Annotated in this window: 104 protein-coding genes (2 of these 104 only partly in view); 50 read left to right on the top strand and 54 right to left on the bottom strand. The window is 66.2% G+C overall.

Annotated elements, in window-relative coordinates; all coding sequences use genetic code 11:
- A protein-coding gene (locus ACTG4X_RS07200; protein ID WP_440533519.1) for an N-acyl-D-amino-acid deacylase family protein crosses the window boundary here: on the top strand, positions 1-890 show its 3' portion. The gene continues 559 nt to the left of window position 1, outside the view; 890 of the gene's 1,449 nt are visible here — the last part of the coding sequence; its start codon lies off the left edge, out of view; its stop codon occupies positions 888-890.
- Positions 891-912: 22 nt separating this feature from the next.
- Here ACTG4X_RS07200 and ACTG4X_RS07195 read toward each other — a convergent pair whose 3' ends face one another.
- From ACTG4X_RS07195 to ACTG4X_RS07180, 4 genes are all read right to left on the bottom strand, one after another.
- Entirely contained in the window at positions 913-1,407 is a 495-nt protein-coding gene (locus ACTG4X_RS07195; protein ID WP_097200055.1) for a DUF2147 domain-containing protein, read from the bottom strand.
- A gap of 138 nt (positions 1,408-1,545) precedes the next feature.
- Entirely contained in the window at positions 1,546-2,100 is a 555-nt protein-coding gene (locus ACTG4X_RS07190) for a GNAT family N-acetyltransferase (RefSeq protein WP_373559391.1), read from the bottom strand.
- Between the two features lie 5 nt (positions 2,101-2,105).
- On the bottom strand, positions 2,106-2,702 hold the full coding sequence (locus tag ACTG4X_RS07185) for a helix-turn-helix domain-containing protein (RefSeq protein WP_440533518.1): 597 nt from the start codon (positions 2,700-2,702) through the stop codon (positions 2,106-2,108).
- A gap of 57 nt (positions 2,703-2,759) precedes the next feature.
- The gene (locus tag ACTG4X_RS07180; protein WP_097200058.1) at positions 2,760-3,794 is read right to left on the bottom strand and encodes a hypothetical protein; all 1,035 of its coding nucleotides are present in this window, start codon (positions 3,792-3,794) and stop codon (positions 2,760-2,762) included.
- A gap of 158 nt (positions 3,795-3,952) precedes the next feature.
- Here ACTG4X_RS07180 and putA point away from each other — a divergent pair, with 158 nt between their 5' ends.
- On the top strand, positions 3,953-7,690 hold the full coding sequence (putA, locus tag ACTG4X_RS07175; protein WP_097200059.1) for a trifunctional transcriptional regulator/proline dehydrogenase/L-glutamate gamma-semialdehyde dehydrogenase: 3,738 nt from the start codon (positions 3,953-3,955) through the stop codon (positions 7,688-7,690).
- Positions 7,691-7,696: 6 nt separating this feature from the next.
- On the opposite strand, the gene ACTG4X_RS07170 is transcribed toward putA, so the two are convergent.
- From ACTG4X_RS07170 to ACTG4X_RS07095, 16 genes are all read right to left on the bottom strand, one after another.
- Positions 7,697-8,089: a carboxymuconolactone decarboxylase family protein gene (locus ACTG4X_RS07170; RefSeq protein ID WP_440533517.1), complete on the bottom strand. Its 393-nt coding sequence runs from the start codon at positions 8,087-8,089 to the stop codon at positions 7,697-7,699.
- A 67-nt stretch (positions 8,090-8,156) separates the two neighbouring features.
- Positions 8,157-8,585, bottom strand: a complete 429-nt coding sequence (locus ACTG4X_RS07165) for a hypothetical protein (RefSeq protein ID WP_093048129.1) — start codon at positions 8,583-8,585, stop codon at positions 8,157-8,159.
- A gap of 131 nt (positions 8,586-8,716) precedes the next feature.
- Positions 8,717-10,918 carry a catalase/peroxidase HPI gene (gene katG / locus ACTG4X_RS07160; RefSeq protein ID WP_093048108.1) on the bottom strand — a complete coding sequence of 734 codons (2,202 nt, stop codon included), beginning with the start codon at positions 10,916-10,918 and terminating at the stop codon, positions 8,717-8,719.
- A 123-nt stretch (positions 10,919-11,041) separates the two neighbouring features.
- Positions 11,042-12,175 carry a DUF2169 family type VI secretion system accessory protein gene (locus tag ACTG4X_RS07155; RefSeq protein ID WP_097200061.1) on the bottom strand — a complete coding sequence of 378 codons (1,134 nt, stop codon included), beginning with the start codon at positions 12,173-12,175 and terminating at the stop codon, positions 11,042-11,044.
- Positions 12,176-12,212: 37 nt separating this feature from the next.
- Positions 12,213-12,512, bottom strand: a complete 300-nt coding sequence (locus ACTG4X_RS07150) for a sulfurtransferase TusA family protein (RefSeq protein WP_179830480.1) — start codon at positions 12,510-12,512, stop codon at positions 12,213-12,215.
- A complete protein-coding gene (locus ACTG4X_RS07145; protein ID WP_143696820.1) occupies positions 12,509-13,024 on the bottom strand; it encodes a hypothetical protein in 516 nt (171 codons plus the stop codon). Before ACTG4X_RS07145 ends, ACTG4X_RS07150 begins: the two co-directional genes overlap by 4 nt.
- A gap of 6 nt (positions 13,025-13,030) precedes the next feature.
- Positions 13,031-14,014, bottom strand: a complete 984-nt coding sequence (locus ACTG4X_RS07140) for a hypothetical protein (protein WP_097200063.1) — start codon at positions 14,012-14,014, stop codon at positions 13,031-13,033.
- Between the two features lie 18 nt (positions 14,015-14,032).
- Positions 14,033-15,643 carry a DUF4150 domain-containing protein gene (locus ACTG4X_RS07135; RefSeq protein ID WP_440533516.1) on the bottom strand — a complete coding sequence of 537 codons (1,611 nt, stop codon included), beginning with the start codon at positions 15,641-15,643 and terminating at the stop codon, positions 14,033-14,035.
- 76 nt (positions 15,644-15,719) lie between these two features.
- Positions 15,720-17,711 (bottom strand): type VI secretion system Vgr family protein, encoded by a 1,992-nt coding sequence (locus ACTG4X_RS07130; RefSeq protein WP_440533515.1) that lies wholly within the window; start codon positions 17,709-17,711, stop codon positions 15,720-15,722.
- 489 nt (positions 17,712-18,200) lie between these two features.
- A complete protein-coding gene (locus ACTG4X_RS07125; protein WP_143696821.1) occupies positions 18,201-18,491 on the bottom strand; it encodes a hypothetical protein in 291 nt (96 codons plus the stop codon).
- Positions 18,492-18,538: 47 nt separating this feature from the next.
- Positions 18,539-19,627 (bottom strand): alpha/beta hydrolase, encoded by a 1,089-nt coding sequence (locus ACTG4X_RS07120; RefSeq protein WP_097200066.1) that lies wholly within the window; start codon positions 19,625-19,627, stop codon positions 18,539-18,541.
- 1 nt (position 19,628) lies between these two features.
- Positions 19,629-20,480 carry an aldo/keto reductase gene (locus tag ACTG4X_RS07115; protein WP_097200899.1) on the bottom strand — a complete coding sequence of 284 codons (852 nt, stop codon included), beginning with the start codon at positions 20,478-20,480 and terminating at the stop codon, positions 19,629-19,631.
- Positions 20,481-20,494: 14 nt separating this feature from the next.
- Positions 20,495-21,292: a (R)-mandelonitrile lyase gene (locus ACTG4X_RS07110; protein WP_097200067.1), complete on the bottom strand. Its 798-nt coding sequence runs from the start codon at positions 21,290-21,292 to the stop codon at positions 20,495-20,497.
- Between the two features lie 143 nt (positions 21,293-21,435).
- Complete coding sequence (locus ACTG4X_RS07105) at positions 21,436-21,825, bottom strand: VOC family protein (protein ID WP_097200068.1); 390 nt, start codon at positions 21,823-21,825, stop codon at positions 21,436-21,438.
- 11 nt (positions 21,826-21,836) lie between these two features.
- Positions 21,837-22,262 (bottom strand): helix-turn-helix transcriptional regulator, encoded by a 426-nt coding sequence (locus ACTG4X_RS07100; RefSeq protein WP_179830482.1) that lies wholly within the window; start codon positions 22,260-22,262, stop codon positions 21,837-21,839.
- A gap of 79 nt (positions 22,263-22,341) precedes the next feature.
- Positions 22,342-22,887: a DUF2867 domain-containing protein gene (locus ACTG4X_RS07095; protein WP_440533514.1), complete on the bottom strand. Its 546-nt coding sequence runs from the start codon at positions 22,885-22,887 to the stop codon at positions 22,342-22,344.
- A gap of 421 nt (positions 22,888-23,308) precedes the next feature.
- Here ACTG4X_RS07095 and ACTG4X_RS07090 point away from each other — a divergent pair, with 421 nt between their 5' ends.
- Positions 23,309-23,662, top strand: coding sequence for a nuclear transport factor 2 family protein (locus ACTG4X_RS07090; RefSeq protein WP_440533513.1), 354 nt, complete (start codon positions 23,309-23,311; stop codon positions 23,660-23,662).
- A 43-nt stretch (positions 23,663-23,705) separates the two neighbouring features.
- Here ACTG4X_RS07090 and ACTG4X_RS07085 read toward each other — a convergent pair whose 3' ends face one another.
- Positions 23,706-24,632, bottom strand: coding sequence for a LysR family transcriptional regulator (locus tag ACTG4X_RS07085; protein WP_097200072.1), 927 nt, complete (start codon positions 24,630-24,632; stop codon positions 23,706-23,708).
- Between the two features lie 180 nt (positions 24,633-24,812).
- Here ACTG4X_RS07085 and ACTG4X_RS07080 point away from each other — a divergent pair, with 180 nt between their 5' ends.
- The gene (locus ACTG4X_RS07080; protein ID WP_257014959.1) at positions 24,813-26,228 is read left to right on the top strand and encodes an MFS transporter; all 1,416 of its coding nucleotides are present in this window, start codon (positions 24,813-24,815) and stop codon (positions 26,226-26,228) included.
- Here the strand turns inward: ACTG4X_RS07080 and ACTG4X_RS07075 are convergent.
- Complete coding sequence (locus ACTG4X_RS07075) at positions 26,221-27,696, bottom strand: HD domain-containing phosphohydrolase (protein WP_440533512.1); 1,476 nt, start codon at positions 27,694-27,696, stop codon at positions 26,221-26,223. The genes ACTG4X_RS07080 and ACTG4X_RS07075 overlap by 8 nt on opposite strands.
- A gap of 173 nt (positions 27,697-27,869) precedes the next feature.
- Between ACTG4X_RS07075 and ACTG4X_RS07070 the strand changes: the two genes are divergently transcribed.
- Both ACTG4X_RS07070 and ACTG4X_RS07065 read left to right on the top strand, forming a co-directional pair.
- Positions 27,870-28,457 carry a DUF308 domain-containing protein gene (locus tag ACTG4X_RS07070; RefSeq protein ID WP_440533511.1) on the top strand — a complete coding sequence of 196 codons (588 nt, stop codon included), beginning with the start codon at positions 27,870-27,872 and terminating at the stop codon, positions 28,455-28,457.
- A gap of 60 nt (positions 28,458-28,517) precedes the next feature.
- Positions 28,518-29,096 (top strand): dihydrofolate reductase family protein, encoded by a 579-nt coding sequence (locus tag ACTG4X_RS07065; protein WP_097200075.1) that lies wholly within the window; start codon positions 28,518-28,520, stop codon positions 29,094-29,096.
- Here ACTG4X_RS07065 and ACTG4X_RS07060 read toward each other — a convergent pair.
- Positions 29,071-29,517 carry a MerR family transcriptional regulator gene (locus tag ACTG4X_RS07060; RefSeq protein ID WP_440533510.1) on the bottom strand — a complete coding sequence of 149 codons (447 nt, stop codon included), beginning with the start codon at positions 29,515-29,517 and terminating at the stop codon, positions 29,071-29,073. The genes ACTG4X_RS07065 and ACTG4X_RS07060 overlap by 26 nt on opposite strands.
- A gap of 79 nt (positions 29,518-29,596) precedes the next feature.
- On the opposite strand from ACTG4X_RS07060, the gene ACTG4X_RS07055 reads away from it, so the two are divergent.
- A complete protein-coding gene (locus ACTG4X_RS07055) occupies positions 29,597-30,868 on the top strand; it encodes an NADH:flavin oxidoreductase/NADH oxidase family protein (protein WP_257014961.1) in 1,272 nt (423 codons plus the stop codon).
- Here ACTG4X_RS07055 and ACTG4X_RS07050 read toward each other — a convergent pair.
- Both ACTG4X_RS07050 and ACTG4X_RS07045 read right to left on the bottom strand, forming a co-directional pair.
- Positions 30,792-31,841, bottom strand: a complete 1,050-nt coding sequence (locus tag ACTG4X_RS07050) for a threonine aldolase family protein (RefSeq protein WP_440533509.1) — start codon at positions 31,839-31,841, stop codon at positions 30,792-30,794. The genes ACTG4X_RS07055 and ACTG4X_RS07050 overlap by 77 nt on opposite strands.
- Before the next feature lie 40 nt (positions 31,842-31,881).
- Positions 31,882-32,739 carry an AraC family transcriptional regulator gene (locus ACTG4X_RS07045; RefSeq protein WP_440533508.1) on the bottom strand — a complete coding sequence of 286 codons (858 nt, stop codon included), beginning with the start codon at positions 32,737-32,739 and terminating at the stop codon, positions 31,882-31,884.
- A 1,118-nt stretch (positions 32,740-33,857) separates the two neighbouring features.
- On the opposite strand from ACTG4X_RS07045, the gene ACTG4X_RS07040 reads away from it, so the two are divergent.
- From ACTG4X_RS07040 to ACTG4X_RS07030, 3 genes are all read left to right on the top strand, one after another.
- On the top strand, positions 33,858-34,328 hold the full coding sequence (locus ACTG4X_RS07040) for a toll/interleukin-1 receptor domain-containing protein (RefSeq protein WP_256216779.1): 471 nt from the start codon (positions 33,858-33,860) through the stop codon (positions 34,326-34,328).
- A gap of 497 nt (positions 34,329-34,825) precedes the next feature.
- On the top strand, positions 34,826-36,667 hold the full coding sequence (locus ACTG4X_RS07035; RefSeq protein ID WP_440533507.1) for a hypothetical protein: 1,842 nt from the start codon (positions 34,826-34,828) through the stop codon (positions 36,665-36,667).
- A gap of 177 nt (positions 36,668-36,844) precedes the next feature.
- Positions 36,845-38,281 carry an IS1182 family transposase gene (locus ACTG4X_RS07030; RefSeq protein WP_440533506.1) on the top strand — a complete coding sequence of 479 codons (1,437 nt, stop codon included), beginning with the start codon at positions 36,845-36,847 and terminating at the stop codon, positions 38,279-38,281.
- 300 nt (positions 38,282-38,581) lie between these two features.
- Here ACTG4X_RS07030 and glmS read toward each other — a convergent pair whose 3' ends face one another.
- Complete coding sequence (gene glmS / locus ACTG4X_RS07025) at positions 38,582-40,462, bottom strand: glutamine--fructose-6-phosphate transaminase (isomerizing) (RefSeq protein ID WP_440533505.1); 1,881 nt, start codon at positions 40,460-40,462, stop codon at positions 38,582-38,584.
- Between the two features lie 138 nt (positions 40,463-40,600).
- On the opposite strand from glmS, the gene ACTG4X_RS07020 reads away from it, so the two are divergent.
- The gene (locus ACTG4X_RS07020; RefSeq protein WP_097200080.1) at positions 40,601-41,092 is read left to right on the top strand and encodes an Lrp/AsnC family transcriptional regulator; all 492 of its coding nucleotides are present in this window, start codon (positions 40,601-40,603) and stop codon (positions 41,090-41,092) included.
- A 9-nt stretch (positions 41,093-41,101) separates the two neighbouring features.
- Here ACTG4X_RS07020 and glmU read toward each other — a convergent pair whose 3' ends face one another.
- Positions 41,102-42,529, bottom strand: coding sequence for a bifunctional UDP-N-acetylglucosamine diphosphorylase/glucosamine-1-phosphate N-acetyltransferase GlmU (gene glmU, locus ACTG4X_RS07015; protein WP_440533504.1), 1,428 nt, complete (start codon positions 42,527-42,529; stop codon positions 41,102-41,104).
- Positions 42,530-42,560: 31 nt separating this feature from the next.
- On the opposite strand from glmU, the gene ACTG4X_RS07010 reads away from it, so the two are divergent.
- The gene (locus ACTG4X_RS07010; RefSeq protein ID WP_257014962.1) at positions 42,561-43,415 is read left to right on the top strand and encodes a DUF6279 family lipoprotein; all 855 of its coding nucleotides are present in this window, start codon (positions 42,561-42,563) and stop codon (positions 43,413-43,415) included.
- Between the two features lie 15 nt (positions 43,416-43,430).
- On the opposite strand, the gene ACTG4X_RS07005 is transcribed toward ACTG4X_RS07010, so the two are convergent.
- The gene (locus ACTG4X_RS07005; RefSeq protein ID WP_440533503.1) at positions 43,431-44,201 is read right to left on the bottom strand and encodes a Crp/Fnr family transcriptional regulator; all 771 of its coding nucleotides are present in this window, start codon (positions 44,199-44,201) and stop codon (positions 43,431-43,433) included.
- A gap of 91 nt (positions 44,202-44,292) precedes the next feature.
- Between ACTG4X_RS07005 and ACTG4X_RS07000 the strand changes: the two genes are divergently transcribed.
- Positions 44,293-44,703: a BLUF domain-containing protein gene (locus ACTG4X_RS07000; protein ID WP_097200083.1), complete on the top strand. Its 411-nt coding sequence runs from the start codon at positions 44,293-44,295 to the stop codon at positions 44,701-44,703.
- A 106-nt stretch (positions 44,704-44,809) separates the two neighbouring features.
- On the opposite strand, the gene ACTG4X_RS06995 is transcribed toward ACTG4X_RS07000, so the two are convergent.
- Positions 44,810-45,127, bottom strand: coding sequence for a DUF2917 domain-containing protein (locus ACTG4X_RS06995; protein ID WP_093056107.1), 318 nt, complete (start codon positions 45,125-45,127; stop codon positions 44,810-44,812).
- Positions 45,128-45,299: 172 nt separating this feature from the next.
- On the opposite strand from ACTG4X_RS06995, the gene ACTG4X_RS06990 reads away from it, so the two are divergent.
- Positions 45,300-46,283, top strand: a complete 984-nt coding sequence (locus ACTG4X_RS06990; RefSeq protein ID WP_097200084.1) for a LysR substrate-binding domain-containing protein — start codon at positions 45,300-45,302, stop codon at positions 46,281-46,283.
- A gap of 10 nt (positions 46,284-46,293) precedes the next feature.
- Here the strand turns inward: ACTG4X_RS06990 and ACTG4X_RS06985 are convergent, their stop codons facing one another.
- Positions 46,294-46,911 (bottom strand): 5-formyltetrahydrofolate cyclo-ligase, encoded by a 618-nt coding sequence (locus ACTG4X_RS06985; protein WP_093056112.1) that lies wholly within the window; start codon positions 46,909-46,911, stop codon positions 46,294-46,296.
- A gap of 9 nt (positions 46,912-46,920) precedes the next feature.
- On the opposite strand from ACTG4X_RS06985, the gene ACTG4X_RS06980 reads away from it, so the two are divergent.
- From ACTG4X_RS06980 to ACTG4X_RS06970, 3 genes are all read left to right on the top strand, one after another.
- A complete protein-coding gene (locus ACTG4X_RS06980; protein ID WP_097200085.1) occupies positions 46,921-48,963 on the top strand; it encodes a lytic transglycosylase domain-containing protein in 2,043 nt (680 codons plus the stop codon).
- Position 48,964: 1 nt separating this feature from the next.
- A complete protein-coding gene (locus ACTG4X_RS06975) occupies positions 48,965-49,486 on the top strand; it encodes an MgtC/SapB family protein (protein ID WP_093056116.1) in 522 nt (173 codons plus the stop codon).
- A gap of 112 nt (positions 49,487-49,598) precedes the next feature.
- On the top strand, positions 49,599-50,285 hold the full coding sequence (locus tag ACTG4X_RS06970; RefSeq protein WP_097200086.1) for a glutathione S-transferase family protein: 687 nt from the start codon (positions 49,599-49,601) through the stop codon (positions 50,283-50,285).
- 24 nt (positions 50,286-50,309) lie between these two features.
- Here ACTG4X_RS06970 and ACTG4X_RS06965 read toward each other — a convergent pair whose 3' ends face one another.
- Positions 50,310-51,035: an OmpW/AlkL family protein gene (locus ACTG4X_RS06965; protein ID WP_093078669.1), complete on the bottom strand. Its 726-nt coding sequence runs from the start codon at positions 51,033-51,035 to the stop codon at positions 50,310-50,312.
- Positions 51,036-51,201: 166 nt separating this feature from the next.
- On the opposite strand from ACTG4X_RS06965, the gene ACTG4X_RS06960 reads away from it, so the two are divergent.
- The 5 genes from ACTG4X_RS06960 (at position 51,202) to otsA (ending at position 58,422) form a co-directional block, all read left to right on the top strand.
- Complete coding sequence (locus tag ACTG4X_RS06960) at positions 51,202-52,368, top strand: multifunctional CCA addition/repair protein (protein WP_097200087.1); 1,167 nt, start codon at positions 51,202-51,204, stop codon at positions 52,366-52,368.
- 45 nt (positions 52,369-52,413) lie between these two features.
- Positions 52,414-54,246: an ATP-binding response regulator gene (locus tag ACTG4X_RS06955; protein ID WP_097200088.1), complete on the top strand. Its 1,833-nt coding sequence runs from the start codon at positions 52,414-52,416 to the stop codon at positions 54,244-54,246.
- A gap of 77 nt (positions 54,247-54,323) precedes the next feature.
- On the top strand, positions 54,324-55,121 hold the full coding sequence (otsB, locus tag ACTG4X_RS06950; protein ID WP_097200089.1) for a trehalose-phosphatase: 798 nt from the start codon (positions 54,324-54,326) through the stop codon (positions 55,119-55,121).
- A complete protein-coding gene (locus ACTG4X_RS06945) occupies positions 55,118-57,040 on the top strand; it encodes a glycoside hydrolase family 15 protein (protein ID WP_097200090.1) in 1,923 nt (640 codons plus the stop codon). Before otsB ends, ACTG4X_RS06945 begins: the two co-directional genes overlap by 4 nt.
- Positions 57,037-58,422, top strand: a complete 1,386-nt coding sequence (gene otsA, locus ACTG4X_RS06940) for an alpha,alpha-trehalose-phosphate synthase (UDP-forming) (RefSeq protein WP_093056131.1) — start codon at positions 57,037-57,039, stop codon at positions 58,420-58,422. Before ACTG4X_RS06945 ends, otsA begins: the two co-directional genes overlap by 4 nt.
- A gap of 200 nt (positions 58,423-58,622) precedes the next feature.
- Here otsA and ACTG4X_RS06935 read toward each other — a convergent pair whose 3' ends face one another.
- Positions 58,623-58,952: a hypothetical protein gene (locus ACTG4X_RS06935; RefSeq protein WP_097200091.1), complete on the bottom strand. Its 330-nt coding sequence runs from the start codon at positions 58,950-58,952 to the stop codon at positions 58,623-58,625.
- A gap of 172 nt (positions 58,953-59,124) precedes the next feature.
- Between ACTG4X_RS06935 and ACTG4X_RS06930 the strand changes: the two genes are divergently transcribed.
- Positions 59,125-60,570 (top strand): aminotransferase-like domain-containing protein, encoded by a 1,446-nt coding sequence (locus ACTG4X_RS06930; RefSeq protein WP_097200902.1) that lies wholly within the window; start codon positions 59,125-59,127, stop codon positions 60,568-60,570.
- A gap of 15 nt (positions 60,571-60,585) precedes the next feature.
- Here ACTG4X_RS06930 and ACTG4X_RS06925 read toward each other — a convergent pair whose 3' ends face one another.
- Genes ACTG4X_RS06925 through hisN form a run of 5 tightly spaced genes read right to left on the bottom strand, consistent with a single transcriptional unit; the run spans position 60,586 to position 64,509 of the window.
- On the bottom strand, positions 60,586-61,032 hold the full coding sequence (locus ACTG4X_RS06925) for a DUF1877 family protein (RefSeq protein ID WP_097200092.1): 447 nt from the start codon (positions 61,030-61,032) through the stop codon (positions 60,586-60,588).
- Positions 61,029-62,555 carry a tetratricopeptide repeat protein gene (locus ACTG4X_RS06920; protein WP_440533502.1) on the bottom strand — a complete coding sequence of 509 codons (1,527 nt, stop codon included), beginning with the start codon at positions 62,553-62,555 and terminating at the stop codon, positions 61,029-61,031. The genes ACTG4X_RS06925 and ACTG4X_RS06920 overlap by 4 nt, the downstream gene beginning before the upstream one ends.
- A gap of 28 nt (positions 62,556-62,583) precedes the next feature.
- Positions 62,584-63,510 (bottom strand): ROK family protein, encoded by a 927-nt coding sequence (locus ACTG4X_RS06915; RefSeq protein ID WP_097200094.1) that lies wholly within the window; start codon positions 63,508-63,510, stop codon positions 62,584-62,586.
- Between the two features lie 17 nt (positions 63,511-63,527).
- The gene (locus ACTG4X_RS06910) at positions 63,528-63,722 is read right to left on the bottom strand and encodes a DUF2905 domain-containing protein (protein WP_056509065.1); all 195 of its coding nucleotides are present in this window, start codon (positions 63,720-63,722) and stop codon (positions 63,528-63,530) included.
- Positions 63,723-63,732: 10 nt separating this feature from the next.
- Positions 63,733-64,509, bottom strand: a complete 777-nt coding sequence (gene hisN / locus ACTG4X_RS06905) for a histidinol-phosphatase (protein WP_097200095.1) — start codon at positions 64,507-64,509, stop codon at positions 63,733-63,735.
- Positions 64,510-64,623: 114 nt separating this feature from the next.
- Here hisN and ACTG4X_RS06900 point away from each other — a divergent pair, with 114 nt between their 5' ends.
- Positions 64,624-65,016 (top strand): DUF5329 family protein, encoded by a 393-nt coding sequence (locus tag ACTG4X_RS06900; RefSeq protein WP_097200096.1) that lies wholly within the window; start codon positions 64,624-64,626, stop codon positions 65,014-65,016.
- On the opposite strand, the gene ACTG4X_RS06895 is transcribed toward ACTG4X_RS06900, so the two are convergent.
- The 5 genes from ACTG4X_RS06895 to ACTG4X_RS06875 all read right to left on the bottom strand — a co-directional run bounded on the left by ACTG4X_RS06895 (position 65,017) and on the right by ACTG4X_RS06875 (position 69,969).
- Positions 65,017-65,886, bottom strand: coding sequence for an ABC transporter permease (locus ACTG4X_RS06895; protein WP_097200097.1), 870 nt, complete (start codon positions 65,884-65,886; stop codon positions 65,017-65,019).
- A complete protein-coding gene (locus ACTG4X_RS06890; protein WP_440533501.1) occupies positions 65,883-66,797 on the bottom strand; it encodes an ABC transporter ATP-binding protein in 915 nt (304 codons plus the stop codon). Before ACTG4X_RS06890 ends, ACTG4X_RS06895 begins: the two co-directional genes overlap by 4 nt.
- Positions 66,798-66,800: 3 nt before the next feature.
- Positions 66,801-67,811, bottom strand: coding sequence for an ABC transporter substrate-binding protein (locus ACTG4X_RS06885; RefSeq protein WP_097200098.1), 1,011 nt, complete (start codon positions 67,809-67,811; stop codon positions 66,801-66,803).
- 22 nt (positions 67,812-67,833) lie between these two features.
- Entirely contained in the window at positions 67,834-68,727 is an 894-nt protein-coding gene (locus ACTG4X_RS06880; protein WP_097200099.1) for a TauD/TfdA dioxygenase family protein, read from the bottom strand.
- 126 nt (positions 68,728-68,853) lie between these two features.
- Positions 68,854-69,969, bottom strand: a complete 1,116-nt coding sequence (locus ACTG4X_RS06875) for a class I SAM-dependent methyltransferase (RefSeq protein WP_440533500.1) — start codon at positions 69,967-69,969, stop codon at positions 68,854-68,856.
- Between the two features lie 23 nt (positions 69,970-69,992).
- On the opposite strand from ACTG4X_RS06875, the gene ACTG4X_RS06870 reads away from it, so the two are divergent.
- Both ACTG4X_RS06870 and ACTG4X_RS06865 read left to right on the top strand, forming a co-directional pair.
- Positions 69,993-70,772 carry an SDR family oxidoreductase gene (locus ACTG4X_RS06870; protein ID WP_440533499.1) on the top strand — a complete coding sequence of 260 codons (780 nt, stop codon included), beginning with the start codon at positions 69,993-69,995 and terminating at the stop codon, positions 70,770-70,772.
- Between the two features lie 11 nt (positions 70,773-70,783).
- Positions 70,784-71,158, top strand: a complete 375-nt coding sequence (locus ACTG4X_RS06865; RefSeq protein WP_093056387.1) for a dihydroneopterin aldolase — start codon at positions 70,784-70,786, stop codon at positions 71,156-71,158.
- A gap of 11 nt (positions 71,159-71,169) precedes the next feature.
- On the opposite strand, the gene ACTG4X_RS06860 is transcribed toward ACTG4X_RS06865, so the two are convergent.
- Complete coding sequence (locus tag ACTG4X_RS06860) at positions 71,170-72,393, bottom strand: MFS transporter (RefSeq protein WP_440533498.1); 1,224 nt, start codon at positions 72,391-72,393, stop codon at positions 71,170-71,172.
- A gap of 99 nt (positions 72,394-72,492) precedes the next feature.
- Here ACTG4X_RS06860 and ACTG4X_RS06855 point away from each other — a divergent pair, with 99 nt between their 5' ends.
- From ACTG4X_RS06855 to ACTG4X_RS06835, 5 genes are all read left to right on the top strand, one after another.
- A complete protein-coding gene (locus ACTG4X_RS06855) occupies positions 72,493-73,416 on the top strand; it encodes a LysR family transcriptional regulator (protein ID WP_097200103.1) in 924 nt (307 codons plus the stop codon).
- Positions 73,417-73,478: 62 nt separating this feature from the next.
- Positions 73,479-74,411 (top strand): tRNA 2-thiocytidine(32) synthetase TtcA, encoded by a 933-nt coding sequence (ttcA, locus tag ACTG4X_RS06850; RefSeq protein WP_093056159.1) that lies wholly within the window; start codon positions 73,479-73,481, stop codon positions 74,409-74,411.
- 45 nt (positions 74,412-74,456) lie between these two features.
- The gene (locus tag ACTG4X_RS06845; protein WP_440533497.1) at positions 74,457-75,074 is read left to right on the top strand and encodes a DUF4136 domain-containing protein; all 618 of its coding nucleotides are present in this window, start codon (positions 74,457-74,459) and stop codon (positions 75,072-75,074) included.
- A 19-nt stretch (positions 75,075-75,093) separates the two neighbouring features.
- Positions 75,094-75,738, top strand: coding sequence for a histidine phosphatase family protein (locus tag ACTG4X_RS06840; RefSeq protein WP_097200105.1), 645 nt, complete (start codon positions 75,094-75,096; stop codon positions 75,736-75,738).
- Positions 75,739-75,791: 53 nt separating this feature from the next.
- On the top strand, positions 75,792-76,484 hold the full coding sequence (locus ACTG4X_RS06835; protein WP_093056165.1) for a Crp/Fnr family transcriptional regulator: 693 nt from the start codon (positions 75,792-75,794) through the stop codon (positions 76,482-76,484).
- 235 nt (positions 76,485-76,719) lie between these two features.
- On the opposite strand, the gene ACTG4X_RS06830 is transcribed toward ACTG4X_RS06835, so the two are convergent.
- Both ACTG4X_RS06830 and ACTG4X_RS06825 read right to left on the bottom strand, forming a co-directional pair.
- On the bottom strand, positions 76,720-79,884 hold the full coding sequence (locus ACTG4X_RS06830) for an efflux RND transporter permease subunit (protein ID WP_440533496.1): 3,165 nt from the start codon (positions 79,882-79,884) through the stop codon (positions 76,720-76,722).
- Entirely contained in the window at positions 79,881-81,065 is a 1,185-nt protein-coding gene (locus ACTG4X_RS06825; RefSeq protein ID WP_440534369.1) for an efflux RND transporter periplasmic adaptor subunit, read from the bottom strand. The genes ACTG4X_RS06830 and ACTG4X_RS06825 overlap by 4 nt, the downstream gene beginning before the upstream one ends.
- Before the next feature lie 440 nt (positions 81,066-81,505).
- Here ACTG4X_RS06825 and ACTG4X_RS06820 point away from each other — a divergent pair, with 440 nt between their 5' ends.
- The 9 genes from ACTG4X_RS06820 to ACTG4X_RS06780 all read left to right on the top strand — a co-directional run bounded on the left by ACTG4X_RS06820 (position 81,506) and on the right by ACTG4X_RS06780 (position 91,453).
- Positions 81,506-81,778, top strand: a complete 273-nt coding sequence (locus tag ACTG4X_RS06820) for a hypothetical protein (RefSeq protein WP_256329181.1) — start codon at positions 81,506-81,508, stop codon at positions 81,776-81,778.
- A 61-nt stretch (positions 81,779-81,839) separates the two neighbouring features.
- Complete coding sequence (miaB, locus tag ACTG4X_RS06815; protein WP_440533495.1) at positions 81,840-83,189, top strand: tRNA (N6-isopentenyl adenosine(37)-C2)-methylthiotransferase MiaB; 1,350 nt, start codon at positions 81,840-81,842, stop codon at positions 83,187-83,189.
- Positions 83,189-84,616 (top strand): sensor histidine kinase, encoded by a 1,428-nt coding sequence (locus ACTG4X_RS06810; RefSeq protein WP_093056176.1) that lies wholly within the window; start codon positions 83,189-83,191, stop codon positions 84,614-84,616. Before miaB ends, ACTG4X_RS06810 begins: the two co-directional genes overlap by 1 nt.
- A 58-nt stretch (positions 84,617-84,674) precedes the next feature.
- Positions 84,675-85,343, top strand: a complete 669-nt coding sequence (locus ACTG4X_RS06805; protein WP_093056178.1) for a hypothetical protein — start codon at positions 84,675-84,677, stop codon at positions 85,341-85,343.
- A complete protein-coding gene (locus tag ACTG4X_RS06800) occupies positions 85,340-86,728 on the top strand; it encodes a sigma 54-interacting transcriptional regulator (RefSeq protein WP_093056180.1) in 1,389 nt (462 codons plus the stop codon). The genes ACTG4X_RS06805 and ACTG4X_RS06800 overlap by 4 nt, the downstream gene beginning before the upstream one ends.
- A 193-nt stretch (positions 86,729-86,921) precedes the next feature.
- Positions 86,922-87,125, top strand: coding sequence for a hypothetical protein (locus ACTG4X_RS06795; protein ID WP_093056182.1), 204 nt, complete (start codon positions 86,922-86,924; stop codon positions 87,123-87,125).
- 5 nt (positions 87,126-87,130) lie between these two features.
- Positions 87,131-89,140, top strand: coding sequence for a glucans biosynthesis glucosyltransferase MdoH (gene mdoH / locus ACTG4X_RS06790; protein ID WP_097200110.1), 2,010 nt, complete (start codon positions 87,131-87,133; stop codon positions 89,138-89,140).
- Positions 89,141-89,417: 277 nt separating this feature from the next.
- Positions 89,418-90,317, top strand: coding sequence for an RNA ligase family protein (locus ACTG4X_RS06785; RefSeq protein ID WP_097200111.1), 900 nt, complete (start codon positions 89,418-89,420; stop codon positions 90,315-90,317).
- Positions 90,314-91,453 carry an AAA family ATPase gene (locus ACTG4X_RS06780; protein ID WP_097200112.1) on the top strand — a complete coding sequence of 380 codons (1,140 nt, stop codon included), beginning with the start codon at positions 90,314-90,316 and terminating at the stop codon, positions 91,451-91,453. Before ACTG4X_RS06785 ends, ACTG4X_RS06780 begins: the two co-directional genes overlap by 4 nt.
- A gap of 65 nt (positions 91,454-91,518) precedes the next feature.
- Here the strand turns inward: ACTG4X_RS06780 and ffh are convergent, their stop codons facing one another.
- Complete coding sequence (gene ffh / locus ACTG4X_RS06775) at positions 91,519-92,907, bottom strand: signal recognition particle protein (protein ID WP_097200113.1); 1,389 nt, start codon at positions 92,905-92,907, stop codon at positions 91,519-91,521.
- A 114-nt stretch (positions 92,908-93,021) separates the two neighbouring features.
- Between ffh and ACTG4X_RS06770 the strand changes: the two genes are divergently transcribed.
- The 8 genes from ACTG4X_RS06770 to ACTG4X_RS06735 all read left to right on the top strand — a co-directional run bounded on the left by ACTG4X_RS06770 (position 93,022) and on the right by ACTG4X_RS06735 (position 103,331).
- Positions 93,022-93,834 carry a cytochrome C assembly family protein gene (locus tag ACTG4X_RS06770; protein ID WP_097200114.1) on the top strand — a complete coding sequence of 271 codons (813 nt, stop codon included), beginning with the start codon at positions 93,022-93,024 and terminating at the stop codon, positions 93,832-93,834.
- A 1-nt stretch (position 93,835) separates the two neighbouring features.
- Positions 93,836-94,096, top strand: coding sequence for a PP0621 family protein (locus tag ACTG4X_RS06765; RefSeq protein WP_097200115.1), 261 nt, complete (start codon positions 93,836-93,838; stop codon positions 94,094-94,096).
- Positions 94,093-95,790 carry a two-component system sensor histidine kinase NtrB gene (locus ACTG4X_RS06760; RefSeq protein WP_093078639.1) on the top strand — a complete coding sequence of 566 codons (1,698 nt, stop codon included), beginning with the start codon at positions 94,093-94,095 and terminating at the stop codon, positions 95,788-95,790. The genes ACTG4X_RS06765 and ACTG4X_RS06760 overlap by 4 nt, the downstream gene beginning before the upstream one ends.
- A gap of 4 nt (positions 95,791-95,794) precedes the next feature.
- Positions 95,795-97,351 carry a sigma-54-dependent transcriptional regulator gene (locus ACTG4X_RS06755; RefSeq protein ID WP_097200116.1) on the top strand — a complete coding sequence of 519 codons (1,557 nt, stop codon included), beginning with the start codon at positions 95,795-95,797 and terminating at the stop codon, positions 97,349-97,351.
- Complete coding sequence (gene ampD / locus ACTG4X_RS06750) at positions 97,338-97,937, top strand: 1,6-anhydro-N-acetylmuramyl-L-alanine amidase AmpD (RefSeq protein WP_097200117.1); 600 nt, start codon at positions 97,338-97,340, stop codon at positions 97,935-97,937. The genes ACTG4X_RS06755 and ampD overlap by 14 nt, the downstream gene beginning before the upstream one ends.
- A gap of 350 nt (positions 97,938-98,287) precedes the next feature.
- Positions 98,288-101,203: a ribonucleoside-diphosphate reductase subunit alpha gene (locus ACTG4X_RS06745; RefSeq protein ID WP_097200118.1), complete on the top strand. Its 2,916-nt coding sequence runs from the start codon at positions 98,288-98,290 to the stop codon at positions 101,201-101,203.
- A 192-nt stretch (positions 101,204-101,395) separates the two neighbouring features.
- The gene (locus ACTG4X_RS06740; protein WP_097200119.1) at positions 101,396-102,625 is read left to right on the top strand and encodes a ribonucleotide-diphosphate reductase subunit beta; all 1,230 of its coding nucleotides are present in this window, start codon (positions 101,396-101,398) and stop codon (positions 102,623-102,625) included.
- Positions 102,626-102,821: 196 nt separating this feature from the next.
- Complete coding sequence (locus ACTG4X_RS06735) at positions 102,822-103,331, top strand: histone H1-like DNA-binding protein (protein WP_019656794.1); 510 nt, start codon at positions 102,822-102,824, stop codon at positions 103,329-103,331.
- A gap of 81 nt (positions 103,332-103,412) precedes the next feature.
- Here ACTG4X_RS06735 and ACTG4X_RS06730 read toward each other — a convergent pair whose 3' ends face one another.
- The 7 genes from ACTG4X_RS06730 to ACTG4X_RS06700 all read right to left on the bottom strand — a co-directional run bounded on the left by ACTG4X_RS06730 (position 103,413) and on the right by ACTG4X_RS06700 (position 109,778).
- On the bottom strand, positions 103,413-104,315 hold the full coding sequence (locus ACTG4X_RS06730) for a carbohydrate kinase family protein (protein WP_093056209.1): 903 nt from the start codon (positions 104,313-104,315) through the stop codon (positions 103,413-103,415).
- Between the two features lie 63 nt (positions 104,316-104,378).
- On the bottom strand, positions 104,379-105,752 hold the full coding sequence (locus ACTG4X_RS06725) for a zinc-ribbon and DUF3426 domain-containing protein (RefSeq protein WP_440533494.1): 1,374 nt from the start codon (positions 105,750-105,752) through the stop codon (positions 104,379-104,381).
- A 52-nt stretch (positions 105,753-105,804) separates the two neighbouring features.
- Positions 105,805-106,695: a 50S ribosomal protein L11 methyltransferase gene (gene prmA, locus ACTG4X_RS06720; protein WP_093056388.1), complete on the bottom strand. Its 891-nt coding sequence runs from the start codon at positions 106,693-106,695 to the stop codon at positions 105,805-105,807.
- A gap of 14 nt (positions 106,696-106,709) precedes the next feature.
- Complete coding sequence (gene accC, locus ACTG4X_RS06715) at positions 106,710-108,059, bottom strand: acetyl-CoA carboxylase biotin carboxylase subunit (protein WP_081270245.1); 1,350 nt, start codon at positions 108,057-108,059, stop codon at positions 106,710-106,712.
- A gap of 2 nt (positions 108,060-108,061) precedes the next feature.
- The gene (gene accB / locus ACTG4X_RS06710) at positions 108,062-108,529 is read right to left on the bottom strand and encodes an acetyl-CoA carboxylase biotin carboxyl carrier protein (RefSeq protein ID WP_440533493.1); all 468 of its coding nucleotides are present in this window, start codon (positions 108,527-108,529) and stop codon (positions 108,062-108,064) included.
- A 100-nt stretch (positions 108,530-108,629) separates the two neighbouring features.
- Positions 108,630-109,181, bottom strand: a complete 552-nt coding sequence (locus tag ACTG4X_RS06705) for a TlpA family protein disulfide reductase (protein ID WP_258351206.1) — start codon at positions 109,179-109,181, stop codon at positions 108,630-108,632.
- Positions 109,182-109,778, bottom strand: coding sequence for a hypothetical protein (locus ACTG4X_RS06700; protein ID WP_093173026.1), 597 nt, complete (start codon positions 109,776-109,778; stop codon positions 109,182-109,184).
- A gap of 111 nt (positions 109,779-109,889) precedes the next feature.
- Between ACTG4X_RS06700 and mpl the strand changes: the two genes are divergently transcribed.
- A complete protein-coding gene (gene mpl, locus ACTG4X_RS06695) occupies positions 109,890-111,293 on the top strand; it encodes a UDP-N-acetylmuramate:L-alanyl-gamma-D-glutamyl-meso-diaminopimelate ligase (protein WP_097200123.1) in 1,404 nt (467 codons plus the stop codon).
- Positions 111,290-111,808 (top strand): cupin domain-containing protein, encoded by a 519-nt coding sequence (locus tag ACTG4X_RS06690; RefSeq protein WP_093173030.1) that lies wholly within the window; start codon positions 111,290-111,292, stop codon positions 111,806-111,808. The genes mpl and ACTG4X_RS06690 overlap by 4 nt, the downstream gene beginning before the upstream one ends.
- An 8-nt stretch (positions 111,809-111,816) precedes the next feature.
- Here ACTG4X_RS06690 and ACTG4X_RS06685 read toward each other — a convergent pair whose 3' ends face one another.
- A protein-coding gene (locus tag ACTG4X_RS06685; RefSeq protein WP_093173032.1) for a 3-deoxy-7-phosphoheptulonate synthase crosses the window boundary here: on the bottom strand, positions 111,817-112,178 show its final stretch. The gene runs 757 nt beyond the window's last position; 362 of the gene's 1,119 nt are visible here — the last part of the coding sequence; its start codon lies beyond the right edge, outside the window; it ends in the stop codon at positions 111,817-111,819.

Below are 112,178 nucleotides of genomic sequence, written 5' to 3'. Positions count from 1 at the left end.
CCACCGGCGCGGCCTATCCCACGGCCATGCCGGCCACGACTGAAGAGATGGCGCGGGTCGCCGAAGTGATCGGCCCCTACGGAGGCGTGTACGCGAGCCACATCCGCGACGAGGGCGACCATGTCTTTGCCGCGCTGGACGAGGCTTTCGCGATCGGCCGTGCGGGGCAGGCACCGGTGGTGGTGTCGCACCACAAGCTCATCGGCCCGCGCAACCACGGCCGTTCGGTGCAAACCCTGGCCCACGTGCGCGAGGCCATGGCGCACCAGCCGATCGCGCTCGACTGCTATCCCTACTGCGCGGGCTCCACCATCCTGCGCAAGGACCGCATTGCGGTGTCGAGCCGGATCATCGTCACCCAGTCACGGCCGCACCCCGAGTTCGCGGGCATGGACCTCGACGCGATCGCGCAGCGCCTCGGTGTGTCGATGGAAGATGCGGTCGACCTGCTGCAGCCGGCCGGCGCCATCTACTTCCTGATGGACGAGGCCGACGTGCGGCGCGTGCTCGCCTTTCCTCAAACCATGATCGGCTCCGATGGCATGCCGCACGACGCGTCACCGCATCCGCGCCTGTGGGGCACTTTTCCGCGCGTGCTGGGCCACTACTGCCGCGACGTCGGTCTGTTCTCACTCGAACAGGCGGTGCACAAGATGACGGGGCTGACGGCCAGGCATTTCCGCCTGCCCGGCCGCGGCGTGCTGTGCGAAGGCGCCTTTGCCGACATCACCGTGTTCGATGCCGACCGGATTGCCGACCGCGCAACCTGGGAGGTCCCTACGCTGCGCGCGGAGGGCATCGACGCCGTCATCGTCAACGGGCGACCTGCGTGGCGCAATGGCGAATCGCTGGGCGTGCGCAACGGGCGCGTGGTGCGCCTGACCGACTGACCGACCGGCCGCGCATGGCAACTCAGTTGTCCGACGCGGCACGCACCCAGCGTTGCGTCTTGCCGAACAGCGGCAGCCCGACGTACGCACGCAGCAGCAGCTCGCCCGCCGGATTGCCGGCGGTGCTGACCGACATGTTGCAGCTGTAGGTCTTGCCGTTCTCGCGGTTGTAGATCTGCCCAGTCCATTCGGTGGGTGGCCGGGACGGATCGGTCGCATCGACTGGCGTGAAGTCTTTCAGCAGCGTCATGCCGAGGGCCGGCCGGCCGTCGGCGGGTTGCATGTCGCCGCCGCCGGGCGCCATCGATCGATTGCCGAGGACCTTGGTGACGGTGCCGCACAGCGCGGTGCCGCACGGTGCGAGCTCCACTTCGAGGTTGCCGTTCGCGGTGATCCAGCGGCCGCGTGGATCGGTTGCCGCGGAAGACGACTGCGCCTGCGCGGCGAAGGCTGCGGTCAGCATCAGGACGGCGGCCAGCGCGCGGCCTGATGGACGATGGAACGAGTGCATGGTCATGGCGGGCTCCGTGTCGAGTGGATGAAGCACCCATTGCATCGCAGCACCTGCCTTCGCAGTGTGTCGGGGCAGGCACTGAATGGTCGCGCTCCGTATCTGGCCGCGTGCCAGACAAGGTGCGATACAAATCTGTTCGGCTCAGCCTGCCGCCGGTGTCTGTGCGCGGGCCTCCAGCGCGCGATAGAAGAAGGTGGTGCTGCACGGTTCGCCCTCCGGCAGCAATGCGAACCCGGGGATCACGCCCACGCGCTGCCAGCCCATGCGGGCATAGAGCCGCTCGGCTTCGGCGCTCGACGTGTCGAGCACCAGCAAGGTCTTGCCGTGCGCATGCGCCTGGTCCTCGGCCGCCTGCATCAGCAGCGCGCCGATGCCCCGGCGCCGCGCCCTGCGGTACACCAGCATCTTCGAGACCTCTGCGCGGTGAGGCTGGTTCTCGGGCTGGTCGAGCACGAGCTGCACTGTTCCGAGGAGGCCCTCGGCGTCTTCGGCCACGAGCAATGCACGTTCGCCGCGCGCCACGCCGTCGGCCACCTTCCGCCAGAACGCAAGGGCGCGCTCGCGGGCCAGCGGGAGCATGAAGCTGACAGACGCGCCGCCCTCGACGCAATCGATCAGCAGGTCGGCCAGCGCCTGGACCTGGGCATCGCTCACCGTAGGAAGGACATGGATGCGGGGCGCTTCGAAATTCGTCATGTTGTTCATCTCCACGAAGAGGGCACGGTCGCGATCACGACGGCGTAGCGGGTGGTAGTGCGCGAGGGGTTGTAGTAGCTCATGGGGCGGTCGAGCACCATCGCCAAGCAATCGCCGGTGGCGAGCCGATGCTGGTCGTCGCCCAGCGTGAGTTCGATGACGCCGTCGAGCACCCACACCTGCTGGTGGATGACCGGCTCGCGCGCCGCGGTTTCGTAGGCCACGCGGGCCTTGGGCGGAAACAGCACCTCGACGATCTGGATGGGCGATGCAAAGCTGCCCGGCGACACGTTGCGCCGCACATAGCCGGAGTGCGGGTCGCGCCACTGCAGCTGGCTGGCCAGGCGCGACACCGGATCGGCGGCGGGCGCGGGCGCCTCGAACAGCGAGGCCAGCGACACGCCAAGGCCGGTCGCGAGTTTTTCGAGCAGCACGGCGGTGGGGCTGCTTTCGCCTCGCTCGATCAGCGAGATCATGGAACGGCTGACGCCGCAGTGCGTGGCCAGCGCATCGAGCGAGAGGCCGCGTTGCGCACGCAGGTCGCGCACGCGCTGCGCGATGCGCTCGTTCAGGCCGGACGGTGTTTCTTTTATTTCCTTCATATTGGATTAAATATCCATCATAAAGGAAATTGCGTCAAGCCTCCCGGCGAACCGCCCTCAGCGCGGAGGGCCGATCAACGCGGCACGCGCCGCTTCTGACGGAAAGACGCACGCCACGTCATGCGCGCAGCCCGGCACCACCACGACCTCGCGGCGCTTGGCCGGCGCGAGCAGCGTGCGGTCGTACTGCGCATAGGCCAGCCCGCGCTGCAGGCGGAACGGGCCTTGCGCGGCGGCCGCGCAGGACTTGTCGAGCACGCGGTAGGCCGTGCCCCGTGCGTCGTTGCTGTCCAGTTCGCCTTCGAGGTAGCTGATGTCGGCCTCCGCATACTGCCGGCGCGCCTGCGCGGCACTGCGCCCGAGGTGTGCTGGCAGGTCGTCGGTGCCGTACTTCCAGCGGTTCATCGCGGGGCAAGCCGTGGCATCGGGCGTCGGCTGCGGACGAAACGGATCGAAGTAGAGCCACGTACCCGGATCGGCGACCACGTAGCGCACGGCCACCGTGCCCCCGTTCTGCGCGAAGCCGATGTAGTGCTGCACCATCTGCGCGCCAGCCGAGAAGCCGGCGATGGTGACTGTGCGCAGGCTCGGCCAGCGCTGCGTCAGCTCGGTCACGAGCGCGTCCATGGCAGCGAACGAGGTGATGCGGCCGCCCTCGCCCTCGCCCGCACGGCCGCCTTCGAGCCAGGAGCCGCAGGTCCACAGCAGGTCGCCGGGCTGCGCAGCGGGCACGCCCGGGGTGCTGCACTTGCCGGCTTTGTCCGCTGCGACCTGGAAGACCGGCGCGACGACCAGCGTGTCGCCGAGCGCATCGGCATTGCGGACGGCGCGCAGTGCCGCGTCGAAGGTCTTGTTGGCGTCGCGCGGATGGCCGTGCACGGCGATGAGCGCCTTCATCGGGCCGGCAGTTGCCGCCGCACCGGGAGCGAGCGAGGCGTAGTAGTTCAGCGTGCCGCCGGCTCCGGTCGGCTGGAAGCTGCGGTAGCAATCCAGGGAAGCCGACGCTGTGCAACCGGCAGGATCGGCCGCCGCATGCGCCGACCAGAGCGACAGGCACGCGGCCGCAAGGCAAAGCCATCTGTTGTTGTGCATGTTCGTGCGGCTCCCCGGGGCTGGTGGTTGGAACACGGATTCTCTCGCGCAGCACACTTGCTCGTCTTAGCGATTTACTCTGCCGAATCGCCATTCTTCGAACACAAATTCGCCATGGAGACGCGGATCATCCAACATATCACCAGCACGAGCCCCTCATGAGCACCACCAGCGCCGACCCTCTGCCCTCTTCCTTCGCGGCGTTTGCCGATGGTTTGTCCGAGCCCTCTTCGGCGCTGCGCGAGCAGATCACCGCAGCCTGGCGCCGGGCCGAACCGCAGGCGCTGCCGCCGCTTCTCGCACAAGCGCGCCTGCCGAGCAATCAGGCCGAGGAAGCCCAGGAACTCGCCTACCGCATCGCCCAGCAGTTGCGCGAGCGCAAGAACGCAGGCGGCCGTGCCGGCCTCGTGCAGGGCCTGCTGCAGGAATACGCGCTGTCGTCGCAGGAAGGCGTGGCGCTGATGTGCCTGGCCGAGGCGCTGCTGCGCATCCCCGACGCCGAGACGCGCAACGCGCTGATCCGCGACAAGATCGCGCACGGCCAATGGCAGGCGCATGCGGGCCGCAGCCCGTCGGTGTTTGTCAACGCCGCGACCTGGGGCCTGCTGCTGACGGGCAAGCTCGTGGCCACGCACAGTGAGACAAGTCTCTCGGCCGTGCTCACGCGCCTGATCGGCAAGGGCGGCGAGCCGCTGATCCGCAAGGGCGTGGACATGGCGATGCGGATGATGGGCGAGCAGTTCGTCACCGGCGAAACCATCGCGCAGGCGCTGGGCAACGCGCGCGAACTGGAGGCCGGGGGCTTTCGCTATTCGTACGACATGCTCGGCGAGGCTGCGCTCACCATGGAAGACGCCAAGCGCTATCGCGTCGCATACGAAGAGGCGATCCACGCGATCGGCAAGGCATCGAACCATCGCGGCGTGTACGAGGGGCCGGGCATCTCGATCAAGCTGTCGGCGCTGCATCCGCGCTACAGCCGCGCGCAGCATTCACGCGTGATGGCCGAGCTGTACCCGGTGCTGCGCGAGCTTGCGCTGCTGGCGCAGCAGTACGACATCGGCCTGAACATCGACGCAGAGGAGGCCGACCGCCTCGAACTCTCGCTCGACCTGCTGGAGCGCCTTTGCTTCGAGCCGGCGCTCGCGGGCTGGAACGGCATCGGCTTCGTGATCCAGGCTTATCAAAAGCGCTGCCCGTTCGTGATTGACTTCGTGATCGACCTGGCGCGCCGCAGCCGGCACCGGCTGATGGTGCGGCTGGTGAAGGGCGCCTACTGGGACAGCGAAATCAAGCGCGCGCAGATCGACGGTCTCGACGGCTACCCGGTCTACACGCGCAAGGCCTACACCGACGTGTCGTACCTCGCCTGCGCACGCAAGCTGCTCGATGCGCCGGAGGCCGTGTACCCGCAGTTCGCCACGCACAACGCGCACACGCTGGCCGCCATCTACACGGCGGCCGACCCGTCGCGCTACAAGCCGGGGCAGTACGAGTTCCAGTGCCTGCACGGCATGGGCGAGCCGCTGTACGAGCAGGTGGTCGGCCCGCTCGGGCGGCCGTGCCGCATCTATGCGCCGGTGGGCACGCACGAGACGCTGCTGGCCTATCTTGTGCGACGCCTGCTGGAGAACGGCGCGAACACTTCCTTCGTGAACCGCATCGCGGACCCGACGATCTCGCTCGATGCGCTGGTGGAAGACCCGGTCGCCACGGTGGAACGCATGGCGCAGCAGGAAGGCACGATGGGCCTGCCGCATCCGGCCATTTCGCTGCCCGCGGCGCTGTATGGAACGCAGCGTGCCAACTCGCAGGGGCTCGACCTGGCGAACGACGACAGCCTGCGCGCGCTGGGTCACACGCTCGCCGGCGGTGCCGGTGAAAAATGGAGCGCGGCGCCGATGCTCGCCGCGGCCGCACCAACCGGCGAAGCGGTCAGCGTGCTGAACCCCGCCGACCATCGCGACATCGTCGGGCGGGTGCAAGAGGCCACGCTGGCCGATGTCGAATCGGCCATTGCCCATGCCCATGACATCGCCCCGGCATGGGCCGCCACGCCGCCTGCCGAGCGCGCCGCCCTGCTCGACCGCGCCGCCGGCAAGCTCGAAGAAGGCATGCCCCGGATGCTCGGCCTGCTGACGCGCGAAGCCGGAAAGACCTATGCCAACGCCATAGCCGAAGTGCGCGAGGCGGTCGACTTCCTGCGCTACTACGCGGCGCAGGCACGCAGCGATTTCTCGAACGACACGCACCGCGCGCTCGGCCCCATGGTGTGCATCAGCCCATGGAACTTTCCGCTGGCGATCTTCACCGGCCAAGTGGCGGCCGCGCTCGCGGCGGGCAACCCCGTGCTGGCCAAGCCCGCCGAACAGACGCCGCTGGTGGCGGCCGAAGCGGTGCGCGTGCTGTGGGAGGCCGGCGTGCCGCATGCCGCCGTGCAGCTGCTGCCCGGCCGCGGCGAAACCGTCGGCGCCGCGCTGGTGGCCGACGCGCGCGTGCAGGGCGTGATGTTCACCGGCTCGACGGAGGTTGCGCGCATCCTGCAGAAGACGCTCTCGCAGCGGCTCGGCGCGCATGGTGCACCGGTGCCGCTCATCGCGGAAACCGGTGGGCAGAACGCGATGATCGTCGACTCGTCCGCGCTCGTGGAACAGGTCGTCACCGACGTGATGGCCTCGGCCTTCGACAGCGCCGGCCAGCGCTGCTCGGCGCTGCGCGTGCTGTGCGTGCAGGAGGAAGCGGCCGACCGGCTGCTGGAGATGCTCAAGGGCGCGATGGCCGAAGCCTGCATCGGCAACCCCGCGCGGCTGGCCGTCGACATCGGGCCGGTGATCGATGCCGACGCGCGCGACGGCATCGAGCGCCACATCGCGACCATGCGCTCGAAGGGCCGCAAGGCCTTCCGCCAGGGCCGCGAGTACGCACACGACACGCGCAACGGTACCTACGTGATGCCGACGCTGATCGAACTCGACAGCATCGCGGAGCTGCAGCGCGAAGTGTTCGGACCGGTGCTGCACGTCGTGCGCTACCGCAGGCGCGACCTCGGCGCGCTGATCGGGCAGATCAACGGCACGGGCTACGGGCTGACGCTGGGCGTGCACACGCGCATCGACGAAACCATCGCGCAGATCGTGGCGCACGCCAAGGCGGGCAATGTCTATGTGAACCGCAACATCGTCGGCGCGGTGGTGGGCGTGCAGCCGTTCGGCGGCGAAGGGCTGTCGGGCACGGGGCCGAAGGCGGGTGGTCCGCTGTACATGCTGCGCATGCTGTCGGCGCGGCCGGACGATGCGATGGAGCGCGCGGTGGCGGGTGGTGCTTCTGCTTCGCGGGCCGCACTGTCGGCACTCGCGCGCTGGGCGGAGGCAACCGACCGCCCCGCGCTGACGGCGCAATGCGCGCGCTTTGCCGAACAGTCGCGCTCAGGCATTTCGCGCACGCTGGCCGGTCCGACCGGCGAGCGCAACGTCTACACGCTGGAGCCGCGCGAGGCGGTGCTGTGCCTGGTTGACTCGGGAGCGGATACGGAAGCCGACCGGCTGGTGCAACTGGCCGCAGTGCTGTCGGTGGGCAGCACCGCGATCTGGCCCGCCGATGCCGCCGCGCAAAGTCTTCGCGCATCGCTGCCGGCCGAGGTGCAGCAGTGTGTGGCCATCGCGAATGACTGGGCCTCCGACACGGTGATGTTCGACGCCGCACTGCACCACGGCAGCATGCAGAGCCTGTCGGGTGTGATGCAGCGTATCGCAGCGCGACCGGGGCCGATCGTCGGCGTGCGCGGCTTCGCGCCCGGCGATGCGGACATTCCGCTCGAAAGCCTGGTGGTGGAGCGTGCGCTCAGCATCAACACGGCGGCCGCCGGCGGCAACGCGAGCCTGATGACGATCGGCTGATCGGTTTTACTTGTCGAAGGCCGGATCGATCGGCACGCGGTAGCCATTGACGAGCCGGTTGGTCTCGTTGGCCATGCCGACCACGCTCATCAGCTCGGCGAACATCGCGGGCGTCATGCCCGCCTTCTCGGCGCCGGCGTGATGGCTCGCAATGCAGTAGCCGCAGTTGTTGGTGACGCTCACGGCAAGGTAGACCATCTCCTTCACCACCGGGTCGAGCGCGCCCGGTGCCATCACTTCCTTCAGGCTGCTCCACGTGCGCCTGAGCGCGACGGGGTCGTTGGCCAGGTACTTCCAGAAGTTGTTGACGTCGGGCACGTTGCGCGAGGTCTTGATGTCGTCGAAGACAGCCCTGACTTCGTCGGAGGCGTTGGCGTATTCGATGGGCTGGGGTTTCATGGAAGCTCCTGTTGTTGAAGGCCGATAGCCGTTACCGACAACAGTAGCAGCCTCCACACCGCGCCCGTCAGTAGGTCTCCAGAAACCTTGCGTGCTCCTGATGCATGTGCGAGCGCGCGAGCAGCCACTTTCTCAGCGCGGCCTGTGTATCGGGCGACAGGTCTTTGGAGCACTGATCGAACGCTTCGCCCAGGAGCTTGAATTCGACGTCGAGATGGCGGCGCGACGGCGATGCGTCCGGCATCTGGTTCTTCGCGAAGGCGAGAAGTCCGGCCTGGCCGAATGCTTCTATCTCCTTGACGAGACGCCATCGCTCCTGCATCAGGCGACGGAATATGGCAGAGCGCCGGCGCACGCCGAAACGGCGAAGGATGGGATTGGTGTCGTCGGTTTGCACCGTCGCCAGGATGATGTCGAGCTGCTCGAGCAGATGCATCCACTGCTCGGGCTGGAAGAATTCCATCGACTCCGCAGGCGCCTTCTTCACGACTAGCATGGTTGTCTCCTGCTGTCATTTTTTTGGATGCACCCCGGCCTGGTTCGGGATCATCCGAAACCAGGCCGGGGCTGCACTGCTGCCACTCACTCGGCGGCGACCGGAACCGGTCGCCTCCAATCACCGCCCGATCACTTCTTGAGGTCGAAGCGATCGAGGTTCATCACCTTGGTCCAGGCGGCCACGAAGTCCCGTACGAAGGCCTTCTGCGAGTCGCTGGCCCCATAGACTTCCGCGAGCGCGCGCAACTGCGAGTTGGAACCGAACACGAGGTCGACGACGGTGCCCGTCCACTTGAGTTCGCCCGTCTTCCGGTCGCGGCCTTCCAGCACGCCTTCAGCCGTCGTTGACTTCTTCCACCCGGTGTTCATGTCGAGCAGGTTCACGAAGAAATCATTGCTGAGAGTCTCCGGACGCTTGGTGAACACACCGTTCTGCGACTGCCCGACGTTCGCGTTCAGGGCGCGCAGGCCACCGACCAGGACCGTCAGCTCGGGCGCGCTCAGGGTCAGCAGCTGCGCCTTGTCGAGCAGCAGGCCGGCAGCGGTGGCCGAGTCGATGCCCTTCTTCAGGTAGTTGCGGAACCCGTCGGCCTGCGGCTCCAGGGGCGCGAAGGATTCAACGTCGGTCTGCTCCTGCGAAGCGTCCCCGCGCCCCGGCGAGAAAGGCACCGTCACGTCCTGTCCGGCCTTCTTCGCCGCGGCCTCGACCGCTGCGTTGCCGGCCAGCACGATCAGGTCGGCGAGCGAGATCTTCTTGCCGCCGGACTGCGCGCCGTTGAATTCCTTCTGGATACCTTCGAGCGTCGAAAGCACCTTCGACAGCTGGGCCGGCTGGTTGACTTCCCAGTCCTTCTGCGGCGCGAGGCGGATGCGCGCACCGTTGGCGCCGCCGCGCTTGTCGCTGCCGCGGAAGGTCGAAGCCGAAGCCCAGGCGGCGCCCACGAGCTGCGCAATGCCCAGGCCCGAGGCGAGCACCTTGGCCTTCAGGGCCGCGACGTCCTTGTCATCGACCAGCGGGTGGTTCACGGCGGGAATCGGGTCCTGCCAGATCAGTTCTTCCTTCGGCACCAGCGCGCCGAGGTAGCGTGCGCGCGGCCCCATGTCGCGGTGCGTCAGCTTGAACCAGGCGCGGGCGAATGCATCGGCAAACTCCGCCGGATTCGCCATGTAGCGGCGCGAGATTTTTTCGTAGGCCGGGTCCATGCGCATGGCCATGTCGGCCGTGGTCATCATCGGGGCATGGCGTTTGCCCGAATCGTGCGCGTCTGGCACGGTGCCCGCACCCGTGCTGCCCTTGGGCTTCCACTGGTTCGCGCCCGCCGGGCTCTTGGTGAGTTCCCATTCGTAGCCGAACAGCGTCTCGAAGTAGCTGTTGTCCCATTTCGTGGGCGTGGGGGTCCAGGCGCCTTCGATACCGCTGGTGGTGGCATGCACACCCAGGCCGCTTTCGAAGCTGTTCTTCCATCCCAGGCCCAGCTCCTCGATGTCGGCTCCCTCGGGTTCGGCACCGACCAGGCCCGGGTCGCCCGCGCCGTGGGCCTTGCCGAAGGTGTGGCCGCCAGCGGTGAGCGCCACGGTTTCCTCGTCGTTCATGGCCATGCGGGCGAAGGTCTCGCGGATGTCGCGGGCCGAGCCGAGCGGATCGGGGTTGCCGTTCGGTCCTTCGGGGTTCACGTAGATCAGGCCCATCTGCACGGCGGCCAGCGGGCCGGCCAGCACGCGGTCGCCGCTGTAGCGCTCATCGGCCAGCCACTTGCCTTCGGGGCCCCAGAAGATGTCGTCCTCCGGCTCCCAGATGTCGGGGCGGCCGCCGGCGAAGCCGAAGGTCTTGAAGCCCATGGACTCCAGCGCAACGTTGCCGGTCAGGATCATCAGGTCGGCCCACGAAAGCTTGCGGCCGTATTTCTGCTTGATCGGCCACAGCAGCCGGCGCGCCTTGTCGAGGTTGCCGTTGTCCGGCCAGCTGTTCAGGGGCGCGAAGCGCTGAGCGCCGTGGCCACCGCCGCCGCGGCCGTCCGCAATGCGGTACGTGCCGGCGGAGTGCCAGGCCATGCGGATGAAGAGAGGTCCGTAGTGGCCGTAGTCGGCGGGCCACCAGTCCTGCGAATCGGTCATCAGGGCATGGAGGTCCTTGATCACGGCATCAAGGTCGAGGGTCTTGAATTCCTCGGTGTAGTCGAACGCTTCGCCCATGGGATCGGACTCGGCGGAATGCTGGTGCAGGAGCTTCAGGTTCAACTGGCTGGGCCACCAGTCTGTATTCGCAGGAGCGCCGGCAAAGCTGTGTGTACGCTGGTGGCCCGGGAAGGGGCACTTTGTTTCATCGGACAAGGGGTTCTCCTTTGGTTGGTGATCGCACGTGGGGTCCGAGACCAGTCTAGGTTTGGATCTCTCGTCAATCAACCCAATTGAGTGAATTGAATTCATAGCGGCGAACTATGATTTCTGCTTCACTCAACCCTTGGCCAGCGCACCCGGCAACCGGTCATGGTTGACGTACTGGCGCCCTGCTTCCAGGAGTCTCGAAGGGTTCTCGACCCGCAGTTCCATCAGATGAATGCCTGACCGCTTGGGCACCCAGCATCGCCACGTCAGATAGACCGTCGCCAGATCGGAGTTCAGATCCACATGGACGCCGTCGAGCATCATTTCCTGAGGGGCAGTGCCTCCATCTTTCCAGTGCGCCATGGCGGACAGCTGCACGCCAGGCAGCCAGACCTGAATGTGGGTGTGGTCCGGATGCATGTGAAGAAGCTGCAGCTCTTCGTCGCCGTTCAGGCGCTCCCGATGAATGAGGTCCGGCGCCGCGTACTGGTAGAAGCGGTAGTCGAAATCGTCCGGCAGCAGAGGATGTTTCGACGCGAGCCATGCATCGTCGAAAGTGCCCGTGTATTGCTGGCGGGAACGCCAGACCGGCGGAAGCGGAGCGAAGCCTTGCGGCACGTAGTCACGGCGACGCCAATCGAGAACGGGATCGGCAGGATCCTCGATGCAGGGCGCGGGAATGTCGACATCCGAAGGGCTGTGGTCTTCATCGACGATGCCGCATCCGATCGGGTTGAAGCGATGCACGTCGGTCGGCGTCTCATCATCTCCCGAGCCGGGTATCGGGCCTCCGAAGGCCCCGCGCCAGTCGAGTGCGACGGCCTTGACGGGATGGGCCTGCGAGAGTGCCCAGCCCTTGCTGGTCGATCTGTCTTTTTCCTGTTCCTGCGTGGTGGCGCAGCGCCAGACTCTCGGCCCGTGGACCCTCAGAATCTTTTCGAGCTTGCCCAGACGCACGCCGGTGATCCACGAGCGGGCTTCCACGCCCCGAGGCGCCCAGCTCGCGCCCAGGATGGTGAGGTCGGCCGCCGGCTTGAAAGGCACGATGTCGCAGGTCCGCACCAGCAGGCCGTTGGCAGCGTCGCCTTCATAGCGGTCGGCAAGTTCGAGTTCGTCCTGTCGGGGCGCGAGCACCAGCGGAGCGTTCGGCACGACATGGAAGCTGCCCCGCACTGCCAGCACGGCCATGTCGGTGCCATCGCTGTGAAACTGCGAAAAGGCCAGAGCGGAAAAAGGCGTGCGATTCTCGAGGTGTGGCGCCATGACTGTTGGGTTGAAGACCGTCGAAGCTTGCCTGCCGTCACTGCCGCAGCACGGTGAAGATGACGCGATCACCTTCGCGGCGAATGGCAAAGAGTTGGGCCGGGAGCGAGGCCATGGCCTGCGGAATATCGGTGAACGCCGCAGGATCGTCCGTGGTGAGGATGAGCACCTGCCCCGGTGCGCTGCGGCTCAACGCCTTGCGCAATCGCAATATGGGCACCGGGCAGCGCGTGCCGCAGGCATCGATCTGAAGGGCGTCGCCGGTTTCGGACTCGGCCGGGGCTGGCCGTGCGGGCAGAAAGGGAATGATCGACGGGTCCGGCGACGGGCTCGTCACGGTGTTTCCATCGTGCGGAAGTCGGGCGTGGTCACGATGCGCTGCAGGTGCAGGCTCTCGATGCCCACCAGGGTGGGTCTGAATCCGACGCCGACCACGCGGCCATCGGACAGGTAGTGGACGACGCGGTAGTTGCCATCGCGGAAATCGACACTGCGGCCGAAAGCCGTGTCGGCGCTCAACTTGCGTTGGGTGCTCCGAGGCGTCTCAGCGCCGACGTTGAGACCGAAGGGCAGGGGAAGCCTGGAGGCATCGATTTCGAGGTCATGGAGCACCCACGCTTGCGGATCGGCTGATGCGGCGCGTTCGGCGAACGGGTAGAGCAGCGTCATCCTCAAGCCGTGCGAGACGCTGGCGTACTCGACCTTTACCGCGAGCCTCGAAGGCGGGCATTCGGCCGGCATCAATCCGGCCCACGCAGCGAAGTCGGGGAGCCATTCGGCAAGCCCGCAGCAGCCTATGCGCTGTGCTGCCTCACTGACCCAGTCCACTTCGCGCTTCCACAATGCCACGGCGATTCACCGGATCGGTGGATTGCCTGGGAACGCAATACGCTCCCAACGCGTTCCGTCGAAGCGCACGATGTCGGCATAGCCGATGGACCACAGGACGCCGTCAACCACCTGCAATACGTGACCATCGCGGTACTCCGGCACGAGACCCGTGACGACGGGCTCGATGATGCCGTTCTCATGGGCAAACAGTCCCTCGGGAGTGGCAAGGTAGACCCTCCCACCGTAAATCTTGACATCGCTGTAGTTCCTCGAATCGTCCAGCTGAGAGACGTCCGCAAATCCGGTTGACTGATTGCCGTGCAGCAATACGCCGTTGTGACCGCAAATCCAGATGGAATCGCTGCTCTCGATGCACAGCCCGGTGAGTTCCGCCGTATCGACGGCAATGGGCTTCCAGGCACCATCCATGCGAAAGAACAGCAGACCTCCATTGGTGTCTGAATTCCAGCCTGCGGCGTAGAGCGCGCGCTCATCGGTACCGTCAATCACATTCAGGAACAGGTTGTGTTCGCCCTCAGGTTCTTGCAGCAGGCCGTGATCGGCATGCTCCCACGCGTCTTCGCCAAGGCGCTGGTAGATTTGTCCGCCGCCTCCGCAGGCATATAGATGCCCACCGATCTGACGCAATGCGTTCAAGTAGCCCCAACCTTCGGAGTCGTCGTCCCACAGGCCTGAGCCGACCACGCGCTCCATCTCTGGCGCCTTGCCAATCGGCAGATGGACGATGTCACCGTTTTCCGAAGCGAAGACGAAGGAGGCAGCCTCCGATGGAGAAGGATGATGCAGGGCACCGGCTCGTATCGTGAGAGGCAGATCGAAATAGTTCCATTTGACCGGCTTGTCCGCATTGAATATGCAGAGGCGGGCAAAACCCTCGAAGCGATCCTCGATCTTCGAGCATGAGATGACCAGACGGTTGCGCGTCGCAGCGACACCGGTTTCGATCCTGAGTTCGGGAGCTGACGGGGTGGTGTTGAACTGTTCCATGGATGTGTTGATTTCACTCTATTCAATGGGCCATCCCGCGGACTTCAGAGCTTTGCGGGCGGCTTCCTTCACGGCCTTCGATGCCGTCTTGTAGGCTCGAACCAATGCATCCTGCGAAATCTTCTGGAAGTACTCGTCTGTAGCAGCTTCGAACTTCCCCTTGCAGTCCGGCTTGGCCTTGGCCAAGGCATCGTAGGCAATCTGCTTGACCTTGTCGAAGGAGACGGTCCCGGTGGCTCCGCCGGCCGCCTTGATCGCGCCATCCATCAACTCGTGAACACGGGCATGTTCCGCATCGGTGAGGCAGATCGCTGGGCCTTCGCTGAGCGACGGAGCTCCCGGCAAACGCGCGCCGGGTTCAGTCCGCGTGCCGATCCGCAGGATGTAGTCCGCGATGATGTGGTGCGATTGCTGATTGGGTGGGCATTCGTTCTTGCCGTGGGCACCTGGGTTGCAGGGGTCGGGCTTGCCTTCGACGCGTACACCTGCGTCGGGCTGGGGCGTCGTGTTAGGCGCGGCCTGGGGTTGCGGCTGCGGACTGGCGGCCTCCACTTTCGAGGTCCGATACCGCTCCAGTTCGGCATCTCTCCATGCCCTGATCTGCTGCCGTGCCTCGGTGCTCTGGTTGGGGCCGAGTGCATCACGGGCCTTCTGGTCGATTTCTCGTTCGATCGGATCCGCATTCGGGCCAGGGCGCGGCCCCAACAATCGGATGTCGACCGGTGTATCACCCTCCATGCTGAGGATGACCATGAGGATGCCGACCCAGCCCGTCATCTTCAGCAGGCTTGGCTCATAGGGGCTCTTTACATCCGGCGGCGTGGATGGCTTGAACGTGTTGTCGTTTGCCGCCGGCCCTGGCTGAAATGCCGGGTTCGGCCGGGTTTCCGGGAACATGGGATTGGGCACATCCGTCACCGGTGCATTGGGCAGCGGCTGGGCCTGCGCCAACAGGATCGGCTTTTCACCCAGCGCAGTGCGCACCAGACTTGCATACCCGGTGGCACTCGCGGCGGTGGTGATGCGGGCTTTCCCCGTTTTCTCGCGCTCGGTTTCGTAAGTTTCGATGATGGCGCCCTGCGCTTGCGCCTGGGCCAGCAGCGCCTTGATCTCGCTGTCGTCAACGTCCTCTGCGTCATCGGGCGGCCAGTACTTGCCGCGATCTTTCTTGTAGATCAACTCGCCAACGGTGTTGCGCTTGTTCATCCAGAAGGTGTCGCCATCGCGCACCAGCCACTGCCCGTTTACACGCACGACGGTGGAGGCTGTCTTCGGTTCTGCGATATCTCCGACTGTCCCCGACTTGATACCCTTGGCCGCCCCGGGTTCGTCACCCGTGACATTCGTGACGACGCTATCGAACTTGAATGCCTTGAGACCTGTGAGGAAAACGTTCTGCGACGTGTTTGCGTCGTCACCGAGCTTGCCGGTGATCTGATAGGGGATTGGCGGTGTCGACGAGCCAATGGGTGTCTTGCACACATCGGGTGTCGTGCACACCACGAGTGCCTGACCCACATCGCGCCCAGCTTCGGGTGGGGCCTCACTGGCAGGCGTCTTCGGTCCTGGTTTGCCCAGAATCACCGCGACGCGCACTATTCGGCCACCCCCTGAACTGGCGGACAGCATCCCGCCTGGAGTTCCGAGAGCAGACGCCGACGCACCGGCCTTAGGGTCCAACGCCATGAAAGAGGCCCTCGCTGCCTCAGCAGAGATCGATGACCTTGCCGTTGATCCGCACCGCGCCAGTGGCGCGGAAGTCGAACCTGGCACCGGTGAGCGTGACCTGTCCGTCCTTCGTCATCTCGAGCCGGCTCTTGCCAACCGTGATGACGAGCTTCTCGCCCACGTCAAGCGAAAAGTCTTCGCCGATGGTTTCGTTCTTGCTCTTGCCGACAGCCACCGTCTGGGTAAGGCCGACCAGCGAGGTCTTGGCTATGCCCACCTCCTCCGACGAGGTGAGCGCCACGAAGCGATTCATGTTCTGCAGCACGGTCAACAGTTCGTTGGCCTTGATCGTCTCCATGCGGTTGTTGCCGATCGTGATGGTCTCGTCATGGCCCACGGTCTCGGTGCGGTCGTGCCCGACGTGAACCGTCTCGTCGTGGTCGATGGTCTTGCTGCGGTCGTGGCCTACCCAGTGGGTTTCATCGTTCTCGACCTCGATGTCCTGGTTGCGCTCGGCATGCAGCCACACCTGTTCCTGGCCCTTCTTGTCCTCGAAGCGCAGCGCGTTGGCGTTGGCATCCGTTGCGCCTTCGGAACTGCGCGTGAGCAAACCGCTTTGCGTGGCGTTGTCTGGCAAGGTCCACGGCGGCATGTTGTCGGCGTTGTAGACCCGGCCCGTCACGATGGGGCGGTCGGGGTCGCCGTTCTCGAAATCGACGATCACCTCCTGGCCGATGCGCGGAATCTGGATGGCGCCGAAATTGGTGCCGGCCCAGGGCGAGGACACGCGTACCCAGCAGGAGCTGTTTTCGTCCTTCGTGCAATAGCGATTCCAGTGAAAGCTCAGCTTCACGCGGCCGTACTGGTCGGTCCATATCTCGCGGCCCGCCGGGCCTGTGACGATCGCGGTTTGCGGCCCCGTGGTTCGTGGCCGCGGCACCGTTGGCGTCGAGGCCCTGTAGACCTTGCTGGTTGGAATGACCTCGAACTCCACGCGGCACTCGAACTCCTGCTGCGAACTGGCGTCGCCCACGTCCTGCAGCCGCAGACTCGTGTTCGTCACAAGGTACTGCCGGTTCGATTCGTTCTGGGGATACCGCTCCAGCGTGATCAAGTACCCCGGCACCACGGCCCGCAAGTTGCCCGCACCGTCGGCGCGCTCGCCCTGGCTGCCCGTCTCTTCCATGCGCGTACGCACCAGTTGCTCGCCTTCGGACTCCACGACGTAGTCACCCGGCCAGTCGTAGCGCTCCCATGTGTTCTGCGCGGTCTTGCGCGGCATTGCGCTGACCTGCTGCAGCTCGGCCTTGGGGCGCTTGAAGTCGAAGTCGTCGGTGATCCAGCGGCCGCTTTGCAGTTCCTCGCAGGCGTTGAAGCGGTCGCAATGCTCCTCCCGCACGGTGGCATCCGCCGCGTGGAAAGGAATGGTCTGATAGCCCGCGTGGGCGAACGGCTGGTGCGAAGCCATGTCATCGACGATGACCAGCCTGTGATTGTTCTCTTCGTGTTCGAAGTAGTAGTAGAGCCCCCATTCGTGCAGCAGCCGTGCGATAAAGTCGTAGTCGGTCTCGCCGTACTGCACCTGGAATTCGCGCGGCGGGTAGCTGCGGGTGGCCCGCACATCGAAGGGAAGGCCATATTTGCCGAGAACATCCTTGACGATGTCCAGCACGGTCTGGTTCTGGAAAATTCGGTAGTCGCTGGTGCGCGTGGCCAGTGTGAGCCAAGGCTCGATCACCGCTTCGTACAACGCACGGCGATTCTCCAGGTGCAGGAACCTCACACGCGTTACCAGGCCCGAGATGTGACGCCGGTTGGGGCCTGCGCCGGGACGACCGTCCAGCACGACATGCGCGGTGAGCGCCTCGCCGACCAATTGCTTGATGGCCACATTGGCCGCCTGGCGCTCGTTGTAGCCAGGCTGCTCGGGCGTGGCGAGCGTGAGGGTGTAGCGGAACAACCCGCGCAGGCCTTCGCTGCCTTCGATGGCCACCGGCTCCAGGGCCGGCTCACCGCCGAGTGTGGGCATGGCAGCCGCAGAAACGCTCAGAACGCGCGCGACTTGCGTAGAGCCTGTTGGCATGAGAGATCTCCCTGATGCTTGAACTTGCAAGGCAGGACGGGGACCGTGATGCCCGTGGTCCCGTCGAAACTCGTTCGCTACTTTAGTAAGGACCCGTTACCCATATATGACCTGAAAACCGTCCAAGTCATTTTTCTCATGCGTTTGCGAACTTCTTCTGTAAGAAATACAGCCTCTACTCCGGCGGCCCCTTTCTTTTCTTAATTCTTTTTTGGACACTGGACGCGGCTGGCTGCAGCAGGGCAAGAGAAACTTCATCGAGCCGTTTCGGCGGATGTCCGCAGCCGCGTCGCGCAGACAACCGGCTCGATGGAAGCTGCATCCACATGCTCCTTTCTCGCAAACCGAAGCCGCCTCCTTCGAGGCTCATGCAACTTCACGAGTACATCGACCTGCTCCATGGAGGCACCGAGGATCACGCCGCGAACGATGCAATCAAACGCAGTGCAGTGGAGCTTGCCGGCAGCCTTTACGAACCCCCTGCGATTGAATGCATGGACGGCTCCCGGGCTGGCGCAGGTTTTTGCCCGCCGCTCGAAGGCGCACGATGTGTTGCTGGTTCATGTGCCGCTCGGCATTCCTGATTGCTTCTTCATCGCCATGTTCAGGAACGGTGCATCCTCCGCGCAGGAACACCTTCTCTTCGACATCGGCGCGGAGTTCGCAGTCAACGAGCGGCGCGGCGAAACGTACATGCAGGTGTTCGCCGACGCCAAGGGCTTTCAAGCGCTGGGAGTGGTTCGAGCTGCAGGCGACCTCGGGGCAAGGCCAACTCAGTCCAGGCCCTTCCGCGCGAGAAACCCGGACATCAGATCCGCAACCTGCACATTGTTGAGATCGGAGAACGGGAAGTGCGTATTGCCGCGGATGCCGAGCTCCGGCAGATGCACCAACGTTGCGTCGCCACCGTGGCGGTTGATCGCTTCCGTCCACAGCCGGGCCATCGCCAGCCGCACACGCCAGTTGTCCTCGCCGAAGTTCTTCGAGGGCTCCTCGGGGATGTTGTCGCCGTAATAGACGACGATCGGAATCCGCGTCAGCTTCGCAAACTCCGCCTTCGGCACGGCGACTCCTTCGAGCGAGCCCGTCATGCTCTGCATCGGCGGCGGCACCTCGCCTTCGGGAAAGACGAAGCCGCTGCCCGGCTCATAGGACACGACTGCGCGCACATTGGGGTTCTTCATCGCGGCGATCCATCCCAGCCCGCCGCTCTGCGAATGGGTGACGAGCACCCCTGGACCGATGCGGTCGAAGAGCGCCGAAACGGCATCGGTCGCGACCTTCGCGTCGAACGGCCCGGTGTCCGGAACCATCTGCCTGAAGTACTGGTTCAACGCCTCAGGGTCTCGCGAGAACTGCGCGCCCGCGAAGAAATCGGGCCAGCGGCCCAGGCGGAACATGTTGAACCAGCGCTGATCGTCCGGTGCCGCGCTGATGGTCGTGCCCACCGTGCTTCGCGCCGCACCGCCGCGCCGGGGCTGGTCGACCAGGTAGACCGGGAAGCGGCGCCGCAGGAAGATGGTCTGGTAGCCCTCCCGGCCATCGGCGGTGGTCTCCCATGTCTTGCCGAACTGCCCGAAGCCATGCCACATCACGAGCGGAAGCTTGCGGGCGTCGAGCGGCACCTGATAGAAGACACGCGCATGGTCGCCGTGCAAAGTCTGGCCCTCTGCGCCGGGACTGCGGATCACCGTGCCGCCGACGGCGAAGCTGCCCTGTTCCTTGATCATCAGCGCAGCCGGCTGCGCGTTTCTGTCGTCGGCCGCATGGGCGGGCACGGCGGGCACCACGCATGTCGCGAGCGCCAGCGCAGCGGCAATGAGCACGCCAGTCACTGGCGAATTGTTCTGCCTGGAATGCATCTCAGACGCCGAGCCGCCGTTCGCTCATCCACTTGACGATTGCCGGATCGCGATGCGAGAAGAAGCTGCTCGTGCCGGTTTCGAGTTCTGCGATGCGGAGCATGTCCGAGTCGTCCAGCTGGAAGTCGAAGATGTTCAGGTTCTCCGCCATCCGCTCCTTTCGCACCGACTTGGCGAGCGCCACGATGCCGCGCTGAACAAGCCAGCGCAGCACGACCTGCCCGACCGACTTGCCGTACTTTCCGCCGATGTCCAGCAGGGCCTCGTTGCCGAACAGGTTGTTGCGGCCCTCGGCGAACGGTGCCCACGCCTCGGCTTGCACCCCGTTGTCGTGCATGAACGTCGCGCTGTCGGTCTGCTGATGGAAGGGGTTCACTTCCACCTGGTTCACCGCGGGCGCCACTTCGTTGAAAACCTTGATGTCCATCAGCCGGTCGGGATGGAAGTTGCTCAGGCCGATAGCGCGGAGCTTGCCGGCCTTGTGGGCGGCTTCCATCGCCCTCCACGATCCGTGAACGTCGCCGAAGGGCTGATGGATCAGGTACAGGTCGAGGTAGTCGAGCTGGAGGCGGCGCAGCGACTTGTCGATGGCTTGCAGGGTGCGCTCGTAGCCGTTGTCCTCGACCCAGAGCTTCGTCGTAACGAACAGCTGGTCTCGCGCCACGCCGCTGCGGCGCAGTCCCTTGCCGACAGCCTCTTCGTTCATGTACGAAGCTGCCGTGTCGATCAGGCGATAGCCGGCTTCGATGGCATCGACCACGCTTTGCTCGCACTGCGCCGGGTCGGCAATCTGGAAGACGCCGAAGCCGAGGATCGGCATCCGCACGCCATTGTTCAAAGTCACGTACTGCATATCGAGTCCTTCCATCAAGGCCGCGTCGCGAACACTTCGCGGGCAACGCCGGTTGCCGTCACCGCGTTGGGCCAGCCGGCATAGAAGGCGAGGTGCGTCAGTGCCTCGGCCAGCTCGTCTTTGGACAAACCGTTGTCGAGCGCGCGGGCCATGTGCGAGCGCAGCTGGTCGGGCCGATTCATTGCGATGAGCGCGCTCACGGTGACGAGGCTCCGATCGCGCGGCGAAAGACCCGGCCGCGCCCACACGTCGCCGAACAGCACGTCGTCGGTGAGCTGTGCCAGCTTCGGCGCGACGTCGCCAAGCAGGCGCTGGGCCTGCGACGGCCCGGCGGCCGCAGCAGCCTGCGGCGCTCCGTACTGCGCATCGCTGACCTGCTCCAGCCAATCCACCGCCTTGCCATCGAGAGCTTCCGTGATGGCGATGTGCGTCATCGCACTGGTGGGAGCGGCCCCATGCCAATGCTTCATGCCCGGCGGAATGTGCACGACGTCGCCTGCCTTGATCTCTTCGATCGGGCCGCCGAGGCGCTGCACGCGGCCAACGCCGGCGGTGACGATCAAGGTCTGCCCCAGCGGATGTGTGTGCCACGCAGTGCGCGCACCGGCGGCGAAGCTCACCGAGCCGGCGGAGGTGCGCTCAGGCCCGGCCGGCGTGTAGAGCATCTCGACACGCACGCTGCCGGTGAAATTCTGTGCAGGCGCACTGTTCGCCGTGCGTGTGCCGGCCCGGGAAATCTGCAACTCGGGCTCGGCGGCTGCCACGGGCGGCAACATCGAAAGAGCCAGCGCGGCTGCGGCGAAATGCTTCATCGGGTTCTCCTAGGTTGGCTGCGCGGACGCAATATCCACGCAGTCTAGGAGCCGCACCCACACCCGAATAGACGGCAAACGCTTGTTGGATTGACAAGCCGGAACGGACAATCGGCGCTACCGCGCCTGGCTTCAAGCCAGCTTCATTTCTTGCGATGCTGGTAGATCTGGATCAGGTTGCCGCACGTGTCCGCGAAGATCGCTAGCCTGACCGCCCCGCTGTCCATCGGGTCCATGCTGAAACGCACGCCGTGCTCCTTCAGGCGCTTCACGTCTGCCTCGAGGTTGTCGCTCTCGAAGGCCGTCGATGGGATCCCCTGGCTCATCAACGCCTGCTGGTACGCGAGGGCCGCGGGGTTGGCATTGGGCTCCAGGGAAAGCTCCGTGTCGCCGCCCTCAGGAGACCGTACCGAGAGCCACTTGTATGCCCCGAGCGGGATCTCCTGGCTCTTCACGAAGCCGAGAACCTGCGTGTAGAAGGCCAGGGCCTTGTCCTGGTCGTCGACAAAGATGCTCGTGAGGTTGATGCGCATGATGAATGGGATCAGTGAGGTGTGAGGCCACCATCCTGCCCGACATGGCCGGATTTGACTTCGCCGAAATTGAGGTCGCCCGCATGGGCCTGGTTCATCAGCGCGATGCACCCTGCAGGCGCAACGATGAGCTTGGCCGTCCGACGGTATGCCCGTGGAGGCACACCGAAGCGCCTGCTGAACAGGCGCGAAAAACTCCCCGGGTTGTCGAAGCCCAGCGCCAGGCCGATCTGCGTGGCGGGCTCGTCAGTGGCAAGGAGCATTTCGCGCGCGCGGTCCAGGCGTGCGCGCGTCCGGCATTGCAAGGGCGTCTCGCCGAAGAGCGCGCTGAACTGGGTGATGAAATGCGAAGTCGACAAGCCAGCCTCTTGCGCCAGATGCGCCACGCTTGCCGGCGGCTCCAGTTCGAACTGGAGGCGATGGCGGGCGTCGCACATTCGCTTCAGAAGGTCGGGCGAGATCATGGGCAAGCGGCGGCGCGTGATGCTCCGCATTGTCGTTGCGGCTGGCACGCCTCTACCTTGCGGCTGCCTTGGGCCAACCGATATGTGCGGCGCGACGAAGACTGGCTTTCACAACCTGGCGATGAAAAGGAGCGATAACCAATATGTAGGCTCGGCCCAGGAGGTTGTGGCAGTGGACGACGGTTGAGACCGTCAGTTGGCCACCGAGCGTTGAAGACAAGTCGGGGGTGTGGAGTACCGACAGTCTGAAATCGAGGTGCTTGTCGTCCTCGCCCAAGACGATCTCGGTTTCGCTTTTGGCGTAGACCTTGAAGATGCCAATGCGGTCGGCGTTGGCTTCGCTGGAGAGAGTCGCAAGGTGTTTGGCAGTCTTCAGCCCAAAACACGCAACGATTGCATCCCGGGCGTTGGTGAGCCATCCGATCCAGGATGGCTGCTGCGAAATAAGGAATCGCCACAGGACCTCTGGATCGCTGGAGGCGCCAAAAGGAAGTTGAACCGCAAATGCGTCTGCGAGATTCGTTGATTCATAAATAGTAGCGACGGCAGACTGCCTGGGGAGAGCAACCGGCTTTACTAGTGTGAGTTCGCTTGGCATGAACGGCGCTCCTAGGCCTAACGGATGACATGAGGGGCGGGCGACGGCGGGCGAAGCCAGATGCTGCACGTCTCCCTCGCTGGAAGGGATGGAGGCATCAGCGCACAGGCTTGGATGGCCCGGCGAAGACCTTGACCACTTCATACATCCCGGGGTCGAACTTGGCTATGGCGGTTCCCTGTTCCACGTATGGTGACGTGACAGGGTTTGAACGCATACGCTGATGAGCGTGACGAAACCTGTGTTCTCGGCAATCGTAGTCATTGGAAGACTCCAGCGTCTCAAAGAGAAATCGCTCCCGACCCTCGCATCTTATGCGTGGCAGGTCGCACTGGACTCCATAGTGGGCACAAATGGAAATGCTCGGCCTCCTGCCCGTCGCGGTATTCGCGGCGGCGACTGTGGAAGCTACAGTGCTCTCATGACCGACACAAACATGCTCCCTCCTGACCTGCAAGCCGCCATGCGTGCACGAGACGAAGCCTTCTACGCCGTCGATGCGGCACAGTGGGGCAAGTACACCGCAAGCGACTTCACGACTGTCCAGCAGAACGGCCAGTTCATGTCTCGGGCCGAACGGATCGGCCACCTTCAAACGCAGAAGCAGCGGCCCTATGTCCCACGCGAACGCGAGCAACACGAACAGCAAGGCGACCTTGTAGTCACTCGCTTTTTCAGCGGCGGGCTATGGGTAGTGGAAGTCTGGAAGCGCATCGACGGTGCATGGGCCACCGTGATGACTCAAGCCACCACGGCGACTTCCACCACGCCCTGACCCGCCGTTCATGGAGTGTCCGGTTCTGGCCGGGAGCACGAACTCACGCCGCTCCTGTTTGCTCATTCAGCGGCCGGCAAACCTCCAGCACCACTGCGCGCAGCCACCGATGCGCGGGGTCCCGGTCAAGACGCGGATGCCACATCTGCGACACGGTGATCTGCTCCGTGGGCATCGGCAGCGGGAACGAGCGCAGCGTGCCCCGCGCCCTCAAGTGTTCGAAGTACGAAGACGGTATCAGCGCCACCAGGTCAGTCGCGGCCGCTATCGACAAGGCGGTGCTGAAGCTGGGCACGACGACTGCGGTATTGCGCACCAGGCCCATCGCTGCGAGAGCGTCATCCACCGGTCCCACAGTCCGGCCGTGGCGTGAAGTGACCACGTGGTCGCAGGCGGCGTAGCGTTCGGCAGTGATCCCGGACTCGGCGAGCAGGGGATGGCCCTCGCGCACCGCAGCGACAAAGCGGTCGCGGTAGAGCGCCTGAACGCGCACCTCCGGGCCCGCCTCGCCGAGAACGCCGACATCCAGATCGATCAATCCCTCGCGCAGGGGACGAACGTCCTTGTCGGGCTTGGGCGCGAAGCGCAGGCGAACGCCGGGCGCTTCGTGCGCCGTGCGAGCCACGAGCCGATGCGCGAAGCCCTCGATGAAGCCGTCGTTGGCCCGTATGGTGAACAGTTGCTGGAGCGTGCGAGGGTCCATGCTCGCGCCGGCGGGCTGAAGCGCCGCGCGCGACTCCTGCACCAACTCCCTGACGCGGTCGCGCAGTGCCAGCGCATGCGGCGTGAGCACCATCGCACGACCCGCGCGTACGAGCAACTCGTCCCCGGTCGATTCCCGCAATCGCGCGAGCGCCCGGCTCATGGCCGATTCGCTCAGGCCCAGGCGCTCGGCGGCTTTCGCGACGCTGCCCTCGGAAAGAAGCGCGTTCAACGCAAACAGCAGGTTCAGGTCGGCATCTGTTGGCATGCCCGAAACCTAGCACGGCTGCGATGGTTTCGACAGGCGCCGCATGCAGGAACAAGCTGCGCCCCACGCGCTGGGCAAGCCGTGTGTGCAGTCCTAAGCTGGCTTGGCGCAATAGAGCGTGCCTCTCCCAGTTGCCCAATCATGTTGTCCTCCACGCTTCGACCGAACTCTTCTTCCACCATGGCCCGCACCGCCGAAACCCAGGAGGTGAACGCGGTGCATGACGCCGATGGCTTGCCTCTGCCGCGGCGCTTCGCAGCCGTCGCCGCGATCCTGGGCGCGGGCGTGCTGGTGGTGCTCGACGGCGCCATCGCCAACATCGCGCTGCCAGGCATCGCCCAGCAACTGCAGGCGACACCCGCCGATGCCGTCTGGATCATCACGGCCTACCAGCTGGCCGTGGTCATGTTCCTGTTGCCGGCTTCCGCTGTCGGGGAGCGGTTCGGGTATCGGCGCGTGTTCGCTGGCGGCGTCGCGCTGTTCACCGCGGCGTCGGTGTTGTGCGCGTTGGCCCCGTCGCTGCCATGGCTCGTGGCCGCGAGGTGCCTCCAGGGCCTGGGCAGTGCGGCCGTGATGCCTCTTGGGCTGGCGTTGTTGCGCTTTACCTATCCGCGTCGATTGCTGGCGCGCTCGATCGCCTGGAATGCGCTCGCCGTCGCGGCCGCTTCCGCGTCGGGGCCCACCCTTGGCGCTTTCATACTCTCCGCGGCAAGCTGGCCGTGGCTCTTCGCGGTGAATCTGCCGATCGGTCTCGTCGTGCTCGCCGCCTGTGCGGGGTTGCCGAGCCCGCCGCGCTCGATGCGCCGCATCGACGTGTGGAGCATCGCGCTCAACGCGGTCATGTTCGCCGCCTTCGTGCTCGGGAGCGACCGGCTCGTGGTGCATCCGTTGCACGGCGGCGCGTTGCTCGTGTTGTCGGCCGTTTGCATGATCCTGCTGGTACGGCGCGAGATGCCGAAGGCGGCGCCGTTGATCCCGCTCGACCTGCTGCGCGTGCATTCCTTTCGGGTCTCGGTCATTGCCTCCGTGTGCTGCTTCACCGGCCAGATGGCCAGCCTTGTCGCGCTGCCGTTCTACATCCAACACGAGTTGGGCCAGAGCGCGGTGACCGCCGGCCTCTTGATGACCCCCTGGCCTCTGGCGGTGATGCTGGCTGCGCCGCTGTCGGCACGCCTGGCCCAGCGCGTGCCGAGTGCATGGCTGTGCGCGGCTGGAAGCGCGTGTTTCGCAAGCGGCCTGGCGCTGTGTGCCTTGTGGCCGCTGCACGGCAACCCGGTCTTGCCGATCGCCGTGTTCACGAGTCTCGCCGGCCTGGGCTTCGGGTTCTTCCAGACGCCCAACAACCAGAACATGCTGCTTTCGGCACCCAAGGAGCGCAGTGGCGCGGCCGGTGGCGCGCAGGGCACCGCCCGACTCACGGGGTTGACGCTCGGCAGCCTGTTGATGAGCCTGATGTTCGGGTTGCTGCCGTCCCACAGCGCAGTGCACTGGGCTCTGGCGGTGGCGGCCCTGGCTGCATTGGCCGGGAGCGTGGCGAACTTGCTCAGGATTCCCGCAAGGGCTGGGGTCACCCATGCCCGAGGTCTCGTCAGATGAGCCCTCTGGTCGCCGCCTTCAACGTCGCGGCCGCTCGCGTCGAACATTCGAGCTTGAGGAACAGACGTTCGACATGCGTTCGCACCGTGCGCGGACTGATGCCCAACGCACGAGCAACCTGCTTGGTGCTTTCGCCCCGGCTGATGCAGCGCAAAACCTCCAGTTCGCGCTCTGACAGAGACTGCTCGCCGCGCGCCGACGCCACAGGTTTCGCGGGCACATGCGACAGAACACTGGCAAGCAAAGCAGCGACGACTTCCTGGTCGAAGCGGCCCGCCTCGGCCTCTTCCTTCATGCGATCGAGCGCATCTGCTTCGGTGAACTCCGCTCGCCACGGACGGCGGGTTCGAAGAGAAACCCACTGCTCGGCTGCGGCAACGATCTGTCCTTCCTGCGGCATCGCCGCACCCGATCGGCCGCGGAAATAGCCGGAGCCATCGCGCCGCTCGAAGGCGAAGGATGCGATTTCTGCTTCGAGCGCGAGCCCGTCGATTTGCCCGGCGGCGCGGGAGGTCCAGTAGGGCACGAGCCGCAGGCGCTCCAGTGACGAGGCCGGCAACGGTTCGGGCGCGTTCCAGATGGCGTTGGGCACCGATGCCCGCCCGATGCCGTGGATCAGTCCAGCCTTGTACGTGCGGCTGCACAAGGCCTCGTCCAGGCCGGCACGCGCGCTGCAATCGCGCGCCAGTTGGGCCACGCGACGCGAGTAACCCGTCATCCAGGGAAGCTTGAGATCGATCACGTCGCCCACGAACTCCAGCCCGACCCGTCGAAGCATCGAAGCGGGCTGGTCGGCAGCGTCGGTCCACGGCGGGGCGGCGGAATCCAGCGCATTCATCCACGTCGAGACCCACGGTGCGCTGGCGTCGACAAGAGCGCCGGGGTAGACGCTGTTCGCGCGTCCGCGGGCCAGCGCGAGCGCTTCGTCGAGCCCGTACAGGCGGCTGAAAATCTCGAGGTCACTCGCCAGGGCCACGACGTACGTCGCAAGCGGCACGTCGTTGCCTTGCAGAAGGCCGGGCACGCCGCCGCCGTCGTAGGTCTCGAAGATGGCGCGCAGCGCAGCTTCGGTATCGGAACCCAGGCCCAGCGTGTTCGCGATGTCGCCGGCGATTTCGCAATGGATGTTGGCCATGGCGAGCATGGCGTTGGGAATGGGCACGCTGTGGGGCGGCTGCTGCGCCGTTCGCGGCTTTTGCGATGCAAGAAGGGCGCTTCGCCCCTGCACGTCGTCTTCCAGAAAGTCCGCGAACTCCTGGGCATTGGCAGTGCAACCCGACCAGCGCAGCAGCGCGACGTGCCGGGCGGCCTCGACCTGCGATGGGTCGCAGCGGGCCCGCGTCGCGATCATGCCGGCGAGCCACGCGGTGCGCAGCGAATGGTCGGTCGGCTGGCCCATGCTCAGGTCGCCGATGAAAGCAAGCGCGCGGACTGCGTCGAAAACGGCAATGGTCGTGTCGTCGGACATGAAATGGCTGAGGCAAAAGCCCAGCATCGCACAGTCGCTCTTTTTCGGGGCCTGTCGGTCATTCGACCGATACCGCGCATGGTGCCGCCGAAACAGAATCTCCCGCACCGGCCCCTCTCAAGGGGCTGCGACCTTCCTTCCTACCCGATCTCGCGGTCTTCACCGCCAATGCCATGTCCAACACCAACCAGTCTCCTCTTCAGCGAGCCGCGTGGCTGCGCAAGCTCTACTTCATTCGCGCCGCCTTTTCCTTCGCGTGGGTCGCGCTGGCGTTCACCGCAGCCAAGGGGTCGCCCGCACTCGCAAGCGGCCTGCTGATCGTCTATCCCGCATGGGATGCGCTGGCAAACCTGCTGGACGCGAGGATGACATGGGGCGCAAAGGCCAACCCCACGCAGGTCCTGAATGCCTGGATGAGCGGGCTGGTCACGGTTGCCGTGGTAGTTTCGCTCGTGCTCAAGCTGCAGATCATCTTGGTGATCTTCGGGGTGTGGGCCATCGTTGCGGGGCTGCTTCAGCTGGCGACGGCCATCCGTCGTCGCAAGAGCGATCGAGGGCAGTGGGTGATGATGCTGAGCGGGGCGCAGTCTGCGCTGGCCGGGGGATTTTTTGTGGCGCAGCAAGGCAGTGCAGCTCCCGTTGTGCAGACCTTTGGCGGTTATGCGGCGGTCGGGGCTGTGTACTTTCTGATTTCCGGACTTGTCATCCTGCTTCGGCAGTCCAGAGCCAAGGCCGGCGCATTGGCTCCCGAGAAGGCTTGATGCCGACCTTCCACCCATACGTGCGGATGGGTACTATCGGCCCCAAGCAAGGAGCCCCGAATGAGAAAGCTCAAGATCATGGAGCACGTGTCGCTGGACGGCGTGATCCAGTCCTCCGGCGAAGACGACTTTCCCTACGCTGACTGGACCGCGCCCTATCGGACGCCCGAGGGCCGGGATGAAGTCTTCGCCGCGCACGGCGGGCGCTTCGATCTGCTGCTCGGCCGTCGCACCTACGACATGTGGTCGGGCTTCTGGCCAAAGGCACCGAGCAGCCCGATGGCGGACGGCTTGAACGCGGCCACCAAGTATGTCGTTACCCACCGTCCGGAAAGTCTTGAGTGGGGCCCGTTCGAAGGCCTTGGACCGGACATCGTCGAGGGCATTCAACGCATCAAGTCGCAAGCTGGCCCGGACCTTGTCCTCTGGGGCAGCTCCACGCTGACATCGACGGTGCTCGAACATGGGCTTGCAGATGAAGCCATGCTGATCGTCTATCCGGTCCTGCTGGGCACCGGGAAGCGTCTCTTTGCGGAGGGAACGCCACCGCGCTCCTTCGAGCTCGTCAGCACGAAAACAATGCCGTCCGGAATCATCCTCAGTGCTTACAGGTTCAACGGGCCTCTGAAGACCGGATAGTCGGGCGCCGCGACATCGGCGCCGGTTTCGCCGACATCTCCTTTGCCAGCGCCACCGCATCGACACAATCACCCGCAGCCCAGCTGCTGCGCAGCGTTTCCCGAAGATCACGAAGCTCGCGGCGCTGCGACCTCAGCGTCGACATGAGCCCGTCGATCTCGGCGAGTCGAACGTCGAGGTTGCGCATCAACTCGTCCTTCCTGAATCCTTCGGCGCTTGCGAAGACGCCCCCAAGCGCGTCGAGCGAGAAGCCGAGCGATTGCGCGACCTGGATCAGCCTGAGCCGTTCGATCGCATCGTTCGAGTAGCTCCGGTAGCCGTTGCTGCCACGCTGTGCCGCCGGCAGCAGGCCACTCTTTTCATAGAACCGGATGGCGGACGGGGCCACGCCCGTTGCCGCGGCAAGTTCACCGATCTTCATGGCGCTTGACCTTCAAGTTGACTTCAAACTTAGCATCACCCGCATTCTTCTCTTCGTGAGTACGGAAGGCCAGCGCAACGTGAACAGTCCCCTCTTCTCCAGCTTGACCCTGCCCAACGGCAGCGTCGTTCCCAACCGCATCGCCAAGGCGGCCATGGAAGAGAACATGGCCGCCGTCGGGCAGCTGCCCGGGCCCGCGATCTTCGAGCTTTACAGGGCGTGGGCAAGCGGCGGCACCGGCCTGATCATCACCGGCAACGTGATGATGGACGGGCGGGCGTTGACGGGGCCTGGCGGCATCGTGCTCGACGCCGGAACGGCCATCGAGCCGTTCACCGAGTGGTCGAGGGTCGCGCGCAGCCGCGGTGCGCAGGCGTGGATGCAGATCAACCATCCAGGCCGGCAGGTGCGCGCCAACATGGGCGAAGAGGCGTGGGCGCCGTCTGCGGTTGCGCTCGATCTTGGCAAGCACAGCAAGCTGTTCGCCATGCCGAAGGCAATGAGCGAGGCCGAGATCGCCGAGATCATCACCCGCTTTGCCGACACTGCGACGGCGGCAGAACGCGCGGGCTTCACCGGCGTTGAAATCCACGCGGCGCACGGCTACCTGATCTCGCAGTTCCTGTCGCCGTTGACCAACCGGCGCGACGACCGTTGGGGCGGAAGCCTCGCCAACCGTGTGCGATTGCTGCTCGAGGTCGTGAAAGCGGTTCGGACGCGTGTCTCGCCGGGGTTCTGTGTCGCGGTGAAGCTCAATTCGGCCGACTTCCAGCGGGGCGGGTTCTCGGAAGACGATGCGCGGCAAGTCATTCTCTGGCTGAACGAGTTGCCAGTCGATCTGGTCGAGTTGTCCGGCGGCAGCTACGAAAGCCCTGCAATGCAAGGCGCCACCGCCGACGGCCGCACGCTGGCCCGCGAGGCGTACTTTCTCGAGTTCGCATCGAAGCTCGCGGCCGTGGCGAAGATGCCGCTGATGACGACGGGTGGCATCCGGAGCATGGCGGTGGCAGAGAAGGTCATCGCAGGCGGCGTGGCCATTGCCGGCATGGCCACCGCGCTCGCACTCGTGCCCGATCTGCCCGCGCAGTGGCTGGCAGGCAAGCACCCGACGGGCGACACCACCCCTGTGCGCTGGAAGGACAAGACCATGGCCGCACTCGCATCGATGGCAATGGTCAAGCGCCGGCTCTGGGCGCTTGGTGAAGGGCGATCGAATCGGCGGGCCTATTCGCCGCTGGTCAGCACGGTCTTGATGCTTGCAAGAACGCAGCGGCTCACGCGCCGCTACCGGCAATGGCGAGGCGAGACAAGAGCAAGTCGACCTGGCTTTCGTCCGTTGCCCATGAGGTGACCAGGCGGATCACGGAGTGGCCGTCGCCCGCCCTTCCCCACAGATAGAACGCGAAGTCTTTCTGTAACGCAGCGATCACCGGGTCCGGCAGGATGGGGAACACCTGGTTGGTCTCGGTATCCGCAGCCAGTGCGTGGCCCGCCGAGGTGATGCCGGATGTGAGCTTTGCCGCCATGGCATTGGCGTGCTGCGCCATCGACGTGAACAGACTGGCGGCGCCGAACAGCTCCCGGAACTGGATGCCCAGCAACCGCCCCTTCGCCAGCATGCCGCCGCGCTGCTTCAGATGAATTGCGAAGTCTTCCTTCAGCGCGGGGTTGCAGACCACGATGGCTTCTCCCAGCAGCGCCCCGACCTTGGTCCCGCCAATCCAGAAGATGTCTGCCAGCGCTGCTATGTCAGCAAGGCTCGCGTCATTCTTGTGCGAAGCCAGTGCTGCCCCAAGGCGCGCACCGTCGAGAAAAAGTAGAAGGCCCCGCTGCCTGGCAAGGGCGGAGATCTCCTGCAGTTCCGCGAGGGTGTAGATCGTGCCCGTTTCCGTCGCGTTGGAAAGATAGATGAGCCGCGGCCTGGCCATGTGCGGGAAGTGCGCGTTGGAGGCAAGCGCTTCTTCGATCGCCTGCGGGGTGATCTTTCCATCGACCGCCGGAACCACGATGAGCTTGTGCCCGGTCGCCTCGATAGCGCCGGCCTCGCGCACGACGATGTGCCCGGAGCCCACGGCAATCACGGCTTCATGAGGGCGAAGGCAACTCGATATCGAGACGATATTTGCCATGGTCCCGCTGGCGACGAAGTGGATCGCGCCATCGAAGCCCTCGCCCAGGCGCGACCTGATTTGCGCCTTGGCCTGTGCAGAGTAGGCGTCGTCCCCGTAGGGCGCTTGCTGCACCATGTTGGAGTCGGTGAGCGCGCGCAGGATGTCGGGATGCGCGCCCTCGCTGTAGTCGTCGAGAAAACTGAAGGTGGTCATTCGGTGCCGTGCAGTTGGATGGATGCCAAGACACGGGAGACTACTGACCGGTGACGAAGTCGCCTTGTAAAAAATTGACGCCGGGCCGCTGAAAGCGCGCCGGGGTCACACCGTAGGCACGGCTGAACGCGCGGGTGAAATGGCTCTGGTCGAAGAACCCGACGGCGTGCGCAACATCGGTGATTGCCATGTCGCGGTTCACCCGGATCAGCTCCACCGCGCGCTCGAGCCGCAGTCGCAGCAACCAGGCATGGGGCGTCATGCCGACTGTGCGCTTGAAGAGCTTCAGGAACCGAAACCGCTCCAGGCCGAGCAGGACGGCCAGATCCTCCAGGACGATCTTGTCGGCAATGTTCGCCTCCATGAAGTCCCGGGCAAGTCCGAACTGCTGCGGCGACAAGGCCCCGGCGACGATCTGGGGCGCGGGGCGCAGCAGGCGGGAAAAGATGGACTCGAACAAGTCCAGCACGCGGGCTTCGTTCAGCAACGGATCGGCCGATGCGTGCCGAAGGCTTGCATGCGCCCTCAGCAGCTCGTTTGCAAGGCGAGCGTCACGCAGCACCATGGCGGGTTGGGAGGGAAGGTAGTGCCTGCCGGTGACCTCTTCACCCAGGCCTGCCAGCAATGCAGGCGAGATGCGGAAGGTGTGCAGCGTGTATGACTCATCTGCGCCCGCCGTTCCGTCATGAACCTCCCCCGGGGGCATCAGCTGGATTGCCCCGCGTGAAAGCAGCAGCGACTCGCCCTGGTAAGTCTGGCGCTGCACGCCATCGGTGACGAGCGCTATGTGGCAGTCCAGGTGGTAGTGAGGCTCGAACCGGAACTCGGCAAACCGGGCCGTGCTCAGGACGAGGCCGGGTATGTCGATGGCGCGGTCGTATTGGACTTCTTCACGCACGAACGGCTCCAGTTGTTCTTTGCCAATAATGTCTGAGACACGATCACCAGCGAAATGTTCGGAACGACGACTTCGCCCCGATGCTCCGAAGTCTGAGACAACCGCGCGAGTCGACTCCGTACGGCGCAAACCGCGAGCAACAAAGTCCGAGACAACCACCCGGGCTACATAAGTCGTGCTGCTTTGCCGGATAAAGTTGGGTTTGACGCGCGGCAGTTACTAGAGTTGTCCCGGATTTCCGTCTTTTACCCACCAAGCCGCTGTCTCCTTTTGTGCACCGACACTCATGGCTTGCAGCGCGCATTGACCTAGGTAGAAGAAGGACGGCTGGCATTTTAAGGCGCGCCCTCGCGGCGGGGGCACTGTGCACCTCGCGAACGGGTGCGTGTGAATGCCACGCTCCACCCAAGCAACATTGGATCCAACAAGTCGTTCGCCGATAGGCCCAGCTGACAGATCGTCCCGTTGTTGCGAACTCACGCGACGTCCGAGGCTTGTGCGAGGCGCCATTCGATCCGAGAGGATCCAGCTGTCGCGCTTTTCAGCTTGAGTTGCTTACTGCTATGGGCCCTGAAGCCGACGTTTGAATCAGTGCATCGACTGCCGGCTTAGCAGCGGTAGCGGTCGCTCGGCTCGATAGATGCGAATGACCGCAAGCTGCCGCTCTGAGGCCACTCCCAGCGAGGCTGGATCTTGTACCTTTAGCTCCGCTTATCGCGTGCACGAATCGCGGCTCCACAAAATGAGCGGCACGAGAGGCGCCGGAACTGTCCGCGCATTTTTACAGAGAGATCTAGTGCAGATTCCCCAAAACATGTGATTCCAGGACAGCGGTCGCCAGCGCTAGCATCACTCACATGTCTAGATGCACAGCACCAGTCGAGGGCCATCGCTCAGCGAGCGCTGCAGCGGCTTGCCCTGCATGCCGTGGCCGGTATGGCCGCTCCAGCGGCTACAGCAGCTACGGTTCGTACTCGTCCCCGTCCTACTCGTCGTCGGGCAGCAGCGGGGGAGGCTATAGCAGCGGCGGTGGAGGTAGCAGGTCCAGCGGCGGAGCAAAGCCACGTTGGTCGCGAGCCGGTTCGTCCGTCTCGTACACGCCTGCCCAAGTACAGTCGTTGACGCCAGTCCGTAATGCCGTTGAGACGAAAGCAGCGGAGCAGCCTGACCTTCGCGACGTCTTCCTGTGCCATGCGTGGGACGACCGACAGGGGGCCGCCAAGCAGCTGCACGATTTGCTCGAGGCGGCGGGTGTCAAAGTCTGGTTCAGTGAGAAGGACCTTGGCCTAGGCGTGCCGATGATGCGCGCCATTGACAAGGGCTTGGCGGCCTCGCGCATCGGGCTCGTCCTAGTGACCCCTGCGCTCCTGGCCCGCCTCCCTAAAGAGAGCGTCGCCGACAAAGAGCTTTCGGCCCTCCTTGCGGGTAACCGGCTCGTCCCCATCGTGCACAACACGACGTATGAGGCTCTCCGCAATCTCAGTCCCTTGCTTGCCTCTCGAAGCGGCCTAGACACTGCAGAAGACTCAATGGCAGTAATTGCCACCAAAATTGCCGAGCTGGTCGCCGTTGAACCGGTCGCGAGCTAAATACGGCTGGTTTCAACCGCCTGTGGCCCCCTCAACTTGAAGCTGGGTCACACGATCCGTCGGCCCGTCGGCCCGTCGGCCCATCGGCCCATCGGCCCATCGGCCCATCGGCCCATCGGGGTCGAGTCTGGGCATGGCGGCGCCTATGCTAATGGGCCGGCGGTGCTACTAGCGCAGGTAGCATCCCTGTGTACTTAGCCGACCTGGGCAATGCTGTGACCCTGCCGAGAAACCTAACTGTTGAACTGCCATTGGCAGATCGTTTCGCCGAGCTCTATCGAGAGGCCGGGCGGTACCCGCTAGCGGCAGTGCCCCACCACCGCTACCAATGGCTTTTTGGGATAGTTCGATCGATCTTGGTGCCGCACACGATGCCAACTGGGCCAGACGACGACGGCCTCCAGGGTTGGCCGAGAGCGTCAGTGTTGCGGCGTGACTTGCTGACGCAGCTAGTCTTCGCGGAAGTACTGCGCACTGAGGATACGGCTCCGCTGCGCTTGGCTGCACCGCTGCTCTTCGATGCGCTGCGAGACACCCGCCACTTCGTAGATGCGTTGGTCCCGATGGAAGAGGGGCAGGTGCCTTGGATCGAGGCGATTCGGTATATCCGGGCCTATGAAACGCAGACGTCACCGCACTGGTCCCCACGGCACGTCAGCAGAGCGAACGCCGCTAGGTTTTTCGCGAACAAGGGCATCCCAATCCAAGTTAGCGGAACGGAAATAGGAACGCCGGACGTCCAGGGGAGCCGAAGCATCGCTCAGACCGTACGTGTGCCTTTTGGTCGCCTCGGCTCCCTGGCGATGGAGTTTCTGCAGCAGACGTTCGAGCGACGCTACGATCCTGTGCGGAAGCATGTCAATCTCCACCCCGAGCTCTCAATGATGAGCGAGAGGATCGAGCCGTCGATCCCGCTCGGCTATCTATATCGCATAGCGCTCCAACACCTTCACGTGCCGCCTGCGCGCATGGGGCGAAAGCAATTGCTCGATAGCGCGCTCACCGCGTCTCGCCACTTGGGCGCCCTGGTCGACGCGGAGCCGTGGTCACCCTTCGAATCTCTGGGTGACCACTATCCCGCCGACGTCATCCGTTCGCTTGGACGGGTCGTACTCTATGACCAAGTTTTCGCGTTGCCTCAGATGCGTCAGCCAGTGGTCGAGGCATTGCTTCGCGACGTGGTCGTGCCGGTAGCAGACCAACTCCCTGGCGGGCCAGTTTGGAGACCGGACCATATCCTGGCCTTGTTATTGGTGCTGCGAGGCATGGCAGAAAACCCCTGCCAAGGCACCGTTGTGCAACGCAGTGAGGTCGAAGCGCGACTCGCCGCGCGGCTGTTCGACCGACACGCGGCAGAGATGCTGGTGCATACCTTTTCCCTGGACCGACCTTGTCGGAACTACTACTCGCCAGGCCATGGCAGCGACGCCGAGGCCTTGGAAGCGGCGCTAGTCCAGCTCGACGGCAGCAGGCTGTGGATTCCTCCGGCGGCTTTCCTGGGGGCCGCGTTCTACCAGCGGGCCTTTCGCCTACTGGCCAACGGCAGGTCCAACTTCAACACCGAAGTCGGCAGGAAGTTCGAACTGCACATGGCGGAGCGCCTCGCGCAGCGAGGCATTCTGTGCCTGTGGGGTGTTATGAAGCGCGGCCGCCAAGTCACCGGCGACGTAGACCTTGCTATCGAGACAGACCGCCACATCGTGCTGTTCGAGATGAAGGCCAAAGCCTTGCGCACCGAGTCAAGGGCGAATGACACAGCCACCTTTTTCATCGACATCGCTGAAACACTGGTGCATGGTGTGACGCAGCTCTCGAAATGTGAACTACGCCTCCTTCAGGAAGACTCGATAACGCTTCCCAACGGCGTCCTTGAGTTGCGCGGGCGCGAAGTGCTCAAAGTGGTCCTTACCATCGCGGATTTCGGTGGTCTCCACGACACGATGACGATGCGTCGCGGGCTTGAGGCACTAGCGGGCGTGGAGATTGCCCTGACGAATGCATCAAGTTCCAGTCAAACGCGTCGTGTTGGAGCAGGCAATCGGGACCTCGTTGGCCTACGGTCGGTTCTGTCAAAACTGGTCGCGGTTGCCCACAATCCGTACCGCGAACACCCCTACGACAATATCTTTTTTCACAACCTTGGCTTCATCGAAGAACTGCTACAGCATTCCGCCACGGGCGAGGAGTTGGTCGAGAATCTACGATCCGTCAGCCGCATCAACTTCTCGACTCGCAACCCGGGGTTCGAATTTGAGCAACTGCGCAGGATCCGTGCCCAGGCCACCGCAGAGCAGCAGCTAAGTACGATGCCGACTTATCCGGTATCACCGACGGTGTAGCCGGGCATCCTGGCAGCAGTCATTCATCGCTGAAGGGGTGACTGGCCGCTTCCAGCACCAGCGGTCGTTCGCGAACCAAACTCGAGAGACCGCAACCAGTCGAGGCTGTGTGAAAACGCATTGAATCCGTGAATACCGTCGCCTAGATTGAGACAACGCCACGAACTGGGTTGCCACATGAAGCGATTCATCGAGCCAGGGGATCGAAGCCAGACCACGCTGCTGCCAGAGTGCCTTGACGACTACATCTCAGAAGAGAACCCCATCCGCGTAGTCGATGTCTTTGTCGATGAACTCAAGCTCTATCAGCTCGGCTTTGAAGGCGCGGAACCTGCGGCCACCGGGCGGCCGTCGTATCACCCCTCAGTGCTGTTGAAGATCTACATCTACGGCTATCTGAACCAAGTGCAATCCAGTCGACGCCTGGAGCGTGAGGCACAGCGCAATGTGGAGTTGATGTGGCTGACCGGGCGCCTGGCCCCTGATTTCAAGACTATCGCGGACTTCCGCAGAGATCATGGTGACGCTATTCGTCTGGTGTGCCGAGAGTTCGTTCTTTTGTGCCGCCGGCTCAAGCTATTTGCCGACGGCGTCATCGCCGTGGACGGAAGCAAGTTCAAGGGCGTCAACAACCGCGACAAGAACTTCAACGAGCACAAGCTCCAGGTGCGGATGCAGCAGCTCGAGCAGAGCATCGGCCGATACCTTGCCGAACTTGATCGAGCTGACCGAGATCCAGCGATGGTTCTCCCCGAGCGTGTTGCGCGCCTCCAGGAAAAGGTAGCCAAGATCAAAGGACAGATGCGTGAAATCTCTGCCATCGAGCGGCAGCTTCAGTCCACGCAAGAGCGACAGATCTCGCTGACCGATCCGGATGCCCGCTCGATGGCGACCACCCGACTTGGCTCAGCAGTCGTAGGCTACAACGTCCAGGCCGCGGTCGATGCAAAACACCACATGATCGTCGCCCATGAGGTGACCAACGCAGTAACCGATCGAGGCCAACTGGCCGCCATCTCCAAGGCGGCTCAAGAGGCCATCGAACACCCCAAACCAATCGTGCTGGCGGATCGAGGCTACTTCGAAGGCTACGGGATTCTGGAGTGCGAACGTGCGGGCATTGCGACACTTGTCCCGAAGCCCTTGACGTCGAACAGCAAGTTCGAGGGCAGATTCGACAAGCGAGACTTCGTCTATGACAAGCGACGGGATGTGTACCGGTGTCCGGCGGGCGAGATCGCAATCTACCGCTTCACCGCCATTGAGGACGGCAAGGCGTTGCGCAAGTACTGGACATCAAACTGTGGCGGCTGTCACTTGAAGCCGCAGTGCACCCCGGCGCCAGCCAGGCGCATCAGTCGATGGGAGTACGAGGAGGTCCTGGAAAAGGTCCAGGCACGTCTAGATGCTGCGCCCGAGGCCTCAAAGTTCAGGCAACGAACGATCGAACACGTGTTCGGCACCCTGAAAGCGTGGATGGGGGCCACGCACTTCCTGACGAAGACCTTGCCGAACGTGAAAACCGAGATGAATCTGCAGGTTCTGGCCTACAACCTCAAGCGAGCAATCAAGATCCTCGGCGCAAGTACCCTGATTGCAGAGATGAAGTCGTAGGTGCCGACTCGCGTCTTGTCGAGACGGCCGAGAATTCCGGTAGGAACTGAGTCCGCCGGTCCAACGGATCTTGCGCGCCCCTTCAATGCAGCTGTTTCCACACAGCCTCAGTCTAGACCGGCCGTAGCGAATGGCCAACCGTGATTGTCGGCCTACCTAAGACCTGGCAGCAGAGCACCAAGCCGCTAGCGCTCCCCCGACCGATGGGCATGTCTCAGACATTAATGCGCTGTCTCGGACTTTAATGCGCTGTCTCAGACATTAATGGCAAAGAACACCAGTCGATGCGCTGTCTCCGGATCACTCCACAGTCACGCTCTTGGCCAGATTACGCGGCTTGTCCACATCGGTCCCCCGCGCACACGCCGTGTGATACGCCAGCAACTGCAGTGGCACCACGTGCAGGATCGGCGAGAGTGCGCCGTAGTGCTCGGGCATGCGGATCACGTGCAGCCCGTCGCTGCTCTTGATCTTCGTGTCGCCGTCGGCCAGCACATAGAGCACGCCGCCGCGCGCGCGCACTTCCTGCAGGTTGCTCTTGAGCTTTTCGAGCAGTGCATCGTTGGGCGCCACGGCCACCACGGGCATCTCGCTCGTCACCAGCGCGAGCGGGCCGTGCTTGAGTTCGCCGGCGGCATAGGCCTCGGCGTGGATGTAGGTCACTTCCTTGAGCTTGAGCGCGCCTTCGAGTGCGATCGGGTAGTGCAGCCCGCGGCCGAGGAACAGCGCGTTGTCCTTGCGCGCGAAGTCTTCGGCCCAGCCGATGATCTGCGGCTCCAGCGCCAGCACCGACTGCAGCGCGACAGGCAGGTGGCGCATTTCCTTCAGGTAGCGCGCCTCGTCGGCGTCGCTCAGGCGGCCCTTGGCCTGCGCGATGGCGAGCGTGAGCAGAAAGAGCCCCGCGAGTTGCGTGGTGAAGGCCTTGGTCGATGCCACGCCGATTTCGACGCCGGCGCGCGTGATGTACGCCAGCTTGCACTCGCGCACCATCGCGCTGGTGGCGACGTTGCAGATGGTCAGCGTCTGCTCCATGCCGAGCGAGCGCGCATGCTTCAGCGCGGCCAGCGTGTCGGCCGTTTCGCCCGACTGGCTGATGGTGACGACCAGCGTCTTCGGGTCGGGCACGGAGTCGCGGTAGCGGTATTCGCTCGCGATCTCGACCTGCGTGGAAATCTTCGCGATGCCTTCGAGCCAGTACTTGGCGGTGCAGCCGCTGTAGTAGCTGGTGCCGCAGGCGAGGATGAGGATCTTGTCGATGTCCTGGAACACGCGGTAGGCACTGGCGCCGGTCGCGCCGTCCTGGCCGATGCCGTCGAACAGCTCGGGCACGATACCTGCCACGCCTTCGAGCGTGTCGCCGATGGCGCGCGGCTGCTCGAAGATTTCCTTCTGCATGTAGTGGCGGTAGGGGCCGAGCTCGGCCGCGCCGCTGTGGGCGAGCACCGTGCGCACCTGGCGGGTGACCGGCTTGTGGTTCTTGTCGACGATCCAGTACTTGCCCGGCTGCACGTCGATCACGTCGCCTTCTTCCAGATAGACGATCTGGTCGGTCACGCCGGCCAGGGCCATCGCGTCGCTGGCGAGGAAGTTCTCTGCGCCGTCCTTGCCGGCGCCGAGGATCAGCGGCGAGCCCGCACGCGCACCGACCACGCGCTGCGGCTCGTCGCGGCAGATCACGGCAATGGCGTAGGCGCCGTGCAGTTGCAGCACGGCGGCCTTCACGGCTTCGAACAGGTCGCCGTCGTAGAGGCTGTCGACCAAGTGGGCGATGACCTCGGTGTCGGTCTGGCTCTCGAAGGCGTAGCCCTTGGCCTCGAGCGCGGCGCGCAGCGTTTCGTGGTTTTCGATGATGCCGTTGTGCACCAGCGCGATGCGGCCCGGCCGCGCGGTCTGCGCATCGGTGCCGGGGCCGTGGCTGAAATGCGGGTGCGCGTTGTGCACGGCCGGCGCGCCGTGCGTGGCCCAGCGCGTGTGGGCAATGCCGGTGAGGCCCTCGACCTTGTCGTCGCGCACCTGCGCCACGAGATCGGCCACGCGCGAAGTGGTACGCGCCCGCGTCAGGCCACCGGCATGCACCGCCACGCCGCACGAGTCATAGCCGCGGTATTCGAGCCGCTGGAGGCCCTGGACCAGGACCGGAACGATGTTGCGATGGGACGCTGCCCCGACGATGCCGCACATGGTGAGCTGCCTTTGAATGAAGAAGAGCCTCGATGGTAGGAAGGCATGAAAGAAATATGCATTCGAAATTTTGTTGATTTCGGACTTTTATTTCTCCATTTCATGGATTTGGACTTTTATTCCATAATTTCTTCCAATATGGAATCAGTTTCCCTGGATTCAATCGACCTGCGCCTGCTCGACGCGCTCCAGCGCGATGCCTCGCAGACCAATCAGCGCCTGGCCGCCGACGTCGGCATCTCGCCGCCCACCTGCCTGCGCCGCGTGCAGCGGCTGCGAGAAGAAGGCCTGATCGAACGCCAGGTCGCGCTGCTGTCGCCCGACCGGCTCGCCACAGTGCTGGGTCACGGCCTGCAGGCGGTGATCGAAATCTCGCTCGACCGGCAGGACGCCGCGTCGCTCGACGCCTTCGAGACGCGCGTGATTGCCGACGACGCAGTTCAGCAGTGCTGGCGCGTGTCGCCGGGCCCGGACTTCGTGCTGGTCGTGGCCGCGCGCGACATGCCCGACTACGGCGCACTCACGCAGCGCCTGTTCACAGCCGACGCGAACGTGCGCAACGTCAAGGCCTTCTTCAGCCTCAAGCGCGCCAAGTTCGAGCCCCGGTTGCCGCTGGCGCCCGGGGCTTGAAGACCGCTGTCAGGCCTTCGGTTTCTTCTGGGGGCGCTTCCAATTCGGGAAACTCACCTGCTTGCCCCTTGCCACGGTCAGCGCCCCCGGCTCGGTCGACTTGTTGATGGTCGAGCCGCCGCCGATGGTGCCGCCCGCACCGATGGTGATGGGCGCCACCAGCACGCAGTTGCTGCCCACGTGCACGTCGTCGCCGATCACGGTGCGGTGCTTGTTGGCGCCGTCGTAGTTGGCGGTGATGCTGCCCGCCCCGTAGTTCACGCGCTCGCCCACGGTGGCATCGCCCAGGTAGGCCAGGTGATTGGCCTTGGCGCCGGCAGCCAGCGTCGAGTTCTTGACCTCGACGAAGTTGCCGATGTGCACCTCGGCACCCAGCTGTGCGCCGGGCCGCAGCCGAGCGAAGGGGCCGATGAGCGAGCCCGCGCCCACCGTCACGCCGGCCTTCTCGCCCTCGATATGCGTGAACGGATGAATCACCGCGCCTGTCTCGATGCGCGCATTGGCAATGACGCAGTTCGCGCCGATGCGCACGCCCTCGCCCAGCGACACCATGCCTTCGAACACGCAATTGACGTCGATCTCCACGTCGGCCCCGCAATCCAGCGTGCCGCGCAGGTCGAAGCGCGCCGGGTCGGCCAGGCGCACTCCCTGCTCCATCAGCGCGTTCGCCTGGCGCAGTTGCCAGGCGCGCTCGAGCGCCGCGAGCTGGGCCGGGCTGTTGATGCCGGCCACCTGCAGTGCGTCGGTGGTGATGTGCGCGACCACGGGCACGCCGTCGGCGGCGGCGAACTTCACCACGTCGGTCAGGTAGTACTCGCCCTGGGCGTTCTTGTTGTCCAGCCGCGCAAGCCAGCCCTTGAGCAGGCGCGCGGGCACGGCCATCACGCCGCTGTAGATCTCGCGCACGGCGCGCTGCGCTTCGGTAGCGTCCTTGTGCTCGACGACGGCGGTGACCTCGCCTTGCCCCGCTGCGCGGATGACACGGCCGTAGCCGCTCGGGTCGTCGAATTCGATGGTCAGCAGTGCCAGCTTGCTGCCCGCGCTGGCCGCGATGAGCGCGCGCAGCGTGTCTTCGCCGATCAGCGGCACGTCGCCCGACAGCACGACCACCGTGCCGTCATCTGGCAGCAGCGGCGCGGCCTGCTGCACTGCGTGGCCGGTGCCGAGCTGCGGCTCCTGGCGCGCAAAGCGCAGCGTGGCGCCCTCGATGCCGCTGTTCAGCGAGGCCTCGACTTCGGCCGCGCCATGGCCGGTGATGACCACCACGTCGCGCGCGCCGATGCGTGCGGCGGTGCCCGTCACATGGGCCAGCAATGCGCGGCCGCCCAATCGATGCAACACTTTGGGCAGTCTGCTTTTCATGCGCGTGCCCTTGCCGGCCGCCATGATGACGACGTCGACCGGCCCCCGGCTGTCTTGTTGCGGAGTCTGATTCATGCGTTTTTCTTCCCGATTTCGTTGCGCTGCAGTGGCCCGAATTATCGGCGTGCTGCTCATCGCCGCCGCCCTGGGCGCCTGCAGCGCGATCAAGCTGGCTTACAACAACCTGCCCACGGTCAGCTACTGGTGGCTCGACGGCTACCTCGACTTCGACGGCGCGCAGACCCCGAAGGTGCGCGACGAACTTGACCAGCTGCTGGCCTGGCACCGGCAGAACGAGCTGCCGCGCATCGCCTCGCTGCTGCAGGAAGCGCAGGCGCTGGCGCCGGGCGAGGTGACGCCGGAGCAGGTCTGTGCCATGGCCGAGCGCGTCCGCGAGCGCCTGCTGGCCGTTACCGAACGCGCCGAGCCCGCCGGCACCGAGCTGGCGCTGAGCCTGACCGACGCGCAGCTGCAGCAGCTGGAGCGCAAATACGCGAAGAACAACGCCGAGTACCGCAAGGACTGGCTCGACCGCACCCCGGCGCAGGTGCAGGAAAAGCGCTACGACCAGTTCCTCGACCGCACCGAGGACTTCTACGGCCGGCTCAGCACGGAGCAACGCGAACTGTTGAAGCAGCAGGTCGCGCAGTCGGTGTTCGACCCACGGCTGGCGGACGCCGAGCGCCGCAAGCGCCAGCAGGAGGCGCTGTTGCTGCTGCGCGGCTTCGTGGCCAGCAAGCCGTCGCCGGCCGAGGCGCGCGCGGCGCTGCATGGCTACATCCAGCGCATCGCCGAACCACCGCCTGGACCCTGGCGCGACCAGCAGCAGGCCTTGCTGCAGGAGGGTTGCCGCAACACGGCGGCGCTGCACAACGGCACCACGGCCAGCCAGCGCGCGCAGGCGGTGCGCCGGCTGCAGGCCTACGAGAGCGACCTGCGCCAGTTGGTGGCCACGCGCTGAAGGCCGTGTGGCGGATCAGATCAGCGGCGTAGGCCTCATCGGGCGCTCGAAGTAGTCGCCCAGCGTTTCCAGGGCGTGCGGCTCCATGATGCGCAGCCAGCCGGCGTCGATCTTGTAGAGCCCCAGCCGCTGCAGCCGCCGCAGCGTCTTGTTGGTGTGCACCAGCGACAGTCCCAGCGCATCGGCGATGTGCTGCTGGTTGAACGGAAACTCGACCCAGCCGTCGCGCACCATGCCCACGCGCTGCGCTCGGCGATACAGGTGCATCAGCAGCATGGCCACGCGCTCGCCAGCATTGCGCCGGCCGGTGGTGACGAGGTTGTCATCGACCATCTTTTCCTCGCGCGCTGCAAGCCAGGTGATGTCGTAGCCCAGCTTGGGCTGGGCATGGAACAGGTCCCACAGCCGGTCGCGCGAGAAGGCGCACAGCGTGACGTCGGTCACCGCCTCGACGCCGTGCGTCTGGCCCTCGGCGAACTCATCCTGCAGGCCGAGGAAATCGCCGGGCAGCAAAAAGCTCAGTATCTGCCGCCGGCCGTCGCTCAGCGTCTTGTAGCGGAAGGCCCAGCCTGAATAGAGGGTGAAGAGCTGCGGGCTCGGCCGGTGCTCGTCGATGATCGAACTGCCCGCCTCCACGCGCCGGGTGCCGACGCGGAAAGACTGGATGGCCTGCAACTCCTCGCCGGAAGGCGGCAGGAAGGCATCGAGCCGTCGCAATGCGCACTGGTCGCACGAATTCACGCCCTGGGGAGGCGCTGCAGCAGCGGGGTAGTCCTCGAATTTCACGCTTCACTATAGGCGCTTCGCCTGTGTCTTTTGACATTTCGCGGCGTCCCGGGACTGCCTACACTCCGCACCGCTTTCCTCCCCAAGACGCATGACAGAAGAACCAAGGCTCCCGCTTTACGAAGTGCTTTACTGCAGCACGCTCGCCCAGGACCTGCCCCCGGGCACCGTGGGCTCGATCACCTCCCGGGCGCGCATGCGCAACGCGGAGCGCGACATCACCGGCCTGCTGGTGTTCGACGGACAGCGTTTCTGCCAGCACCTGGAAGGCCCGCCCGAAGCCATCGACGCGCTGATGCAGCAGATCGAGGAAGACCCGCGCCATGTCGATGTCAGGGTGGTCTACGAAGCTCCGCTGGCGGCCCGGCGCTACAGCGGTTTCGGCATGGGGCTGGCCGAATGCGAGGGCCCCGACCTGATGGCCGGCGTGCATGTGCTGCTTGGCGAGGCGGCGCTGCGGCACTTTCTGGCCCTGGTGCCCAGCTTCGACATCAACGGCTGAATTGAACTGAATGGGCGGCCGCCCGACGGCCCTACCCCCAAAGACGCTTCAAAAAGAAAAAGGCGGCCGAGGCCGCCTTTTCAGCACTTGGAGGGAAAACAATCGCTCAGGCGTTGTCCCAGCTGTAGGTCGCGCCGTAGCCGTCCCACGCCTCCATCACGATGCGCTGGCCCGCGGCCACCGTCAGCGATTCGCCGGGTGCGAGCACCAGGTCTTCGCTGGGGTTCTTGAGCGTGGCATCGGGCGTGATCCACACCCGGCCCTGCTTGACCCGCAGGATGCTGGCCGCCCGCGCCTTCAGGCTCATCGCCTCGCCGGGCGCGATCTGCCAGGCACCACGACGCACGGCCGGCGGAACGGCGGCGGTGCGGGCGGGAACGGACAGGGACGAGAGCGATTCGGTGGTGCAGACGGCGGTGGACATGATGTAACTCCTTGGCTTTGCCGAAGCGCTTGTCAGAAAGTGGCAATAGCGCAGTTCGGGAATGAATGATCGTTTCTATGGCGTTGGCGGTCCAATGAAAACGAGGTAGCCTACTGATGCGCGTTTCGCATCAATCGATCCAAACGCCGATTCGCCCTCCAAAGTCATATCCATGCAACATTCGCAAACCCATCTGCGCTCCCGTCCGATCTCCGCCGGGCACCTGCGCGCCTTCGAGGCGGTGGCCCGGCACCTGAACTTCCGCGCCGCGGCTGAAGAAATGGCGCTGACCCAGTCGGCCGTGAGCCGCCAGATCCAGTCGCTGGAAGAAGAGGTGGGTGTGGCCCTGTTCCTGCGCCATACGCGCGCGGTGGAGCTCACGAGCGCGGGGGCTTTGCTGCTGCTGGCGGTGCAGCAGTCGCTGCCGCGCATCGACACGGCTGTGCGCCAGATCCGCCAGAGCGCGGGGCGGCAGAGCGTGTCGCTGACCACTTTTGCCTCTTTCGCCTCGATGTGGCTGATCCCGCGGCTGGAGGCCTTCCAGCGCGACAACCCCGAGATCGACATCCGCATCGACGCCAGCGACGTGGCGGTGGACCTCGAAGTGGCCGACGTCGACATCGCCCTGCGCTACGGCCCGCGCGAGTCCATGACGGCCGGCGCGGTGCGCCTGTTCGGTGAAACGCTGACGCCGGTGGCCAGCCCCTGGCTGCTGAAGAGCAGCCCGCCCATCAGGAAGCCTGCCGACATCACCCAGTTCACGCTGATCGAGGCCGGCGACGCACACCGCACTCACCTGGAATGGCTGACCTGGCGCCGCTGGTTCGAGGTGAACGGGCTGGAGCGCGCGCAGCCCAAGCGCTGGCTCTACTTCAACTACGCCTACCAGATGGTGCAGGCCGCCCTCACCGGGCAGGGCGTGACGCTGGCGCGAAGCTCGCTGATTGCCGAGAGCCTGGCCAACGGCGATCTGGTCGAGGTGCTGCCACAGCACCGCATGGATTCGCCGATGTCCTACTGGCTCATTGCCGGGCCGCGCAGCGCGCTGCGGCCGGAAATCAGGGCCTTCTGCGACTGGCTGCTGCTCCAGTCCGAGACCACGCGCCAGACCATCGGCGAGGTGCCCGACCCGGACACGGTCGACAACATCGACTGACGCTGGCAGCTCAGCTGGTCGGCCAGACGACCCCGTTGTCGTTGAGGATGGCGTCGAGCGGCAGGTCGTGCGCCTCGGGTTCGAAGTCTTCGAGAAAGCCGTGGGTGAAGCCCAGACCCACCGTGAACGGCCGCGGCTCGAGCGCCGCCAGCGTGCGGTCGTAGAAACCGCCGCCGTAGCCCAGCCGGTAGCCGCCCGCGCTGTAGCCCACGCAGGGCACGAACAGCAGGGTCGGCACGATCAGCTCGGTGTCCTTGGGCTTGGGAATGCCGTAGGCGTCTTCTTCCATCTGGCAGCCCGGGTACCAGGCATGGAAGGTCAGGGTCTTGTGGACTTTGTCGATCACCGGCAGTCCGATGCGCCGGCGCTGCGTCTCTTCCATGAGTTCGCCGTCTTCCTTCCAGCGGTGCAGGGCGGGCAGCGGATCGAACTCGCCCTTGATGGGCCAGTAGGCGCCGATCACGGTGTCGGGCCGGCCGACCAGCCAGATCCGCATCACGCGCTGCAAAAGGTCTGCGCGTGTCAGCCGGTCGGGCATCGCAAGACGTTGCTCGATGAGTGCCTTCCTCAACTGTTCCTTAAGAAAACTCGCCGTTGCCGAAGTGTCGGCACCCTTTGACTTGTCCATAATCCCCCGATGCAGTTCCCAAGCATTTTGGCACCCAAGCGCCATCGCCCGCGCGTCAACCCGCGCAACGCGGCACCCGCACTCGTTTTTTCCACGGTTCTTGCCCTCGGCGCGTTGCTCTCGCAGCAACCCGCAGCAGCCCAGAGCAACACCAACGACGACGTGCTGATCCAGATGAAGCAGGCCTTCCAGCGCGGCGACAAGGCCCGCCTGACCGCCCTGCTGCCGCAGGCCCGAGGCCATGCGCTGGAGCCCTGGGCCGCCTACTGGGAACTCAAGGCGCGCCTGCAGGACGCCCCCGCCAACGAAGTGCAGGACTTCTTCGCGCGCTACCCCGGCACCTACCAGGAAGACCGCCTGCGCAACGACTGGCTGCTTCTGCTCGGCCAGCGCCGCGACTGGGACAACTTCACCGCCTCCGTAGACGGTTTCCGCATGGGCGACGACGCGCAGGTGCGCTGCTACGCGGTCCTGGTCGACTCGCTGCGCACCGGCACCGCCACGCAGGCACAGGCCGACGAAGTGCGCCGCAACTGGTTTGCCCAGAAAGACCTGGACGACGGCTGCCTCACCGCCGCCGACCGCATGGTCGCCGCCCGCCTGATCTCGACCAACGACGCCTGGAAGAAGGCGCGCCTGGCCATCGAGGCCAACCGCCCGCAGGCCGCACGCGCCGCCGTCACCATCGCCGCGCCCGACGCGCTGCCGCTGTTCGAGGAGCTCAACGCCAGCTCGGCCAAGTTCCTGACCGGCCGCGCCTTCGTGGCCGCCAAGTCGCGCAAGGAACTGGTGGTGCTCGCGCTCATCAAGATCGCCATTGCCGACCCCGAACTCGCCGCCTCGCAGCTCGACAGCAAGTGGGGCCCGATGCTCTCTGCCGAGGAGCGCAACTGGCTCTGGGGCACCATCGGCCGCGCCGCCGCGCTGAAGCTCTGGCCACAGGCCGGCACCTATTACGCCAATGTCACCAAGAACAGCGACCTGTCCGACGACATGCTCGGCTGGCGCGTGCGCGCCGCCCTGCGCGCCGGCCAGTGGAAAGAGGTGACGCCCGCCATCAACGCCATGAGCGAAACCGCCCAGCTCGAGCCAACCTGGGTCTACTGGAAGGCCCGCGCCCTGGCCAGCGCCGGCGGCGACGAACGCCGCGCGCAGGCCCGCGACCTCTACCAGAGCATCGCCGGCTCGCGCGGCTTCTACGAGATGCTGGCGCTCGAGGAACTCGGCCAGCGCACCGTGGTGCCCACGCGCCCCGACCCGCTCACGCCCGAGGAAAAAGCCGCCGCGCGCAGCAACCCGGCGCTCGCCCGCGGCCTCTACGCCATCGCCATCGGCCTGCGCCCCGAAGGCACGCGCGAGTGGAACTACGCCACCAACCTGCACGACAAGGGCGGCATGGACGACCGCGCGCTGCTGGCCGCGGCCGACTTCGCCTGCCAGCGCGAGGTGTGGGACCGCTGCATCAACACCAGCGAGCGCACCAAGGGCGTGGTCGACGTCGAACAGCGCTTTCCCATGCCCTTCCACGACACGGTGCTGCGCAAGAGCCAGGACATCGGCCTCGACCCGGCCTACGTGTACGGCCTGATCCGCCAGGAAAGCCGCTTCATCATGGACGCGCGCTCGGGCGTCGGCGCCTCGGGCCTGATGCAGGTCATGCCCGCCACCGCGCGCTGGACGGCCCGCAAGATCGGCATGAACGACTTCTCGCCCGGCCAAATCAACGACCGCGAGACCAACATCACCATCGGCACCAACTACCTGAAGCTCGCACTCGACGACTTCGACGGGTCGATGGCGCTGGCGGCCGCCGCCTACAACGCCGGCCCGGGGCGCCCGCGCAGCTGGCGCAACGGCCCGGTGCTCGACGCCGCCATCTGGGCCGAGAACGTGCCGTTCAACGAGACACGCGACTACGTGAAGAAGGTGCTGGCCAACACCACCAACTACGCGGCCATCATCAGCGGCCGGCCGCAGTCGCTGAAGGAACGCCTGGGTCGCATTGGCCCGCGCGATGCGGCTGAGCCGGAGCCCAACAAGGACCTCCCCTGAGATGAGCTGGCGCGACGAGGTGCTCGACACCCTCGCATCCGAGTTCTCGGACGTGAGCGACGTCGCGCAACTCACCCGCATCGTGCTGCGCCTCACGCTCGCTGGCGCTCTCGGTTTCGTGCTCGGCTTCGAGCGCGAGCAGCAGGGCAAGGCGGCTGGCGTGCGCACCCACATGCTGGTGGCCATCGGCTCGGCGATGTTCGTGCTGATCCCGCAGCAGACCGGCATCGTGCCGGCCGACATGAGCCGGGTGATCCAGGGGCTGGTGGCGGGCGTGGGTTTCCTGTGCGCCGGCACCATCCTCAAGCAGGGCAAGGACGAGAGCCATGTGCAGGGCCTGACCACCGCCGCGGGCCTTTGGATGACGGCCGCCATCGGCATGGCCTGCGGACTCGGCCGCGAAGTGACCGCCGTGGTCAGCGCGCTGCTGGCGCTCGCCGTGCTGGCACTGGTGCCGCGCCTCGTGAGCGTGATCGAGCGCGTGGCCGGTCCGAAGAAGAACGACGACACCCGCGAGCGCTGAACGCGCTCCCGCATCAATTCGCGCTGCCTTCGGCATCAATCGCGGCACCGCGCCCGGCTAGCATCGAAGACCCCCCTTTTTGAACCACCGCAACGGACCGGAGATCCCTCTCATGCGCAAGCTCTATGTCGGCAACAAGAACTACTCGTCGTGGTCCATGCGGCCCTGGGTACTGATGAAGCAGGCCGGCATCGATTTCGAGGAAGTCGTGGTGCGCTTCGATTCGTTCGAGGCCGATTCGCAGTTCAAGCACACCATCGCCGCGCTGAACCCGGTGGCCAAGGTGCCGGTGCTGGTGGACGACGGCCTCGTCGTCTGGGACACGCTGGCCATCGCCGAATACCTCGCCGAGACCTTTCCCGAAAAGCAGCTCTGGCCCCGGTCCGCGGCTGACCGCGCGCGCGCGCGCAGCGTCTGCGCCGAGATGCACTCGGGCTTCGGCGGCCTGCGCAACCATTGCGGCATGAACATCGAAGCCTCGCTGCCCGAGGTGGGCGCTCGGCTGCTGAAGGAAGTGCCCGAAGTCGCCAGCGACCTCGCGCGCATCGTGCAGATGTGGAGCGGCCTGCTCGACACGCATGGCGGCCCGATGCTGTTCGGTGCCGAATTCGGCATCGCCGATGCCTACTTCGCGCCCATCGGCACACGCATCAAGACCTATGGCCTGCCGGTGCCGGCGCATATCACGGCCTACATCGAGCGCGTGCAGGCGCTGCCGGGCGTCAAGGCCTGGATCGACGATGCACTGGCGGAGAAAGATTTCCTGCAGTTCGAAGAGCCCTATCGCACGGGGCGCTAGGGGCTTCGAAGCAGGTGGGGCGGATCAGAACCGGTAGGTTGCCGCCACGTAGGTGACGATCGGGTTCAGCTTCAGGCTGGCTTCGCTATTGGCCACCGGCAGGCCGTAGATCGAGGTCGTCGTCAGCTTGGCCTTGGTCTTCAGCGGGATGTACGACACCGAGAACGAGATGCCCCAGTGCTTGTCGAACTGGTAGGCCGCGCCCACGTTGATCACCGGCGCGAACTTGCTGTCGAGCTTGGCTGTGGTGTTCACCGCGAACGGCGACTGGTGAAACTGGCCGGCCAGTGCGCTCTGCAGGTTCGAGGTCAGCTTGACGTCGCTGTACCAGACATAGGTGGCGCCCAGGCCCACGAACGGCCGGAAGGCGTCGGTGCCCTCGTTGAAGAAGTACTTGCCCAGGATCGTCGGGCTCCACTGGCGCGCCTCGCCGAGCTGTCCGACGCGGCCGAGGGTGCCGGTGCCGTTGAGCTTGAACTTCGGCGGCACGCCGAACACGCCTTCCACCGCCCAGTGGCTGTCGAGGAAATAGGTGGCGTTGAGACCCAGGGTGTCGGAATCGCTCACGCTGGCGCCCGAACCGGCCAGCACGCTCGGAATGGGCGAGGTCACGGTCAGCGGCTTGCTGGAATCCTGTGGTGACAGATGGAACCAGCCCGCGCCGACGACCCAGTCGCCCGCCTGCTGCGCCATCGCGCTTCCGGATGCCAAGGCACCCAGAGCCGCCAGCGCAAACATTGTTTTCTTCATGATGTGAATTGCTCCTTTGGTTGACATATCCCTCTGCGGATGCGGGCGTCGACTTGTGACTGCCGCTGAATTTCGTCCGATGAACGAACGATTTCCCGGTCCGCTCCGGGGATTATCGAACGACCGTTCTATTTTTTGGTACCGGGAGTATCCCTACACTGCACTTATGAAAATTTTTCTCGTTGGAGGTGCACTTCGCGACCGCCTGCTGCAGCGGCCGGTGTCCGACCATGATTGGCTGGTGGTCGGCGCCACGCCCGAAGAAATGGTGGCCCGCGGCTACCTGCCCGTGGGGCGCGACTTTCCGGTGTTCCTGCACCCCGAGACGCGCGAGGAATACGCGCTGGCCCGCACCGAACGCAAGAGCGCGCCTGGCTACCGCGGCTTCACGGTGCACGCCGCGCCCGACGTCACGCTGGAGCAAGACCTCGCGCGCCGCGATCTGACCGTCAACGCCATTGCGCTGCCGGCCGAGCTGGTGAGCGCCGACGGCCGCTTCGACCCCACGCCCGCCACGCTGGCCGACCCCTTCCACGGCCAGCGCGACCTGCGCGACAAGGTGCTGCGCCACGTGACCGACGCCTTCCGCGAAGACCCGGTGCGCATCCTGCGCGTGGCGCGCTTCGCCGCCCGCTTCGACGACTTCAGCGTCGCCCCCGAAACCATGGCGCTGATGCGCGAGATGGTCGCCGCCGGCGAGGTCGATGCGCTGGTGGCCGAGCGCGTGTGGCAGGAGCTGTCGCGCGGTCTGATGGAAACGCGCCCCTCGCGCATGTTCGAGGTGCTGCGCGAATGCGGTGCGCTGGCCGTGCTGCTGCCCGAGCTCGACGGCGGCACGCAAGCGACGATGGCCGTCATCGATGCCAGCGCCCGCCTGCAGGCCTCGCTGGCGGTGCGCTTCGCCTGCCTCATGCGCAACGAGAGCGTCAAGCAGCTGCAGCAGGTGTGCGACCGCTGGCGCGTTCCGGTGGACATCCGCGAGCTGGCCGAGGTGGTGGCGCGCGAGCATGGCCACATCGACGGCAGCGACGCGCTGGACGCCACGGGCTTGGTGCGCCTGCTGGAGCGCTGCGACGCCTTCCGCAAGCCCGCGCGCTTCGCCGAGGCGCTGTTGGCCTGCGAATGTGACTCGCGCGGCCGGCCCGGCTCCGGCGATGCGCCCTACCCGCAGCGCCAGCGCCTGCTCGCCGTGCTGGCGACGGCAGCGGCCGTGGCCACCGATGTGGTGGCCAAAGCCGCCCAGCAATCCGGCGCCACCGGCCCGAAGATCGGCGAGGCGATCCACCAGGCCCGGGTCGAAGCCGTCGCGGCGTCGCTGTCCGCCAGGGCATGACTTCTGGCACTTCCCGGAGCAGACCCGGCCGATAGCATCGACCGGGTGAATGCCACCGCGCCGAAGCCCGCACTCGAATCCGACGCTTCCCAGCATCCGACCGATCCATCCGCCGGGCCGGACGACCTGAGCCTGCGCGTGCTGCGCGAGCACGTGGCCTCGGTGTACGCGGCCTACAACGCATCGGTGTTCGTGCACTTCGGCCTGGGCGCGGCGCTCGGCGCCGCCATGTACGTGCACCAGCCCCGCCTGTGGATCCTGGCCTGGATGGCGGCCCACCTGTCGTTCGGCCTCGTCCTCTTCTTCATGCCGCGCTGGCACGAGGGCGTACCGCTCGCGGACACGACGCGCTGGGCGCGCCGGCATTCGCGCACCGTCACTGCCGTGAGCATGGCCACGGCCACCGCGCCGCTGCTGTTCATCTCGGCCGGTGACCTGCCCGTGACCTCGGTGGTAACGGTGGTCATCATCGGCAGCTGCGCCCGGGCCATGCAGCTGCTGTGGCCGCTCAAGCCCGCGCTGTACGGCTACACCCTGCCGATGATGCTGAGCCTGATCGCCGCACTGGCCTGGCAGGGCGACGCCCTGCACTTCTTCCTCGCGGTGTTCAGCCTGGGCTACCTGCTGTTCACGCTGCGCGTGGGCGACCAGCAGCACAAGCTGCTGACCGACTCGCTGGTGCTGCGCTTCGAGAACGAGGCGCTGGCCGCGCAGCTCGGCAAGCAGATTGCCGTCGCCGAACGCGCCAGCGCCGAGAAGACGCGCTTCCTCGCCACCGCCAGCCACGACCTGCGCCAGCCGCTGCATGCCATCGCCCTGTTCGGCGCCGCGCTCGAAAACGAGCTGCGCGAGCACCATGGCGGGCGCAACGCGCAGCGGCTGATGCGCGCGGTGAATGCACTGGGCAATTCGCTGGACACCATGCTCGACGTGTCGCGCCTCGACGCTGGCGTGGTCATGCCGGCCGTCGGGCCCGTGTCGCTGGATGCGCTGTTCCGCTCGCTCAACCACATGTTCGCGGCGCAGGCCGAGCAACGGCAATTGCAATTGCGGGTGCGCGCCAGCGGCCTGTGGGTGCGCAGCGATCCGCAGCTGCTGTACCGCATGCTCTCGAACCTCGTCGACAACGCGCTGAAGTACACGGCACGCGGCGGCGTCGCGGTGCGGGCCCGTTCGCGCGGCGACATGGTGTGGATCGAAGTGCTCGACACCGGCATCGGCATCGCGCCCGAGCAGCACGAGCGCGTGTTCGAGGAGTACTACCAGGTGCAGAACCCGGGCCGCGACCGCGCGCAGGGCCTGGGCATCGGCCTGTCGATCGTGCAGCGGCTCTCGCGCCTGCTGCAGCATCCGGTGCAGGTGAAGTCGCGCCTGGGCGGCGGCTCGCGCTTCCGCATCCAGCTGCCGGCCGCGGCGCCCCTGGTGGCCGACGTCGAGCCGGCCGCAGCTTTCCGCAGCACCGCTGCTTCGCCCGAGGCGATGATCCATGCGACACGCGCACGCATCCTGCTGATCGACGACGAAGCCGAGATCCGCGAGGCCATGACCGGCCTCTTCCACGCCCACGACCTGGCCGTGGACGCCGTGGCCGACGAAACCGAAGCCGTCGAGGTGCTGGGCCGGCCCGATGTGCAGGAGCGGCCCTTCGCACTGCTGATGTGCGACTACCGCCTTTCCAACGGCGACAACGGCCTCGACGTCGGCCTGAGGCTGCAGCGCCGCTTCGGGCTGCAGGCACCGCTGATGCTGGTGACCGGCGAGACCTCGCCCGATCGGCTGCAGCACGTGCGCGCCTCCGGGGTGCCGGTGCTGTTCAAGCCGGTGAACGCCGCGGCGCTGCTGCGTGCGCTTGCCGATGTGGTGCCCAAGGCCGCCTGATTCACGGCCCTGACCCCGACGCACGTCCGGTTTTGGCCGACACGCGCATGCTTCGACGCGTGTTAAGGTTTTTACCGATGCCAAAGTCCTCCAGCAACTTGCAGTTGCCTCCTCCGTTGGGCCGGGATGCAGCCCTCTTCCTCGACTTCGACGGTACGCTGGTCGGGCTTGCGCCCACGCCTGAAGCCATCGAGATTCCACCTGCCCTCGTGCCTCTGCTGAGCGACCTGAGCGACCAGCTCGGCGGCGCGCTTGCCGTGGTGTCGGGCCGCCAGATCGACTCCATCGACCGCTTTCTCGCACCGCTGCGGCTGCCCGCGGCCGGCGAGCACGGCGTGCAGCGCCGCAACGCCAGCGGCCACACGCAGGAGCAGCGCCCGCCCGATCTCATTCCCATCCTGGAAATTGCCAACGAACTCGCACGCGTGCACGAAGGCCTGCTGGTGGAGCGCAAGCACGCCGCCATCGCCCTGCACTACCGGCTCGCACCGCAGCTCGAGACGGTGTGCCGCGACGCGATGTCGCGCGCCATCGAAAACCATCCACAGCTCGAACTCATGCACGGCAAGTTCGTGTTCGAGGTAAAGCCCACGGGCGTCAACAAGGGCATCGCCATCGACGCCTTCATGACCGAGGCACCGTTCGCGGGCCGCACGCCGGTCTTTCTGGGCGACGACACCACCGATGAAAGCGGCTTTGCCGTGGTGCAGCCGCGCGGCGGCATCGCCATCAAGGTCGGCTCGGGGCCGAGCCTGGCGCTGCACCGGCTCGAATCGCCGCGCGCGGTCTACGAATGGCTGGTGCAGGCACGCGACATGCTGGCGACGCAAAAACCCGCAAAAACCAACGAAGAATCCCCGAGGAGCCCCCGATGAGCGAACAACAACTGCCGGTGGCGCCCGCGGATCGCGCCGGCCAGGCGCTGGCAGGCGCGGCCGGCCCGGACGACCGCGCACCGGCCGACATGCAGGCAGCCGCAGCCCCCGGCCCGCGCGGCTTTGCACCGCCGGCCGAGCCTTCGCTCAACGTCGGCGTGATCGGCAACTGCGCCTACAGCGCGCTCATCGACGCGCGCGGCCGTGCCGTGTGGTGCTGCCTGCCGCGCTTCGACGGCGACCCGGTGTTCAACGCCCTGCTGCACCCCGGCGAGGATGCAGGTGCCTGGAGCATCGACATCGAAGACTTCGCCGAGGCCAAGCAGTGGTACGAGCCGAACACGGCCGTGCTGCGCACGCAGCTGTTCGACAGCGCGGGCCAGGGCGTGGAGATCACCGACTTCGCACCGCGCTTCTACAGCCGCTCGCGCTACTTCCGCCCGCTGATGATGGTGCGCCGCGTGCGGCCGATTGCCGGCGCGCCGCGCATCCGCGTGTCGCTCGACCCACGCTTCCAGTGGGGCGCCTCGGCGCCGGTGGAGGTCACGCGCGGCAGCAACCACATCCGCTACGTCGGGCCCGACGTGACGCTGCGGCTGAACACCGACGCATCGATCTCGCACATCCTCTCGCGCCAGCCCTTCGTGCTCTCGCGCGAATACAACTTCATGTTCGGCGTGGACGAGACGCTGCTCGACGGCATTGCCGACACCGCGCGCAAGTTCGAGCAGGAAACCATCTCCTACTGGCGCACCTGGAGCAAGCGCCTGGCCATTCCCTTCGAGTACCAGGAGGCGGTGATCCGCGCGGCCATCACGCTGAAGCTGTCGCTGTACGAGGACACCGGCGCCATCGTCGCCGCCATGACCACCAGCATTCCCGAGGCGCCGGGCAGCCAGCGCAACTGGGACTACCGCTACTGCTGGCTGCGCGACGCATTCTTCGTGGTGCGCGCGCTCAATTCCCTGAGCGAAGTGGGCACCATGGAAGACTACCTGCGCTGGCTCGCCAACGTGGTGATCGGCTCGCACGGCGAGCACATCCAGCCGCTGTACGGCATCGGGCTGGAGCGCGAGCTGCCCGAGTCTTTTGTCGAGAACCTGGCGGGCTATCGCGGCATGGGCCCGGTGCGCGTGGGCAACCAGGCGCAGGAGCATTTCCAGCACGACGTGTACGGCAACATCGTGCTCGGCGCGGCGCAGGCCTTTCACGATCACCGGCTGCTCAGCCGCGCGGGGCTGGCGGAGTTTCCGCACCTCGAGGCGGTGGGCGAACAGGCGGTGCGCGTCTACGGCACGCCCGACGCGGGCATGTGGGAGCTGCGCACGCGCGCACGCGTGCACACCAGCTCGGCGCTGATGAGCTGGGCGGCCTGCGACCGGCTCAGCAAGATCGCCCGCGCGCTGCACCTGCCCGAGCGCGCCGCCTACTGGCACGGCCATGCCGCGCGCATGAAGGAAGAGATCCTCGCCAAGTCGTGGTGTGAAGAGCGCCAGGCTTTTGCGGAGAGCTTCGGCGGGCACGAGCTCGACGCGAGCATCCTGCTGATGGTGGAGGTCGGCCTGATCGACGCGCGCGACCCGCGCTTCATCTCCACCGTCGACGCAATGGAAAAGTCGCTGTGCGACGGCCCCTACATGCGCCGCTACGAGGCCGCCGACGATTTCGGCAAGCCCGAGACCGCCTTCAACATCTGCACCTTCTGGCGCATCGACGCACTTGCCAAGATCGGCCGCAAGGCCGAGGCGCGCCAGATCTTCGAGACCATGCTCGCGGCGCGCAACCCGCTGGGCCTGCTGTCGGAAGACACGCACCCGGTCACGGGCGAGATGTGGGGCAACTTTCCGCAGACCTATTCGATGGTCGGCATCATCAACGCGGCCGTGCGCCTGTCCGCTCCCTGGGATTCGTGCATATGAGCCGTCTAGTCGTCGTTTCCAACCGCGTGGCGGACCCACGCAAGCCGGCAGCCGGCGGACTGGCCGTGGCGCTCGGCGAAAGCCTGCAGCAAAGCGGCGGCATGTGGTTCGGCTGGAGCGGGCAGGTCATCGAAGGCGGCCCCACGGGCGAAGGCGAACTGCACCGGCAGCAGGCCGGCAAGGTAACGCTGGCCACCATCGACCTGAGCCGCGAGGACCACGATAGCTACTACCTCGGCTACAGCAACGACGTGCTCTGGCCGGTGTTCCACAACCGGCTCGACCTGGCGCACTTCGACGCCGGCTTCATCGGCGGCTACCGGCGCGTGAACCAGCTGTTCGCACGCAAGCTGCTGCCGCTGCTGAAGGAAGACGACATCATCTGGGTGCACGACTACCACCTGATCCCGCTGGCAGCCGAGCTGCGCGCCATGGGCTGCAGGCAGCGCATCGGCTTCTTCCTGCACATTCCGCTGCCGCCGCAGATCATCACCGCGGCCATCCCGCAGCACGAATGGCTGATGCGCTCGCTGTTCTCGTACGACCTGATCGGCTTCCAGGCGCAGCAGGACGTGCAGCACTTCGAGCACTACGTGCGCAACGAGGCCCACGGCGAGTACCTGGGCAACGACATGTACCGAGCCTACGGTCAGACGGTGCGAAGCAGCGCCTTTCCCATCGGCATCGACGTCGACGAATTCGCGGCGCTCACGCATGCGAAGGAATCGCGCGACATGTACGAGACCATGAAGCGCGAGTATTCGAGCCGCCGGCTGTTGCTGGGCATCGACCGGCTCGACTACTCCAAGGGCATTCCGCAGCGCGTGCGTTCGTTCCGCGAGCTGCTGGCCAACTACCCCGAAAACCGGCGCAGCGCCACGCTGATCCAGATCGCCTCGCCCACGCGCGAGACAGTCGATGCGTATGGCGACATCCGGCGCGAGCTCGAATCGCTGTGCGGTGCCATCAACGGCGACTACGGCGAACTTGACTGGATGCCGGTGCGCTACATCCACCGCATGGTGGCGCGCAAGCGTGTGCCGGGGCTGTGCCGCGCGGCGGCAGTGGGCCTGGTAACGCCGCTGCGCGACGGCATGAACCTCGTCGCAAAGGAATACATCGCGGCGCAGGACCCGGCCGACCCGGGCGTGCTGGTGCTGTCACGCTTTGCGGGAGCGGCCGAGCAGCTGAAGGAAGCGTTGCTGGTGAATCCGTACGACACGCACGGCACGGCGGAAACTGTTCAGCAGGCGCTGCAGATGCCGCTGGAAGAGCGGCGAGAGCGGCACCAGAAGTTGTTGTCGCGTATTCGTGAGCAGGACATTCACTGGTGGCGGAATAGCTTTCTCGAGGCGCTGCGGGAAGCGGCCAGCGAACGTTGATTGTTCGGAGCGCGATCACGCCGACGGCGTGATCGTTCAGCGCAGCGCTTAAACCTCCGGCACAACGGCAGCGCCCATGTGCGAATGGCACCGGGTGCTCCCCGCAGCGAAATAAAGGGGGAGGCCGAAGGCCGGGGGACATTCGCGGAGGGGAGTACCCGGTGTCATTCGCACGCACCCCGAATGCGGGTCGTCAGCCCTCACCAGCCGGTAAGCAAGCGCACAAAGCGCATCACAGGCCGCGCCTCCACGGCCGAAACCTGCGCAACCAGCGGCACGTGCACCCGCAAATGCACCGGCGTCAGCGCAGACACTTCGATCCAGCCGCCGTGCGGCAGCCGATGCACGTCACCCTCCTCGAGCAGCGTCTCGGCCATGAACACAGTCTCGCCGAACCATCCGGGCGGCGACACGACCCGGGCGCGGCCCTCGGCCAACTGGAGCCAGGCCCCGGCATCGACCAAGGTGCGCAGGGACTGGCCGGGTTCGAGAACGATGGAATCGGGCGCTTGGGAGAGGGTGGTGATCATGGCGAACCTCGGGTGAATGAGGGTTCATCGTAGAAATTCCGCCGCCCAGAAAACAGGCACACGCCATGGCTATTGCGACCGTAACAGCGGTGCCGCCAACGCATCTGTTATGGTCGTTTTCCCTAGCAACTGCATCTGTTTTCGGATGCCCGATACGGGGAACATCGACCCCATGGACTCGCTACCGCTCTACCGCCAGCTCTCCGCGCACTACGTGGACGCGATCCACACCGGCTCGCTCAAGCAGGGCGACAAGCTGCCCTCGCTGCGCAGCCTGATGCGGCTGCACGACATCAGCCTGTCGACCGCGCTGCAGGTCTGCCGCGCGATGGAAAGCGACGGCTGGGTCGAGGCCCGCGACCGTTCGGGCTACTTCGTGCGGCGGCCACAGCGGCTGGCCATCGCGTCGATGGAAGAGCCGATTGCCGACGTGCCGCCCGACCCCGCGCAGTTCGTCAGCATGCGCACACGCATGGCCAACTTCATGGCGCGTGGCCGGCACACGGGCGTGAAGCTCAACTTCGCCATCGCCCGCGCGGCTCCCGAGCTGTATCCCGCCGAGGCCCTGCGCAACTCGATGACGCGCGCACTGCGCCAGCGGCCCGAGCTGCTGACGACCGCCTCGTCGCAGAAAGGCCACGAGCAGTTCCGCGAAGCGCTGGCACAGCGCAGCCTGCGCGTGGGCATGACGGTGCCGCCCGACGAAGTGCTCGTCACCAACGGCTGCATCGAGGCGCTGAACCTCGCGCTGCGCGCCATCGCCAGGCCCGGCGACACGGTAGCCGTGGAGTCGCCCACCTTCTACGGCCTGCTGCAGGTGCTCGAAAGCCTGGGGCTGCGCGCGCTGGAGATTCCGACCAGCCCGCAGACCGGCATCTCCCTGGAAGCGCTCGACCTCGCCATCCACACCTACGACGACATCAAGGCCGTGGTGGTGGTGCCGCACCTGCAGAACCCCATCGGCAGCGTGATGCCCGACACCCACAAGCAGCGGCTGGTGCACCTGTGCGAAAGCCACGGCATCGCGCTCGTCGAAGACGACACCTACAGCGACCTCGTGGAAAGCGACGCGCCGCTGCGCGCGGTGAAGTCGTGGGACCGCACGGGCAACGTGATCTATTGCGCCTCGCTGCACAAGGTGCTGGCGCCGGGGCTGCGGCTGGGCTGGATCACCGCCGGGCGCTGGCACGCGCAGGTGGAAATGCTCAAGTACGCGCAGACCCGCAACAACGAGGCGCTGGCGCAGATCGCCGCGGGCGAGTTCGTCGCGAGCGGCGGCTACGACCGCCACCTGCGCCGGCTGCGCGAGCGGCTGCACGTGCAGCGCGACCAGACGGCGGATGCCATCGCCAAATACTTTCCGTCGGGCACGCGGCTGAACCTGCCGCGCGGCGGGCTGCAGCTGTGGGTCGAGCTGCCCGGGCAGCGCTCGTCGGTGGACGTGTTCGACGCGGCGCTGCGCGAACACATGCTGGTGGCGCCGGGCGCGCAGTTTTCGAACTCCGGGCGCTTCGACAACTACCTGCGCATCAACTGCGGCTGGCCGTATTCGAAGGCGGTGGATGCGGGGCTGCGGCGGCTGGGCGAGATCGTGTCGGCCGTGCGGCCGCCGCACTAGCAGCCAGCCGGCGATTCAGACGATGTAGAACACGACGGCGTCGCGCCTTGCGGCCGCGCCGGCGAAGAAGCGCTTCACACCTTCCATGAAGCCCTCGAGGTCCCGAGCGCCGTCCTGCCAGACCTTGGCCCAGTAGAGCTCGCTGAACTTCGCCGGCTCGCCGGTGAAGCGGCCCATCAGTTCCGCCACGTCGCGCTGCGCGAGCCGGGCCGCGGTGCGCTCGACGTGGGCGGCCGTGAGATAGATGCAGCCCAGCCCGTCGGTGCCGTCGAGCTCTTCGCCGTCCACCGCCTCGGGCAGCAGCGTGCGCACCACGTCCCAGGCCTGCTCCACCGTCTGGCTGTCGTGCGGGCCGCCCTGCGCGGCCGGCGCATGCAGGAAGCCCGACACGGTGGACGGATCGATCACCAGCGCGCGCAGCCGGTAGCGGTCCAGGGCGTAGAAGGCGCCGCCGATGCTCATGTGCTGGGTTCCATGCGTGCGGCGCGGGCCACCGTGGCGAGCACCATGCTCACGCTGTCGATGTTGCGCTGCGCGTTGTCGATGTTCCTGAAGTGGTCGGGCGCGCAGATCTGGTTGAGCAGCAGCGTGCGCTTGAAATGCATCAGCGCCTGGCGCAAGTCGCCCTCTTCCTGCGCGATCAGGCCCAGGTCGTTGTGGGCGGTTGCAGCCGCCTGGGAAATGCCCCGGCAGCTGCCCTGCTGGATGTCGAGCGAACGCTCGAACAGCGGCCTGGCCTTGTCGAATTCGCGGCGCGCCATGAACAGGCTGGCGAAGTTGTTGAGCATGTCGGAATGCAGTTCGGCGTCGCCCTTGCCCGGCGGGAGCTTGTCCAGATGCACGAGGGCGCGCGCGTAGCAAAGCTCGGCTTTGGCGTCCTGGCCGGACTCGGCATAGAGAAACGCCAGGTTGTTGAATGCGCGCACCACGCCATCGCTGGAGCCGCCCCGGGCTTCGGCCACCGCCATGGCGATGGTCTTCTTGTAGAGCGCTTCGGCCTCTTCGGCCCGCCCGGCCGCAGCATGCAGCAGCGCCAGGGTGTTGGTCGGCCCGCGCCGCCAGCTGTCGTCGAGGCCGAGCAGCCCGATCATGGCCAGGGCTTCGTCCGCCGAGGCCTGTGCCTTGTCGTACCACTGCAGCCGGCGGCACAGTTCCGCATAGCTGGCCAGCTGGAGCACCACGGCCCTGTCCGCGCCGCCGTACAGCCGGCGACTGGCGGCGACGGCTTCGGCGCAGAACTTCTCGGCCCGGGGCAGGTCGCCCTGGGCCAGTGCGTCGCGGTAGCGCGCGTCGCGGTCTTCGAGCAGGTTCAGCAGCGCGCCTTCTTCGTCGGACGCGGCGCCGTGGGCCTTGCGTTCGGCGATGCAGGTCAGGGTCAGGTCCAGTGCCTTGCGGGCGATGTCCATGTCTTCCGCCGGCATGCCGATCTTGCGGCCGATGGAAAGGCTTTCCTCCAGGCTGGCCCGGGCCCTGTCGAAGGCCTTGAACTGGTAGCAGGCCTGGCCGAGCATGCACAGCGTCATCGCGAGGTTCTGGTGCGGGCCCTTGAACACGCGGCGCGCGGTGGCGACGATCTGCTCGGCGATGGCAACGGCTCCGGCCCAATCTTCGGCCTCGGCGGCGGCCACGAAGCGCTCCTGCAGCTTGTTGGCTTCGGCGAGGGCGGCGAGGTCGTATTCCTTGGCCTCCCGTGCCCCGGCGCGACGCGCGCGCTGGCGGGGCGGAGCTTCTTCACCATCTTCGACAGCGGCCCCTTCCTGCTGCTTCATCCGCCGGTAGATCCAGTAGACGTCGAACAGCATCCACGGCAGCACAAGCGCCAGGCCGAAGCGCGACCCCGGCAGGCCGGCGACGCCATACAGCAGCAGCGCCAGTTGCGCCGCGCCGCCCAGGTAGCTCCCGAGATAGAAGCGATGCGCCCCGACAAAGCCGCCTACCAGCCACAACAAGTAGGCATAGGAGCGACGGCGAGGCAACAGGGTCATGGTGTTCGCCGGATCGTACGGTGGCCGTTCAGTCGAGCAGCGCCAGTGCGGCGTAGTCGCCGACCTTGTCACCCAGGCCGGCGGGCACGAGGCGCACGCCTTGCGTGAGCGGCGGCAGTTTGCCGTCTACATGCGCCTGCAGCCTCGGCAGCAGAAAGTCGCGGTGGTGCCAGAACACGCTGCCGCCCAGACTGATGCGCTGCAGGTCGAGCGTGGCGATCAGGTTGTAGAGCATGCGGCCCATCACCCTGCACAGCGCGTCGACGATTTCCAGCGAATGCGGCTCGCCGGCCGCGGCCGAGCTGAACAGATCGGCCGCGGGCTGGCCGAAGCGCCGGGCGATCGAGTTGCCGGCAATCAGCCCTTCGACGTCGCCGACGTTGCCGCAGCCGCACAGCGCCCCGCTGGCGTCGTCCACCACGAAGCTGTGGCCCGCATGGCCGGCGTTGCCGTTCTTGCCGCGCAGCGCGCGGCCGTCCACGCACAGGCCGACGCCAACGCCGGTGCTCCACGTGACGTAGGCGCAATCGTCCAGGCCCTTGAGCGCGCCCCAATGGCGCTCGGCCTCCAGCGCGGCCACTGCGTCGTTCTCGACCCGCACGCGGGCGAAGCGCTTTGCCAGCGGCGCCTCGACCAGAGCGGTCATCCATGTGTTGGGCAGGCCGCGCGCCGGGCCGGCGATGCCGCCGCAGATGTTGGGCGTGGCCAGTTCGACCTTGCCGTCGCGCAGCTCGAAGGGCCCGGCCGACGACACGCCCACGCGGTCGATGGTTGCGGCATCGATGCCTTGCTCCGCGCAGACCTCGTCGATCATCCGCATGATCTGCACCGCCACCGCGTCGTTGTCGCCGGTCTTGGCCGTGGGCTCGCTGCGGCGGCCGATCAGCGGCGCGTCGCTCGAAGCGGAAAGGCTTACGGCCACCTTGGTGCCGCCGATGTCTACGCAGGCTCTCATTGATGTTTGTCTTTTCTCTACAGAAGACGCGCGACCAGCGCCGCGATCATGCTGAGCACCACGGTGCTGGCAATCGGCAGTTGCCACTCGCGGCCAAAGGCGCGGAACTCGAAATCGCCGGGCAGTCGTCCGAAGCCGAAGCGGCGCAGCCAGGCGGTCAGGCCGCTCATGAGCACCAGTGCGAGGACGACGACGATCAGCCAGCGGAACATGTTCGACAGTCTAGGCCGAGAGGATGGCCATCGCTTGCCGGTGGAGTTCGGGCGTCGCCGCCGCAATCACCCGCCCGTCGGACTTCAGCCCCAGCGGCTGGCCCTGCCAGTCGGTGATGACGCCGCCCGCGGCCTCGATCAGACCGGCGGGGCCGAGGTAGTCGTAAGGCTGCAGGCCGGTCTCGACCACGAGATCGATGGTGCCGCCCGCCAGCTGGGCGTAGCCGTAGCAGTCGCCGCCGAAGCGGCGCATCGCGCACTGGCGGCTGAGCCGGTCGAAGGCAGTCCAGTCGGCCGGCGCGAAGATGTCGGGCGAGGTGGTGACGATGCGGGCCTTGACCACCTCGGTGCAGCTGCTGGCGCGCACGGGCTGGCCGTCGCGCGTGGCGCCCTTGCCGGCCTCGCCGATCCAGCGCTCCTTGAGCACCGGCATGTCGACCACGCCCAGCACGATGCGGCCGCCCTGCAGCACGCCGATCAGCGTGCCCCACAGCGGCGAGCCGGTGATGAAGCTGCGCGTGCCGTCGATGGGGTCGAGCACCCAGACGCGCTCTGCGTCGAGCCGCTCGGGGCCGTGCTCCTCGCCGTAGATGCCGTCGGCCGGCACCCGCGCACCAAGGATTTCGCGCATGGCCGTCTCGGCGGCGCGGTCGGCCAGCGTGACCGGGCTTTCGTCGGCCTTGGTGATGATGTCCAGCGGCGTACGGAAGTAGTGCATCGACTGCGCTGCTGCGGCATCGGCCAGCGCCTGGGCAATCGACGAAAGATCGGGGGTCGAGGAGCTCATGGGAGAGTGGTTAACACATGCCAAAACCTGCGATTAGACCCGAGCCGGGCCGGGTTTGACACGGCGGGGGCGCCAGTCCTAGCATGGCCCGAAAATTGCCAGGAGACAAAACAAATGGCCTCGCTCAAATTCCTGCGCACCGCACTGCTCGCCCTCCTGCTCGGCGCCTCGGCCCTGCTGGCGCACGCCACCCCTTCCGACGCCGAGGACAAGCTGATCGACACGCTGATCCAGCGCGTCTCGAAGATGTCGGCCATGGTCTTCCTGCGCAACGGCAACGAATACACCGCCGCCGACGCCGCCAAGCACATGCAGGCGAAGTACGACTACTTCAAAAAGGAGCTGGTGACGGCCGAAGACTTCATCGAGCGCTGCGCCTCGCGCTCGGAGATGACGGGGCAGGCCTACAAGGTGAAGCTCAACAACGGCACGGTGCGCGACGCCAACGACTTCCTCAACAGCGAGCTGCGCACGATGCGGCAAGCCGCGAAGAAGACCAGCGGCTAGCTAGCGCTGCTGCCCCCAGCGGCGCACCGTGAGCCGCTCCAGCGTCTTGAAGCCCAGGCTCTCCACCAGCAGGCCGATCAGCACCACCATCGCAAGGCCCGCGAACACGCGGTCGGTGTACAGCTCGTTGCGGTTCTGGAAGATGTACCAGCCCAGCCCGCCCTTGCCCGACGAGGCGCCGAACACCAGTTCGGCCGCGATCAGCGTACGCCAGGCAAAGGCCCAGCCGATCTTCAGGCCCGACAGGATCGACGGCAGCGCAGCCGGCACCAGGATCTGCAGCACGTAGCGCAGGCCCTTCAGCCCGTAGTTGCGCCCCGCCATGCGCAGCGTCTCGGGCACGCCCTGGAAGCCCGCATAGGTGTTGAGCGCCAGCGGCCACAGCACCGAGTGGATCAGCACGAACACGAGGCTGCCGCGCCCCAGCCCGAACCACAGCAGCGCCAGCGGCAGCAGCGCGATGGCGGGCAGCGGGTTGAACATCGAAGTTAGCGTGTCCAGCAGGTCGCGGCCGATCTGCGTCGACACGGCGAGCGTGGTGAGCGCGAATGCCAGCAGCACGCCGGCGAGGTAGCCCTGAAGCAGCACGGCCAGCGAGATGCGCACCTTCTCGATCAGTTCGCCGCTGGCAAGCCCTTCGAACAGCGCGCTCGCCGTGGCGGTGAAGGTGGGCAGCAGCAGGTCGTTGTTCTGCCAGCGGGCCGCAAGCTCCCACAGCAAGGCGATGGCGGCGAGGATCAGCCCCTTGCGCAGCCAGGCCTGCGACCAGATGCGCGCGCCCAGGGGCAGCGTGCGTTCGACCGGCAGCTCGGTGAAGGGCTCGAGCGTGCGCTCGTATTCGGGGCGGATGGGAGGAACGATGGCACTCATGCCGCGGCCTCCTCGTGCTCTTCTTCGAACAGCATGTCGTGGATGCGCTGCGCCGTGCTTTGGAATTCGGCACCGCCCAGGCTCGCAAGCGAAAAGCCGTGGCTGTTGATTTCGGCGCGCATGCGCCCCGGATGCGGCGAAAGCAGCGCGATGCGGTTGCCCACCACCAGAGCCTCTTCGATCGAGTGCGTGACGAACAGCAGCGTGAAGCGCACCTCGTCCCACAGCTCGAGCAGTTCCTGCTGCATCTTGCGGCGCGTGAGCGCGTCGAGTGCGGCAAAGGGTTCGTCCATCAGCAGCACGCGCGGCTGCATCGCGAGCGCGCGAGCAATCGCCACGCGCTGCTTCATGCCACCCGAGAGCTGGTGCGGATGCACATCGGCAAACTTTGCAAGGCCGACCTTGTCGAGGTAGTGCAGCGCGCGTTCGGCGGCTTCCTTCTTGCCGAGCGTGCGCGAAGCCAGCAGCGGGAACATCACGTTCTGCTTCACGGTCTTCCACGGCGGCAGCTGGTCGAACTCCTGGAACACGACGATGCGGTCGGGGCCGGGCTGCGTCACGCGCTGGCCTTCGAGGCGGATCTCGCCTTCGACCGGCGGGATGAAGCCCGCCACGGCCTTCAGCAGCGTGGACTTGCCGCAGCCCGAGGGGCCGAGCAGCACGAAACGGTCGGCGGCGTGGACATCGAATCTCACGCGGTGCGTGGCGCGGACGACTCGCTCGGGGGTGCGGTATTCGAGGCTGACGCCATCCACCTGCAGCAGCGGTGCGCTTTCTTGCCCCCTCTCCCGCTCGCGGGAGAGGGTTGGGGTAAGGGCAGGTGGCGATGCCAGAGGCTCCCCCCTCACCCCTGCCCTCTCCCGATGTGAGAGGGAGTCACCCCGGGAAGGCAAAGCCGCTGCCGTGCTCATCGATCAATTCCCCGACGAATTCTGCGCATCGTCGAAGAAGTAATCCTTCACCGAAGCCGGCTTGTTCTTGATCGCGCCCACACGGTGCATGAACTCCGCCAGCGGATACGTGTTCTGCGGCGTGGTCTTGAACTGCACTTCGGGGTTCTTGATGATCTTCAGCAGCAGATCGCGGTCGAGCTTCGCGTTGCTCACCTTCAGGTAGATGTCGGCAGCCTTCTCCGGGTTGGCCGTGACGAACTTCGCCGCCTCGTCGAGCGCATCGACAAACGCCTTGTACGTCTTCGGGTTCTCGCTGCGAAATTTTTCCGTCGCGTAGAGCACCGTCGCCGACGACGGACCGCCCAGCACCTGGTACGAGTTGAGCACGATGTGCGCATTCGGATTGCCCGCCAGCTCCTGCTCCTGGAACGGCGGATTGCCGAAATGCCCCGTGATCTCCGTGCCGCCCTTGATGATGGCTGCAGCCGCATCGGGGTGCGGCAGCGCCACGCTGATCTTGTCGAGCCGGTTGAACTCCTTGTCGCCCCACAGCTTGGCCGAGGCGAACTGCAGCACGCGTGACTGCACCGACACACCCACGGCGGGCAGCGCGATGCGGTCCTTGTCGGTGAAGTCGGCAATCGTCTTCACGTTCGGGTTGTTGCTCACCAGGTAGTACGGAAAGTTGCCCAGCGAGGCCACGCCCTTCACGTTCTGCTTGCCCTTGGTGCGATCCCACAGCGTGAGCAGCGGACCCACGCCGGCACCCGCGATCTCGATGTTGCCGGACAGCAGCGCGTCGTTGACGGCCGAGCCGCCCGAGAGCTTGACCCATTCGACCTTGGCATCGACGCCCGCGGCCTTCGCGTGCTTCTCGATGAGCTTCTGCTCCTGCGCCACGTTGAGCAGCAGATAGACGATGCCGAACTGCTCGGCGATACGGATCTGGCCCTCAGCATGCGCAGCGAGGCTGCCGGCGAGAAGGCCGAGGCCGGTGACGAGCGCGGCGGCTTTGCGGGTGAAGCGGTTCATTGACGGGGGTCCGGAAGAAAGATCAGAAAGGCGTGTCGCCGACGATGGTGGTGCGGTTGAGGCGACGGCGCAGGTGGTCTGGCGTGCCGGCTGCGAGGTGCATCAGCGAGCGGTTGTCCCAGAACACGAGGTCGTGCGGCGCCCACTGGTGGCGGTACACGAACTCGGGCTTCACGCTATGCGCGAACAGCTCGGCGAGCAAGGCGTCGCTTTCGTCCTGCGGCAGGCCGACGATGCGCGTGGTGAAGTGCTCGCTGACGAACAGCGCCTTGCGGCCTGTCTCGGGGTGCGTGCGCACCACGGGCTGGACGGCTGGGGCGACCTGATCGATCTGCGCTTGCGAGAGCTTGGGGCGCCACGGGTTCTTCGCGCGCAGCTCTTCGTACTTGGCGAGGTAGCTGTGCTCGGCCTTCAGCGGCAGGACGCGCTGCTGCAGCTCGGGGCTCAGCGACTCCCATGCGAGATGCTGGTCGGCGAACAGCGTGTCGCCGCCTTCGCTCGGCAGCTCCTGCGCGTGCAGCAGAGAGCCCAGGCTGGGATTGGGTTTGTACGAAATGTCGGAATGCCAGTAGACGCCCGCATCGCCGAGGCCGATGGGCTCGCCGTTCTCCTTGATGTTGGAGACGATGAGGATCTCGGGGTGGTTCTTCAGCTGGAATTGGTGCAGGACGTGGATTTCGAGCGGCCCGAAGCGGCGGCTGAAGTCGATGTGCTCCTGCGGGGTGATCTGCTGGTCGCGGAATACCAGGACGTGGTGGTCGAGGTGGGCTTTGTGGATTCGGACGAAGTCTTCGGTGCTGATTGGCTTCGAGATGTCGAGGCCGATGATTTCGGCGCCTACGGGGGCGTCGAAGGGGCGCACTTCGAAGTGCTGTGCGGCGGGCTCGGGCCTGCTGCTGGAAAGAACGGCTGTCATGCCGGGAATGTAGGGGCCGGTTTGTTGTTTCCCAACGAACTCTTCGTTGATAGCTTATGACTTTGGATGTTTGGGACGGGGGCCGGGTCTCGGCCCGGCCTCGGAAAAACAAACAACCACAGTCACTCAAAGCGTATGACTGCGATCCCCTTCAACAAACCCCATCGCATCCCAAGCCCCCCCAACAGCAAACCCGACAACCTTGAACAGTTCCCCCATCTCATGCTCATGGATCAACCGCGCAGCCATCGCCCGCTCGGCAACAGACCCGGCTTCCATCCGAGCCAACAACCCACAGTTCAGCAGAAACCGCGCCTGACTCGTATAGCCCAGCACCTCAAGCCCCGCGTCCTGCCCAGCCAGCGCAATACCCGTGAAGTCGACATGCGCAGTGATGTCCTTGTAGCCCACATCAGACAGCGGATCGCCATCAGCCTGGTGCGCCCGGTGGCACATCACCGTGCCCATGTGCCGCTGCGGGTGGTAGTACTCGGCCTCGGGAAACCCGTAGTCAATGAGGAAAGCCGCGCCCTTCCCAAGCCGATCCGCCAGCGTCGCAATGAACGCCCGAGCCTGCGGATGAATCTCGGTGAGGTAGTCGTGTTCGCCGGGCACTTCGATCGGCGGGCGAAGTTCGGTGGAACGGTCCGCCCATGCCCAACCGTCGTCGCTCACATTGCGCACCACGCCGCGTTCGAGCCACTGCCCGCCCACACGCGCCAGCAATTGCACCGGCATCGCATCGAGCACTTCGTTTCCGACCACCACGCCTTCCATCGACTCAGGCAGCTCGTTCAGCCACTCGACACGATCCGCATACCGCACCAGCGCCTGCTGCTGCCGCTCCCGCAGCGTGCCGGACAGATCGACGATGCGATAGCGCACATCGGTGCGCCCCATCTCGTCGAGCGCATGCAGCAGCTGCACCGCCAATGCACCAGAGCCAGCGCCGAATTCCCACACCGTGTCGGTCCCCGTCTTCTCCAGCGCCTCGGCCACCTGAGCTGCCAGTGTCTGCCCGAACATCGGCGTGAGTTCCGGCGCTGTCACGAAGTCGCTGCCCGAAGAAGGCATGTGCCCGAACTTGGCGGAAGTGTTGGCGTAGTAGCCCAGGCCGGGCGCATACAACGCGAGCGCCATGAAGCGGTCGAACCCGATCCATCCACCCGCGCGCTCGACGGAACGCGCGATGAGGTGGTCGAGGGCGGTAGGTAAACTGCTGGGGGTCGTCTTTGTCGTCACAGCGCCATTCTCCCTCTCCCCGCATGAGCCCCGTTTCCCAAGCCCCTGCCTCCCGCCGCACCGTTCTCGTCACGGGCGCAGGCCGCAGGCTGGGCCGCGAGATCGCGCTGGGGCTTGCCGCAGGTGGCTGGCAAGTGGCGGTGCATTACCGGAGTTCGCTGGCCGAGGCCGAGCAGACGGTGGCCGACTGCGCCGCGCTCTCGGGCGACTCGGCCCTGTTCGCCGCCGACCTCGAAGACGAACAGGCCACGCGCGCCCTGCTGCCCCGCGTGGTCGCGCGCTTTCGCGGCGTCGACGCCGTGGTGCACAGCGCAGCGCTGTTTGAGCACGACGAAGCCGCCACCTTCGGCTATGCGCTCATGGAACGCCATGCGCGCAGCAACACCGGCGCGGCCATCCTGCTGGCGCAGGCGCTGCATGAACACGTGACGGCGCGCGACGCGCAAGGCGCGGTTATCCATCTGCTCGACCAGAAGTTGTGGAACCCGAACCCCGACTTCCTGAGCTACACGCTGTCGAAGGCCGCGCTCGAAGCCGCCACGCCGATGCTGGCACTGGCCCTCGCGCCACGCGTGCGCGTGGTGGGCGTGGCGCCCGGCCTCACGCTGGCGAGCCACATGCTGGACGACGACAAGTTCGCGCAATTGCACAAACTGTCGCCGCTGGGCCGCTCTTCCACGCCGGATGACGTGGTCGCCACAGTGAAGTTCGCGCTGGAGAACCGCTCGATCACCGGCACCACGCTGCTGGTGGACGGCGGCCAGCACCTGATGAAATTCGAGCGCGATTTCTCGCTCATGTGAGCACCACCACCATGTCCACTCCCTCGCAAGGCCACCAGACACTCACCCTCCAGGGCCTGCGCTTCGACGCCAACCTGGGCATCCTCGAACAGGAGAAGACGGCGCCGCAACCGATCCTGGTCGATGCCGAACTCAACCTCGGCCCGCAGCCGCTGCTGCCGCAGGACGACGACATCTTCCACGTGCTCGACTACCGCAAGGTGCGCCGCATCATCATCGAAGAGTGCACCGCCGAGCACGTCAACCTGCTCGAAAGCCTGATCGGCAAGCTGGTGCAGCGCCTGCTGCAGCTGCCCGGCGTGGTGGGCGTGCGCGTGAAGATCGCCAAGCTCGAAATCTTCGACGACTGCGAAGTGGCGATCCGCATGGAAGCCGGCGAGTGGTGAGCAACAGCCCCTCAGGCCGCTGAACCACAAGCCACGGCAGGCTTGACGGCCACGGGCCACATCCGCACGGCAAGCGCACCCAGCCCCGACACCGCCCCCAGCAAGGCCACGGCCGACCAGCCCCACTGCGCCAGCACCAGGGCGCCGAGCGCGGAACCCGTGGCCATGCCGATGAACACGCCGCTGAAGAACACCGCATTGAGCCGGCTGCGCGCACCGGGGTCGATACCGTAGACCACGGTCTGGTGCGCGATCAACGCGGCCTGCAGCCCGAAGTCGAAGCCGATGGCGCTGGCCACGATCAGCCCCAGCCGAGCGGCGGGCGCCATCAGCGGTGCAAACAGCATGGCCGCGAACGACACCACGACCAGCACGGCGCCCATGCGGATCACCAGTTCGGGGCCGCGGCGGTCCGCCAGGCGCCCGGCGAGGGGTGCGGCCAGCGCACCCGCGGCGCCGGCCAGGCCGAAGGCGCCGGCAGCCGCGCTGCCCAGATGAAAGGGCGCGCCGTGCAACATCACGGCCAGCGTCGACCAGAAGGCGCTGAAACCCACCGACAGCAGGGCCTGCGCGAAGGCGGCGCGGCGCAGCGCGCTGTGGCGCTTCCACAGATCCGCCAGCGAGCCCAGCAGCGCGCCGTAGCCCAGCTGTGTGGTCGGGCGCAGGTGCGGCAGGCCGCGCGCCGCGGCAACGCCAATGAACGCGATGCTGGCCGCCGCGACCATGAACATCGTGCGCCAGCCGAAGTGCTCGGCCACGAAGCCGCTGAGCACGCGCGACAGCAGGATGCCCAGCAGCAACCCCGTCATCACCGTGCCGACAATCTTGCCGCGGTGCGCTTCGGGCGCCAGCGTGGCGGCGGCCGGCACCACGTCCTGCGCCATGGTGGCGGCAAGGCCGATGACGAGGCTGGCCGCCAGCAGCGGGCCGACCGAGGGCGAAAAAGCTGCACCGAGCAACGCCAGCACCAGCACCGAGGCCTTGACGAGGATGATGCGGCGGCGGTCGAAGCGGTCGCCCAGCGGGGCGAGCAGCAGGATGCCGAGCGCATAGCCCAGCTGCGTGAGCGTGGGGACGAAACCCACGGAACGGGCCGAGGCGCCGATGTCGGGCCCGAGCACGCCCAGCATGGGCTGGCTGTAGTAGAGCGCCGCGACACCGAAGCCGGCGCTGGCGGCCAGCAGCAGGATCAGCGAGCCGGGCAGTCGCTCATGCGTTGATTGAATGGAAGACATGGTGTTAACCCTTAGAACCAGAAGCAAGGGCCGGAGTTTGCAGGGCGGTGGCGGTCAAAGGTAGCCTCCCGGGTCGAACAATTGATATACGCTCGACGCATGGAAAAGCCCGCTCCCGCCGACCGCATCGAGCTGATGCAGACCTTCGTGCGCATCGTCGAGGCCGGCAGCCTGTCGGCCGCAGCCACGCAGATGGGCACCACCCAGCCCACCGTGAGCCGCCGCCTGCAGGCGCTCGAGCGCTCGCTGGGCGTGCGGCTGCTGCAGCGCTCCACGCACGCGATGAAGCTCACGGAGGACGGCGAGCGCTGCTTCGACCGCGCCAAGGAGCTGCTCCAGAGCTGGGGCGCCTTCGAGGCCGAGCTGCGCGGCGTCGGCGACCAGCCCGAGGGCCGGCTGCGCGTGGTGGCGCCGCATGCCTTCGGGCAGCAGTTGCTGGTCGGCCCGCTGGCCGGGTACCTGCAGCGCCATCCGCAGGTGACGGTCGAATGGCTGCTGCACGACAGCCCGCACGACCAGACGCCCGACTTCATCGCCGAGGGCGTCGACTGTGCGATCCGCGTCGGCGAAGTGACTGACCCGGCCGTGGTGGCGATCCGGCTGTCCGAGGTGCCGCGCATCGCGATTGCCGCGCCTTCTCTTTTCGAGGGTGCGGCCGCAGTGCCCACCCACCCCCGCGAGCTGGAAGCCTTGCCCTGGCTGGCCGCGCGCAACTTCTACCGCACCGAGGTCGTGCTCACGCACGAGACCACCGGCGAGGTGTGCCGCGTGCCGATCCGCCCGCGCCTGATCACCGACAGCCTCTACGCCCTGCGCAGCGCCGTCGTGCTGGGCCTGGGCGCGGGCGTGTCGTCGACATGGATGCTGACCGAGGAGATCGCCGCGGGCCGGCTGCTGCATCTGGTGCCGCAGTGGCGCGGGACGCCCGCGCCGGTGTACCTGGCGTACCCGTATGCGCGCTTCTACCCGGCGAAGCTGCGGCTCTTCGTCGAGGCGATGCGCACCGCCTTTCCCGCCGCGTAGCGTGCGGAATGGGGATCGGGGACAATCACCCCCTTCCCCCGACTCCCCGAAGTAGCCTGCCCATGAACGCCGTCTGGATCGACGAGGCGCCCGCCGCCGCCGACGCCACTGCCAATTCCCTGAAGATCGAGCGCGAAACGCACAAGCTCGAAAAGCGCCTGTGCCGCCAGGTCGGGCAGGCCATCGTCGACTACAACATGATCGAAGAAGGCGACAAGGTCATGGTGTGCGTCTCGGGTGGCAAAGACAGCTACGCGCTGCTCGACATCCTGCTCAAGCTGAAGGCGCGCGCGCCGATTCACTTCGACATCGTCGCGGTCAACCTCGACCAGAAGCAGCCCGGCTTTCCCGAAGAGGTGCTGCCCAAGTACCTGAGCGACCTGGGCGTGGACTTCCACATCGAGAACCAGGACACCTACAGCATCGTCAAGCGCGTGATCCCGGAGGGCAAGACCACCTGCGGCCTGTGCAGCCGGCTGCGCCGCGGCATCCTGTACCGCGTGGCCGACGAGCTGGGCGCCACCAAGGTCGCGCTGGGCCACCACCGCGACGACATGCTGCAGACCTTCTTCCTCAACATGTTCTTTGCCGGCAAGCTCAAGAGCATGCCGCCCAAGCTGGTGAGCGACGACGGCAAGCACATCGTGATCCGCCCGCTGGCCTACGTGGCCGAAAAAGACACGGTGCGCTGGGCCCAGCACCGCGAGTTCCCGATCATTCCGTGCACGCTGTGCGGCAGCCAGGAAAACCTGCAGCGCAAGCAAGTCGGCGAAATGCTGCGCGAGTGGGACAAGAAGTACCCCGGCCGCGTGGAGAACATGTTCACCGCGCTGCAGAACGTGGTTCCTTCGCACCTGCTCGACGGAACGCGGCACGACTTCAAGGGTCTGAAGGCGACGGGCGTGGCGGATGACGACGGCGACAAGGCCTTCGACACCCCTTCCTTCGATCTGCTCTCCCAGGCACCTGCCGCCCTGCGCATCGTCCAGGGCTGACCGGGCAACCCAGGGGAATTTGGGGCTTTGCGCCCGGAGACCCTCATGAAACTTGCGTTCTCTGCTCTTCTTCTTGCAGCAAGCCTGACGGGTTGCGCCACCTCCTGGGTGGTCGACAGCGACGTCAAGAGCTTTGCCTCCCCCGGCACCGTGGCGCCCGGCGCCACCTACCGCTTCGATCGCCTGCCCTCGCAGCAGGCCGACGGCGCGCGACAGGAATCGCTCGAAGCCATGGCCGCCGCGGCGCTCGACAACGTCGGCCTGCGCCGCGACGACGCCAAGCCCCAGTACACCGCGCAGATCGGCGCGCGCGTGACGACCGGCCTCTCGCCCTGGGCCGATCCGTGGCTCTACAACGGCCCCTGGGGTTATGGCTACGGCGGCTATGGCTACTACGGCCGGCGCTGGTACGGCGGCGGCTGGTATGGCGGCCCGGCGTTCGCGCCGCCAGCCAACCCCTGGTACGAGCGCGAAGTGAGCGTGGTGCTGCGCGAGGTGGGCTCCAACCGCGTGGTCTACGAGACCCGCGCCCGCAACGATGGTCCCTACACCTCGAGTGCGGCGATCCTGCCGGTGATGTTCCAGGCCGCGCTGCAGGGCTTCCCGAACCCGCCGCAGGGCGAGCGCCGGGTCAATATCGAGCTGTCAACGGCCAAAAAGTAGCGCTTCTAGAATCCCGCGAATGGAAGAAGCCACCCGCCTGATCGCCGTTCGCCACGGCGAAACCGCCTGGAACGTCGACACCCGCATCCAGGGCCAGCTCGACATCGGGCTCAACGAGACCGGACTCTGGCAGGCGCGGCGCGCCGGTGGTGCGCTGGCCGACGAGCCGATTGGTGTCGTCTACGCCAGCGACCTCTCGCGCGCTTGGCAGACCGCAGAAGAAATCGCCAAGCCCCATGGCCTGGCCGTGCAACCCGAGCCGCGCCTGCGCGAGCGTGCCTTCGGGCATTTCGAGGGCCTGAGCTTCGCCGAGATCGAAGCCACGCTGCCGGTGCAGGCCAAGCTCTGGCGCGAGCGCGACCCCGAGTTCGAACCCGACGGCGGCGAGAGCCTGCTGGTGTTCCGCGACCGCGTGACAGGCGTGGCCTCCGAGCTGGCGGCACGACATCCGGGCGAGCTGGTCGTGCTGGTTGCGCATGGCGGCGTGATGGACGTGCTGTACCGCGCCGCCACCCGGCAGGCACTGCAGGCGCCACGCACCTGGCAGCTGGGCAATGCAGCCATCAACCGCATGCTGTGGACGCCGGAAGGTTTCAGCCTTGTGGGCTGGAGCGATACCGCCCACCTGGCGGCGGACACGCCGCTCGATGAGCCCACGACCTAGCGCGACGGCACGATGGGCCGCTTGCCTTTCTCCGACCCGGGCAAGACGCTCCCATGAAAAGAACAAATTCGCCCCCCTCGGCGTACGCCAGTTGGGATGCATCCCAGACGCTGTCTGCGCCGTGGACCGACGCCACGCATCTGGGAAGCTTCGTCACCCTGGAGGCCGGCGACACCATTGCGCGCGAAGGCGAACGGCACGACTACTTCTATCTTTTGCGATCGGGGTTCGTTCACTCCACGATCCAGCGAAGCAACGGCTCGGAGTTCCTGCTCGAGATCTTCGGACCGGGTGCGATTTTTGGCGAAGGCCCGGCGTTTGCCGACAGTCCTCGGCCCACGACGACCCGGGCGGTCGCGCCGGCCATTCTCAGCCGCTATCGCCCGGCGGATGTCGCGCAGCAATTTTCGGAGCTTCCCGAACTCGCGACCTCATTGATCCAGCTGCTCGGCTTCAAGAATCACATGATCGTCGCCAAGCTTGCCGGGGTGGCCTCGGCGGCGCCCAAGGAGCGGGTCATCGATTTGCTGCTGCGTGTGGCACGCCTGCCATCGGCGCAGGCATCGAAACAACTCACCGTCGATCTGACGCATGAGCAGATCGGCGCCATGACGGCATTGAGCCGCGTCACCGTCACCCGCACGTTGAATGCGCTGGCGGGACACGGGCTCATTGAAACGCGGGCCCGGCAGGTCAGCATCCCGAATGCGCCGGCCTTGCGGCGTTTCCGCGATGCGTCACCATAAGAAAAAAGCCCACTTCCTGTATCGCTGGATACCGTGGAGCCCTTCCCCCATCGCCATCATTCACCCCGTCACACACATGGATGGGAAGAGCGGAGGAGGGAACGGGAGGAGCCGTTGAAGAAGAGGCCCGCCTTCAATTGGCGATGGCCCGGGTGTGACGTTTCGCAGGACTGCCAAAGTCCTTTCTGGCCGGGTGGCTCACGCTCATGACCATCCGGCATCTTTTGGATCGCCGTCAGGCGTGCGAGGCGGCGTGACCGCCCGCTGCAGCTTCGGCCTTGGCCTCTCCCGGCAGATCGACCATCGGCCCCGTGCCGCTGTAGCGGTCCAGCGCCAGGTAGATGGCCGGCGTGATGTACAGCGTGATCACCTGCGAGAAGATCAGCCCGCCCACCACGGCCACGCCCAGCGGCTGGCGCAGCTCGGCGCCGGCGCCCAGGCCCAGCGCCAGCGGCAGCGCGCCCATCAGCGCGGCCAGCGTGGTCATCAGGATCGGGCGGAAACGAAGGCGACAGGCCTCGCGGATCGCGTCCACCGGCTGCATGCCCTCGGTGCGCTGCGCGTCGAGCGCGAAGTCGATCATCATGATCGCGTTCTTCTTCACGATGCCGATCAGCAGCAGGATGCCGATGGTCGCGATCAGCGTCAGGTCGAAGCCGAAGAGCTTCAGCGAGATCAGCGCCCCCACTGCCGCCGAAGGCAGCCCCGCCAGAATCGTCAGCGGGTGGATGTAGCTCTCGTACAGCACGCCCAGCAGCACGTAGATGACGAGCACCGCCAGCACCAGCAGCACGGCCTGACTCGACTGCGAACTCTGGAACACCGCCGCATCGCCGCCGTAGGTGGTGATGATCGACTGCGGCATCTTCAGTTCGTCCTTGAACTGGTCGATCTTCGCGGTCGCGTTGCCCAGCGGCACGTCGGGCGCGAGGTTGAACGACACCGTCACCGCCTGCAGCTGGCCCTGGTGGTTGACCGAAGTCGGCCCCACCGTGCGCTTGACGGTCGAGAAGGCCGACAGCGGCACCAGCCTGCCCGTGGTGCTGCGCACCGACAGGCGCGAGACGTCTTCCTCGAACTGGCGGTCGTTGTCGGCGGCCGAGAGGATCACCTGGTAGGTGTTGCTCGAACCGTAGATGCTGCCGATCTGCCGGTCGCCGTACGCGTTGTAGAGCGCGGTGCGCAAGTCGCCTACCGCCACGCCGAGCACGCCGGCCTTGTCGCGATCGATGTCGAGCGTGGCCTGCAGGCCGCGGTTCTGCGAATCGCTGGTCACGTCGCGGAAGGCCGCATCAGCCCGCATGCGCTCCATGAGCCTGGTAGACCAGGGCACCATCTCGCCCGCGTTCACGCTCTGCAGCGTGTACTGGAAGCGCGCCTTGCTCTGGCGGCCGCCCAGGCGCAGGTTCTGCACCGGCTGCATGTAGACGGCGATGCCCGGGATCTCGCGGAAGCGCTGGCGCAGCGACTCGAGCACCTTCGCCATCTGCGGGCGCTCGCTGCGCGGCTTGAGCACCGCGAACAGCCGGCCGGAGTTCTGTGTGGCGGTGGGTCCGCCGACGCCGACGAAGGAACTCACGTAGTCGACGCTCGGGTCGTCCTTGAGCGTTGCGGCCACGCGGTCCTGCAGCGCCTTCATGGCGGTGAATGAAATGTCTTCGGCGGCCTCGGTCGTGATCTGGATCTGGCCGATGTCTTCTTCTGGGAAGAAGCCCTTCGGGATGGTCGCGAACAGCCAGCCCGTGATGACGAAGGTCAGCGCCGCCATCATCAGCATCACCTTGCGATGCCCCAGCGTCCAGTCGAGCGTGCGCATGTAGCCGCCGTGCACCGCGCGATAGCCACGCTCGAATGCGCGGCCGATGGCGGTGCCCGGCTCGGGATGTTCTTCTTCGTGGTCGAGCGCGCCTTCCTTGCGCGGCACCTGCTTGAGCAGGCGGCTCGCGAGCATCGGCACCAGCGTGAGCGACACCACGGCCGACACCAGCACCGCCAGCGCCACCACCACCGCGAACTCGTGGAACAGCAGGCCGATCACGCCCGGCATGAAGAAGATCGGGATGAACACGGCCACCAGCGAGATGGAGATCGACACGATGGTGAAGCCCACCTCGCGCGCGCCGCGCAGCGCCGCCGCGAACGGGTCCATACCCTTCTCGACGTAGCGCATGATGTTTTCGAGCACCACGATGGCGTCGTCCACCACCAGGCCCACCGCCAGCGTGATGCCGAGCAGCGAGATGTTGTCGAGGCTGTAGCCGAAGGCGTAGAGCAGCGCCACCGCGCCGATCAGCGAAATGGGAATGGTCGCGGCCGGAATCAGCGTGGCCACCAGCCGGTGCAAAAACAGGAAGATCACCAGCACCACCAGCGCGATGGTGCCCAGCAACGTGAGCTGCACGTCGTGCACGGCCTCGCGGATCGACAGCGAGCGGTCGTTCACCATCTGGATTTCCACCGACTGCGGCAACTCGGCCTTGAAGCGCGGGATGAGCGCGCGCACCGCGTCCACCACCTGCACGGTGTTGGCGTTCGGCTGGCGCTGCACGGCGAGCGAAATCGAGTCCTGCCCGTTGAAGCTGCTGGCGGTCTTGACCGACTCGAAGCTGTCCTCGATGGTCGCCACCTCGTCGAGCCGCACCGGCGCGCCATTGCGCTGGCCGACGATCAGCTTGGCGAAGTCGGCCGCCTTCATGAGCTGGCGGTTGGCCTGGATGGTGAGCGTCTGGCGCGGGCCGTCGAGCACGCCGACCGGCGTGTTGGCATTCGCCGAGTTCACCGCCTTGGCGAGTTCATCGAGCGTGATGTTGCGCGCGTTGAGCAGGTCGGCGTTGGCCTTGATGCGCACCGCAAAAGCCTTGCGGCCATACACGCCCACTTGCGCCACGCCGTCGATGGTCGAGAGCGTGGGCGAGATCAGGTTCTCGGCGTAGTCGTTGAGCTCCGACGGGTTCATCGACGGCGAGATCAGCGCGATGAACAGCACCGGCGCATCGGCCGGATTCACCTTGCGGTAGGAGGGCAGCTGCGTGAGTTCTTGCGGCAGCTGGCGCTGGGCGCGCAGCAGCGCGGCCTGCACGTCGACGGCGGCGGCGTCGATGTCGCGGCTGCTCACGAACTCGAGCGTGAGCGAGGTCACGCCCTGCGTGTTCACCGAGCTGATGGTCTGCAGGCCCGGGATGGTCGAGAACTGCTTTTCGAGCGGCAGCGCTACAGACGACGCCATGGTGTCCGGGCTGGCGCCCGGCAGCTGCGCGTTGACGTTGATGACCGGCGTGTTGTAGCTCGGCAGCGCGGCCACGGGGATGCTGAAGTACGCAAAGATGCCGATGACCACCACGGCCGCAGACAGCAGCACCGTCATCGCAGGACGACGGATGCAGAGCTCCGAAATGTTCATGCGCGTTCCTGCTTCGGCGGCTTGATGTCGGCGCCGTCCGAAGAGGCCGCGCTGCCCGGCGTGACGCCGGTGGTGCCGTTGGCGGGCGCTGCAGGCTCGGCGGGCGTACCCGGCGCCTTGACGTCAACGCGGACCTTGCCGCCCGGGCGCACGTTCTGGCTGCCCTCGATCACCACCTGCTCGCCTGGCTCCACGCCGCTGACCGCGACCTTGGTGCCGAAGGTGTGCAGCGTCTTCACCTTGCGGCGCATGGCGGTCTTGCCCTCGTCGACCACATAGAGCGAAGTGCCCTCGGACAGCATCATCAGCGCCGCGGCCGGCACCACGGTGGCGCCATTGAGCGTGCGCACCGTGATGCGCGTGCCGACGAACTGGCCCGGCCACAGGCTCTGGTCGGCGTTGGCGAACACGGCCTTGGCGCGCACAGTGCCGATCTGAGGATCGACGGTGTTGTCGACGAAGTCGAGCGTGCCGCTCAGCGGCGCCTTGCCGCCGGTGACGACGGCTTCGACCTTCGAACGCGAGCGCGCGGCCTCCAGCAGGTCTTGCAGGTTGCCTTCGGGCACCGGGAAGCTCACGGCGATCGGGTCGAGCTGCGTGATGGTGACCAGCGACAGCGTCGGCTGCACCAGCGTGCCCGGGTAGATGTTGACGGCGCCGATACGCCCCGCAATGGGCGCGCGCAGCGTCGCATAGCCCAGCGCCACCTGCGCCGACTGCACGGCCGCGCGGTCGGCGGCCACGGCGGCGCGCTGTGCCTCGAGCTGCGAGAGCGTGGCGTCGGCAGCGCTCTTGGCGATGAAGTTCTGCGCCACCAGGTCCTGGCTGCGCTTGTACTGGCGCTCGAGGTCGGCCATGGTGGCCTCATCCTTTTGCTGCTGTGCACGGGCGCGGGCGAGGTTGGCCTGGTCGTTGCGGTCGTCGAGCGTGAACAGCAGCTGGCCGGACTTGACGAACTGACCTTCCTTCACGTGCACCGCGCTCACCGTGTTGGTCACCTGCGGGCGCAGGTCGACGCTGTTGAGGGACACCACGCTGCCGTTGACCTGCACGGTCACCGGCACGTCCTGCTTCTGCGCCGTGGCCAGCGTCACGAGCGCGGGGGCACCGCCGCCGGAAGCAGCGCCGCCGTTGGCTGTCGGCGCCTTGGCACTCTTTGTGGCGGACTTGTCGCCGGACATGCTCCACCACCCGCCCGCGACGGCTACGATCAACACGCCCGCAAGGGCGACCGCGACATTTTTCTTCATGGGTTCTTTGTGCACTTTGGGCTGACAGCGACTATTGGATCAGCGGCTGACTCTCGGTGTTCATGGGGCCTGTAAAGAAATGTAAAGCAGGTCAACCCAAAGCCCCGCATAACTGACTGTGGCCGGCGCGAGAGAACCACACCCCCTCGCTAAAATCGCCGCTCCACAGCCTCTGGATAAACCCCATGAACCGCTGCAAGACAATCACGAATGCTCTCACTTTCATAGCAGTTTGCACAGCAGCCATTGCTGCTGCAGGCTTTTTCCCGCTCACCGCCAGCGCCCAGGACGAAGTGCCCCGGCCGCAGACCCAGAACGAATCGCTCGTTGGCGGTCGCACTTTCCCTATCGGCACTTTGCGCGGCAAATTCATGGTCACCAACGCACCCGAGGTCGAACTCGACGGCAAGCCCGACCGCCTGGGCGCCGGCGCGCGCATCCGCAGCGGCCAGAACATGCTGGTGATGCCCGGTGCCATCGTCGGCCAGAAGTACCTCGTCAACTACACGCGCGACGCCGCCGGACTGCTGCGCGAGGTGTGGATCCTCACGCCAGACGAAGCCATGGCCAGCCGCGAGTCGCTGGACAAGCCGCTCCTGAACATCTGGCCGTTCACCTCGAACGACACCGTCAACACGCAATAACGCAGCGGCGCGCCGCGCGCACCTGCAGCCCTCCACCCTCGGAGGGCAGAGAGAGTTCCCCATGAAAAAAGTATTCATCAAGACCTTCGGCTGCCAGATGAACGAGTACGACTCGGACAAGATGGCCGACGTGCTCAACGCAGCCCAGGGCTACGAGCCCACGCAGAACGTGGACGAGGCCGACCTCATCCTGTTCAACACCTGCTCGGTGCGCGAGAAGGCGCAGGAGAAGGTGTTCTCCGACCTCGGCCGCGTGAAGCACCTGAAGGCCAAGGGCGTGAAGATCGGCGTGGGGGGCTGCGTGGCGAGCCAGGAGGGCGAGGCCATCATCGCGCGCGCTCCCTACGTCGACATCGTGTTCGGGCCGCAGACGCTGCACCGCCTGCCCGAGATGCTGAACGACCGCGAGCGCCTGAACCGCCCGCAGGTGGACATCAGCTTCCCCGAGATCGAGAAGTTCGACCACCTTCCGCCCGCGCGCGTCGAGGGCGCGACGGCCTTCGTGTCGATCATGGAAGGCTGCTCCAAGTACTGCAGCTACTGCGTGGTGCCCTACACCCGCGGCGAGGAAGTGAACCGCCCGCTCGACGACGTGCTGGTCGAGATCGCCGGCCTGGCCGACCAGGGCGTGCGCGAGATCACGCTGCTGGGCCAGAACGTGAATGCCTACCGCGGCAAGATGGGCGACACCGCGGAAATTGCCGACTTCGCGCTGCTGATCGAATACGTCGCAGAAATTCCCGGCATCGAGCGCATCCGCTACACCACGAGCCACCCGAACGAGTTCACGCCGCGCCTGATCGAGGCCTACGCGAAGGTGCCGCAGCTCGTGAGCCACCTGCACCTGCCGGTGCAACACGGCAGCGACCGCATCCTGATGGCGATGAAGCGTGGCTACACCGCCATGGAATACAAGAGCACGGTGCGCAAGCTGCGCGCCATCCGCCCCGAGCTCGCATTGAGCAGCGACTTCATCGTCGGCTTCCCCGGCGAGAGCGACGACGACTTCAACAAGATGATGAAGCTGATCGACGACTGCCAGTTCGACGCCAGCTTCAGCTTCATCTTCAGCCCGCGCCCCGGCACGCCCGCCGCCGCGCTGCATGACGACACGCCGCACGAGGTGAAGCTCGCGCGCCTGCACACGCTGCAGGCCGTGATCGACGCCAACGTGAAGCGCTTCGGCCAGGCGCTGGTCGGCACCACGCAGCGCGTGCTGGTGGAAGGCGCCTCGCGCAAGGATGCGAACGAACTCATGGGCCGCACCGCCTGCAACCGCGTCGTCAACTTCGAGGGCGACGCAAGGCTCGTTGGCCAGATGACCGATCTGCGCATCACCCGCTCGCTGGCCTACACGCTGCGCGGCGAGGTGGTCACGAGCGAATCGTTGATGCCGGCGCTCGCCCACTGATGGCGAAGCGACCTTCCATACGGGGCTCGTTCCAGCAGCTCCTGCTGTTTGCCTTCTTGCTGATCACCGCGCTGCTGGTTGGCGTGGCGCTGCGCTCGGTGCTGCAGTACGACGTACTGATGACGCAAAGCCGCGACGCGGCCGCGCGTGCGCTGCGCCTGTCGGGCGCGTCCCAGTCGCTGGCCGAACGCAGTGCGGCCATGGAGCGCGCGGGGCGCCAGTCGCTGGTGCTCAACGACGCGGTGCTGCGCCGCCGCTTCGACGACGCGGCGCGCGAAGCGCATCAGGTGCTGGAGCGGCTGGAAAAGAACGGCCTCGCGCCCGCCGGCATCGAGATGTGGCGCACCCAGCTCGGCGTGATCGAGGGCCTGATGAGCGGCAACGCCGACAGCGCCCTCGCCCGCGAAAGCACGATGGCCATGCAGTTCCGCGAGCTCGACGCGCTCAACACCAACCTCGCGCAGCAGGCGCAGTTCTTGATCGAAACGCAGAACGATGCGCTGGCCAAGCGCATCGAGAACGCGCGCCGCCGGCTGATGCGCGAAGTGGTGGCCGCCAGCGTGCTGGCCGTGTCGCTGGCGCTGGCCTTCGGCATCTGGCTGGCGCGGCCGTTCAAGCGGCTGGAGCACGCCATCGTCGGCCTCGGCCAGAACCGGCTCGACGAGCCCATCGACATCCGCGGCCCGGCCGACGTGCGGCGCGTGTCGCAGCAGCTCGAATGGCTGCGGCTGCGCCTGACCGAGCTCGACGCCGACAAGGCGCGCTTCCTGCGCCACGTATCGCACGAGCTGAAGACGCCGTTGGCCGCGCTGCGCGAGGGCGTCTCACTGCTCGAAGACGGCGTGACCGGGCCGCTGAACCCGGCGCAGCTCGAAGTCGCGCAGATCCTGCAGCAGAACACCGTGGCGCTGCAGGGCCAGATCGAGGCGCTGCTGCGCTTCAACGCCGCCGCCTTCGAGGCGCGCGAATTGCGCCGCGAACGCACCGAGCTGCTGCCGCTGATCGAGGAACAGATCGAGGCCCAGCGCCTGCAGTGGCAGTCGCACGGACTGCGCGTGCGCGCCGAGGGCGAGCCCATCGCAATGACGGTCGACCGCACCAAGCTCGGCACCGCAATCGCCAATCTGTTGAGCAACGCCATTCGCTTTTCGGTAACGGGCGGTGTCATCACCCTGGCGGTGTCGGGGACGCCCGAGGCGGTGCACATCGACGTGAACGACGCCGGCCCCGGCATTGCCGAGGGCGACCGCGACCGGATCTTCGAACCCTTCTTCCGCGGCGAACGCCAGCCCGAGCACACGGTGAAAGGCACGGGCATCGGACTTTCCATCGTGCAGGAGTACATTGCAGCCCACGGGGGCCGCATCACTCTGCAGCCCGGCGGTCCCGGTGCTCGCTTTCGCATCGAACTGCCGCGCACGGCCTGACCACCCCGGCTTCCCCTCTCCAACACTGCCTGACCGCCTCGCGTCCTTTCTTCGACCCATGTCTTTTTCGTTCGTCCGCCGTTCCTCCTTCGCCGGGGCGATGACCGTGCCTTTCGTCCTGCTGCTGGCCGCCTGCGCCACGCAGCCCAAGCCGCCCGCGGAGGCCGATGCGCTGCCGCCGCCCCCGGTCGTGCCGCGCGTGATGCCGGTCGAGGCCGAGCCCAAGGCCCCGGCCACGCAGCCCGCCTCGTCGCTCTTCACGTTGATGACGCAGGGACCGCAGGCGGCCATGCTGTCGTATGCCGACAGGGTGCGCCCGCTGAATGGCGCCGACCTGAACACGGAAATCGCACGCATCGGCGACCCCGGCGATGCGCCCACGGCGCAGATGCAACTGGCGCTGCTGCTCTCGCAAACCCGCGTGCCAGCCGACCTGGCGCGCGCGCTGGGCCTGCTGCAGCGCGTGATCGCCAACCCCGCGCCCGAGGCGCAGGCCCTGCATCCGCTGGCACGCGCCCTGGCCGCGCGCTATGTAGAGCAGCGCCGCGTCGAGGACGACCGTGACAGGCAGGTGCAGCAGCTGCGCGACAGCCAGCGCCGCATCGATCAGCTGAACGACCGCATCGAAGCCCTGCGCGCCATCGAGCGCAGCTTTGCGCGGCCCAACACCACCCCGGCCGCAGCCACCCCTGCGGCGCCGCCTACCGGAAGCAAGCCGAACCAATGAGCACCTCTGGCGCCCGTCTTCTCGTGGTCGACGACGACCCGGACATGCTGCGGCTGCTCTCGATGCGGCTGAGCTCGGCGGGCTACCAGGTCACGGCCGTCACCTCGGCAGAGACGGCGCTCACGCAGCTGGAGATCGAACATCCGCAGCTCGTGCTGAGCGACGTGCGCCTGCCCGGGCGCGACGGCCTCCAGCTGTTCGACGAGATCCGCAAGCGCCACCCTTCGCTGCCGGTGATTCTGCTCACCGCGCACGGCACCATTCCCGACGCGGTCGAGGCTACAGCGCGGGGCGTGTTCACCTACCTCACCAAGCCCTACGACGGCCGCGAGCTGCTCGACAAGATCGCGCAGGCGCTGGCGCTCGGCGCCCCCGCCACCACGCCGAGCAAGGCCGGCGACGACAGCTGGCGCGCCGAGATCGTGAGCCGCAGCAACCGCATGGCCGAGCTGCTGGCCGAAGCGCGCATGGTTGCCAAGTCAGATGCTTCCGTGCTGCTGCGCGGCGACTCCGGCGCCGGCAAGGAGCTGCTGGCGCGCGCCATCCACAAGGCCAGCGCGCGCGCCGACAAGCCCTTCGTGGCCGTGAACTGCGGCGCCATTCCGGAAGCGCTGCTCGAGTCGGAACTGTTCGGCCACATGAAGGGCGCCTTCACTGACGCCCACGCCAATCACAAGGGCCTGTTCCAGCAGGCCGACGGCGGCACGCTGCTGCTCGACGAAATCGGGGACATGCCGCCTGCCCTGCAGGTCAAACTGCTGCGCGTGCTGCAGGAGCGCGCGGTGCGGCCGCTGGGCGCGAGCCAGTCGATCGAGGTCGACGTGCGCATCGTCTCGGCCACCCACCGCGACCTCGACGCCGCAATGGAAGCCGGCCAGTTCCGCGAAGACCTGTATTACCGCCTGAACGTGGTGACGCTTACGCTGCCGCCGCTGTCGGCACGGCGCGAAGACATCCCGCTGCTGGCCAATCACTTCCTGCAGCGCCTGTCGACCAAGTACGGCAAGCGGCTGTCCGGCTTCGCGCCCGAGGCGCTGAAGGCGCTGACAACGGCAGCCTGGCCGGGCAATGTGCGCCAGCTGTTCAATGTGGTCGAGCAGGTCTGTGCGCTGTCGAGCTCGCCGCTGATTCCGCTGGCGCTGGTGCAGCGGGCGCTGCGTGTGCCGACGGTCGAGGTCCAGACCTACGCCGAAGCCAAGCAGCGTTTCGAGCGCGATTACCTCGTCGGCCTGCTGAAACTGACGGACGGCAACGTGGCCGACGCGGCCCGCCTGGCCGACCGCAACCGCACGGAGTTCTACCGGCTTTTGCAGAAGCACGAACTCACGCCTGGCCACTTCAAGGCCGACGCTGTCGCTCCGGGCGGGGACCCTGTCGCCGAGTAGCGACGCACCTAAGTCGTTGATTTATATGGCCTATCCCCACCAGCCCAGCAGGCTTGTCGGGATTCGGCGACAAAAACAGGGGTTTTGGGGCCTTCCCGCAGCCTTCCCCCGCCAAAAACACCTTCAGATCGCTCCAAGCTGTTGATCTGAAAGCGTTTTTCCAGCCTGGCACAGGGTTTGCCCCTGTACAGGCATGACAGCACTCACCAGCCCATCTTTCGCACTGCGCCAGCAGCGCGACGGCCTGCGTCAAAAGCAGTTTTCCCCCTCGCGGCCCCGTGCCGCGGGTCATTCGCTGGCCGCGCTCGCAAGCGCTGGCGGCGCTGAGCCGGATTGCGTGATCAAGCGCTTTCCTGCCATTGGCGACACCCCTTCCCTCGACAAGCAACGTTGGTAAATCACATGAAGCCGAACGACTTCTCCCAACTGAATGTGCTGGCCGATACCGATTTTTCGCGCCGTAGCCCGGTTCGCGAAGAACGCCATCCCAACTCGGTCACCGCTCCCCCCGTCAACCGCGGTTCCATGGCACCCCGCCCCTGGCGCGGTTTCTGGAACAGCCTCGGCACCGCCGCGCTGGTCAAGCTCGGCGCGGGCCGTGATGCCGAAGCCGGCGTCCACGACGCCCGGCAGGCCAAGCAACCCTGGCAGCGCGCCGCCGCGCAGCGCCGCTTCGCTTTCATGATGCTCACGCTGCTGAGCACCGTGATCGCGTCGTCGCTGTTCGCCAGCGTGCAACCCGACTACGACAACCTCTGGCTCGAATACGGCCAGATCGGTCTCTACGGCCTGCTTTCGGGCTGGGTCGTGACCGGCTTCGTGACCGCGCTCATGGGCTTCTACGTTTCCGTGCGCGGTGACAAGCACGCCCTCTCGGCGAAACAGGTGGTCAACCACCCGATGAATCCCGAGGCACGCACCGCGATCATCATGCCGATCTGCAACGAGGACGTGGCCACGGTGTTCGCAGGCCTGCGCGCCACCTGCGAATCGGTCGCGGCCACCGGCCACGCCAAGCAGTTCGACGTGTTCGTGCTGTCCGACAGCTACAACCCCGAGACCGCCGCCGCCGAGCGCGCCGCCTGGGAAGACCTGCGCGCCGCGCTGGCCGAGAGCCCGAACCAGCCGCAGGTCGAGGTGTACTACCGCCTGCGCACCCGCCGCACGCACCGCAAGGCCGGCAACGTGGCCGACTTCTGCCGCCGCTGGGGCAAGGACTACCGCTACATGGTCGTGCTCGACGCCGACTCGGTGATGAGCGGCGACTGCCTGACCTCGATGGTCAAGCTGATGGAAGCCAACCCCACCGCCGGCATCATCCAGACCGCGACGCAGGCCATCGGCCACGTCACGCTGCACGCCCGTGCACAGCAATTCGCTTCCCGCGTGACGGGCCGCCTGTTCACGCTGGGCATGCAGTTCTGGCAACTGGGCGAATCGCACTACTGGGGCCACAACGCCATCATCCGCGTCGAGCCCTTCATGAAGCATTGCGCGCTGGCCCCGATCAAGGGCACCGGCGGCATGTCGGGCGGCATCATGTCGCACGACTTCGTCGAAGCTGCGCTGATGCGCCGTGCCGGCTACAACGTGTGGCTGGTGTCCGACCTGGTCGGCAGCTACGAACAGCAACCGCCGGACCTGCTGGCCGAACTGCAGCGTGACCGCCGCTGGTGCCAGGGCAACCTGCAGAACGCCCGCCTGATGGCCGAGCCCGGCATCCACCCGGTGCACCGCGCGATGTTCGTGACCGGCACCATGGCTTATGTCTCGGCTCCGCTGTGGCTCGCATTCCTGACGCTGGGCACCGCCCTGTGGCTGAGCGGCTCGAGCCTCGTGTCGAGCTGGAGCGTGCTGCCCGCCGAACTGGCCGGCCTGTGGGTCTGGACCCTGTGCCTGCTGTTCCTGCCGCGCGTGCTGGGCATCGCTGCCGTGCTGATGCGCGGTGAGCAACGCCAGTACGGCGGTGCGTGGGGCCTGGTGAAGAGCTCGGTGATGGAAAGCGGCCTTGCCATCGTGCAAGCCCCGGTCCGCATGCTGGCCCACTCGCTGTTCGTGCTGGTCGCCCTCACCGGCATCAAGCTCGACTGGAAGTCGCCCCCGCGTGAAGCCGCTGCCGTGCCGTGGAAGGTCGCTGCCTCGCAGCTGGCCCCCATGACGCTGGTGATCGCCATGCTGGCCGTCGGCGTCGCGATGATCGACCCGAGCGCTCTGATCTGGCTCATGCCCGTTGGCCTGCCGCTGCTGCTGGCGATCCCGCTGACCGTGCTGACCAGCCAGATCGCGCTGGGCACCACGCTGCGCGACCGCGGCTACCTGCTGATTCCCGAAGAATCGCGCTCGCCGGCCGTGCTGCGCCGGGCATGGATGCATGCGGTGCGCCTGGCACGCCCCGCACTGGCAACCGCCTGATGCGCTGAAGACACAGCACCTCGAAAAGCCGGCCTCAGGGTCGGCTTTTTTCATGGCGCGTGGCTAGAATCGCGCCTTCCTTTTTTTCAACCCACGGATCCCTCGATCCCCTGGAGCGCCAAGTGCCCCGATTCGCCGTCATCACCCTCTGACGCCGACAACGCCACTTCATTGCTGGTCAAGTCGGGCGCCTGGCTGCGCTTTCCGCTGACTGCACTCTTTACAGCTTCGCTCCCGCACGTTGTCGGTTCTTCCTGATTTCCATCTGGAGAGCAACGTGTTCCCTCTCTCTTCTTCTCTTTCATCGATTCCGCTGCTCAAGTACCCGCGTACTGCGCATCTGGAAGGCTCGCGCCTGCAGGCCGGCGACACCGACGACGGCCAGACGCCACTGTCGGCACTGCATGGCCGGCACGTGGTCATCGAGGAAAAACTCGATGGTGCCAATGCGGCCGTGTCGTTCACTTCGGCAGGCGAACTGCTGCTGCAATCGCGCGGCCACTACCTCGCAGGCGGCGCGGGCGAGCGACAGTTCAACCTGTTCAAGCACTGGGCCGCCGCCCATGAGGCGGCGCTGCTGGAGCGCCTCGAAGACCGCTACGTGATGTACGGCGAATGGTGCTTTGCCAAGCACAGCTGCTGGTACGACCGGCTGCCGGCCTTCTTCCTGGAGTTCGACATCTACGACCGGCAGGCGCAGCGCTTTCTCTCGACACCGGCGCGGCATGCACTGCTCGCCGGCGGCCCCGTGCTGCCGGTGCCCGTGCTCTACGAAGGCGAGATGCCGCGCCATGCCAAAGCACTGCGAGCGCTCGTGCGGCCTTCGCTGGCGCGCAGCGCGGACTGGAAGACGGCCTTCGAGGACGCGGTGGCGCACGAAGGCCAGCCGCTCGATCTCGTGCGCCAGCAGACCGACCTGTCCGATCTGGCCGAGGGCCTGTACCTCAAGACCGAATCGGATGGGCAGGTGACGGGCCGCTACAAGTGGGTGCGCCCGGACTTCGTCCAGACCATCCTCGACTCGGGCTCGCACCACAGCCGCCGGCCGGTGCTGCCCAACCGGCTCACGCCCGGCGTGGACCTCTACGCACCGACACCGCCGGTGAGCTGGCAAGACCTGGGGCTGCGCACCTTGCGCGACCCCGCCGAACTCACCACCCAAGGGAGGCCGCGATGACATACGACGATCTGCGCGCCCTGGTGCCCGCGCCCGGCAAAGGCACCGACTGGGCGCAGTGCTGCGACCTGCTGCCGGCCTTGCTGCGCCTCGAAGAGACGCCGCAAGACCCGTACTACCACGCCGAAGGCAACGTCGGCATCCATACGCGCATGGTGCTCGACGCGCTGATGCAGGACGCGCACTACCAGCGCGCCGATGCCGACGGCCGCTTCGTGCTGTTCATGGCCTGCCTGCTGCACGACATCGCCAAGCCCGACACCACGGTGATCGACGAAGCCAGCGGCCGCATCGGCCAGCCCGGCCACTCGCGCCGCGGCGCGGTCGACGTGCGGGTGCTGATGTGGAAGGCCCGCGTGCCTTTTGCGCCGCGCGAGGCCGTGTGCCGGATCATCGCCGTGCACCAGGTGCCGTTCCACGCCTTCGCCTCGCGCAAGGGCGTGCGGCCGGAGTGGCTGGTGCACAAGCTCTCATGGGAGCTGAGCCTGCCCGACCTGTGTTGCGTGGCGCGCTGCGACATGCTCGGCCGCCACTACGAGAAGCGCGCGGACAGCATGGCCGACATCGCGCTCTTCGAGGAGCTGGCACAGGAAGAAGGCTGCTGGGACGGCCCGCGAAAAATGGTCGATGCCCACACGCGCCTGGCCTACTTCCGCGGCGCCGACACCAGCCCCGACTACCCGCTGTTCCAGACGCCGGGCTCGCGGGTAACGGTGATGTGCGGCCTGCCGGCCAGCGGCAAGAACCACTGGGCGGCACAGCACCGCAAGGGCTGGTCGGTTGTGTCCTTCGACGATGCACGCGCCGAACTGGGCCTGAAGCACGGCGAGAACGACGGGCTCGCGGCACATCACGCGGTCGATCAGGCGAAGGCGTTGCTGCGCAAGCAGGAGCGCTTCGTCTGGAACGCCACGCACCTGAGCCAGCAGATGCGCACCAAGACGCTCGACCTGCTGTGGGCCTACCACGCGCAGATCGAACTGGTGTACCTGGAAGCGCCGCACGCAGAGCTGATGCGCCGCAACCGCGAGCGCGACACGACGCTGTCGAACGCGGGCATCGAGCGGATGCTGCATCGTTGGGAGTTGCCTGCGCCAACCGAGGCACACGAGACGGTCTACGACGTGCAGACCTGAAAGCACAAAGGCCCGCCGGGACGAATCGGCGGGCCTTCTTATATATGGAGGGGCGAGGCGTTTGCCTAGAACGGCAGCTTGGGGCCGCCGGGGCCACCCATTCCGCCCATGCCCTTCATGCCGCCCATCTTCTTCATCATCTTCATGAGGCCGGCGCCCTTCATCTTCTTCATCATCCCCTGCATCTGCTCGAACTCGTTGAGCAGGCGGTTCACTTCCTGAACCTGCACGCCGGCGCCGGCCGCGATGCGGCGCTTGCGCGTGGCCTTCAGCAGTTCGGGCTTGCGGCGCTCCAGCGGCGTCATGCTGTTGATGATGCCCTCCTTGCGGCGGATGTCGCGCTCGGCGCGGGTCATGTCGGCTTCGGTGGCCTTGGCGGCCATCTGCGCGGGCAGCTTGTCCATCAGGCTGGAGAGGCCGCCCATCTGCTTCATCTGCTGCAGCTGGCCGAGGAAGTCGTTGAGGTCGAAGCCCGCGCCGCTCTTGACCTTGGCGGCGAGCTTCTGGGCCGCCGCCACGTCGACGCCGGCCGTGACCTGCTCGACCAGCGCGACGATGTCGCCCATGCCCAGGATGCGGCCCGCATGGCGCTCGGCGTCGAACACCTCCAGGCCGTCGATCTTCTCGCTGGTGCCCGCGAACTTGATCGGCACGCCCGTGACCTGGCGCACCGACAGCGCCGCACCGCCGCGCGAGTCGCCATCGGTCTTGGTCAGGATGATGCCGGTGAGCGGCAGCGCTTCCTTGAAGGCCTTGGCGGTGTTGATCGCGTCCTGGCCCTGCATGGCATCGACCACGAACAGGGTTTCGACCGGGTCGAGCGCCGCATGCAGCTGCTTGATTTCGGTCATCAGCACTTCGTCGATGGCAAGGCGGCCGGCCGTGTCGACCAGCAGCACGTCGAAGTAATGGCGCTTGGCGTGGTCGAGCGCGGCGCGTGCGATGTCCAGCGGCTTCTGGTCGGGCGTGCTCGGGAACCATTCGGCGCCGGCCTGCTTGGTAACTGTCCTGAGCTGCTCGATGGCGGCAGGGCGATACACGTCGCCCGACACCGTGAGCACCTTCTTCTTGCGCTTTTCGATCAGGTGCTTGGCGAGCTTGGCGGTGGTGGTGGTCTTGCCCGCGCCTTGCAGGCCGGCCATCAGGATCACCGCCGGCGGCTGGGCCGCGAGGTTGATGTCGGACACGCCCTCGCCCATGGTCGCGGCGAGTTCCCGATTGACGATGCCGACCAGCGCCTGGCCCGGCTTGAGCGAGCCCAGCACTTCCTGGCCGAGCGACTTCTCTTTCACGCGGGCGACGAAGTCGCGCACCACGGGCAGCGACACGTCGGCCTCCAGCAGCGCCATGCGCACTTCGCGCAGCATGTCCTGCACATTGCTTTCGGTGATGCGGGCCTGGCCGCTCATCGTCTTGACGAGGCGGGAGAACTTTTCTGTGAGGGCGGTGGCCATGAGCGGAATGCCTTGCTGCCCGCTGCTGCGGGCCGGATGGAAAGTCTTGGAGACGAGGAGAGAACTTGAAGTCGGGCGCGGGGAACGCAAGGGCGAGCCGGTACACTCCGGCCGATGATTTTAGCGATCCCCTCCCCGCTCGGCGTGGCGCTGGGCATCGCCACTGCGGTTGCCTACGGATTTGTCGCTGCGGCAGGTGCCCGAATGAGCCGACAGGCGGCCCAGTGGGGCCTCGGAATTGCATGGATTCTGCATGCCGCCGTGCTGGCCCACGGCCTCATCGGCAGCGAGCCGCGCTTCGGTTTCGCACCCGCCCTGTCGGTCACCGCGTGGCTGGTGCTCACCGTCTACGCCGTCGAAAGCCGCATGTATCCCCAATTGAAGGTGCGGCGGGCGCTCGCCTGGCTGGGCGCGGCCGCGGTGCTGCTGGCCATCCTGTTTCCCGGTACGCCGCTGCACGTCACGGCTTCGCCGTGGCTGCCGCTGCATCTGGCGCTGGGCATCGCCTCGTACGGCCTGTTCGGAGCCGCTGTCGTGCACGCCTGGCTGATCACCCGTGCCGAAAAGCAGATCCGCCTGGCCACCGCCGAGCCGCAGGGCGGCGTGCCGCTGCTCACGCTCGAACGGCTCACCTTTCGCTTCGTCACCGCTGGCTTCGTGCTGCTGTCGGCCACGCTGCTGGCTGGCCTGCTGTTCAGCGAGCAGCTGTACGGCGCCGCCGGCCGCGTCTGGAAGTGGGACCACAAGACCATCTTCTCGGTGCTTGCCTGGATCACCTTCGCGATCCTTTTGATCGGCCGGGCCCGCTTCGGCTGGCGCGGCCGCACTGCGCGCCGCGTGCTGTACGCCGGCTCGGCCCTGTTGCTGCTGGCCTACGTGGGTTCACGCTTCGTGCTCGAAGTGGTGCTTGCGCGTCCTCCCGTCTGAAATGAAATACCTCCTCGTCCTCGCGGTGCTCTGGGTCGCGATCTGGCTCTGGCGCAAGAACCGCCGCGAAGAAATGCGCGACGCCATGCGCGAGCGCGCGGCCAAGGCGCAGCAGCGCCCCTCCGCGCCAGCCGGCCCGCCGCAGGCCATGGTGCGCTGCGCCCATTGCGGCCTGCACCTGCCGGCGACCGATGCCATCGCCGGCCCCGGCGGCGCGGTCTATTGCAGCACCGCGCACCGCGAAGCCGCAACGCCCCAATGAGCGCCCCCCTCTGGTCGCGCGGCGAGCCGGTCACCGACTGGGACGTGCTCGACCAGGGCACGGGTGAAAGCTCGGCGCTGATCCGGCTCTGGCGTGGCTTCATGGCCGCACGCTGCTTCATCGCGCTGGTGCTGATGCTGCTGCAGGGCGTGGCCTTTGTCATCGGGCAGACGATGCAGCCGGTGGCCATCACCATCTCGGCGCTCTACCTCGCCGCGACCTGGCTGGGCATGCGCTACACGCGCGTGCAGCCGCCGATTCGCGGTTTTGCCGCGCTCTGGCTGCTGACCATCGGCATCGATCTGGCCGCCTTCACCGCCTTGCAGGTGCTGCAGGGCGGCAACGTCAACTACACGCCGCTGTTCGCGCTGCCGGTGCTCATGAGCGCGGTGCTGGGCACCATGATCGTGAGCCTGGGCACCACCGCCACGGTCACGCTGCTGCTGCTGGCGGACGCGGGCTGGCACTGGCTGCAGCAGCCGGGCGATTCTTCGCCGCGCTTCGTGCAGGCGGCACTCACCGGCACGGGTCTCTTCGTGGTGGCGCTGCTCGCGCACGAAATGGCCCGCCGGCTGGCGCGCGAGGAAGCCGTGGCGCAGCGCAGCCGCAGCAGCGCGCAGATGCAGGCGCAGGTCAACGACCTGGTGATCGAGACGCTGAGCGAAGGCGTGCTGGTGATCGACGCCGAAGGCCTGGTGCATGCGGCCAACCCGGCCGCCGACGCCATCCTCGGGCAGGGCCTCGCAAAGCTGACGCTGCCGTTCCCGCTGCATGCCCAGCCTGCCTGGCATGCGCTGGCCGCGCTGGCGCGCCAGACCTTCGCGCGGCGGGCGCCGCAGACGGAAGAAATCCCGGTGGCGCAGGTGCGCGGCGCGGCGCGCGAGGTGCGCGTGCGCACGCGGCTCACGCCCACCAGCGAAAAACGCATCGACAGCCTGTGCGTGATGTTCCTGCAGGACCTGCGCGAACTCGAAGCCCGCATCCGCACCGAGAAGCTGGCCGCGATGGGCCGCATGTCAGCGGCCGTGGCGCATGAAATACGCAACCCGCTGGCCGCCATCACCCAGGCCAGCGCGCTGCTCAACGAAGACCTGACAGACCCGGCGCACCGCAAGCTCACGAGCATGGTGCAGCACAACGCGCAGCGGCTCGCGCGCATCGTGGACGACGTGCTCGACGTCTCGCGTGCCCGCCAGCAACGCGTGCTGTCGCTCGGCGAGCAGGTCGTGCTCGACCCTGCGGTGCAGGTGCTGGCCGAGGAATGGGTGCGCCAGACTCAGCGCAAGGGCGTGCTGGTGTCGCTCGATGCGCCCAGCAGCGAGGTGCGCTTCGACGCCGAGCACCTGCGCCGCCTGATCGTGAACTTGCTGGACAACGCCTCGCGCTACGCCGGCAAGCGCGAAGACTCGATCCAGGTGCTGACCGCGCTGCAGCGCAGCGGCACCAACCGCCCCAGCCTGATGGTGTGGAGCGACGGTGCGCCGCTGGAGCCGGCGGTGCAGCGGCACCTGTTCGAGCCTTTCTTTTCTTCCGAAAGCCGCTCCAGCGGGCTCGGCCTGTTCCTGTGCCGCGAGCTGTGCCGGCGGCATGGCGCCACCATCGGCTACGAGCGGCGCGCGCTGGTGCCGGGCGGGCCCGAGGGCAACGAATTCTTCGTCAGCTTCGCCCCCAGCGAAAACCGGCTGACACAATAGCGCCGTGAGCACTCCCCCCCCTTCCACCCAGCGACCGGCGCAGATCCTGGTCATCGACGACGAACCCGACCTGCGCACGCTCTATGAATTGACGCTGCTGCGCGAGGGCTATCGCGTCGAGGCAGCGGGCAGCGTGTCGGAAGCCTGGCAGCACCTGGAGGCCGGCCGCTTCGACGCCGTGATCACCGACATGCGGCTGCCCGACGGGCAGGGCATGGAGATCATCCACCGCATCCAGAAGGCCCAGCGCAGCGAGCGATGCGTGGTGATGACGGCCTACGGCTCGGCCGAGAACGCGGTGGAAGCGCTGAAGGCCGGCGCCTTCGACTACCTCACGAAGCCGGTCGACCTGAAGCAGTTCCGCGCCGTCGTGGCTTCCGCCGTGCAGGCGCGGCTGGCGCCGCAGCCGGTGGCCAAGCCCGTGCAGGCGGCACCCGCAAGCAACAACAGCGCCGACGCAACGGTGGTCACCTCCGGCACCGGCATCGCCGCGCTCGACCGCCTCGTGGGCGAATCGGAGCCCATGCGCCTCGTCAAGTCGCGCATCGCCAAGGTGGCGCGCGGCATGGCGCCAGTGCTGGTGCGCGGCGAATCGGGCACCGGCAAGGAACTGGTTGCGCGCGCGGTGCATGCCTGCAGCCAGCGCAGCGAAGGCCCCTTCGTCGCGGTGAACTGCGGCGCGATTCCCGAGAACCTGCTCGAAGCCGAGTTCTTCGGCGCGCGCAAGGGCTCGTACACCGGCTCCTCGCAGGACCGCGACGGCTATTTCCAGGCCGCGCGCGGCGGCACGCTGTTTCTCGACGAAATCGGCGACCTGCCGCTGGCCATGCAGTCGAAGCTGCTGCGCGCGATCCAGGAGCGCAGCGTGCGCTCGATCGGCTCGACGCAGGAAGAAGCTGTCGACGTGCGCATCGTCAGCGCCACCCATAAAGACCTGCACGCCGAAGTGCAGGCCGGCCGCTTCCGCCAGGATCTTTTCTACCGCCTCAACGTGATCGAGATCGCGGTGCCCGCGCTGCGCGACCGCCGTGAGGACTTGCCCGCGCTGTGCGCCGCGCTGCTCTTGCGCATCGCACAGGACGGCGGCCTGCCCGTGCCGCATCTGTCGAACGAACTGCTGCGCCGCCTCGCGCAGCATCCGCTGAACGGCAACGTGCGCGAGCTCGAAAATCTGCTGCACCGCGCGGTGGCGTTGAACGACGGCGACGAACTCCATCTCGACCTGATGGGCGGCTTCACCGCTGCGGCCGAAGCCGCGGCGTCCGCGCCGGCGCCGCTGTCGCCCGTCGCCGACGCGCCTGTCGCGCTGGCTCCACTTCCGAGCGTGCCGGTGGCGCCGCCCAAGGCCGCGCCGCCGCCGCTGCCCTCCGACCTGCAGGCCTATCTCGATCAGCAGGAGCGCGAGATCCTCGTGCGTGCGCTGCACGAGAGCGGCTTCAACCGCACCGCGGCCGCCGCGCGGCTCGGCATGAGCCTGCGCCAGATCCGCTACCGCATCGCGCGGCTGGGCATCACCACGCCCAACGGCGACGATGGCGCGAGCAGCCATGTCGACGACTGAAGCCAACGACAGCGGGCTCTGGCAAGCCGGCTGGTACCGCTTCGCGAAGGCGCTGCGCTCGCCGAACTTCGGGCCCCGCCCCACGGGCGCGCAGACCGACCTCATCGTGCTGCACTCGATCAGCCTGCCGCCCGGCGAATATGGCGGCGACGCGGTGCAGCAGCTGTTCACCAACCAGCTCGACTGGGACGCGCACCCCTACTTCCAGTCGATCCGCGGGCTCGAGGTGTCCTCGCATTTCTACGTGCGCCGCAACGGCGAACTCTGGCAGTTCGTGAGCTGCGACGACCGTGCCTGGCATGCCGGCGTGTCGTCGTGGCGCGGCCGCGGCAACTGCAACGACGACTCCGTCGGCATCGAGCTCGAAGGCCTCGAAGGCCAGCCCTTCGAAGAGCCGCAATACGAGACGCTCGCGAGCCTGTGCGCCGCCATCGCGCAGCACTACGCGATCGCGCACATCGCCGGCCACGAGCACATCGCGCCGGGCCGCAAACAGGATCCGGGCGCGGGCTTCGACTGGCGCCTGCTGCGCGAACAGCTCGGCTGGAATCCACAGATGTTTCCGCCGCAGGTGGTGCAGCGCTAATTTTTTCAATCGTGCGGCGTCTCGTGATGCGTCGTTCTTGCGGCGCAGCAATGCGAAAATAGCAACCGCGCGATTCAGCAACCATGCGGCCTGCAGGCCCAAATCGGCTTGCAAGCCAAGCCCCATGCGGGTTGAGAGACCATAGGCCAGTATTCAAGCGGCATCGCTGGCCGTGTCCTATGGCGGAAGTAATACCGGCAATCCTTGTATCCATAGGAAAACGCTACATCTAGTGGGTTGTACACCCCCCGCACCCTAGATATAGTGTCCCCTGTCCGGTCATCCACACCGGCGCAGCGCCCGGCCCAGGCGCCGCCATCCAACAAGAATTGCCAACCGAGAGGAAGCGAATGCAAACTGCCCTGAACCCCCAATCGACCCCGCGTGCCGTTCCCTCGACGCCACCGCAGCAGCAGCGAGACACTGCTGGCTCCCCCACCGGCCAGAACCTGGCCCACTACCAGATCATCCGCCGCAACGGCGCTGTCGTGCCCTTCGAGCCGAACAAGATCGCCATCGCGATGATGAAAGCCTTCCTGGCCGTGCACGGCACCCAGGGCGCGGCTTCGGCCAGCGTGCGCGAAACGGTCGACGTGCTCACGCAGGGCGTGATCCGCGCGCTGGTGCGCTCGCGTCCGGGCGGCGGCACCTTCCACATCGAAGACGTGCAAGACCAGGTCGAACTCGGCCTGATGCGCGGCGGCCACCATGAAATTGCCCGCGCCTACGTGCTGTACCGCGAACGCCGCACGCAGGAGCGCTCGAAGCAGGGCGAGCAAGACGTGCCGGTCGCGCCCGCACTGCACGTGCTGGACAACGGCGAGCTCGTCACCCTTGACCTGAACGAACTCAAGGGCCTGATCGAGTCGGCCTGCGAAAACCTGGGCGACAGCATCACGTCCGCCCCCATCGTCGCCGAGACGATGCGCAACCTGTACGACGGCGTGCCGCTCGACGAGGTCTACAAGGCCTCGATCCTGGCGGCCCGCACGCTGATCGAGAAAGACCCCGACTACACCTTCGCCACCGCGCGCCTGCTGCTGCACACGATCTTCAAGGAGATCATCGGCCGCGAAGTGATGCCGGCCGAGCGCGCCACCGCCTACGCCGACTACTTCCCGCAGTTCATCAAGAAGGGCGTGGACAACGACCTGCTCGACGAAAAGCTGCTGCAGTACGACCTGCCCCGCCTGGGCGCGGCGCTGAAGGCCGAGCGCGACAACCAGTTCGACTACCTCGGCCTGCAGACCCTGTACGACCGCTACTTCCTGCACGTGCGCAAGACCCGCATCGAGCTGCCGCAGGCCTTCTTCATGCGCGTGGCCATGGGCCTGTCGCTGAACGAAATCGACCGCGAAGCCCGCGCCATCGAGTTCTATGAAGTGCTGTCGTCGTTCGACTTCATGTCGAGCACGCCCACGCTGTTCAACGCCGGCACGCTGCGCTCGCAGCTGTCGAGCTGCTACCTGACCACGGTGCCCGACGACCTCGACGGCATCTACGAGTCGATCAAGGAAAACGCACTGCTGTCGAAGTTCGCCGGCGGCCTGGGCAACGACTGGACCCGCGTGCGCGCGCTCGGCAGCCACATCAAGGGCACGAACGGCGAATCGCAGGGCGTGGTGCCGTTCCTGAAGGTGGTGAACGACACGGCAGTGGCCGTGAACCAGGGCGGCAAGCGCAAGGGCGCTGTCTGCACGTACCTCGAAACCTGGCACCTCGACATCGAGGAGTTCCTGGAGCTGCGCAAGAACACCGGCGACGACCGCCGCCGTACGCACGACATGAACACCGCCAACTGGATCCCCGACCTGTTCATGCGCCGCGTGATGGAAAAGGGCACCTGGACGCTGTTCTCGCCCTCCAACGTGCCCGACCTGCACGACCTGTTCGGCGCCGACTTCGAGAAGGCCTACGTGGCCTACGAAGAGAAGGCTGCCCGCGGCGACATCAAGCCCGCGCGCACCATCCAGGCGACCGACCTGTGGCGCAAGATGCTCACGATGCTGTTCGAGACCGGCCACCCCTGGATCACGTTCAAGGACGCCTGCAACGTGCGCTCGCCGCAGCAGCACGCCGGCGTGGTGCACTCGTCGAACCTCTGCACCGAGATCACGCTGAACACCAGCGACACCGAAACCGCCGTCTGCAACCTGGGTTCCGTGAACCTGCTGCAGCACCTGAAGGACGGCAAGGTCGACCAGGAAAAGCTGAAGAAGACGATCTCCACGGCGATGCGCATGCTCGACAACGTGATCGACATCAACTACTACGCCGTGAAGAAGGCGCGCGACTCGAACCTGCGCCACCGTCCGGTCGGCCTGGGCCTGATGGGCTTCCAGGACGCGCTGTACGAACTGCGCATTCCGTACGCCTCGCAAGAAGCCGTGCAGTTCGCCGACGAGTCGATGGAAGCCATCTGCTACCACGCCTACTGGGCCTCGACCGACCTGGCGCGCGAACGCGGCAAGTACTCGAGCTACAAGGGCTCGCTGTGGGACAAGGGCATCCTGCCGATCGACTCGCTCGACCTGCTGGAAAAGGCACGCGGCGGCTACGTCGAAGTCGACCGCTCGGCCACCCTCGACTGGGACGCGCTGCGCTCGAAGATCAAGGCCGACGGCATGCGCAATTCGAACTGCGTGGCCATCGCACCGACCGCGACCATCTCGAACATCATCGGCGTGGACGCTTCGATCGAACCCTGCTTCGGCAACCTGTCGGTCAAGTCGAACCTGTCGGGCGAATTCACCGTGATCAACCACTACCTGGTGCGCGACCTGAAGCGCCTGGGCCTGTGGGACGACGTGATGGTGATGGACCTGAAGCACTTCGACGGTTCGCTGCGTCCCATCGACCGCGTGCCGCAGGATGTGAAGGCGCTCTACGCCACCGCGTTCGAAGTGGAGACCACGTGGCTGGTCGAAGCCGCCGCGCGTCGCCAGAAGTGGATCGACCAGGCGCAGTCGCTGAACATCTACATGGCCGGCGCATCGGGCAAGAAGCTCGACGACACCTACAAGCTCGCGTGGCTGCGCGGCCTGAAGACCACGTACTACCTGCGTACGCAGAGCGCGACGCACGCCGAGAAGTCGACGGTGCAATCGGGCCGTCTCAACGCGGTGTCGTCGGGCAACGACGCACCCTCGGGCATGAGCGCACTCGAAGCCGCCGCTGCTGCAGCGAAGGCACAGATGAGCGCGATGCCCGCCACCGACATCGCGTTCTGCGGTGTGGACGATCCGACCTGTGAAGCGTGCCAATAACGCGTCGATGCTCGCGACAGTGAGTCAGTGAGGTGCATGCAAAAAATCGCGCGACGTTCACTCAATGAAGGCATTGACTGACATCGCGCGATGCATGCGAGCAACATAACAACCACATAAATGGCGTGCGATGTGAACGAGCACTTTGCAACTCACATCGTTACTCCGATAATTTGAGCATTGGATTTTTCTATGTTGACCTGGGACGAAGAAGTCAAGCCCTCCTTACCAAAGGATATGCAACAAGGATTGCAGCACCACAACGCATCGACCAGCGGCTTGCCCGCAGGCCGTTCGGTGGACGCTCCGACTTCGTCGATTGCGCAACCCGCGCTCCGCGCGCTCGATGACGGCGCGGTCGTGCGCCCAGTTGCCGCCGCCGCAGCAGCAACGCCTGCTGCCACCCAGCGCGTCAAGGCTTCCGACAAGCGCATCATCAACGGCCAGACCGACGTCAACCAGTTGGTGCCGTTCAAGTACAAGTGGGCGTGGGAAAAGTACCTCGCCACCTGCGCCAACCACTGGATGCCGCAGGAAGTGAACATGACGCGCGACATCGCGCTCTGGAAAGACCCGAACGGCTTGACCGAAGACGAGCGCCGCATCGTCAAGCGCAACCTCGGCTTCTTCGTGACCGCCGACTCGCTGGCCGCCAACAACATCGTGCTGGGCACCTATCGCCACATCACGGCGCCCGAATGCCGCCAGTTCCTGCTGCGCCAGGCCTTCGAGGAAGCGATCCACACGCACGCGTACCAGTACATCGTCGAGTCGCTCGGCCTGGACGAGAGCGAGATCTTCAACGCCTACAACGAAGTGCCGTCGATCCGCGAGAAGGACCAGTTCCTGATCCCGTTCATCGACGCCATCAGCGACCCGAACTTCAAGACCGGCACCCACGAGACCGACCAGACGCTGCTCAAGTCGCTCATCGTGTTCGCCTGCCTGATGGAAGGCCTGTTCTTCTACGTCGGCTTCACGCAGATCCTCGCGCTGGGCCGCCAGAACAAGATGACCGGCGCCGCCGAGCAGTACCAGTACATCCTGCGCGACGAGTCGATGCACTGCAACTTCGGCATCGACCTGATCAACCAGCTCAAGCTCGAGAACCCCGGCCTCTGGACCTCCGAGTTCAAGGCCGAGATCAAGGCGCTCTTCATGCGCGCCGTCGAGCTCGAATACAAATACGCCGAAGACACCATGCCACGTGGCGTGCTCGGCATGAACGCCTCCATGTTCAAGGGCTACCTGCGCTACATCGCCAACCGGCGTGCACAGCAGATCGGCCTCGAAACGCTCTTCCCGAACGAAGAAAATCCGTTCCCCTGGATGAGCGAAATGATTGACCTGAAGAAAGAGCGCAACTTTTTCGAAACCCGCGTGATCGAGTACCAGTCGGGTGGTGCGCTCTCCTGGGATTGAATCTTTCGACAAGAATTAATGAATTCAAGAATTGCCCTTGCCACCGATCGCGCCAAAGAGCGCGGCATGGACTGGGGCTCAGGTGTTCATGGTGCTGGGGCTCAGATCTCAACGCCATGAATCGCTTCACGCTACCCAACGTGCGTGGAGTGCTTCAATAGGTTGATTTTTTCAACTTGATCAAGGAGAAATAGAAATGGCAACTGCAAAGAAAGCGCCGGCTAAGAAAGCCGCTGCAAAGAAGGCTCCGGCAAAGAAGGCTGTGGCCGCTAAGAAGGCTCCGGCAAAGAAGGTAGCCGCCAAGAAGGCACCGGCCAAGAAGGTCGCTGCCAAGAAGGCTCCTGCGAAGAAGGTAGCCGCCAAGAAGGCAGCACCGGCCAAGAAGGCCGCTGCCAAGAAGGCTCCTGCGAAGAAGGCCGTAGCGAAGAAGGCGCCTGCGAAGAAGGCTGCTGCCAAGAAGGCGCCGGCAAAGAAGGCCGCCGCCAAGAAGGCGCCTGCGAAGAAGGCTGCTGCCAAGAAGGCGCCTGCGAAAAAGGCTGCGGCCAAGAAAGCCGCGAAAAAGCCTGCTGCCAAAAAGCCTGCTGCGAAGAAGGCTCCCAAGGCTGCTGCGCCCGCCAAGGCCGCAGCCGTAGCGCCTGCCCCTGCGGCGCAAACGACGCTGAATCCCCAGGCAGCCTGGCCGTTCCCCACGGCCAGCAAGCCCTGAGTTTCTCAGCGGCCTTGAAGGCGCAAAGCCCGGCACCTCGCGGTGTCGGGCTTTTTTATTGGCGCTTCTGCGGGAAGAAGATCAGAGGCCCAGGGCCTTGCGGTCGATCTCGTAGTTCTGCGGGCCACGCTGCGCGATCTTGATCGCACCGACCTTGTTGCCCAGCGCTGCGCACTGCGCCAGCGGCCAGCCCTTTTCCAGACCGAACAGCAGCGCGCCACGCCATGCGTCGCCGCAGCCCGTGGGCTCGACCACTTCGGTGGCCACCACGCCCGGCACGTGCTCGCGCTCGCCGTCGGTCCAGATCTCGCAGCCCTCGGCCGCCAGCGTGACCACCAGGCCGCGCACGCGCTTCGAGATCTCGGCCAGGCTCCAGCCGGTGCGCTGCGACAGCATCTTTCCTTCGTAGTCGTTCACCACCACCCAGCTCGCGAGATCGACGAAATGGCGCAGCGCCTCGCCGTCGAACATCGGCAAGCCCTGGCCCGGATCGAACACGAACGGAATGCCGGCAGCAGCGAACTGCTCGGCGTGCTGCAGCATGGCGTCACGGCCATCGGGCGCGATGATGCCGAGCTTGATGTCGTCGCGTGCGGCCACCTTCGTGATGTGCGCCTGCTGCATCGCGCCGGGGTGGAAGGCGGTGATCTGGTTGTTGTCGACGTCGCTCATGATCATCGCCTGCGCGGTGAAGGTGTCGTCGAGCTGGCGCACGAACTCGGTGTCGATGCCCAGCGAGCGCATGCGCTCGAGGTACGAGGCGCCGTCGCTGCCGAGCGTGGCCATCGGTAGCGCAGTGCCGCCCAGCGCATTGAGGCTGTAGGCGATGTTGCCTGCGCAGCCGCCGAAGTCGCGCCGTAGCGTCGGCACCAGGAACGACACATTGAGGATGTGCAGCTGGTCTGGAAGAATCTGGTCGGCAAACCGGCCCTCGAAAGTCATGATGGTGTCGAACGCGAGGGACCCGCAAATCACTGCTGCCATGGTTGAGCCGTTGGTTGAATGGTGGATGGAAGAGAAAAGGACGCGTGCAGGCAGGCGCCCCGCTCAGGGATAGAAAGCTTCGACGCGGTAGCCCGCGATCGGCGGTAGCGCTGCGGCTTCCGAAGCGGACAAGGTCAGTGGCAGCGAGGCCGCGCGGTCGGCGCGGGCCTGCAGCACCGTCGGTGCACCGTAGTCCGCCGGCGACAGCACGCGGCGCACCACGGCGCGCTCCTGCGTGTCGAGCAGCGAGAGTTCGACGGCAGGCATCGCGAGCGGCACGGTGGCGCCATTGCGCAGGGTGAAGCTCAGGCGGTAGTCGTTGCCCCCGCTCTTCTCGCGCGCGAAGGCCGCGCCTTCGATCACGATGTCGCCGATCTGGCGCAGGGCCGCGAGTTCGCAGCCTGTGTATTGGCACAGTGCCGCCAAGGCGGGCCGCAGATTGGGCTGGCGCGCGGCAATGCCGTCGCGCTCGTGGCGGATGACCTGCAGGATGAGCAGCAGCACGGCAACCACCGCCAGCAGGACCAGCACGATGCGCACGCCCTTGCGCTGCCAGAAGCCGGTTGCCTTCTCGAAGGGCTCGTCGTCGTCCGCGAAGGGATGCCCTATTGGCAGTTCGAAATCCGGGGAGAGCGCAAGGTCGGACTCGCTTTCGGCCTGCACCACAACAGGCGAAGCCTTCGCAGCCGCACGCTCCTCACGCGCCTTGGCGCTCGCGATCTTGGCCGACTTGATGCGGGCGCGGCGCAGCGCCTTCTGCATCTGCACCTGGTCGTGGTCCTTTTCTTCCTGCTCGCGCTCCCCTTCAGCGCCGTCGTCGCTCGCTCGCTCGATCATCAGCCCGCGCATCGCCTTGATGCGCGGGGCGACGGGCAACGGCGGCGCCGGGGGTGGCGGCGCGGGCGGCGGCGACGCGAGATTCAGGTCGATGTTCGGGAACGGCGGCAGCGTGCTCGGTGGCGGCTTCCACGCGGGTTCGCTGACGTCGAGGTCGGACCATGGCTCGTCGGCGACGATGCCGTGTTCGGGCAATGACAGCGAGAACTCAAGCGCTGCTGGAGGTGGTGGTGGCGACGCCGGCGTCGGTGCAGGCGCTGAAGCCTCCGGGGGCGGCGCATGCCGAGGTTGCTGCTCGGGCTCGTCGTCGAAGAAGTCCGCATCTTCGGCCGGCGACGAGGGCTCCAACTCGAGCGGCGGCGGTGGCGCAGGAGGTTCGGGCGCGACCTTGGGCTCCGAGGCGGACTCGACCAGCCCCGGCATGTAGCCACCACCCTGCACCGGCGGCGCTGCACCATCGGGCGCCTCGTGCAGATCGAGCGTGGCGTCGAACACATGGCTGCATCGGCCGCAGCGCACCCAGCCATCAGAGATGCGAAGCTGGTCGCGCACCACCTTGAAGGTGGTGGTGCAGGCGGGGCAGCGCGTGACGAGACTCATGACCGGGCGATTGTAGGGTCGAGCCCTCGCCACGGGAGGGGCGCAAGGCGGCTCAGCAGCGCGCGGTCATGAGGATCCAGCCGTCCTCGGTGTCGCTGACTTCGAGCGTTGCGTACGGCGCGTAGGCCTCTTTCAATTCATCGGCCTGGCGCTCGAGGATGCCGGCCATCACCAGCGATCCGCCCGCCTTCACATGGCTGCGCAGCAACGGCGCGAGCACCTTGAGCGGCGTGGCCAGGATGTTGGCGAGCACGGTGTCGTAGTGGCCCTTCGCCGCTTCGGGCAGGCCCGCGTTCAGCCGGACACCGTTGGCCTCGGCATTGAGCCGGGTCGACGAGACCGCGGCTTCGTCGATGTCGACAGCGTCGATGTCGGTGGCGCCGAACTTCGCCGCGCCGATGGCAAGAATGCCGGAGCCGCAGCCGTAGTCGAGCACGCGCTGGTTGGCCAGCACGCCGTCGCCCTGCGTCGCAATCCACCGCAGGCACATGCGCGTGGTGGGATGCGTGCCGGTGCCGAAGGCCAGGCCCGGATCGAGCCGGATCACCTGCCTTGCCTGCTCGGGTGGCTCATGCCACGTCGGCACGATCCAGAACTCGGGCGTGATCTCGACGGGAGCGAACTGCGATTGCGTCAGGCGCACCCAGTCCTGCTCGGGCACCGGCGCAATGCCGAGCACCTCGCAGCCTTCGAAGAAGTCCTGCAGCGCGAGCACCGACGCGGCCTCTTTGGCGAGCGCCTCGTCGGGGAACAGCGCGATCACGCGCGAACGCTGCCAGCCCTCCTTCGGCGGCGGCATGCCCGGCTCGCCGAAAAGCGCCTGCTCTGCGTCGGTCTGCGCGTCAGCGTCTTCCACCGACACGCTCAATGCATCGAGTGCATCGAGCGCTTCACCGAGCGTTTCGACCCGGTCTTCCGGCGCCATCAGGCGGAGTTCGAACATCGCGGCGTCCCGGGTCAGCGCTTGTGCGCCGCCAGCCACTCTTCGAGGTAGTGGATGTTGGTGCCGCCGGTCATGAACTTGGAATCGACCATCAGCTCGCGGTGCAGCGGGATGTTGGTCTGGATGCCTTCGATCACGGTTTCGTTGAGCGCCGTGCGCATGCGGGCCATGGCCTGCTCGCGCGTGTCGCCGTAGACGATGATCTTGCCGATCATGGAGTCGTAGTTCGGCGGCACGAAGTAGTTGGTGTACGCATGCGAGTCGACGCGAACGCCCGGACCACCCGGCGGGTGCCACATCGTGATGCGGCCCGGCGACGGCGTGAACTTCCACGCGTCTTCGGCATTGATGCGGCACTCGATGGCGTGGCCGTGCATCTGGATCTGGCGCTGTGTGAACGGCAGCTTTTCGCCGGCCGCGACCATGATCTGCGTCTTGACGATGTCGATGCCGGTGGTGAACTCGGTCACCGGGTGCTCCACCTGCACGCGCGTGTTCATTTCGATGAAATAGAACTCGCCGTTCTCGTAGAGAAACTCGAAGGTGCCGGCACCGCGGTAGTTGATCTTCTTGCAGGCGGCCGCACAGCGCTCGCCGATCTTCTCGATCAGCTTGCGCGGAATGCCCGGCGCGGGCGATTCCTCGATCACCTTCTGGTGGCGGCGCTGCATGGAGCAGTCGCGCTCGCCCAGGTAAACCGCGTTCTTATGCTTGTCCGCGAGGATCTGGATTTCGATGTGGCGCGGGTTCTGGAGAAACTTCTCCATGTACACGGCCGGATTGTTGAAGGCCGCGCCGGCTTCCGCCTTGGTCATCTGGATCGCATTGACCAGAGCCGCCTCGGTGTGCACCACGCGCATGCCGCGACCACCGCCGCCGCCCGCAGCCTTGATGATGACCGGGTAGCCGATGGCACGCGCGATGCGCTTGTTGGTGGCGGCGTCGTCCGAGAGCTCACCCTCGGAGCCGGGCACGCAAGGCACGCCGGCCTTGATCATGGCCTGCTTGGCCGACACCTTGTCGCCCATCGTGCGGATGTTGTCAGGCGTCGGGCCGATGAACTGGAAACCGCTCTGCTCCACGCGTTCGGCGAAGTTCGCGTTCTCGCTCAGGAAGCCGTAGCCGGGGTGAATCGCTTCGGCATCGGTCACTTCGGCCGCCGAAATGATCGCCGGCATGTTGAGATAGCTCTGCGCCGAGGGGGCCGGGCCGATGCACACGGCTTCTTCGGCGAGCTTGATGTACTTCGCGTCGCGGTCGGCTTCGGAATACACCATCACGGCCTTGATGCCGAGCTCGCTGCAGGCACGCTGAATCCGGAGGGCAATCTCCCCCCGGTTTGCAACCAGGATCTTCTTGAACATGGTCACTCGATGATGAACAGCGGCTGTCCGTATTCGACCGCCTGGCCGTTTTCGCCGAGGATCTGGGTGATCGTGCCGGACTTGTCGGCCTCGATTTCGTTGAGGATCTTCATCGCTTCGATGATGCAGATGGTGTCGCCTTCGTTGACCTTGCTGCCAACCTCGACGAACGCAGCAGCGCCCGGGCTGGACGAACGGTAGAAGGTGCCGACCATGGGCGACTTCACCGCATGGCCGGCCGGAGCGGCTTCGGCCGCCGGTGCGCTGGCCGCGGCGGGTGCCGCGGGAGCGCCGGCTGCGGCCGGTGCGGCAGCCGCCTGAGGCGCCGCCAGGGTTTGCACATACTGCACCGGAGCGGCGCCGCCGCCCTTCACGATGCGAACCTTGCCTTCGGTTTCGGTGATTTCCAGCTCGGAAATATTCGATTCGGACACCAGATCGATCAGTGTCTTGAGTTTGCGCAGATCCATGGGACTCCAGTGCCGGCTGAGCCGGTCTTCAGGACATAACTTGTTCGAAAATCGTTGATTTTCGGCGTTCGGCGTCTAACGCCAGCGTAAGGAACTGATTCTAACCATGAACCAGTTCGCGTCGCCAAGTGTCCAGGTCGGTGGTCTCGAGCTTGCCCATTTTACGGGCGGCCACGGAGCCGTTCGCATTCAGGACCAGCGTGAAGGGCAAACCGCCACCCGTATTGCCCAGATTCTTGACCAGCTCCGTACCCTGAAGGCCGGCCAGGCCGGTCGGGTAGGTGACGGGCGTGCGCTGCAGGAACTTGCGCACGGCGCTGGGTTGATCGATGGCCAATCCAACCACTTGCCAGCCGTTGACGCCATTTGCACGGAAGAAAGCGTCGATCATCGGCATTTCTTCAACGCAGGGCGGGCACCACGTCGCCCAGAAGTTCAGCAGCAGCGGCTTGCCGCGCAGGCTCGACAGGACGAGGTCACCGCCCTCCGGGCGCTCGAAGCTCTGGGCCCAGAAGGCCGCGTCGAGCATCTCCCCGCCCGCTGCGCCACTGCTGCTGCGCTCCTTCCACCATGCGCCGCCGAGCCCGGCGGCCGCAGCCGCTGCCGCCACGCCGGCATAGAGCATGCCGCGTCGGGTGGGCGAAGAAGTCATTCACTTGTCCTTTTCTCGTTCAATCAGTCGGCGCAATGCGGGCAGATCGCCACGGGGCACGCGCCCCTGCGCGTCGGGCTTCAAGGCCCCGCGCAGGTCGTCGAGGTCGTAGACCAGCAGGTGCACGCCGATTTCCTCGCCGAGCGCACGGCTCGGGGCGTGCACGCTCAGCGCCTCGACCTGCTCGCCATGAAAGCCGGTCACCATGCGCGGCTCGTAGTCCACGTGGTGATCGATCAGCGCGATTTCGGCCGATTTGGAATCATCGCAAAACAACTGAATATAAATGTCTGACAACCGGGTGGCCGTTCCGTGCCACACGGCACCGCCCACGTGGGGGCGGAAGACGGCCATGCGCTCCATCCATTCGAGCGCAAGCAGCCGCAATGCATGCAATTCCTGCGGCTGGGTGTCGGCGCAGAAAAGCTCGATGTACTCGCGCACCTCGGCCTCGACCTCGTCGTTGTTGGGCAGAGCGGTGCGCGCCGAAAGGCCCAGGTCACGCAAGGCCCGGCGCTTGGCCGGACCATATTCCAGTCCCTCCTCGACGACGAGACGGGCTGCAGTGGCGGCAATTTCACGCTTGGACGTGTCCATCAGGGCATTTTGCCCGCAGTACGCGCCCCACACATCAACATCAGTACGAAGCGCGGGACAAACACGCGGCCCAGGCACGGGCGCGGCACATCGCTTCCCTAGAATCGACCGATGCACATTCATATTCTGGGTATCTGCGGCACGTTCATGGGTGGCGTGGCCGCCCTGGCGCGCGAGGCAGGCCACCGGGTCACGGGCTGCGACGCCGGCGTGTACCCCCCGATGAGCGACCAGTTGCGCGCCCTCGGCATCGACCTGATCGAGGGCTTCGGCGCCGACCAGCTTTCCCTGGCGCCCGACATGTTCGTGGTCGGCAACGTGGTGTCCCGCGCGCGGCTGCCCGACGGGAGCCCCAAGTTCCCGCTGATGGAAGCCATCCTCGACGCCGGCAAGCCCTACACCAGCGGTCCGCAGTGGCTGGCCGAGCATGTGCTGCTCGGCCGCCACGTGCTGGCGGTGGCCGGCACGCACGGCAAGACGACGACCACCTCGATGCTGGCCTGGGTGCTGGAAAAGGGCGGCAAGGCGCCCGGCTTCCTGGTGGGCGGCGTGCCGCTGGACTTCGGCGTCTCGGCCCGGCTGGGCGACGGCCCGGCCTTCGTGATCGAGGCCGACGAGTACGACACGGCCTTCTTCGACAAGCGCAGCAAGTTCGTGCACTACCGGCCGCGCACCGCCGTGCTGAACAACCTCGAGTTCGATCACGCGGACATCTTCGACGATCTTGCCGCTATCGAGCGCCAGTTTCATCACCTCGTGCGTACTGTGCCGAGCACGGGGAGGCTGGTCGTGAACGCCACCGAAGAAAGCCTGCAGCGCGTGCTGGCCCAAGGCTGCTGGAGCGAACTCGCGCGCTTCGGCACGAATGGTGAATGGCAGGCGCGCGGCACGCACGACGCCTTCGACGTGCTGCAGCGGGGCGAAGTGGTGGGCCGAGTCGAATGGGAGCTCTCGGGCCTGCACAACCAGATGAACGCGCTGGCCGCCATCGCAGCGGCCGAACACGTGGGCGTGGCGCCGGCCGAGGCAGCCCGTGCGCTGGGCAGCTTCCGCAACGTGCGCCGGCGCATGGAGCTGCGCGGCACGGTCGAGCAAGTCGGCGGCGCGATCACGGTCTACGACGACTTCGCCCACCACCCGACAGCCATCCGCACCACCCTCGACGGCCTGCGCAAGAAGCTGGATGCCGCTGGCAAGCAAAGTGAGCGCATCCTCGCGGCCTTCGAGCCGCGCAGCAACACGATGAAGCTGGGCGTCATGGCGGCGCAGCTGCCCTGGAGCCTGGAGGCGGCCGACCTGTCGTTCTGCCACACGGCCGGCCTCGACTGGGACGCCGCAGCAGCGCTCGCGCCGATGGGCGACCGCGCACAGGTGGCCGGGGCCATCGAGCCGCTGGTGAAGCAGATCGTGGCCGCGGCCCGCCCGGGCGATCACATCGTCTGCATGAGCAACGGCGGCTTCGGCGGCGTGCACGACAAACTGCTTGCGGCGCTGCGCACGGCGACGGCATCATGACCGCCATGCCGCTCACACGCGCCCACGAACTGATCGAGACCCTGAAGCTGCAGCCCCACCCCGAGGGCGGCTGGTACGGCGAGGTGTTCCGCTCAGCATCGAGCGTCACGCCCACCGACGGCCGCGCGCCGCGCAGCGCGCTGACCAGCATCTACTTTTTGCTCGAAGCGAGCCAGCATTCGCGCTGGCACCGGGTGCTGTCCGACGAAGTCTGGGTGCATCTGGAAGGCGTACCGCTCACGCTGTGGACCTGCGACGCCGCAATGCGCACGGCGCCGGCCCATGTGCGGCTGGGCCCGGTCGATGCGCACGGCACGCGTCCCCAGCATGTGGTGCCCGCCGGCCAATGGCAAGCGGCCCGGCCGATCCAGGGCCACAGTTCAGGCGACTACACACTGGTCGCCTGCATGGTCGGGCCGGGCTTCGATTTCGCCGACTTTTCGATGGTGCCGCCCGACAGCGACGAAGCTGCGTCGATGCGGCACCATTGGCCTGACCTGGCCAGGATGCTCTAACCCGGGCTTCAGCCCCGGCGCTGCTTGACCGCCTTCGAGAGCGTGTCGAGCACCTGTACCGAATCGTCCCATCCCAGGCAGGCGTCGGTGATGCTCTTGCCGTATTCGAGGCCCGACAGCTGGTCCTTGCCCGGCGTGAACTTCTGGGCGCCCGGCTGCAGGTGGCTTTCGACCATCACGCCGAACACGCGGTTCGAGCCGCCGGCGATCTGCGCGGCGATGTCCTTCGCCACCTCGATCTGCTTCTGGTGCTGCTTGGAGCTGTTGGCATGGCTGCAATCGACCATCAGCGTGGGCGGCAGCTTGGCGGCCTCGAGGTCCTTGCAGGCGGCTTCGACGCTGGCGGCGTCGTAGTTCGGCGCCTTGCCGC

This window comes from Variovorax sp. YR566 (genome assembly GCF_051992195.1).
Lineage (GTDB): Bacteria > Pseudomonadota > Gammaproteobacteria > Burkholderiales > Burkholderiaceae_C > Variovorax.
The sequence above is the reverse complement of the archived record's forward strand: the minus strand, read 5'-3'. Positions and strand labels throughout refer to the sequence as shown.

Excerpts from the sequence above, each read along its gene's own strand:
- ACTG4X_RS06735 (WP_019656794.1), top strand. The coding sequence starts at position 102,822 with ATGGCAACTGCAAAGAAAGCGCCGGCTAAGAAAGCCGCTGCAAAGAAG.
- ACTG4X_RS07120 (WP_097200066.1), bottom strand. The coding sequence starts at position 19,627 with ATGCATTCCAGGCAGAACAATTCGCCAGTGACTGGCGTGCTCATTGCC.
- ACTG4X_RS07155 (WP_097200061.1), bottom strand. The coding sequence starts at position 12,175 with ATGGCGCCACACCTCGAGAATCGCACGCCTTTTTCCGCTCTGGCCTTT.
- ACTG4X_RS06990 (WP_097200084.1), top strand. The coding sequence starts at position 45,300 with ATGCAACATTCGCAAACCCATCTGCGCTCCCGTCCGATCTCCGCCGGG.
- ACTG4X_RS07190 (WP_373559391.1), bottom strand. The coding sequence starts at position 2,100 with ATGACGAATTTCGAAGCGCCCCGCATCCATGTCCTTCCTACGGTGAGC.
- ampD (WP_097200117.1), top strand. The coding sequence starts at position 97,338 with ATGTCGACGACTGAAGCCAACGACAGCGGGCTCTGGCAAGCCGGCTGG.
- accB (WP_440533493.1), bottom strand. The coding sequence starts at position 108,529 with ATGGATCTGCGCAAACTCAAGACACTGATCGATCTGGTGTCCGAATCG.
- ACTG4X_RS07110 (WP_097200067.1), bottom strand. The coding sequence starts at position 21,292 with ATGAAGCATTTCGCCGCAGCCGCGCTGGCTCTTTCGATGTTGCCGCCC.
- ACTG4X_RS06745 (WP_097200118.1), top strand. The coding sequence starts at position 98,288 with ATGCAAACTGCCCTGAACCCCCAATCGACCCCGCGTGCCGTTCCCTCG.
- ACTG4X_RS06880 (WP_097200099.1), bottom strand. The coding sequence starts at position 68,727 with ATGACAGCCGTTCTTTCCAGCAGCAGGCCCGAGCCCGCCGCACAGCAC.
- ACTG4X_RS06845 (WP_440533497.1), top strand. The coding sequence starts at position 74,457 with ATGAAACTTGCGTTCTCTGCTCTTCTTCTTGCAGCAAGCCTGACGGGT.
- ACTG4X_RS06945 (WP_097200090.1), top strand. The coding sequence starts at position 55,118 with ATGAGCGAACAACAACTGCCGGTGGCGCCCGCGGATCGCGCCGGCCAG.
- ACTG4X_RS06855 (WP_097200103.1), top strand. The coding sequence starts at position 72,493 with ATGGAAAAGCCCGCTCCCGCCGACCGCATCGAGCTGATGCAGACCTTC.
- ACTG4X_RS07140 (WP_097200063.1), bottom strand. The coding sequence starts at position 14,014 with ATGGAACAGTTCAACACCACCCCGTCAGCTCCCGAACTCAGGATCGAA.
- ACTG4X_RS06965 (WP_093078669.1), bottom strand. The coding sequence starts at position 51,035 with ATGAAGAAAACAATGTTTGCGCTGGCGGCTCTGGGTGCCTTGGCATCC.
- otsA (WP_093056131.1), top strand. The coding sequence starts at position 57,037 with ATGAGCCGTCTAGTCGTCGTTTCCAACCGCGTGGCGGACCCACGCAAG.
- mdoH (WP_097200110.1), top strand. The coding sequence starts at position 87,131 with ATGAAGCCGAACGACTTCTCCCAACTGAATGTGCTGGCCGATACCGAT.
- miaB (WP_440533495.1), top strand. The coding sequence starts at position 81,840 with ATGAAAAAAGTATTCATCAAGACCTTCGGCTGCCAGATGAACGAGTAC.
- prmA (WP_093056388.1), bottom strand. The coding sequence starts at position 106,695 with ATGTTCGAACTCCGCCTGATGGCGCCGGAAGACCGGGTCGAAACGCTC.
- ACTG4X_RS06935 (WP_097200091.1), bottom strand. The coding sequence starts at position 58,952 with ATGATCACCACCCTCTCCCAAGCGCCCGATTCCATCGTTCTCGAACCC.
- ACTG4X_RS06835 (WP_093056165.1), top strand. The coding sequence starts at position 75,792 with ATGAAAAGAACAAATTCGCCCCCCTCGGCGTACGCCAGTTGGGATGCA.
- ttcA (WP_093056159.1), top strand. The coding sequence starts at position 73,479 with ATGAACGCCGTCTGGATCGACGAGGCGCCCGCCGCCGCCGACGCCACT.
- glmS (WP_440533505.1), bottom strand. The coding sequence starts at position 40,462 with ATGTGCGGCATCGTCGGGGCAGCGTCCCATCGCAACATCGTTCCGGTC.
- ACTG4X_RS06770 (WP_097200114.1), top strand. The coding sequence starts at position 93,022 with ATGATTTTAGCGATCCCCTCCCCGCTCGGCGTGGCGCTGGGCATCGCC.
- ACTG4X_RS06960 (WP_097200087.1), top strand. The coding sequence starts at position 51,202 with ATGAAAATTTTTCTCGTTGGAGGTGCACTTCGCGACCGCCTGCTGCAG.
- ACTG4X_RS06885 (WP_097200098.1), bottom strand. The coding sequence starts at position 67,811 with ATGAACCGCTTCACCCGCAAAGCCGCCGCGCTCGTCACCGGCCTCGGC.
- ACTG4X_RS06865 (WP_093056387.1), top strand. The coding sequence starts at position 70,784 with ATGTCCACTCCCTCGCAAGGCCACCAGACACTCACCCTCCAGGGCCTG.
- ACTG4X_RS06740 (WP_097200119.1), top strand. The coding sequence starts at position 101,396 with ATGTTGACCTGGGACGAAGAAGTCAAGCCCTCCTTACCAAAGGATATG.
- ACTG4X_RS06910 (WP_056509065.1), bottom strand. The coding sequence starts at position 63,722 with ATGTTCCGCTGGCTGATCGTCGTCGTCCTCGCACTGGTGCTCATGAGC.
- ACTG4X_RS07165 (WP_093048129.1), bottom strand. The coding sequence starts at position 8,585 with ATGCTAGTCGTGAAGAAGGCGCCTGCGGAGTCGATGGAATTCTTCCAG.
- ACTG4X_RS06900 (WP_097200096.1), top strand. The coding sequence starts at position 64,624 with ATGGCCTCGCTCAAATTCCTGCGCACCGCACTGCTCGCCCTCCTGCTC.
- ACTG4X_RS06925 (WP_097200092.1), bottom strand. The coding sequence starts at position 61,032 with ATGAGCATCGGCGGCGCCTTCTACGCCCTGGACCGCTACCGGCTGCGC.
- ACTG4X_RS06795 (WP_093056182.1), top strand. The coding sequence starts at position 86,922 with ATGACAGCACTCACCAGCCCATCTTTCGCACTGCGCCAGCAGCGCGAC.
- ACTG4X_RS06915 (WP_097200094.1), bottom strand. The coding sequence starts at position 63,510 with ATGAGAGCCTGCGTAGACATCGGCGGCACCAAGGTGGCCGTAAGCCTT.
- ACTG4X_RS06780 (WP_097200112.1), top strand. The coding sequence starts at position 90,314 with ATGACATACGACGATCTGCGCGCCCTGGTGCCCGCGCCCGGCAAAGGC.
- ACTG4X_RS06760 (WP_093078639.1), top strand. The coding sequence starts at position 94,093 with ATGAGCGCCCCCCTCTGGTCGCGCGGCGAGCCGGTCACCGACTGGGAC.
- ACTG4X_RS07115 (WP_097200899.1), bottom strand. The coding sequence starts at position 20,480 with ATGCAGTACGTGACTTTGAACAATGGCGTGCGGATGCCGATCCTCGGC.
- ACTG4X_RS07195 (WP_097200055.1), bottom strand. The coding sequence starts at position 1,407 with ATGACCATGCACTCGTTCCATCGTCCATCAGGCCGCGCGCTGGCCGCC.
- ACTG4X_RS06810 (WP_093056176.1), top strand. The coding sequence starts at position 83,189 with ATGGCGAAGCGACCTTCCATACGGGGCTCGTTCCAGCAGCTCCTGCTG.
- ACTG4X_RS07000 (WP_097200083.1), top strand. The coding sequence starts at position 44,293 with ATGACAGAAGAACCAAGGCTCCCGCTTTACGAAGTGCTTTACTGCAGC.
- ACTG4X_RS07070 (WP_440533511.1), top strand. The coding sequence starts at position 27,870 with ATGTCCAACACCAACCAGTCTCCTCTTCAGCGAGCCGCGTGGCTGCGC.
- ACTG4X_RS06890 (WP_440533501.1), bottom strand. The coding sequence starts at position 66,797 with ATGAGCACGGCAGCGGCTTTGCCTTCCCGGGGTGACTCCCTCTCACAT.
- ACTG4X_RS07185 (WP_440533518.1), bottom strand. The coding sequence starts at position 2,702 with ATGAAGGAAATAAAAGAAACACCGTCCGGCCTGAACGAGCGCATCGCG.
- ACTG4X_RS06725 (WP_440533494.1), bottom strand. The coding sequence starts at position 105,752 with ATGAGTCTCGTCACGCGCTGCCCCGCCTGCACCACCACCTTCAAGGTG.
- ACTG4X_RS06800 (WP_093056180.1), top strand. The coding sequence starts at position 85,340 with ATGAGCACCTCTGGCGCCCGTCTTCTCGTGGTCGACGACGACCCGGAC.
- ACTG4X_RS07135 (WP_440533516.1), bottom strand. The coding sequence starts at position 15,643 with ATGCTGTCCGCCAGTTCAGGGGGTGGCCGAATAGTGCGCGTCGCGGTG.
- ACTG4X_RS06765 (WP_097200115.1), top strand. The coding sequence starts at position 93,836 with ATGAAATACCTCCTCGTCCTCGCGGTGCTCTGGGTCGCGATCTGGCTC.
- ACTG4X_RS07095 (WP_440533514.1), bottom strand. The coding sequence starts at position 22,887 with ATGCCAAGCGAACTCACACTAGTAAAGCCGGTTGCTCTCCCCAGGCAG.
- accC (WP_081270245.1), bottom strand. The coding sequence starts at position 108,059 with ATGTTCAAGAAGATCCTGGTTGCAAACCGGGGGGAGATTGCCCTCCGG.
- ACTG4X_RS06825 (WP_440534369.1), bottom strand. The coding sequence starts at position 81,065 with ATGTCCGGCGACAAGTCCGCCACAAAGAGTGCCAAGGCGCCGACAGCC.
- ACTG4X_RS07105 (WP_097200068.1), bottom strand. The coding sequence starts at position 21,825 with ATGCGCATCAACCTCACGAGCATCTTTGTCGACGACCAGGACAAGGCC.
- ACTG4X_RS06895 (WP_097200097.1), bottom strand. The coding sequence starts at position 65,886 with ATGAGTGCCATCGTTCCTCCCATCCGCCCCGAATACGAGCGCACGCTC.
- ACTG4X_RS07060 (WP_440533510.1), bottom strand. The coding sequence starts at position 29,517 with ATGAAGATCGGTGAACTTGCCGCGGCAACGGGCGTGGCCCCGTCCGCC.
- ACTG4X_RS06705 (WP_258351206.1), bottom strand. The coding sequence starts at position 109,181 with ATGACTTCTTCGCCCACCCGACGCGGCATGCTCTATGCCGGCGTGGCG.
- ACTG4X_RS07020 (WP_097200080.1), top strand. The coding sequence starts at position 40,601 with ATGGAATCAGTTTCCCTGGATTCAATCGACCTGCGCCTGCTCGACGCG.
- ACTG4X_RS07100 (WP_179830482.1), bottom strand. The coding sequence starts at position 22,262 with ATGTGCGACGCCCGCCATCGCCTCCAGTTCGAACTGGAGCCGCCGGCA.
- ACTG4X_RS06870 (WP_440533499.1), top strand. The coding sequence starts at position 69,993 with ATGAGCCCCGTTTCCCAAGCCCCTGCCTCCCGCCGCACCGTTCTCGTC.
- ACTG4X_RS06690 (WP_093173030.1), top strand. The coding sequence starts at position 111,290 with ATGACCGCCATGCCGCTCACACGCGCCCACGAACTGATCGAGACCCTG.
- ACTG4X_RS07050 (WP_440533509.1), bottom strand. The coding sequence starts at position 31,841 with ATGACCACCTTCAGTTTTCTCGACGACTACAGCGAGGGCGCGCATCCC.
- ACTG4X_RS07030 (WP_440533506.1), top strand. The coding sequence starts at position 36,845 with ATGAAGCGATTCATCGAGCCAGGGGATCGAAGCCAGACCACGCTGCTG.
- ACTG4X_RS06995 (WP_093056107.1), bottom strand. The coding sequence starts at position 45,127 with ATGTCCACCGCCGTCTGCACCACCGAATCGCTCTCGTCCCTGTCCGTT.
- ACTG4X_RS06840 (WP_097200105.1), top strand. The coding sequence starts at position 75,094 with ATGGAAGAAGCCACCCGCCTGATCGCCGTTCGCCACGGCGAAACCGCC.
- hisN (WP_097200095.1), bottom strand. The coding sequence starts at position 64,509 with ATGAGCTCCTCGACCCCCGATCTTTCGTCGATTGCCCAGGCGCTGGCC.
- ACTG4X_RS07130 (WP_440533515.1), bottom strand. The coding sequence starts at position 17,711 with ATGCCCACACTCGGCGGTGAGCCGGCCCTGGAGCCGGTGGCCATCGAA.
- ACTG4X_RS06980 (WP_097200085.1), top strand. The coding sequence starts at position 46,921 with ATGCAGTTCCCAAGCATTTTGGCACCCAAGCGCCATCGCCCGCGCGTC.
- ACTG4X_RS06970 (WP_097200086.1), top strand. The coding sequence starts at position 49,599 with ATGCGCAAGCTCTATGTCGGCAACAAGAACTACTCGTCGTGGTCCATG.
- ACTG4X_RS07065 (WP_097200075.1), top strand. The coding sequence starts at position 28,518 with ATGAGAAAGCTCAAGATCATGGAGCACGTGTCGCTGGACGGCGTGATC.
- ACTG4X_RS06830 (WP_440533496.1), bottom strand. The coding sequence starts at position 79,884 with ATGAACATTTCGGAGCTCTGCATCCGTCGTCCTGCGATGACGGTGCTG.
- glmU (WP_440533504.1), bottom strand. The coding sequence starts at position 42,529 with ATGAATCAGACTCCGCAACAAGACAGCCGGGGGCCGGTCGACGTCGTC.
- putA (WP_097200059.1), top strand. The coding sequence starts at position 3,953 with ATGAGCACCACCAGCGCCGACCCTCTGCCCTCTTCCTTCGCGGCGTTT.
- ACTG4X_RS07075 (WP_440533512.1), bottom strand. The coding sequence starts at position 27,696 with ATGTCCGACGACACGACCATTGCCGTTTTCGACGCAGTCCGCGCGCTT.
- ACTG4X_RS06730 (WP_093056209.1), bottom strand. The coding sequence starts at position 104,315 with ATGGCAGCAGTGATTTGCGGGTCCCTCGCGTTCGACACCATCATGACT.
- otsB (WP_097200089.1), top strand. The coding sequence starts at position 54,324 with ATGCCAAAGTCCTCCAGCAACTTGCAGTTGCCTCCTCCGTTGGGCCGG.
- ACTG4X_RS07090 (WP_440533513.1), top strand. The coding sequence starts at position 23,309 with ATGACCGACACAAACATGCTCCCTCCTGACCTGCAAGCCGCCATGCGT.
- ACTG4X_RS06860 (WP_440533498.1), bottom strand. The coding sequence starts at position 72,393 with ATGTCTTCCATTCAATCAACGCATGAGCGACTGCCCGGCTCGCTGATC.
- ACTG4X_RS06805 (WP_093056178.1), top strand. The coding sequence starts at position 84,675 with ATGTCTTTTTCGTTCGTCCGCCGTTCCTCCTTCGCCGGGGCGATGACC.
- ACTG4X_RS07080 (WP_257014959.1), top strand. The coding sequence starts at position 24,813 with ATGGCCCGCACCGCCGAAACCCAGGAGGTGAACGCGGTGCATGACGCC.
- ACTG4X_RS06975 (WP_093056116.1), top strand. The coding sequence starts at position 48,965 with ATGAGCTGGCGCGACGAGGTGCTCGACACCCTCGCATCCGAGTTCTCG.
- mpl (WP_097200123.1), top strand. The coding sequence starts at position 109,890 with ATGCACATTCATATTCTGGGTATCTGCGGCACGTTCATGGGTGGCGTG.
- ACTG4X_RS06820 (WP_256329181.1), top strand. The coding sequence starts at position 81,506 with ATGGTCACCAACGCACCCGAGGTCGAACTCGACGGCAAGCCCGACCGC.
- ACTG4X_RS06930 (WP_097200902.1), top strand. The coding sequence starts at position 59,125 with ATGGACTCGCTACCGCTCTACCGCCAGCTCTCCGCGCACTACGTGGAC.
- ACTG4X_RS06985 (WP_093056112.1), bottom strand. The coding sequence starts at position 46,911 with ATGGACAAGTCAAAGGGTGCCGACACTTCGGCAACGGCGAGTTTTCTT.
- ACTG4X_RS06700 (WP_093173026.1), bottom strand. The coding sequence starts at position 109,778 with ATGGACACGTCCAAGCGTGAAATTGCCGCCACTGCAGCCCGTCTCGTC.
- ffh (WP_097200113.1), bottom strand. The coding sequence starts at position 92,907 with ATGGCCACCGCCCTCACAGAAAAGTTCTCCCGCCTCGTCAAGACGATG.
- ACTG4X_RS07180 (WP_097200058.1), bottom strand. The coding sequence starts at position 3,794 with ATGCACAACAACAGATGGCTTTGCCTTGCGGCCGCGTGCCTGTCGCTC.
- ACTG4X_RS06920 (WP_440533502.1), bottom strand. The coding sequence starts at position 62,555 with ATGACCCTGTTGCCTCGCCGTCGCTCCTATGCCTACTTGTTGTGGCTG.
- ACTG4X_RS07085 (WP_097200072.1), bottom strand. The coding sequence starts at position 24,632 with ATGCCAACAGATGCCGACCTGAACCTGCTGTTTGCGTTGAACGCGCTT.
- ACTG4X_RS07170 (WP_440533517.1), bottom strand. The coding sequence starts at position 8,089 with ATGAAACCCCAGCCCATCGAATACGCCAACGCCTCCGACGAAGTCAGG.